Origin of the sequence: Vibrio sp. B1-2 (assembly GCF_963888445.1) — a bacterium.
GTDB lineage: Bacteria > Pseudomonadota > Gammaproteobacteria > Enterobacterales > Vibrionaceae > Vibrio > Vibrio anguillarum.
Window position 1 is genome coordinate 230,687 of record NZ_CAWPJH010000040.1, and the last position, 107,165, is coordinate 337,851.

Genomic DNA, 107,165 nt, shown 5'->3' on the forward strand with positions numbered 1-107,165 from the left:
CGTTACCGACAAATTTTACAGAAGATGATCATTAGAAAATTCGTTTTACTGTAAAAAAAGCCCGTATGAAACGGGCTTTTTTGTAGGTTAGATATCTTCGTTACCACCCGCTTCTTTAAACCAAGCGGCTAAATGTAATTTTAAATCTTTCAGTTCATCTGGGCCGATTAAGGCCAACCCTAAATCTTCTGCACGAGTAATGTCATTATGGCGGAGTGGGCGAAAGCTCACGAGCATAGCGCGAGCTTGTAGGCCACCAAGCAAATCACGTAATGATTCTAGCTTATAAAGTGTATCATCGCCGTCATCACGCATACCTTTCGTTTTACATTCAATAATATGCAGTTTGTTATTCACCACTGTAGCGACATCGAGCTCATTTCTGACTTCTCGCTCACCTAATTGACGGTAGACTTGAACATTCAAAGAGCGATCTTGAATGGTAGGCATATCATCTTGGATCTGCCTTATTGTACTGTGCACTAATGTTTCTAACCATTCTCCATTGGAAAATCGGCGCGCATCTTCGTTGGCGAAGGTTAAAATGCCATTTTGATAGGTGGCGATTTGTGCTTCGACAAGATCGGTCAACAGAATATGAAGTTCACGATACCCTTGTTGTTTTTCTGAAAGTGCAACATCTAGCCGCTGCTCTTTGCGGCACGTCGTCGCTAAATAGTTTAATGTAGCTAAACCAGGACCAAGTTCTAATGCATTACTTGCCCAGCGCTCGCCGAGTTCGTAAAGTTTTTGGTCAAGTTGTGGCGGAATATGATGCTCACTAAATTCACCCCGTGCGCCAAAAATGGTTAAGTAGTCTGAAATGGTAATGTGGTCTTGCACTTGGGTATTATTTTGACCATCGGGATAAAGCCAACACAACTGATCACTGTTCGGTTCGACGACAAAAATAGGCCATTGGTAGCTACGGAACACCTCATAAACGGATAATAAACGATGTCTCAAACCACAACTTGCGTTCAGCTTGACTTCGTCGTATCTGGTTTTCAAATCTTCCGCTAAAAACTGGATAGCTTGTTTGATTGCTGAGGTATTGGAACCCGATGGGATTTCAAAAAACTCAGAAGTGATGTCGCGCTGACTTAATACCGAGTGTAAACGTAAATACATTGATTTTTGGTCTTGATCACCGATGAAGACAATGTGCGAACTTACCGTTCGATTATCAAGCAGGGGAGTAACCAAGCGAATAGGGTCTTGGTCGATAATGCCAACATGAACAGCCATAGATCATCCTCATGTTTGGCTTGCAAAGAGTAGGAGGTAGATAATAATGCGCAAGCCGATAGTTATCATATAACGATGTGGCATCAAAAAAACAAGGGCGACTTTAGATTAAAAGCCGCCCTTGAGACATAATTTACATGTAACTTACAAATGGGGTTGAGTTTGTTAACGGTCACTCATAATGTAAAACGATGGACTAATTCATTCTGCTGATTAGCAAGCTGAGTTAGGTTGGCGCTTGCCTGTGCAATTTGAGACATGGCTTGATAGCTACCATCTGCGATTAAATTAATATCCTCGATACTGCGTGCAATGTCACCGGTTGTTTCACTTTGCTCGGCGGCCGCCTGTGTAATATGAGTACTCATCTGACTGATTTCTAGAATTAACGCTTGGATCTCTTCCATTGCGCTATTCGCCGTTGATGCTTGCTCGACAGAAAGTTCCATATCAGTCATGCAGCTTTCAATAACAGTACTGGCAGAAGATGAGCTGGATTGCAAGTTGCTGATCATACTTTCAATTTCAGACGTCGAATCCGTTGTGCGTTTTGCCAAAACACGAACTTCGTCAGCTACGACTGCAAACCCGCGCCCTTGCTCTCCAGCACGAGCAGCTTCAATCGCGGCATTGAGCGCCAATAAGTTGGTTTGTTCTGCAATGTTACGAATCACATCCAAGATAGAACCAATTTGGCTGCTCATTTTTTGCAGTTCACCGACAGCATCAACCGATTGATTTAAGCGAGTCTCCAATTGATTAATAGTAGTGATATTGTCACTCATAATTTTACGGCCCGATTCAGAAGCCGATTCAACTTTCTGCACCATCTCTAGCGAACTTTGAGCACTTTGCGCTACTTCTTGTACTGAATGAGCCATTTCTGTCATTGCAGTTGCCACGCTCGCGGTTTGCTCACGTTGGGTGCTGAGTTGTGACTGTGCTTTTGAAGAGGTGGTTTGGTTATGGTTAGCTGTGTTGGTTAAATTTTCAGAAGCATCATTCAACTGCACCAAAATATGGTGCAAATTATCTGCTAGCGAATTGATGTGGCCACTTAAGCGACTAAACTCGTTGTTGTAACGAATTTCAATGCGCTGTGTCATATCTCCTTTTGTCAGCCCTTCTAGAGTTTTGAGTATACGATTTAACGGCTCACGAACACTTTGCGCAATGTGGTAACCAATACCCGTAGCCACTAGCACAACCGCAATACCAATCACGATCGCTTTAATAACTCCTTGCTTATAGACTTCCCCGGCTTCTCGCAGAGAGGCATTTAAACCATCGGTCGCAGTATCGTTAAAAGAGTCTAAAATCGTCATTGCTTTATCGACCTCGATAGCCAAATTCGCAATGTTTTCATAAAGAGCTGTTTTCGCTAGTAAGTAACTATTGTGTTGATCAAGCACACCACCCTTTTGCCCAATATCTTGAGAGAACTTTTGGACGAGATCGTCAAAGGTTTTTTTCAGCTCAGGTAGCTGGGTCGATAAGCCTCGGTAAGCGTAGTTGAGGTGCGTGACCGCTTTTTTATTCATGGTGACGGCCTTGTCAACAAAGGCGACATCCGAACTGGCCAAAGCGTCTGAAGTGATTAATTCCGCATCTTTCAATTTAATGAAATAACTTTTCGCCATGACTTTAACTGAAATACTATTTTGCCCATCGACAAAATCTTTCATTCCGGTGCTTAAATCGGCATGAAGTCTTTGAAATTCACGAGTTGATTTTTGCACTTGAGCTTGCGCCTCAAACATCGCCTGATAATTATTCATGGCTTGTTCTGCTTCTGAAAAGTAGCGGAGTTCCATCTGTTTAAGTTGGCTTATCCGCTCTTCAAGAGAGGGGTTCATTGCACTTGCTTGTTGGAGCTGGTTTAGCACGTCAGCAAAATCTTGTTTTGCTTTAGCAAATTCTGAACGCATCACATTCATGCGATCTTGGTTTTGTGTCGTCAAAAAGTCCTTAAAAGATTTATCGGCAGAAAGCAGTTGAACACTTGTTTTGTTTGACAAAGAAACGAGCGGTAAGGCGGTGGTTGATACACTTTCGAAATTAGAATGAATTTGATTCATTCCTCCCATCATAATGGCGGTCGTTACTGCAAACATGATGATGATCAGTGTGAAACCAGCGTACATTCGCCTAATCACTGAACCCTTCATAATCCTCTCCCTAGAAAAATAGTGTTTTGTTTTTAAAAATAACAAAATAATGAGTATTGTATTGAATGTGAGACGTACATTTTATGACGGGCCTGGCAAAACGCATTTTTTATATTAGTGTTCTGTCATTTATGCTACGCGTACGGTGTTTTTTATTGAGCTTTTGACAGGGTTCACGCATACTCAAATCCAACTACACACCTATTATATTCAGTAGCATTAAGGTCAAATTAGTGTCGGTTCTATCGGTTGTCGATATGTTGTCGTGGGCCACTTAGGTATTAGCCTTGAACCACTTATCTCGATCTAATGTACTTTGATGTGACTGCGTAGGCCTATTTACTAGTGGAGTATTTCATGGCTGAAGAAACCATTTTTAGCAAAATTATCCGTAAAGAAATTCCTGCAGATATCCTCTATCAAGATGATTTAGTTACCGCCTTTCGGGACATTAACCCTAGAGCGCCTAGCCATATTCTTATCATTCCCAATGCGTTTATTCCGACGACCAACGATGTTGAACTTGAGCATGAAGCGGCTATGGGACGTATGTTTACAGTGGCAAAAAAAATCGCTCAACAAGAAGGTATTGCACAAGATGGCTATCGCTTGATAGTGAATTGTAACGCTCATGGTGGCCAAGAGGTTTACCACATTCATATGCACTTGGTTGGCGGTCGCCCGTTGGGTCCGCTTTTGATGAGCTAATGCATGGGTCGCCCAGTCACTATTGGGCGCTCGATTGATACGATTAGAGTTAAATATGGAGTATTGAGTGAAGCGTTACGTGCGACATATTACGGTTTTTTTATCGCCTTTTTTTCTCAATGCCTGTGCTAATTTTTCTGCGGGGAACTTGTTTAGTCATTACAGTGCTCAAAATGGCGCTGTCTATCAGTCAGTTAAATCTGGGCAGTATCAAGATGCGGAGAATGAACTTGCGGAATTTGTCGCGGGTGACATTCTGGACAATCTGGAAAAAGGGCGAGTCCATTTTCTTAACCAGAATTATGTAGACAGTAAGCGTAGTTTCGAATTGAGTGATTCTGCGGTTAAAATTCAACAAGATAAGGCATTGATTTCACTAAGTGATACGGCGACAAGTGTCGGTGCGTTGGCTGTGAATGATAACTTGATGGAATACGTTCCTGCGGATTATGAACTCGGTTTTTTACATCTTTATCTCGGTTTGAATTATTTACAACAGAACGATTTGGATGGAGCTCTGGTTGAAGTTCGGCGAGCGAATCAGGTACAAGAGCAAGCAAGGCAGGCTAGAGAAGCGGAACTTGAAAAGGCGCAAAAAGAGCTAAAATCACAAGGTGTGACACCAAACTTAGGCAGCGTACTAGCAAACTACCCTGATGCAGGAAAAGCTTTGCAGGCGGTGCAGAATGGTTACCTTTTTTACCTTTCTGCTTTGCTTTATGAAGCCTCTGGTGATGTTAACAGTGCCTATGTCGACTATCGACGCGCTTTGGCAGTCACTCCCGATAATATTGAGGTTATAGAGGGGACATTACGCGTTGCGAAACGATTAGGGATGAGAGAAGACCTAATCCAATTAGAGAAACGCTACGGGAAATCTCATTCACTGACTGCTTCTCAAGGTCGTGTGCTTATAATAGAAGAGCAGAGTGTGGTGAAAGCCTTAGATAGCTGGCGTCAATCTTTACCCTTGTATGACAGCAGAGGAAATGGCGCATTGTATTCTCTCGCCTTACCTTATTATCCGAATACACCCGTTGAATCATTTTCATCACTGACGATGAATGACAAAGTACTGACTTCTCATTTTCTGACGGATGTGAATTTAATGGCAAGTCGAAACTTGTCTGAGAAAATGCCCTCTATAGTAATAAGGCAAGTGTTGAGAGTGCTGGCGAAAGATCAATTGCGCAAAGAAGCGGCCAAAGATGACAATGTTGGTAATTTAGTCTTCAACGTTTGGAATCTGCTGACAGAGCAGCCCGATACGCGCAGTTGGCTAACGCTGCCAGGGTTGGTGCAAACGGCCAGTCTGCAAGTCAATGCAGGCGAGCAACGAATAAAGGTGGGAGAGCAAGAATATCAGTTTTCTGTACCGGAAAAAGGCACCACTTTGGTGTGGGTTTCTCGTCAGGGACGTCATTCAACCATCTGGCATAAACAACTAGGAAGATTGTAATGAAAAAGTGGATATTGGGACTGTTAGTCACATTCTCATTGATTGGATGTGCTGAAAATACCGCAGGATTAAGAGTTGATGGCGCTTCGCAAAAAGTGCTATTTGGCGACAATGTATTAGGTAATCGCTTGGTTGTTGAAGACATTGCAACTAACCAAGTGGATGGTCATACGAGGGGACTTGTGCGTTTAGTGAGTCATTACCAAGGTGACCAAATTATCGAGTACCGTTTTTCTTGGTATGACGATGATGGGCTTGAAGTCAATAACAGACAAAGTCCTTGGAAACAAAAGATAATCAGTGGGATGGAGACGGTGTCGTTGTCGGAGATTTCTGTCAATCCAAATGGAAAACAGTTTCGCGTACAGATCCGTGGGTCAAATAATTAAATTGGGAAAGTAAGGAACCAATATGAACAAAAGTATTATCGCATTGCTAGGGCTCGCTGTCATTTTGGGCGGCTGTTCAAATAAAGTCAGCTACGGAGATGCACAATCCGTTGAAACGACGACAGTTGATTTTGGTTCAACAGATTTACAAAAAATCGCGGGGGAAATGGTTGATAGCATGATGATGTCAGGTTCGGTAGCAGCGATTACCCGTGATTCTCGTCCTATCGTGTTTGTTGAGCGAATCAAAAATAAAACCAGTGAGCACATTGATACTGAATCTATCACTGATACCATCAGTACTAAGATGTTGAATTCAGGTAAGTTCCGCTTCGTCGACATGGGTCGTGTTGAAGCCGTGCGCGAACAGCTCAATTTCCAAAATAATGATGAGTTGGTCAACCAAAGTACCGCCATTCAGTTTGGCAAAATGGTTGGCGCACAATATATGCTGTATGGCAACTTGTCGAGTATTGTGAAAAACGCAAGCAGTGATAAAGATGTATATTACAAAATGACGATGCGTTTAATGGATCTTCAAAGCGGCCTTATTGAATGGGCAGATGAAACCGAAATTCGTAAACAGCAGTCAAAAAGTTTACTCGGTTTTTAATCACAAAATTGAGTAATTGAGAGAAGAGGTCCTTATGGCGAGAATGTCTTGGCGTGAAGCTTGTCAGCTTGATCGTACCTTAACGTCGCTAGAAGGATTCTTCTCTACTCCCCCTGACTACGCACAAACGCTGACAGGGGGGTTAACAAACCGATGTTGGAAAATTGTCACGGAGGAACGCAGCTTTGTTTGGCGGCCTAATACTCCGATCACTCAAGCCTTTTCCATTTCGCGTTTTCAAGAATATCAAATTCTCTCTGCTATCGAATCTTCTCACTTAGGCCCCAAGCCACTTTCCATTAATGATCAAGGATTATTGGTTGAATGGATTGATGGCCAATCCCTTACTGGTGGTTTACCTTTCGATTCTCTATTAAAAACACAGATAAAGATCCATAATCTCAGTACAGCACGCATCCCAGTTGCCCCTTTCAGTTTTATCGCTCGGGTTGATCATTATTGGCTACAGCTCAAAGCTGAGTATAAAAGTGAGGACTTGTCGGCTTTATATCAACGTTGGCGCACCGCACCTAACCTTGCTGATGTTGGTCAGACTTTGTGTCACTTTGATTTGGCTGGCTACAATATGGTTAAAACCGATGAAGGTAACCGCGTGATTGATTGGGAATACGCCTCAATTGCCGACCCCCGACTCGACCTGGCTTTAAGCATTGATGTTGCAGAAGAAAAACCATTAGAGGCGGTCTACCGTTATTGTCAATTGCGTGAGATTGTGGGGGTCGATGATTGGGTCGAAGGAGTGGTGGCTTGGCATCCAAGAGCAACAATGATGGCCATGTTATGGTATTTGTTAGCACATCAATTATGGGGTGATGACTATTATCGCCAACAAGCCGAACATCTAAAACGCACATTATGTAGCTAGGATCACTGTTTCGTCGTTTTGTTGCAGTAAATTAAGGTTAAAGTCTTTGAAACCACAATCTTCGTGGTAGATTAAAAACCTCAAGGAGTGGGGAGTTATTATGATTATTTATCTGCACGGTTTTGATTCAACAAGCCCAGGAAACCATGAAAAAGTACTGCAATTGCAATTTATTGACAGCGATGTCCGTTTTATTAACTACAGTACACAGCATCCCAAACACGATATGCAGCATCTTCTAAAAGAAGTGCATAAAGTGATTGAGTTGTCTGATGACCCACATCCGATTATTTGTGGCGTAGGCCTCGGCGGCTTCTGGTCTGAGCGGATTGGATTCTTATGCGGAATTAAGCAAGTGGTGTTTAATCCTAACTTGCATCCGGAAACAAACATGACTGGACGCATCGATCGCCCTGAAGAGTATGAAGATATTGCGACTAAGTGTGTTGAGCAATACAGGGTAAAAAATAAAGGACGCTGTTTAGTGATTTTATCTAAAGAAGATGAGATTCATGACAACAGCAAAACAGCAGCAGAGCTCGAAAACTACTACGATATCATTTGGGATGAAACCCAGAACCATAAGTTCAAGAAAATCTCACAGCATTTGCAAGCGATGAAGGCATTTAAAGAATCAAATTAAGCATCCGTGCATCATAGTTTCGACTGAACGACTCACAATTGTGAGTCGTTTTTTTATGGCCCAACCCCCCTATGTCTCGTAGTGAAATAGAGGAATTCTTTGGTTGCACCATGAGTTTTGCTCTATATAATGATTAAATTATAAATATTTTGATAAATATCAAAAAAAATTGAGAGCAAGTCTTAAATTTGCCTAATTTGTGTGTAGTTACATGCACTTATCCTAATGAAACGTGCTGCGAAGATAGCTTCATTTGCTGAACAAGATTTATCTGAAGCAAGCGCATTACTGAGAATTCCTTCAGTGTGAGATTTCACGCTGAATCATGTTTATTTCTTTTTGAGGATTATTGTTGTGACACGAATTATCGTAGTCGGTGGTGGCGCGGGTGGTTTAGAGCTCGCGACTAAACTTGGTCGCACTCTTGGCCGTAAAAATCGCGCAGAAATCACATTAGTAGATCGTAAAGCAAGCCACTTATGGAAACCGTTATTGCATGAAGTGGCAACGGGTTCATTAGATGAAGGAGTGGATGCGCTAAGCTATCGCGCTCACGCAAAAAATCATCGTTTTGATTTCCAAATGGGTAGTCTTGCTGATATCGATCGTGAACGCAAAGTGATTGTTCTTAGTGAATTGCAAGATGAGCATGGTGAATTGTTAATGCCAAGTCGTGAGCTTGAATATGACATTTTGGTGCTGGCAATCGGTTCAACGTCTAACGACTTCAATACTCCAGGAGTTCGTGAGCATTGTATCTTCCTTGATAGCCCTGAACAGGCAAATCGTTTTCGTACTGAAATGAACAATGAGTTTCTAAAACTTCATGCGAAAAATGGTAACGGTACAGTTGATATTGCGATTGTTGGCGCAGGTGCAACGGGTGTTGAATTATCTGCAGAGCTACATAATGCAGTAAAAGAGCTGCGGACTTATGGTTTTGGCGATCTTGATTCAAGCAAACTGAATGTCAACCTTGTGGAAGCGGGTGAGCGTATTCTACCCGCTCTTCCACCTCGCATTTCTAGTGCTGCGCATAGCGAATTAACGAAATTAGGTGTCAACGTTCGTACTGCGACTATGGTCACGCGAGCGGATAAGGATGGCCTAACAACTAAAGATGGCGAAAAGATTCCCGCTCAGATCATGGTGTGGGCTGCTGGCATCAAAGCACCGGATTTTATGAAAGAGATTGCTGGTTTGGAAACAAACCGCATTAATCAGTTAGTGGTAAAAAACACCTTACAAACCACAAGAGATGACGATATTTTTGTGATCGGTGATCTAGCACAATGTACACAAGCCGATGGTTCATTTGTGCCACCTCGTGCACAAGCAGCGCACCAAATGGCAAGCCAAGCGTTCAAGAATATTGTTGCTAAGCTTAACGGGCGTGAGCTCAAACCGTATGTTTATAAAGATCACGGTTCGTTGGTTTCATTAAGTCGTTTTTCTACCGTTGGTAGCTTAATGGGTAATTTAACCAAAGGCTCGATGATGGTTGAAGGTCGTATTGCGCGAGTCGTGTACATTTCTTTGTATCGCATGCACCAAATGGCGCTGCACGGTATGTTCAAAACAGGGTTGATGATGTTAGTTGGCCGTATTAATCGTGTGTTGCGTCCAAACTTAAAGCTTCACTAATATTCCCAGCGTACTGGCCATAAAAAAGCCTCGCCTTTGTTAAAAGGCGAGGCTTTTTGTCATCCCACCACCACCGCCTTGGGCGATAGTGGTGGTTATATCAAATTCAAGTTATTTAATGGTACTTGAGCGATAAGTGTTATGTGTTAGCCAACTAGGCTGAGCATTGGTTGGTACTGAGCCATCTTGATTAATGTTTGAGAAATGGAATGAATGTTGGTTCCAAATTCTCGTTGCATTTTTCCATGGTTTATCAGCATCGGCTGATTCATAAACATAGACGCCGTGGTTGATTGCGCTTTCTTTTGCATAATCATTTGCGACCACAATAAGCGATGCATTGTTGTTGCCTTCGAGATCCGCCACAACAGGATATTCCCACAAGGTGTTCGACGAGTTAGCAATCGTTGCTAATACTGCTCCCGTGCGCCCATCAAGAATACGGACTCTCAGAAGATCTTGTACGATAACTTCATCAATGCCATCACCAGTGAAATCGTAAGCCGAGACACCAATTTTACCGCTGTTATAGTCATCATTTGCTACAGACCAAACTTTGCTACCTTGTGCATTATACATATCGACAGCATGATAACCTGCATAGACAATACCAGTGTTCAGGTAACTATCATTAATGCTTTCCCCAACAACAAACTGAACTGCATTAACGTGTTTTTTGAAGGTAAAGATAGGTTTTGGTTTGCTCCAAACATTTAAGCCTACCAATTGGGTATTGCTTGGGACTGTGTATCGTTCAGTGGTTGCTTTGCTCTTCATGACGGGAACAGCATAAGGAATCGTTTTAGTTTTCCAAACAGGAGCTAGGTAAGAAACTGTTTTGGTATGCCAGCCAAAGAACCAGTAAGAAACTTGTTTTGTTCTCCACTCCAATCCAAGATATGGAACTTCTTTGGTTCGCCACTCTAATGCTGGGTATTTAAAGGCTGAGTCTTTTGAACCTAACGTTATTTTCGAACCATCATTGAGAGTGAATTCCATCTCGAGTACGCCATATGTCCACCACGTTTTATATTTGCCGTAGGTTACATCGACAGAGCGGACTTTGCTTGCATCAATAGTATGCAGTGAACCGCCTTGACCACCCACCATATTACTTGCTGTTGATCCAATAGCGTCAATCAGATCTCCTGAGCGGATTTTAAGTTGGTTGTCATCTGCTATTTTAACTGGATGGCTGTGATGTAAATGGGTATATCCATAAACAGGGGACTTAGCTATTTCATTGGTAGAGTTAGTTGCTGCATTACCAAGGAAATTAGAGATAGCTTGTACACCACCGCCTGGGTTTTCAAGGTTATTAACCTCCCATTTTACTGAGCCGTCATGCTCTAATACAGCAAAGCTACTATTTTGTGCAGAGCCTTTCGAGGCCGGAACTGATACCACAATTTCTGGTTTATTGTCGCTATCTAAGTTGGCAACGGAAGAAAACCAAACCGTATCATTCGCTTGATATTGCCAAGTAAATGAGCCATCGCTTTTATAAAGAGCGCCGTTTGAAAATACTTCTTGGATACCATCGCCATCCGCATCAAAACTGATCGGTGATGGAGCCCACTCTAAACTAAATAGCAAACCAGTATCGTAATTATAAACACCATCGGCAGAGAGAATATCAATTGAACCATCATTGTTTAAATCAGATAGTGAAATTGCGCCAACCGAGCGCCATCCTGAAGCACTCTTCAGGATTTGTTTTTTTATCTGACCTTCATTATCTAATATATTGATGTAAGGGCTGATTGTGCTCGTTGTCACAATTTCAACTACACCATTACCATCAAGATCTGCAACTGCAGGAGAATAGCGAGCATCGGCTATAATGCCACCATTATCATACGACCAAAGCTCAGAACCATCGATACCACTTAGTGCCCTAACTAACCCACCTTGCGTATATTTATTACCTTCAAAAGTAATAACGATAATATCAGCGATATCATTCTCGTCGATTTTTCCATCACCATTATCATCATTTAACTGAGCAACGATAGGTGCCGCCATAACTTGGTTAGACTCAGGTTTAAATGAACTGCCTTGCCAAGACCATTTTAATTGGGTGTTTATCTCACTAGGGCTTGATGCGATTGCAATGTTACTTGCTGTGATACTGCCTATTGACAGTAGCCCGACCGCACATAACGAAAATTTAGAAGTCATTAGGTAACATCTCTCTCAGTATGTTTGTGTAAATTCCGATTTAAATTGATGTTGTTAACCTGTGCTCTACTTCAACGATAGGTATTACGGTAAATGAGTCGAACATGGCACAACACGAGATGGGGAGATTATCAAGACTTAATAAGAGGGATTCAATCTTACATGGCTCTCATAAATGAGAGGTCTTAAAAATGAAACACTCACTAATGAAATACATTGTCAGTTTAACTTTTAGAAGATCACGTACCCAAACCATTGGAACGGTCTGTAGGAGGGTTGTGTTATTGGTTTTAATAAGAATAGTTAACAACAGAATAGCTCTAACCGGTAAGGATATTAAATCAGTGAGCTAAACTGTATGAGAGATGAATAAAAGAAAAAACGCCCAGACAGGGCGCTTTGTTAGGCTTTATTCTGCAACGCGGCGAACTTGAATGATCATTCCCATTAATGGATGGTCTAGATAGTGGGTTTCGTTGCTGCGCATACGGCGTTTTTGGTCCATCCGATAGCTCTTTAAAAACTCTTCCTTTTCCACTGTTGGGGAGATGGCTTCTAGGTTTCCAAGTTGAACCTCGGCATTTTGCTCTTCAGGTGTAATGTCTAACTCCAATGGTTTACTTTGGAGCACGATTTCTCGCACACTCGGGGCTTTAAGGTCGAGCGTGGTTTCAGCATAAAGATAGTGCTGTACATAGATTTGTAATTTACCGTCGAGTTCGTAAAGGGGACTCGCGATGTTTTGTTCTAGCACACCGTTTACTGGCGATTCTTCTAGTACTGCCACTTTTTCACTGCCGTCAGTATTGAATTTAGCGGAGTAATCTTTACCCGCCTGAATATGGAAAATCGGTGCGGAAGCTCTGCCTTGATCGCCTTGACGCCAAGCTGTATGCAGTAGCACTTCAAAGCCAGCGTGGTTTTTCAGTTTTTGTGCTTGGCCGTTAAGTTGGTAGTCGGAAAAAGGCAGCATTTTCACGCCTTTTTCTTGGCGATAGTTTAAGTCACTAAAACTACCCGCGCGTTGAATATTGATTTCAGGCAATGAGTTAGGCCACGACTCACTGACCTTCTCTGCATCAATTGCACGTTTAAAAATGATCACTTCTATGTCAAATTGCCGTTGTGCCAGACTTGGCATCGAAATAAGCAAAAGTAGGAGTGGGATCAGTTTTTTCATTATGGCTCCATCATTTTTTGTGCGTAATTTATGCTCTAGGCATCAGGTTTTGTTGGAATTCGCTGAGCATACTCGACACAAATTGAATTCGTTCACGTCTATCAGCTAATGGTACAGCAAACTTAAACTTAGTTGGCCCTTCCATTGCAAATTTTTTCGGTTGTGATTGCAGAAGTCTAACCAAAAAGACGGGATTAATGTCAGCATCTGGATAGAACTCAATGTAGCCGCCTTTTTCATGCGCTTCGATTTTCTTCACTTTTATACGTGCAGCATCAATTTTGACTTCAGCAACGCCGAGTAAGTTATTTGCAGCATCAGGTAATTTACCAAAGCGATCAATCAACTCGACTTTGAGCTCGGCGAGCTCATCTCGGCTAGCGACACTCGCTATCTGTTTATACATGGAGAGGCGAGTATTTACATCAGGAATGTAATCATCGGGTAATAGCGCTGGCAAACGCATTTCCACTTCGGTTTGTTCACGAAGCAAATCGTCAAGAGAAGGTTCTCTGCCATTTTTTAATGCTTCAACCGCTTGCTCTAGCATCTCTATATAGAGAGTAAAACCAATCGATTGGATCTGACCGCTCTGTTCATCGCCCAATAATTCACCCGCTCCACGGATTTCTAAATCGTGCGTTGCTAGAGTAAAACCGGCTCCAAGATCTTCAAGAGATGCAATCGCTTCTAAACGTTTCACGGCATCTTTAGTGATGGCTTTAGGATGTGGAGTGAGTAAGTAAGCATAAGCTTGATGGTGAGAGCGTCCGACTCGGCCACGAAGTTGGTGTAGCTGCGCTAAGCCAAGGTTATCTGCTCGGTCCATAATGATGGTGTTCGCGGTCGGGACATCAATCCCTGTTTCGATGATGGTTGTGCAAACCAATACATTGAATCGTTGGTGATAAAAATCGTTCATCACTTTTTCCAGCTCACGTTCACGCATTTGTCCATGGGCGACGGTAATTCGAGCTTCAGGGACCAGCTTTTCTAAATCGGCGGCCACTTTGTCGATAGTTTCTACTTGGTTATGTAGAAAATAAACCTGTCCACCGCGCATGATTTCACGTAATACGGCCTCTCGAATCGTATTGTCATCATGTTGGCGTACAAAGGTTTTGATGGCTAATCGTCGTGCGGGTGGTGTGGCGATAATCGATAGATCGCGCATTCCGCTCATCGCCATGTTTAACGTGCGCGGAATCGGCGTTGCCGTTAGCGTGAGAATATCCACATCAGCACGCATCGCTTTTACTTTTTCTTTTTGGCGTACGCCAAAACGGTGTTCTTCATCAACGATCAAAAGACCAAGATCGCTAAATTTTAGCTCGCTGGAAAGCAGTTTATGCGTGCCAACTAAAATGTCGACTTTGCCGTCGGCGACATCTTGTAGAATCTGCTTTTGCTCTTTTGCTGATTTGAAGCGTGATAAAACTTCGACACGGATCGGCAGGTTAGCGAATCGGTCTCGAAAGTTCTCAAAATGCTGCTGTGCGAGTAAGGTTGTCGGCACTAATACGGCCACTTGTTTATTGTTGTCGGTGCAAACAAAGGCGGCGCGCATGGCGACTTCTGTTTTGCCAAATCCAACGTCACCACACACTAATCGGTCCATCGCTTTTTTCTGACACATGTCCGATAGCACGGCGTTGATAGCTGTATTTTGATCATCGGTTTCTTCAAATGGGAAACCTGCTTTAAAGGTCGCGTATTGGCCACGATCCAGAGCGAACTTATAGCCTGGTTTGAGCTCTCGCTTGGCGTAAACATCCAGCAGTTCCGCAGCAACATCACGGACTTTTTCGGCCGCTTTTCGTCGTGCCTTAGTCCATGCTTCACCCCCGAGTTTATGCAATGGTGCGCTTTCTTCTGCGCCGCCAGAGTAACGACTAATGAGATTCAATGAAGCGACAGGGACATAAAGTTTGGCTTCGTTTTGATACTCAAGGGTGACGTATTCGGTCATCATGCCACCCGCTTCAAGCGTCTGTAACCCGAGATAACGGCCGATACCATGATCAATATGAACAACGGGTTGCCCTGGTTTGAGTTCGGCTAAGTTACGAATGACAGCGTCACTATTGGTGACTTTACGATCTTTCTTACGGCGAAGAATGACACGGTCACCGAGTAAATCACTTTCGCAGATGAACGCTAAGTTAGCATTGTTATCGATAAAGCCGTGCTCAGATGCCCCTAATACGAGACATTGTTTTTCTTTTGCTTGGCACGCTTGCTGGAAGGTTTCTTTTTCGATAGGGCGCAGTTTTACGCGTTGCAATAGCTCTAGTAATGCTTCGCGACGGCCTTCTGATTCGACGGAAAAAATGATTTTCCCAGTGAAACTTTCACTAAATTGCCGGATGGCGGCTAAAGGCTCTTTATTTTGATGCATGACCGCCAAGTCGGGTAATGCACTGACCGTTAAATTGATCCGCCCTTGCTTTTCTGAAATCGGTTCTACACTGAGTTGGAGCTGAGCCACGTTTTTGAAAAGACTGAAAAGCTCATCTTTTTTAAGCCACAATTCATGAGGCGGCAGTAACGGGCGAAGAGGGTCAACTTTACGCTGCTGGTAACGATATTCGACGTCGGTTAAAAACTGGTCAATCGCTGTTTCGATATTTCCTACGACAATTAGTTGGCTTTCTGGCGCGATATAATCGAACAAGGTTTCGGTGTGTTCAAAAAATAGCGGTTGCCAGTATTCAATACCGGCTGGCCAAATCCCCTTTGAGACTTGCATATAGACAGATTCTGGTTCACGACGTGCTTCAAATCGTTGACGCCAGCGGGTGCGAAAATCTTCAATTGCACTTTCTGTGGTGGGAAATTCATGAGCAGGTAGCAAGCGTATCTCACTGATCTCTTCAATTGAGCGTTGATTCTCAGGATCGAAGGTGCGTATGGTGTCGATTTCATCATCAAAAAAATCAATGCGATAAGGATCGCTGCTGCCCATTGGAAATAAATCAAGAATCGAACCTCGGCTGGCGTACTCGCCTGGGCCAAACACTTGATCAACATGACGATAGCCCGATTTTTCCAGCTGAAGACGCAGTTTATCTAAGGAAAACTGGTCGCCAGTTTTAACCATCAGGGTATGCTGTAGCAGAAATTCTCGCGGCGTCTGACGCTGCAATATGGTGCTCACTGGCACAATGGTAATGCCTGTTTTCAAGCTCGGTAATTGATATAGGCGCGCGATGCGATCAGAAATGATCTCTTGATGAGGCGAAAAACTATCATAAGGCAAAGTTTCCCAATCAGGAAACAGCGCCACTTCGGCGTCACTAAACTGCTCAATTTCGTGCTGCAGCTTTAAGGCGGTTTGAGGATCAGGTACAGCCAGTAAAGTGTGGCTATTATGCTGGTTGGCCAGCTCTGCAATTGCCAATGCAAGGCTTGCACCACGTAGGTTACCAATGTGTTTTTTGTCGCCCGCGCCAGCAGGTTTAATCAGAGTCAGTAAAGAGTGTGTAGTCATGAGAACGCTTATGGTTTATTTCGGTCTAAAGAGCGTTGACGCAGCAATTTTTGCTGCTGGTACAGTGCGGCTTTAATCAAGAGATCTTGGTCAGTATCTCGCAGTAAATCGTATTTCATCGTGATGAGATAGTGTTGCTCGTCCGCTTGGCAATCAATCACCGAACTATAGCAATAAATAGCGGCTGCAGGGTGGTCCAAAAACAGTTTACAGCGGGCTTGGGTACCAATCTCTAGTGCGTTTGGATAACGAAGAGAGAAGCGACTGGCCCCAAATGTGCTGGTGATGAAGCGTGAATGTGGCTCATCTTGCTGTGATAACATAAAGGTCAGCAACAAATTCAATTTCGAATTTTGAGTATCAAGTAACTGAACGACGTGCTTGAAATCACTATTTTTCAGTTCTAGTCGTGCACTTTCGGTGAGTGCATCCAACTGGCTAAACTCACTGGCCACAATAAATGGGGCAGGAATCTCCGCTTCAAATATTGATTGGGAAGGTAGCATAAATGTGCTGTCTAAAAGTTCAATATTGGTTGTCAGTCCATAGTGAACCGTAAAAAATTCTTGCTCGGTCATAAAGGCATCCTTCTCATCGCTTTGTTGATTATCGTCATACCGGCGAACTAATCAAGGTATGTCCTTGTTATCGAGTCTATTTAACCGATTTTTGGCAAATTAAAGCTACAACCTTCCACCGTTTCTCGTTACAGTACTGAGCATCACTTTCAGGCGGTTTTTCTTATGTTTCATCCTATTTCGGCGTTCATCGGCTTGCGTTATTTACGTGGGCGATCCGGTGATAGATTCAGTCGATTTGTCTCTTATATGTCTACGGCGGGAATAACCATTGGCGTGATGTCACTGGTGACGGTGCTTTCGGTCATGAATGGTTTTGAATCCCAGCTCAAAAATAGAATTCTAGGTGTGTTGCCTCAGGCTGTAGTTTCGCAAAATGGCGATCGCACTTTGCTCACGCAAGATGTGCCTCAATTCATTAGCCAGCTCTCTAGCGCCAGAGCGGCTGAACCGATTGTACGCAGTGAAGCGGTTGTTCAAAGCTCATCGCAACTGGCCGCAGGCTTGTTGGTGGGAATTGAACCTAATCAAAATGATCCGATTGCGGCGCACTTGATTGCGGGTCAAGTGAGTGCGCTCAAGCCGGGCGAATATCAACTCTTCCTTGGCCATTCACTGGCGCGGGCGCTCAACGTGACAATTGGCGATAAAGTGCGTTTGATGGTCACTTCAGCTAGCCAATTTACCCCCTTAGGTCGTATTCCTGCGCAGCGTAATTTTACAGTCGCAGGCATCTTTAATACGGGGTCTGATGTGGATGGACAGCTGATGCTGACGCACATCAAAGATGCAGCGCGATTGCTTCGTTTACCATCAAATACTGTGTCGGGATGGCGGCTCTTTTTTGATGATCCTTTTGTGGTCGCAGACCTAGCTAGCGCACCTTTGCCTGGGGGGTGGCAATGGAGTGACTGGCGAGATCAGCGTGGCGAGTTGTTCCAAGCTGTTCGCATGGAAAAAAATATGATGGGTTTGATGCTTGGGTTGATTGTGGGCGTGGCGGCTTTCAATATCATTTCCGCGTTGATCATGGTGGTGATGGAAAAACAAGCTGAGGTCGCGATTTTGAAAACGCAAGGCATGACAGATCAACAAGTACTGGCCATTTTTATGGTTCAAGGCGCGAGTAGTGGAGTGATTGGTTCGCTTGTCGGTGGTGTGTTAGGCGTATTGCTGGCGGATAACCTCAATGGATTATTAGAAAGCATGGGTGTAGCGCTGTTCTCTGTGGGGGGAACGCTGCCTGTAGTGATTAACCCCATGCAAATTATGTTGGTGGTGATAGCAGCCATCACGCTCAGCTTATTCGCGACACTGTTTCCTTCCTACCGCGCGTCATCCGTAAAACCTGCCGAGGCTTTAAGATATGAATAACCTTTTACAATGCCATAACGTATGCAAAACCTACCAAGAAGGGGAGCTACGGACTCAAGTGCTAAAAGGCGTCAGTTTTGGCATTCAAGCGGGGGAGTTAGTCTCAATTATTGGGACTTCTGGATCTGGGAAAAGTACGTTATTACACATTCTGGGTGCACTAGATGAGGCAACCGAAGGTTCAGTGTCGTTTTTAGGTCAGGATTTATCGAGCTTAAGCTCCAATAAACAAGCGAACATTCGCAATCAACATTTGGGTTTTGTGTACCAGTTCCACCATTTATTAGCCGATTTCACCGCTCTTGAGAATGTGGCCATGCCGTTGCTTATTGGTGGCCAAAAAGTATCGCGTGCTAAACAGGCCGCGCAAGCATTGTTAGAAAAAGTGGGGTTGGGACATCGTTTATCTCATCGACCCTCTGAGCTCTCTGGTGGAGAGCGGCAGCGGGTAGCGATTGCGCGAGCGCTGGTCAATCAACCCGATTTGGTGTTAGCCGATGAGCCTACGGGCAACCTTGATCACAAAACGGCGCTGGCGATTTATGATTTGATGCGTCAAATGAATCAAGAGTTTGGCACGGCATTTTTAGTGGTAACGCATGATAGCGAACTTGCTGCAAAAATGGACAGACAGATGCACATGCAAGATGGTTTGCTGATTAATGTGGAGGCACCGTAGATGTTCACCTCGCTCTCTTTAGTGATTGGTCGGCGTTTTAGCCTGGCAAAGCAGCGTAATAAAATGGTGTCGTTTATCTCGCTCTCTTCCATTATCGGTATCGCCGTGGGCGTTGCGGTGATCATCGTGGGCCTGTCGGCGATGAATGGTTTTGAGAGAGAGCTGCAGAATCGCGTGTTATCTGTCATTGCACACGGAGAGTTTGAAGGGGTTCAACAGCCCATCGCAAACTGGTCGTCATTAGTCAAGCAAGCCGTGCAGCATCCAAAAGTGGAAGCGGCCGCTCCTTATGTAAAATTGACGGCGCTGGCAGAGAAAGGTGCGCAACTGAAAGCGATTGAGGTACGTGGAATTGATCCGCAAATGGATCGCGCCGTGTCGCGTTTATCTCAATTTGTCTCTTCCGATGCATGGCAAGGTTTTGTCGCAGGTCAGCAACAGGTCATTTTAGGCAAAGGAGTGGCGGATAAATTGGGCGCGGCAGTCGGTGACTATGTCACTTTGATGATCCCCTCTGCGAATGAGAGCGCTAAAGTTCAAGCGCCAAAGCGCGTGCGCGTCAAGGTCTCAGGGCTTTTGGAACTCAATGGCCAAATTGACCACAGCCTTGCGTTAGTGCCATTGGCAGATGCACAAGCTTACGCCAAATTAGGAGAGCGAGTGACGGGCGTTGCTATCAAGGTCTCAGAGGTATTAAATGCAACTCAAATTGTAAGAGAGGTCGGCAATACGCTTGATCAATACGTCTATCTACGCAGTTGGCAGCAAAAATTTGGCTTTTTGTACCGTGATATTCAGCTGGTCAGAACCATTATGTATTTGGTGATGGTGCTGGTGATTGGTGTGGCGAGCTTCAACATCGTTTCAACACTTATGATGGCGGTCAAAGATCGTGCGGCTGAAATCGCCATTTTGCGCACTATGGGCGCGACCGATGGATTAGTAAAACGAATTTTTGTCTGGCAGGGTGTTTTCTCTGGTGTATTAGGCAGTGTGATCGGTGGCGTGTTAGGCGTGTTGATTGCGTGGAATTTAACAGCGTTAATCAAAGGATTAGAACGATTAGTCGGCCATCAGTTTTTGTCTGGTGATATCTATTTTGTCGACTTTTTGCCATCACAAGTGAACCTATCGGATGTGGTGCTTGTCTCTTCGACGGCGATTGTGTTGAGCCTACTAGCTACTTGGTATCCTGCCTCTAGGGCCAGTCAACTGAACCCGGCGTCTGTGCTTAGCGCTAAATAATCTCAACTCGGATTCTTTTCGTTCATCAGCATTGAGCTATTTTTAGCAAACAAAAAGGACCATTTGGTCCTTTTTCAACATCATGCGACATCGTTTTACATGCTCAGTTGTATAGCCAGTCTCAATCTCTTAAAGCTTTTATCTCGCTTGGCGCTTTTGCCAGCTTCTTACGACAGAATAGCGCCATAAACCGTGAATGCCGAAGTAGCCGATTATGGCGGAGATCACTCCGCACATCATGCAACCCAAAAGGAATGGCGGACCAATGGTACTCATTTGTTGCATGATAAAATGCCAAGAGAGTTCAAAGTGAAATGGTTGTGGTGGTGTTTGCATTACCCATGCGCCAAGCTTGTAGGCGAAGTAGAACAGTACTGGCATGGTGATGGGGTTGCTAATCCAGACCAAGGCTACAGAGAGCGGTAAATTGACGCCGCACATAATGGCAAGGCCAGCGGACATGATCATTTGACTCGGAAGTGGAACAAAAGCCATGAACAAACCTACGGCGAAGGCGCCCGCTGCTGAGCGGCGGTTCAAACACCATAAATTGGGATTGTACAGCACATTGCCAAAAATTTTTAATGCCTTCTGACGCTTAATCACTTCATGGTTAGGCATAAAACGTTTGATGAACTTTCTTGGCATCGTGACATGACTCTCTTATCTAATTACTGGACCCTAGCTTCGTTTTCGCTAACCGCCATTTCTGCTTCTTATTGGCCTTGGATGCCAGATTGGAAATGGAGTATGCCTCTATTCGCCATTCTTATACTCTCTGTTGGTTATAGAAAACTGCGCTTTCTCTCAGGAGTAACAATGGCTTCAATGGTCATTGTGATCAGCGGGAACTTATTACGTGAGCAGTCCCACACTATTTTTCAGGCAGGTTCGGATATTACCATAAACGGGCAGGTTAACAGCTTTTTTAGACAAATTACTCATGGTTATGAAGGAACAATTTCGATTCGATCAATCAATGGTCAAACCTTAGGCATTTTTTTGTGGCCCAAGGTACGATTAATTGCTCCTTTACCGTTGAAGTATGGTGACGTGGCTGAATTCTCCATCACAGTAAAACCTATCTTTGGTCGGTTAAATGAGACCGGGTTTGATGCAGAGGCGTACTCTTTGAGCCAAGGTATTGTGGCTCGTGCAACGGTTAATAATGGACAGTCTTATCGCATTGAATCATTACCAGAATGGCGAGCACAATGGTACCAGAAGATCAAAACCTGGCTCGCTGATGATCCCAATCTTGGTATTTTAATGGCGCTTACGTTTGGTGAGCGCAGTGATATTTCAACAGCACAGTGGCAAGCATTACGAGACAGCGGCCTGATTCATTTGGTTGCCATTTCTGGTCTGCACATTGGCATCGCGTTTGGTTTTGGTTATAGCCTTGGGCTCGTATTGATGCGTTTGCATCATCGCATGGGGTGGTCGCCATTCGTCGTAGGAAGCTTGTGCGCACTAGGCTATGCTTGGTTGGCTGGCTTTACCTTGCCTACTCAACGCGCACTGATCATGTGTTTGCTCAATGTGGCGATGATTGTCCTCAATGTCCGTATCAATACGTTGCAGCGACTGCTTATGACGTTATCGGCGGTGCTGCTTATCGGTCCTTTTGCTGCGTTATCCAGTAGCTTTTGGATGTCCTTTATTGCTGTCTCGGTTGTGTTCTACCAACTTTCTCTACCTCAAACTAATCGATTTTTTTTATGGCGTTTATTGACGATGCAGATTAGGTTAGTGCTGTGTATGCTTCCGGTAACCGCTTATTTTTTCGGTGGGGTCAGTACCAGTGCGGCGCTCTATAACTTAGTGTTTATTCCTTGGTTCAGTTTTGTAGTGGTTCCGGCGATCTTTGTGGCTTTAGTGTGTACGGTTTTGACTTTTGATGGCGCGCCTATGGTGTGGCATTGGGTGGCCAAATTACTCATTCCAGTTGATTGGTCAATTCATTATTCAAGCCTCAGTTGGTTTCCTATTTCTGGGGCTGTTTTGGTTCTGTTGAGCAGTGCTCTGTTGCTGTTTGTGTTTTCACCGTTGATCTCGCGTTTTGCACTTGCGATTTACAGCCTAATTGTGATGGTTTCTTGGCTCACCATTCCGGTAAAAACGGGTTGGCGGATTGATGTGTTAGATGTTGGGCATGGGTTGGCGGTGTTGATCGAAAAAGAAGGACGCTACGTGCTTTATGATACTGGTGCAAGTTGGCAAGGCGGTGATCACATCCAAGCAACAGTTGCCCCCGTGTTAAACAAACGGGGAGCTACGCAATTAGACGGGTTGATTTTGAGTCACTTGGATAACGACCATGCAGGTGGAAGAGCGGAAGTTGAGCGTGTTTGGCAGCCCAAATGGAAACGTGCTAGTCAAACGATAGCGGGTTACCAACCTTGTATTGCTGGCGAACAATGGCAGTGGCAACAACTCTCTTTTGATGTTATCTGGCCACCAAAAACTGTAGCGCGGGCTTACAATCCTCACTCTTGTGTGATTCGAATCTTTGACCCAAATACCGGTTTTTCAGTGCTTTTACCCGGGGATGTGGATGCCATGAGTGAGTGGTTACTTGCGCGAACAGAGCAATCCTTACAAAGTCATATCCTGCTTGTACCGCACCACGGTAGTAGGACATCTTCTACTGTTGCTTTGATTCGTAAGGTGAATCCTGAGGTCGCTATTGCCTCGCTCGCCAAAGGCGGACGCTGGCAATTACCTTCCGCACAGGTTGTTCAACGCTACCAGCAACATGGAGCAAACTGGTTGGATACGGGTGAAGCAGGGCAAATTAGCGTTATTTTTGGCATGCAGAATTATCAAGTTAGCAGCTTGCGTATCTCTCACTCTCAGCCTTGGTATAGGCAGATGCTCCGTAACGAGGTAGAATGAGCGCAATATTTTCTTAAAAACAAAGCATTTCTATGTCACTCAATACTGACGAAACCACTTGGCAAACCTTCAAACGCCTGTGGACCTATATCCGCCTATATAAATCTGGCCTAGCAGTTGCCGTTGTCGCATTGATTATCAATGCGGTCTCTGACACCTATATGGTGTCATTACTTAAGCCTCTTCTAGATGAAGGATTTGGTAATGCGGAATCCGATTTCTTGCGAGTGCTGCCTTTTATTATTTTGGGGATGATGGCGCTGCGTGGTTTAAGTGGCTTTGTCTCCTCGTACTGCTTGAGCTGGGTTTCTGGCAATGTTGTGATGTTGATGCGTCGAAAAATCTTCAGTCAATTCATGCATATGCCTGTCAGTTTTTTTGATAGAGAATCAACAGGTGGCCTGTTATCACGTATCACCTATGATTCAGAGCAAGTGGCTGGGGCGACCAGTCGTGCATTGGTCAGCATTGTTCGCGAAGGTGCGAGTATCATCGGCCTATTGACCTTGATGTTTTGGAATAGCTGGCAGTTATCTTTGGTATTAATCGTGGTTGCGCCAGTGGTTGCGATGGGGATTGGTATTGTCTCTAAACGTTTTCGCAAGATCTCAAAAGGGATGCAGACCACCATGGGTGATGTGACCTCTTCAGCAGAGCAGATGCTAAAAGGGCACAAAGTCGTACTGAGCTATGGTGGACAAGACGTAGAGCGTAAACGTTTTGACCATGTCAGCAATCAAATGCGTCAACAAACAATGAAGCTGGTTGCTGCGCAGTCCACTGCTGACCCTATTATTCAAATGATTGCTTCTTTAGCACTTGTCACTGTGTTGTTTTTAGCCAGCGTTGATTCTATTCGTGCCGAATTAACACCAGGTACTTTTACGGTGGTATTCTCGGCAATGTTTGGCTTGATGCGACCACTGAAAGCGTTAACGAGTGTTACCTCCGATTTCCAACGTGGTATGGCGGCCAGCCAAACATTATTTGAGCTGATTGATTTAGAAACCGAGCGCGACACTGGTCAGTTTGAAGCCGAAAAAGTACGTGGTGACGTTAGAGTTCAGGATGTGACCTTTACTTATCAAGGTAAAGAAAAACCAGCGCTGTCTCATGTGAGCTTTGAAATCCCTCAAGGTAAAACTGTCGCACTTGTTGGGCGTTCCGGCTCAGGGAAAAGTACTATCGCGAGCCTCTTGACTCGTTTTTATGATGTCGATTCAGGTGCTATCTATCTAGATGATCATGATATTCGCGATTATAAACTGAAGAACTTGCGCACCCACTTTGCGCTGGTTTCGCAAAATGTTCACCTCTTCAACGATACCATTGCCAATAATATTGCTTACGCGGCAGAAAATGAGTTTACGCGTGAGCAAATTGAGCACGCAGCTAGGCTTGCTCATGCCATGGAGTTTATCAATAGCATGCCTGATGGCTTGGATACCATGATTGGTGAGAATGGAGCCAGTTTATCGGGTGGTCAACGTCAACGAGTAGCGATTGCACGAGCGTTATTACGTGATGCACCCGTACTTATCCTAGATGAGGCGACTTCGGCGTTGGATACAGAATCTGAGAGAGCGATTCAATCAGCACTTGAAGAGCTACAAAAGAATAAAACGGTATTGGTCATTGCGCACCGCTTGTCGACGATTGAAGAAGCCGATGAAATTCTAGTGGTCGATGAGGGTGAAATTATCGAACGTGGTCATCATGCTCAGTTAATTGCACAGGATGGGGCGTATGCCCAACTACATCGAATTCAATTTGGTGACTAATCAGTGATTGAAAAAATCTGGTTCGGACATCACCCAGCGTGTTTTTTGTTGTGGCCACTGTTGTGGCCCCTGAGTGTCTTGTTTCGGTTGGTCAGTCAAGCACGTAAGCGAGCATTTCAAGCGGACAAAAAAGAGCGCTATAAGGCTCCCGTTCCTGTGGTGGTGGTGGGTAATATTACCGCGGGTGGTAATGGTAAAACACCGTTGGTTGTATGGTTAGTGGAAGCTTTACAAGAACAAGGCTTCAAACCAGGAGTTGTTTCGCGTGGGTATGGTGGTAAGGCTCCGGTTTATCCATTAGTGCTGCAAAGTGATACGCCAACCGCTCACTGCGGTGACGAACCTAAATTGATTCACCAGCGCACGGGGGCTCCGGTTGCTGTTGCACCAAAGCGCTCACAAGCAGTGCAAGCCCTGCTTCCGTTGGGTGTTGATGTGATCATCACTGATGATGGCCTTCAGCACTATGCATTGGAGCGTGATCTCGAATTTGTAGTCGTGGACGGCGTTCGTCGCTTCGGTAATGAGCAGTTCATGCCTTTAGGTCCGTTAAGAGAGCCACTCTCTCGGTTAGCGGAAGTTGATTTTATTGTGACTAATGGCGGTCAAGCTCAATACGGCGAATTGGCTATGCATCTTTCACCTAGCTTAGCCGTTAACTTAGTGACAGGTCAGCAAGCGCCAGTGAGCCAGTTACCTGCATTAGTGGCTTTTGCTGGCATTGGTTATCCCACGCGCTTTTTTAATACATTAGAAGCTTTAGGTGCAAAGACGGTATTGACCCAAGGTTTTGCTGATCACCGAGAGTATCAATATTCAGAATTAGAGGCGCTTGCGCAACATGGAGCAAACGTCATCATGACAGAAAAAGACGCAGTGAAATGTGCGGCCTTTTCACAAGAAAACTGGTGGTATCTTCCCGTTTCTGCGCAATTTAGTTCGCCAGATGAAAGGCGTATTTTGGACAAAATAAAAGAGGTAATGGAGTCATATGGATCACCGTCTGCTTGAAATTGTAGCTTGCCCTGTATGTAAAAGTAAGTTGACTTATGATAAGGAAAATCAAGAGCTTATTTGTAAATTAGATCGTTTGGCCTACCCAATAAAAGAAGGGATTCCTGTGTTGCTTGAGCCAGAAGCGCGCAGCATGACGATGGATGAGGGGCGATAATGGCTTTCACCGTTGTTATCCCTGCTCGTTATCAGTCAACTCGCTTACCTGGCAAACCTTTGGCCGATATCGGCGGTAAACCCATGATTCAGTGGGTTTATGAGCAAGCGTTACAATCGGGAGCTGAGCAGGTCGTTATTGCTACTGATGATGCTCGTGTTGAAGCGGCTGTCCATGCGTTTGGTGGCAATGTTTGTATGACATCATCACATCACGAGTCCGGTACTGAGCGTTTAGCCGAAGTGGTGAAATTAATGGGCATTGCCGATCACCACATTATTGTTAACGTACAAGGTGATGAGCCACTCATTCCACCGAGCATCATCAAGCAGGTCGCTAACAATTTAGCCAACAGTAGCGCGCCGATGGCGACTTTAGCGGTTGAAATTACTGATCAAGCTGAAGTGTTTAACCCTAACGCGGTTAAAGTGGTAACAGATCAAGAGGGTTACGCGCTGTATTTCAGCCGTGCGACAATTCCTTGGGATAGAGACAATTTTGCAGCTGGTGGTCAAACGGTGATTCAGCCATTGCTACGTCATATTGGTATTTACGCTTATCGGGCTGGTTTCATCAATACTTATATCAACTGGCAACCCAGTGTACTTGAGAAAATTGAGTGTTTAGAGCAGCTTCGAGTACTGTGGTATGGTGAAAAAATTCACGTTGCCGTTGCTAAAGAAGCACCACCTGCAGGGGTAGATACACCAGAAGATTTAGAGTTAGTGAGAGCGATAGTAAGCCAACGTTAGCTAAAAAAGGAGCAATTATGCTCCTTTTTATCACCGAGTTAATTACGGTTTTATGCGTGCCATGACTTGATCTTTTACGATGAAGTGATGATAAAGAGCCGCTGCGATATGACCACCGATAACAGTCAATACAATCACCTGCATTACTTCACCGTGTAAAGTTTTCCCTATGTTATAAAGCCAATCACTCTTACCTATCAATGAGGGAATAGCATCGCCTGCCAGAGTTAATGTCCGACCTTTTCCAGCAAAACGAAGATAACCACTGATTGGAACAAGCAATGTAAGGAGGTAAAGGGCAGCATGCGCTCCATATAGCAGCTTCTGCATAAGGTCACTTTCATACACTGGCTCTGGTGCTGTTGTGCTTAGTTTTACGGCTAAACGAATCATCGATAATCCAAAAACAGCGACTCCAAACCATGCATGTAAGTTCAGCCATAACACTCGCATTTCGCTACCTTTATCGGAGAATGAACGAAATGAATCGCTTAAAAACAGCAATACGAACAGTAATGCTATAACCCAGTGTATAGCGATGATGATTTTGTTGTGCTTCATTAGTTAAATACCCTTATGAATATTGGTGATTTTATTTAAGCAAATATTTAATGAATGAAATGTGAACAAAGCTGTAAGGATGTATTACAAATATTTTTTAATAAAAAATGCGCAACGAATGAGGTCGCGCATTATGAAGTCGATATTTAAGGTAACGACTTGTTCTTATGTGTCACGTTCGCCGTGTGGTGGGCAAGTCGCTAAAATTTCACGTCGGCCACTCTCTTTGACTTCCTCTAAAATGACATCAAACCCCCATAAACGGTAAAGGTGTTTTAGTACCTCATGACAGCTTTGATCTAAAGGAATTCTATCGTGTGGAACGTGTTGAAGCGTCAGTGAACGATCACCACGTACATCCACGTTATAAACTTGAATATTCGGTTCTAAATTACTGAGATTGTACTGTGCCGCAAGCTTTTCACGGATGGCGTGATAGCCAATATCATCGTGAATGGCACTAACTTCAATAAAATTTTTGCGATCGTCATCCACAATGGCAAACAGCTTGAAATCGCGCATTACTTTAGGTGAAAGATACTGGCTAATGAAGCTCTCGTCCTTAAAGTTGTGCATAGCAAAATGAAGCGCATCTAACCATTCTGTGCCAGCAAGCTCAGGAAACCATTCCCTATCTTCATCGGTTGGCTCTTCACAAATACGTTTAATATCTCGGAACATAGCAAAGCCAAGTGCATATGGATTGATGCCACTAAAATAGGGGCTGTTGTAAGAAGGTTGTGCGACGACACTGGTGTGGCTGTGTAGAAACTCAAGAATGAATTTCTCAGAAACAAAACCTTCATCATAAAGGTGATTCAAGATAGTGTAGTGCCAGAATGTGGCCCAGCCTTCATTCATCACTTGCGTCTGTTTTTGTGGGTAAAAATATTGGCTTATTTTCCTCACAATACGAACGATCTCCCGTTGCCATGGCTCAAGCAGTGGCGCATGTTTCTCAATGAAATAAAGAATGTTTTCTTGTGGCTCACTTGGAAAACGAACTTTAAGATCTTCTTCTTTGGTTTTTGCTTTGGGCACGGTGCGCCACAGTTCATTAACTTGTGATTGTAGATAAGCTTCGCGCTCTTCTTGACGTGCTTTTTCTTCTGCTATCGATATTTTTTCAGGTCGTTTATAGCGGTCAACACCATAATTCATTAACGCGTGGCATGAGTCGAGCAGCGATTCGACTTCGGGTACGCCATATTTTTCTTCGCATTCTGAAATGTAGTTTTTGGCAAACAAGAGATAGTCAATGATAGAACTCGCATCCGTCCAAGTTTGGAAAAGGTAGTTGCCTTTGAAAAACGAGTTGTGACCATAGCAAGCGTGCGCCATCACTAAGGCTTGCATAGTGACGGTGTTTTCTTCCATTAAATAGGCAATGCATGGGTCTGAGTTAATAACGATCTCATACGCGAGCCCCATTTGGCCATGTTTGTAACCTTGTTCCGTTTGAATAAATTTTTTGCCAAATGACCAGTGGCTGTAATTAATCGGCATGCCAATGCTGGAGTAGGCATCCATCATCTGCTCGGAGGTAATAACTTCAATTTGATTGGGGTAAGTATCGAGACGATAAAACTCAGCTACCCGGCGTATTTCAGTATGGTATTTCTCCAAAAGCTCAAACGTCCAGTCAGGCCCGTCTGGTAACAATTTGCTCTTGCGTTTTGAAGTACCTTTCGCTTTTGTTGTCATTAGTATGCCTCCCTAAGCTGTTTCCTTTTGGAATAGCTCCCTAAATACAGGGAATATGTCATCCACGGTGCGAATGTTTTTAATCGCAAAATTGCCAAATGAGGGTTGTAATTTTTCGTACTCGTGCCACAAGGTTTGGTGTGAGCGACGAGTGATTTCAATATAAGCGTAATACTGGCAATATGGCAGAAGCTTATTGGTGAGGAGTTCTTTACAACGAGGCGAATCATCAGCCCAGTTATCACCATCGGATGCTTGAGCTGCGTAGATATTCCATTCGCCGAGAGGGTAGCGTTGTTCAATGATTTCATGCATTAATTTCAGTGCGCTAGAAACAATCGTGCCGCCGGTCTCTTGAGAGTAGAAGAACTCGTGCTCATCCACCTCTTTGGCTTGCGTATGGTGACGAATAAACACCACTTCGACATTTTCATAAGTGCGAGTTAAAAATAGATACAGCAACACGTAAAAACGTTTGGCAATATCTTTAGTCGCTTGATCCATTGAACCCGACACATCCATTAAGCAGAACATAACAGCTTGGCTCGATGGAATGGGGCGTTTTTCAAAGTTTTTGAAACGTAGGTCAAACGTATCAATAAACGGCACACTTTCAATTTTTTTACGCAACGCTTCGATTTCTTGCTTAAGTCGCTTCTCTTCTAATACTTGAGCGGGCTCTCTATTTTGAATGCGCAGTAACTCTTCTTCTAATTCCCCCATTAAACGACGTTTTCCCGCTGTCATTGCGGTGCGGCGAGCCAGTGATTGTTGCAAAGAGCGAACTACAGCAATGTTCGACGGTACACCTGCCGTTTTGAAACCCGCGCGATGAGTTTTCCATTCTGTAATTTTATTGATTTGATTTTTTTCTAGATTAGGCAATTCCAGATCTTCAAACAGTAGATCAAGATATTCATCTTTAGAGATTTGGAAAATAAATTCATCTTGGCCTTCGCCATCAGCACTCGCATCACCTTGTCCTGAACCATTGCCTTGTCCGCCACCTTTAGGTCTCTCAATTTTATCACCAGTAATAAACTGGTCATTACCCGGGTGAACTCGTTCTTTTAGGCCGCCTTTTCCTTGATGAAACACGGGTTCTTTGATGTCGTGATTTGGGATCGACACATCTTCGCCAGACTCGGTGTTGGTGATGGAGCGACGATTCACTGCGTCTGCAACAGATTCTTTGATCTGCTCTTTATGACGGCGTAAAAAGCGTTGTCTATTGACCGCGCTTTTGTTTTTACCGTTCAATCTTCTATCGATAAATTGCGCCATGAGTATCCCCTTGAAAACGTCACCTTTACGTTAGCCATTGTTCGTATGGCTAACGCATGTACAGGTTTTGGTTTGCTTGAAGTTAAGAAGATTTACGGACGCGTAAATACCACTCAGACAACAGCCTTACTTGCTTTTCTGTATAACCTTTCTCCATCATACGAGCGACAAAATCGTCGTGTTTTTTCTGATCATCCGATGAGGTTTTGGCATTAAAAGAGATAACAGGAAGTAGCTCTTCGGTATTTGAGAACATTTTTTTCTCAATGACGGTACGCAGTTTTTCGTAACTGGTCCAAACCGGATTTTGTCCATTGTTGTGCGCTTTCGCACGCAGTACAAAATTGACGATTTCATTTCGGAAATCTTTCGGGTTACTAATGCCTGCTGTTTTCTCGATTTTTTCTAACTCGTTATTGAGCGATGAACGATCGAAAAGTTGGCCAGTTTCAGGATCACGATACTCTTGGTCTTGGATCCAGAAATCAGCATAAGTAACGTAGCGGTCAAAAATATTTTGACCATATTCAGAATAAGATTCCAAATAAGCAGTTTGAATCTCTTTACCAATGAACTCGACATAACGAGGCACTAAGTAGCCTTTTAAAAACTCCATATATCGTTCAGCGATTTCTTGAGGGAACTGCTCGCGTTCAACTTGCTGTTCGATGACATAGAACAGATGAACGGGGTTAGCCGCAACTTCCGTTTGGTCAAAGTTGAATACGCGCGACAGTATTTTAAAGGCAAAGCGAGTCGATAAACCGGACATCCCTTCGTCAACACCTGCGTAGTCACGATACTCTTGATAGCTTTTTGCTTTTGGATCGGTATCTTTTAGCGTTTCACCATCGTAGACGCGCATTTTGGAGAAGAGTGACGAGTTTTCCGGCACTTTTAGGCGCGAGAGGATACTAAATTGACCAAGTAATTCTAGTGTGCTTGGTGAGCATGGCGCTTTGGATAGTTCGCTGTGTTCAAGCAGTTTTTGGTAAATTTTCACTTCTTCCGAGACGCGTAAACAGTAAGGGACTTTAACGATATAAACCCGGTCCAAAAACGCTTCGTTGTTTTTGTTGTTACGGAATGTCTGCCACTCTGATTCGTTTGAGTGCGCTAAAATCATGCCATCAAAGGGTAGGGCGGATAACCCTTCTGTCCCGTTGAAGTTTCCTTCTTGCGTGGCGGTTAAGAGTGGGTGAAGCACCTTAATTGGCGCTTTGAACATCTCAACAAACTCCATTAACCCTTGGTTGGCTTTACAGAGTGCACCGGAATAGCTATATGCATCGGGGTCATCTTGCGAGAAATGCTCGAGTTTTCGAATATCCACTTTCCCAACCAGTGACGAAATGTCTTGGTTGTTTTCATCACCGGGCTCTGTTTTTGCGACGGCAATTTGATCGAGAATTGAAGGTCGTACTTTGACGACTTTGAATTTGGAAATATCGCCACCAAACTCGTGTAAGCGTTTGGCCGCCCAAGGTGATGTAATTGAGCGTAAATAGCGTTTTTCTATCCCATATTCCTGCTTGAGGATTTCGCCATCTTCAACCACATCAAACAGACAAAATGGGTGGTCATTGACTGGGCTACGAACGCCATTTGCAGACAAAACATAAATAGGCATTTGTTGCATTAAAGCTTTGAGTTTCTCCGCCAGTGAAGATTTACCGCCACCAACTGGACCGAGTAGATAGAGAATTTGTTTTCTTTCTTCTAAACCTTGGGCAGCGTGTTTGAGGTAGGAAACAATCTGTTCTATGGCTTCTTCCATGCCATAGAAATCCTCAAAAGTTTTATAACGAGAAATCACCCGGTTAGAGAAAATGCGACTCAATCGGGGGTGTTTTGCTGTGTCTATCAGCTCAGGCTCACCAATCGCCATTAACAGCCGCTCTGCTGCATTGGCATAAGCACTTTTATCTTCTTTACACAGAGCTAAAAACTCTTGCAGTGATAGCTCTTCATCCTTGGCGGCTTCATAGCGTGCCTGAAAGTGGTCAAAAATACTCATAGTGAATTCCCCTCTGAAAACTGTCTAACTGACAACACCGCTTAAAAACACAAATTAATAACAATTTAAGACTAGTCCGAGTTTGACAATTTTGCTTAACAATTATGTGTTTATTTAAATTTCGTGACAGTAATAACGTCGATCAGGTTGAACTATTTAGTGTGTGAATATCAAGAGTTCGAGGGATAAGTTGGTGTTGGAGTTAATAACTGCGAGGGGGAATGTAAAAAAGACGCAGTGTCTGCGTCTTTTCATCTTTCGTCAGCCTACCTTGCTAGGTATTAAAATTTAGGCATTAAAAATTTGTGTAAATTCTGCGGTTGACAAATGGTATTGGCGAGGACAATTACGCCAAGCCGTTAACATGCGACGATATTTATCTGACATTGGCATTTGGCTGTTGAAGTGGTGATCGGCTTTATCAAATTGTGGGTAAAGCCCTTCAGACTCAACCAAGAAACGCACGTAATGAACGCGTTGTGACTCTTTAGCGATATCAAACCCTAAAAAGTGCAGGCGGCGCTGATCCACATTTTTGCTTTCTGCATCGGAGAGCATTTTGTGTGATTCTTGCATAGCGTGATACATCTCCATGATGTCGATCACTTCGCGGCACTCCGCTTCGGTCAAGCAGCCAAATTCTTTGTTGAGTTCTCGCATTTGCAGTTCATAACCACGTTCTACAATGGTTTGTAACCGCTTGTATTTTTTGGCGTTGTTGGGATCCATCTGTGACATCAAAAAATACTGATTAGATAGAATCAGTCGTTGAGCGTTGGTCATTTCCATGGAGGTAGCCTCACTAAATTTTATGTTCTATTTGATGGCATAAGGTTAACAGCAATTATCGACAATGAAACATGATCTCAACACGGATTTAATATGGAAAGCATAAAATGTGTGCAATTCTTGTTACTTTTTGTGTAAGTGGTTATAGATATAATCTTTGTCGGAAAAGACACGCAACCATTCTGGCTTAAATACGGATAGTATCGCTAACGCCATACCATTGAGCAGCCCTTCTGGGAAAGCGAGTAAAGGAACAAAAATTAGGTAATTATCGCGGATGACTTGCCAGTCATGTTGCCCAAGAAGCAATTGATAAGCGGTGTTAATGGCCAAATGCAGGCTACCCGTCAGGCCGCCATTTAAAAAACCAGCCACAAAAATAAACACAAAAATATTGCGCGGTAGATAATGATAACTCAAAGCAAACAAAGCATAACTAACTAGGATTGGCAGTAGCGATGATAGTAGTAAGTATTCGGGGATGTTAAAGAAGGTCAGTTTACCGACCACCGCCAGTGCAAATGTAACAGGAATAGTTATAACAAATGCGCAACGCCAGCCAAACATCATCGTGAGGGTTGTTAAACCGAGAAAATGGATAGGCAATCCTTCGGTCACTCCGGCTTGAGCTAACCACAAAAGAAAAAGTGCAAAAGAGGCAAAATAGGTGAGATGCTGAAAGGATTTCTCGGCCTTAAACTTTGTCCAAAATGAGTATTTAAAATCGCGAAGGGTCGTTAACCCAACAAGTAGCAGGAGCAATAGCACCGCAAGTTGTTCCAGCTGCATGGCTAGCCTCTCTATAAAAATGCCAGCATTATGCTGGCATTTTTATGGTTATTAAATCAAGCAATCAATATTTTATGTTTGAGTGATACTGAGCTAAGATCCCAACGATTTTGTCCATGGTCTCTTTTGACGGCGGATTCACACCTTCTAATGGGTATTCTAGCCCCATTGCTTCCCATTTATGAGCGCCCAATTTGTGATAAGGCAACAGCTCTACTTTTTCGATGTTATCCATATCTTTAATAAAATCACCAAGCATATGAGCCGCTTCTTCGTCATCAGTGTAGCCAGGAACAATCACATAACGGATCCACGTTTTTTTACCTATGGTGTGTAAGTAGCGCGCGAAATCTAAGGTTCGCTTATTCGACACACCAATAAAATCATGGTGGATCTCATCTTTCATGTGTTTGATGTCTAACATCACTAAATCAGTGGCATCGAGTACTTCATCAATCACGTCTGTGTGTTTGCGAATATAACCGTTGGTATCTAAGCAGGTGTGAATGCCCTCAGCTTGCGCTGCGCGGAATAAATCACGAACAAATTCAGGTTGAAGCATAGCTTCACCGCCTGAACAGGTAATTCCGCCGCCAGAGGCTTTCATAAAATGGCGATAAGATTTTGCTTCGGTAATGATTTCTTCAACAGTCACTTCCTTGCCTTCATGGGTGTCCCATGTGTCACGATTATGACAATACATACAACGCATTAGGCAGCCTTGCATAAAAACAATGAAGCGAATTCCAGGGCCATCTACCGTGCCACAAGACTCAAAAGAATGAATACGACCAGTTGTTGACATCAGTTCATCTCGAATAGGTTATTTGCCCGTTATTTTATTACAAATGGTAGGGATTAAGTAGGGTTAATGTGCAATTGCCGCCGCATATCCTAAACCATATGTTGTGGCTCAAAATGAGTGTCATGAAATTCTGCACATTGACTACACTGTATAGAAATAAGAACTCGTTGAATGCGATAGGGTTTAAATAAGGAATAGTTCATGGATGTACAGTTTTCTCAAAAGCAAAAAATCAGTCTATTTTTAGTTATCCTTTGTGTTGGTTTTTTAGGTTTAGGGATTTATACCGCAAAGAGCTTGATGGGAATGGATGAACAGTATCGCTCCAGTGGCGAAGTGGCATCCGGTTCTGTGGCGATATTTACTACTCAAGCAAATTTGTTGTCGCTTGCATCAGAGCTAAACAACATGCAAGGCAATCAGGTCAACTCGATTTTGAATAAATTGGATCAGTTGATGGAAGAGGTGAATGCTAATGTTGCTTTCCTGCAAAAGACCAATTTTGCTCAAGAAGGGGAAGTGTTGCTCAAGGCGGCCAAACAATTTGACCAATTTTTGCGTCCTTGGTTGCAAGTGAAATCAGAAGTGGGTTTCAACGTTAACGAAGGTAAGCTGGGTGAGCTGAAAACGTTGGCCACCACGATAGAGAAAAAGATAGATGAGACGGGGATGGTTACAATCAACTCGGATTTTCAAGCCATGGTTAAGGCGCAGCAAAATTATTTATTAGAACCCACGGAGCAAAACTTAAAACTGTTTAATCGTGCTATGGCCAGTTTCGTCAATATGTCTGATTCTTATTCGATGTTGGATCTGTATGAAAAAGAGATACAACAATTTAAACAGGCTTTTTTACGTGTGAGTGAACTGTCTCAGCAATTGCAAGTGATGGAGAAACAAAGAGGCGATACAGAGGCGCAAGTTAAGTCGGTGATTCAAGATATTTCAACCAAGCTTTCCGCGTTGAGTGAGCAATATCAGTTGGCCGCAAAAACGACCGCATCGCAAACACAGTGGTCTGTATTGGCGGCCTGTGCGTTACTTGCCATATTGACCATTGCTATTTTCCTTACCTTTAGTTTTTCTCTTTCTCGTTCTTTGTCGCAAACAATTCACGTGTTGAACAATATCTCGCGTGGCGATTTGTCACGCCGTATGCCGATGACGAATAACGAAAAGGACGAATTCAATCAACTGGCATTGGCCATTAACCAAAGCTGTGAAAATTTAGGGAAATTGGTGAGTGGTGTGCAGAAAAGCAGTGAAGCCTTGTCTGGTGATGCCGCGTCACTGAATGTTGGATTAGACACTTTGGTGACAAATCAATCTGACGTTTTGGGACAAACGCAATTATTGGCATCGGCCACAGAAGAGGTCAGCGTGACGACCCAAGAAGTCTCCAACTCATTGGAGTTTGTTGCGGAACTCAGCAAATCTTCTATGCAAAGCGCAGAAGAGGGAGGAAAAGTGATTTCCGTTGCTATTACGTCACTGGTTGAGGTTGGTAAAATCCTAAGCTCGGCCGCAGGCCACATTCATCAACTTGAACAAGCTTCTGCAAAAGTAGACTCGGTGATGGACATCATTAATGGTATTGTATTGCCGAGCAGACTAACTTATTGGCACTCAATGCCGCAATTGAAGCGGCGAGAGCGGGAGAGCAAGGTCGTGGCTTTGCTGTTGTCGCTGATGAAGTTCGAAGTTTAGCAGTAAGAACGGTCAATGCCGTGGCCGAAATTTCCGGCACTATTGATACTATGCAAAAGGAAAGTGCGGAAGTAATCACTTATATTGCGCAATCTGAGCAGTCTATGCAGAGTGGGCAAGAGAAAGGTAATGAGGCGATACAGGCCATCGCGCAAATTATCAAAAAAGCAGATGAAGCGGCGAATAAAACAGAAGCCATTTTTGCATCGATTCGAGATTTGGCGACGACTAGCCATTCAATGGCAGATAATATGATACAAATATCTCGAGCCATGAAAGCCTTGGAAGAGAACAATGAACAGTTAAGAGCAACCAGCCAGATTGTGGATAAACGCTCTAGCAGCCTAAGTGTAGACTGCCAAAGTTTCACCATATAATTTCAGTTTGCTAAACGTTAGAAAAAAGCAAAAAGAGAAATATTACCGACACCGTGAATGGAGTTTTTGTCTTCCTTATACTCAGGTGTGTTTGCGGTGAACGTTAAACTCGCACCGACTTGTTGAATATACCAAGCCGCACCAACTACGGCGGTCGCCTGAAGATTTTCCAAGTTAACTTGGTAATATTCAGATGGGTGATCCAATCCGTTTAAAGGCCTATCTCCTTCGATGGTAATGTCATTGAAGCGATAGCGTCCTTCTACACCTCCGAATAGAAACCATCCAGTATCCGAGGCACCAATCATCCCTGCCGAGAAAGGGTTTTCTGCACTGATTTGAGCACTGCCAAAGTTACCCGCAAGATCGGTCCCCCAACGCATCATAAAACCTGTGGAGAGATCACTGCGAAAGTTACCTACATTGACCTCTGAAACGTTGGAAAGCTCAACGTCAGTTCCTGCATAGCTGCGGTATCGTGTCAGATTAAAGTGAGATAGATAACCCACGCTGCCGACGATTTTTTCCTCTACTTGGTAGGCCCAACCATTGGGTTCGTCAGATTTAGTGATGCTGTGCACTAACTTTTGCGCTTTCTCAGAAAGCGCAGCATCTCCGGTGGTTCCAATGGTTAAATTTGCCCGCGTGGCTTGTTGGGGATGCAAACTAATATAGTTAAGCTCGGTGTGTAAATACCCAGCGTAAGGTCGTTCGTTCGGCTCTGGTTTGGTAAGAGAAATCTCCGAAGGAGTCCACATTTTGTGGCCAATGCTGATCTCCCATTTGTCCAATGGGGCCGCTCCCCAAACCGAAAGGCTGAGTGGTTTAGCCCACCAATATGGATCAATCGCCCCTGAGGTGTAGCTTAAAAATAAACCATTGGTGTAGTCGCGATCTACGCCAAATACGCCATCGTTATCGAGGTTAAAAGCAACCGTTGCGTGTTGAGAGGCCAGCGCAGAAGCACTGAGTAACGTCAATGGAAGAATGTGAAATAGCTTCATACGAACACTGCAGAGTATAGACAAGCCCTAATCATATAGGAAAGATGCGCTATTCAGTTGATAAATAGGCAGTTGAATCAAAATAAATGTGGTAAGCGTAACATTTGTGGTCGATGCATTGCGCATTTTTGATTTCTGAGTATAAAAAAAGCCCCACTCATCGAGCAGGGCTTAACTATTTTGCTAGTAATTTAACTGAAATTATAGAGATTCAGTGAAAGTACGTGCAATAACGTCAGCTTGTTGTTCAGCAGTCAGTGAGTTAAAACGCACAGCATAGCCAGATACACGAATGGTTAGCTGAGGGTATTTCTCAGGGTGTTTAACCGCATCTTCTAAAGTTTCGCGATTAAGCACGTTCACGTTTAGGTGTTGGCCACCCTCAATGCCTGCTTCATGGTGGAAGTAACCATCCATCAGGCCAGCAAGGTTTGCACGTTGACTTGCTTCTTCTTTGCCTAACGCATTTGGAACGATAGAGAAAGTATAAGAAATACCATCTTGTGCATCAGCAAACGGTAGTTTCGCTACTGAAGTCAATGATGCTACTGCACCTTTTTCGTCACGGCCATGCATTGGGTTTGCACCCGGTGCGAAAGGCATACCAGCACGACGACCATCAGGTGTGTTACCTGTTTTCTTACCATATACCACGTTTGAAGTGATAGTTAGGATAGACTGAGTTGGAATTGCATCACGGTACATCTTAAGTTTACGGATTTTGCCCATAAACGTAGAAACAAGTTGGCATGCGATGTCATCAACGCGGGCGTCATTGTTACCAAATTTAGGATAATCACCTTCGATTTCGAAATCGATCGCTAGGCCATCTTCGTCACGAATTGGCTTAACTTTTGCGTATTTGATTGCAGATAGAGAGTCAGCAGCAACAGACAGGCCAGCAATACCACATGCCATCGTACGTTTAACGTCACGATCATGCAGTGCCATTAGCGCTGCTTCATAGCTGTATTTGTCGTGCATGTAGTGAATGCTGTTTAGTGCGGTCACATATTGCTTCGCCAACCAATCCATGAAGTGGTCCATTTTTGCCCACAGTTCGTCATAGTCAAGATACTCACCTGCGATCTTGTCCATTTTAGGACCAACTTGGATTTTCAACTTCTCATCAATACCACCATTGATGGTGTAAAGCATGGTTTTAGCAAGGTTTGCACGCGCTCCGAAGAACTGCATTTGTTTACCTACAACCATTGGCGATACACAACATGCGATAGCATAGTCGTCAGAGTTCATGTCTGGACGCATTAAATCATCGTTTTCGTACTGGATAGATGAAGTATCGATAGATACTTTTGCACAGAAACGTTTAAAGCCGTCAGGTAGCTGCTCAGACCAAAGTACAGTGATGTTTGGCTCTGGAGAAGGACCCATAGTGTATAGGCTGTTTAGGAAACGGAAGTTAGAACGCGTAACGAGTGTACGACCGTCAAGACCCATACCACCCATTGATTCTGTTGCCCAAATTGGGTCGCCAGAGAATAGTTCATCGTATTCAGGAGTACGTAGGAAACGAACCATACGCAGCTTCATTACGAAGTGGTCGATCATTTCTTGAGCTTGTACTTCAGTGATTTTACCCGCTTCTAGATCACGTTGGATGAAGATATCTAGGAAAGTCGAAGTACGACCTAGCGACATTGCCGCACCGTTTTGTGATTTAACAGCAGCTAGATAGCCGAAGTAAGTCCACTGGATAGCTTCTTGTGCAGTTTCTGCTGGGCGAGAGATGTCAAAACCGTATTTTTCAGCCATTTTTTTCATTTGGCCAAGTGCGCGGTGTTGTTCTGCAATTTCTTCACGAAGTTGCATCGTTGCCGTTAGATCTTCGCCGTTCTCAAAACGCTCTTGTAGAGAAGTGAATTGAGCAAGCTTATCCTTCATTAGGAAATCAATACCGTAAAGTGCTACGCGACGGTAGTCACCAATGATACGGCCACGACCATAAGCATCAGGAAGGCCCGTCAGAACACCAGACTTACGACACGCTAGGATATCAGGAGTGTAGATATCGAAAACGCCAGCGTTGTGAGTTTTACGGTATTCTGAGTAGATTTTTGAAATCATAGGGTCAAGAGTTCTACCGTATGCTTTGCAAGAACCTTCAACCATACGCACACCACCGTTAGGGATGATAGCGCGCTTAAGTGGTTTCTCAGTTTGTAGACCAACGATAGTTTCAAGATCTTTTTCGATGTAGCCTGCATCGTGAGCAGTGATGGTAGAAATAACGTCAGTATCGAAATCGACAGGGGCCTTAGTCGCGTTTTCCTGTTTGATACCTTCCATTACTTTAGCCCAAAGCTTGTTTGTCGCTTCAGTACCTTCAGAAACTAGGAAAGATTCGTCACCTTCATACGGCGTATAGTTCTTTTGAATAAAATCACGAACGTTAACTTCGTTTTGCCACTCACCTGCAACAAAACTTTCCCAAGCTTTAGCAAATTGCTCTGCCATGACATACCTACCTTTTTAGTAGAAAAAACACGTACCGTCTTCACCGTTGAGCCAGTTATCCTCGAAAGGAGCAGTACACTCTATTAATACAATATCTATATTCACACTATTCAATTATCTGAATATAGATATTGTGCTTTTAAGCCTTGAATGCAAGATTAGACTAAAATTTTTTTGCAAACCTTAAACTAAATCAATAAAAGTTAAATTTTTCAAATAAAGTTTGGGTAGTGCGAGCACTACCCAAATTCGTATTAGTCCAAGCTCATTATAGCCAAGCTTTTAAACCGTATTGGTTTTCAAGCATACCAACCGCAAGCATAGCAATTAAACAGATGATCAGCACACCACCTGGAATGATGATTTTGTCGATAAAAGACAGCTTTGATGCACGTTCTTTGTCGCCAATTAGGCCATTGTTATCGAGTAGCATGGTCAATGCCCACGCTAGAACAGGGTTCACCACAGCGCTACCAAAGATACAAATGCCCGCTGCTTGTGAATCTTTTGTGTTTCTTACCATTTGCATACCCGCTTCTAGTAAAGGAAGAAATACCCCTACTAATAGAGCAATACGCATTACTGGAGGCCAAACCGCTACGTCCATAGGGAAGCCAAGGATAGCAATAGTCATGACCAATAAACCTAAGATGATGGCACCACCAGGAATTGGGCGTTTAGCAATCGCCGCTGGGATCATATACGTTCCCCATGACGATGTGATATTACCACCACCAAGCGCTGTACCTACCATTTGACGAATTGAACACATGGTCATTGTGTCATCAACATCCATCAGTACTTTTTCAGTTCTCTTCGGATAGTTCAATTCTTGGAAAATTCGGTGACCAAGGAAATCTGGTGACCACATCGCAACGGCCAAAATAGCAAAGGGCAATGAGGCGATAAAGTGTTCTACTGTTGGCAAACCAAGCATCCAACCTTCAGTGGTTGAGCCCCACCAGTAAACAGGATTAAGGTTAGGTAAGCCCATTTGAGTTTCAAATTGAAGATCAAAGCCAGTACCGAATAAAAGCGCAATCGCAAGCCCTGTCATTGCACAGACAGGAATTGCTAACCAACGCATGTTGATTTTTGCAAGAAATGCATACAGCACAATATTGACACCTAAAACCACTAGGCCAACGTAACCTAAGCTGCCTGCGGCGACATCGACCGATTGCAAACTGGTAGCCCAAGTTTGGATAGAACCAATTTGGCTCATTGTGCCGGTAAAGCCGAGGAAGATAAGCAACCCGCCTGCGGTTCCCTCGGAGGTTAGATTGACCAGTTTCGAGCCTCCTTTAAAGTAACTTAAGAGAAGACCAAAAACGCCAAGCAAAATTGCCAATGCCAAAGGGTGTGCGCCGGCTAATGCGATTGAGCCGATAAGAGGGATCATTGGGCCATGGTTGCCAGCTAAGTTGGCTTTTGGGTTTAAGAAGCCAGAGGCAATAACACAGAAGAAGAGGGCAGGAAATAACATCTCTACACGTGCAACTTCAATCGCGAAGTCTTTACCTAGATGGATGTGATCCCATGCTTGGGTTAGGCCATCAGCCCAAGACATCATTACCGCTGAGTACATGGCGATAATGCCGATTGTGCCCGCGATGGCTGGTACAAAATCTTCAAGTTCAAAACGGAAGTCACGACCAGGTAAGTTCAAACCAAAGCGACGGGGCTTCATGATTTGCAGTTCGTGGTCTAGGTAATCTGAACGGCTTGCAAACTCAGATGCTGGACGATGCAGCTCTTTATAGCTTTTCGTCTCGATTTCTGAGCGCTCATTGTTGACTACGTCTGGCATAGATTCCTCATATTTTTAAAAGTTAGTAATTCGTACTGAATCCTAGTAATCCGCGAAGAAGCGGTAATATTTTTAATTGAATATGTAGCACATCTCATATGTGCTTGCATAACAACAACTAAAAAAGAGAGTGTGGTTATTTATACAACCTTATCTTTGCTCGCGAGTTTAGCTTGCTTATCCTTTAGGGTGATTGATCTTGATCACTTTAAGAATAAATGTGAAAGAAAACTACAGCAGCCTAATGAAAACGGGGGGTTGAGCCGTTACTTGCTTGAAATAAGTTTTCACATTGTGATGTTTGTAAAAGAGTTTCAATGATATTAATGACCTTAAATATCTTATGAATCTAGGTGTACTTTATACATGAATAGGTTGTCTATTTTTAAGTAAATGTTAATGAAATGAGTTAACTGTTAATTGCTTGATGTGCCATTTATATGCGCCATACGGAGAAGTATTGGCTAAAATGTGAATTTTTAATCAGATAAAATAACTAAATATCCTTATTTTGCAGGTTAATAATTTGTTGCATGTTTTCGGTGTGAATGCTAGTTTGTATCAAAAATGGGAGTTGGAATACTCTGCAGTAGCAAATACAGGGAGTTAAGCGCATGACTGATGTACCGGCGCTGAATATTAAAGAGCTGCACAAAACCTTTGGTCAAAACGAAGTACTAAAAGGAATCTCGCTAGAAGCTCGTAAGGGTGATGTGATCTCCATTATTGGTTCTTCTGGCTCGGGAAAAAGTACCTTTCTTAGATGCATCAATTTACTTGAAACACCAACCTCTGGTGATATTTGGGTCAATGGTGAACTCATTCAAATGAAAAAAAATCGGCAAGGTGAAGCTTCACCTGTGAGTGAAAAGCAGGTGCAACGAATTCGCTCACGCCTTGCTATGGTATTTCAGGGATTTAACCTTTGGTCGCACATGACGGTGTTAGAAAACGTTATTGAAGCACCAATTCATGTGTTAGGAGTACCGAAAGCACGAGCCATCGAGAGTGCTGAGGTGCTGCTAAAAAAAGTCGGCCTGTATGAACGTAAAGACTATTATCCTGGTCACCTTTCTGGTGGGCAACAACAACGTGCGGCGATTGCTAGAGCGTTAGCCGTGGAGCCAGAAGTCATGCTGTTTGATGAGCCCACTTCTGCACTTGATCCTGAATTGGTGGGTGAAGTGTTGGGTGTTATGAGAGACTTGGCAGAAGAAGGCCGTACTATGCTGGTAGTGACTCATGAAATGGCCTTTGCTCGCGATGTTTCAAACCATGTGATGTTCTTGCACCAAGGTTTAGTGGAAGAGCAAGGAGATCCAGCCATCCTGTTTACCCAGCCTAAATCTGAACGGTTAAAACAATTTATATCCTCTATTTATTAATGTGTTCATTATGTTGTGGTATTCGCCACGGCATAAATATTAAGCAAAACCAACATAAACATAGCATGATAAATAAGTAAGACCTCAATCACAGGAGTATGGAAATGAAAAAGTGGTTATTAGTTGCAGCCGTTGCTGCTAGTGCAATGACTGGTATGGCCCAAGCGAAAGAATGGAAGACGGTTCGTTTTGGTATAGAAGGGGCTTATCCTCCTTTTAGCTGGACAGAGGCCGATGGATCTCTCAAAGGCTTTGATGTTGATATGGCCAATGCGTTGTGCAAGGAGATGAAAGTGGAATGTAAAATCGTTCCACAAGACTGGGATGGCATTATTCCATCACTGCTCGCACGTAAATATGACGCGATTATTGCAGCCATGTCGATTACCGACGAGCGCAAGAAAAAAGTCGATTTCACTGGTAAGTACGCATTAATTCCCAATAAATTTATCGCCAAGAAGGGAGCCGCGTTGGATTTTTCTAAAGAAGGTCTAAAAGGGGTGAAAATTGGTGTACAACGTGCAACAACGCACGATAAGTATCTTACTGATAATTATGGCGATGCAGTCGAAATTGTCCGTTATGGTTCATTTGATGAAGCCTATCTTGACCTAGCCAATGGTCGTATTGCGGCAGTATTGGGTGATGCCTCTGCCTTGGAAGAGGGTGTGCTTAACAAAGCGGGCGGCGAAGCGTATGAGTTCGTCGGCCCATCATTAACCGATCCGAAATGGTTTGGCGATGGTTTTGGTATTGCGGTTCGTAAACAAGACAAAGATCTCACTCAAAAACTTGATATGGCGATTAAATCTCTTCGTCAACAAGGGATTTACCAAGAAATTGCGACCAAATACTTTAATTACGATGTATACGGTGAATAAGCTGTAACATCATATCTTACCCATATAATTAGAAGGTGAGAGTGGGCCGAGCATATGAATATGTTTATCGATCACTCTGTAATTAGGACTGGTTAGCTCAGTTGACTCCACCTTCTCAATTATGATGGGAATCCATTGATTCTTAACGGCTGGATCCTAGTTCCAGAAGTACCCAGCCGTTAAATTCTCCAGGGACTAGGGATGAATTATGTTGGACCTACACGGATATGAAGCCTCAATTTTGAAGGGAGCGGTGCTGACCATTGAAGTTGCCGTGCTCTCTTTATTACTTGCCATGTTACTTGGCATGCTAGGTGCGCTAGCCAAGCTTGCACCTTACCGTTGGGCAAGAGCCATTGCCACTCTTTACACGACCATCATTCGCGGTATTCCAGACCTTGTGTTAATGATGCTTATTTTCTTTGGCGGTCAAATATTGTTGAATAATAGCCTTTATTCAATCAACGAATGGCTAAACAATTGGTTTATGGCAAGTGACCCGAGCCATGAATGGACCGCTTATCTCCCCGATTATATTGATGTTAGCCCTTTCATTGCTGGGATACTAACCATAGGTTTCATTTTCGGTGCCTATATGGCTGAAACCTTTCGTGGCGCCATTATGGCAGTTGATAAAGGGGAGATGGAAGCGGCGAAAGCGTATGGTATGAGTTCCACGTTAGCATTTAGACGCATTTTGCTTCCTCAAATGGTCCGTCATGCGTTACCAGGATTTGGTAACAACTGGTTAGTATTGCTCAAAACGACGGCACTTGTTTCCATTATTGGATTAGAAGATATGGTCAGAGTCAGCTCACTCGCGGCGGGTTCGACAAAAATGCCATTCACCTTTTATATGGCTGTCTCAGTGATCTTCCTTTTCTTTACCAGTGTATCAACCGGTCTTCTCAAATTGGTTGAGCGCAAGTTCAGCATTCACACGAGGTAAATATGGATTTTTCCCTTATTACTCAAAGCCTACCAATTTATTTTAGTGGGCTGTGGACAACGGTTTGGCTGGTGGGGTTGTCGTTAATTATCGGTTTGAGCCTTGCCATCCCCTTAGCGATTGCTAGAAATAGCCACAACTATTTGATTCGTACTCCAGCATGGGCTTATACCTACTTTTTTCGTGGTACACCGTTATTGGTCCAGCTTTATCTCATCTACTATGGAATGGATCAATTTTTCCCGGTGAAAGATACCTTGTGGGAAAACGCTTGGTTTTGCGCGTTGGTTGCTTTTGTTCTCAATACGTCCGCCTACACGGCTGAAATTATTCGCGGTGCGATCAATGGGTTGCCTAAAGGCGAAGTTGAAGCGGCGAAGGCATACGGAATGAGTACTTGGAAAACGTATCGACGAATTATTCTACCGAGTGCGTTAAGGCGCGCACTGCCCGCTTATAGTAATGAAGTTATCTTCATGCTCCACGGTTCTGCGGTTGCTGGTATTGTTACCATTATGGATTTAACGGGGGCTGCGCGTTTAGTGAACTCTCGTTATTATGCTCCATTCGAGTCATTTTTAACCGCAGGTTTGTTCTATATGGGCTTGACCTTCATTATTTTGTTCTGCTTTAAACAGGCTGAAAAACGCTTCTTAGCTTATTTGCGCCCATTAAGCTGAAGGGCTGCGAGTAGCATTTGCTGTACCGAGTTTGTTTCTATAATCAAGGCATAGATTAAAATAAGAAGCGCGCCGAATGCGCGCTTCTTATTGGCACGTTACTTTCTGTTCCTACAAGGAAAAACTGGACCAAATTGGCGCGTGATCAGAAGGTTTTTCTATTCCTCGAAGTTCATAGTCGATGCCGGCCTCTTGGCATTTTTTTGCTAGGTTCGGGGTCGCTAAAATGACGTCGATTCGTAGCCCACGGTTATCATCAAAGCCGCGTGAGCGATAATCAAACCACGAAAATTGATCATTTACATCCGGATTTAACTGACGGAATGTGTCAACAAAACCCCAGTCCATTAAAGTTTGTAACCATTCACGCTCTTCAGGTTGGAAAGAGCATTTTCCCGTTTGCAACCAGCGTTTTCTATTGGCTTCACCAATCCCAATATCCAAGTCGATAGGGCTGATGTTAATGTCTCCCATCACAATTATTTGTTCGTCAGGGGAATGATGTGACGTTAAGTAACCCATTAGATCTTTATAAAACTGACGCTTATAGGGATATTTTGTTTCATGGGAAATATTCTCCCCTTGAGGAAAATAGCCGTTGAGTATGGTTGTTTTTTGGCCGTTGTCATCTTCAAAAGTGGCCATAATCATGCGTTTTTGATGATCTTCATTATCGCTAGGAAAGCCTTTCTGTACTGAAATGGGTTCCTTCTTACACAACATGGCGACGCCATAATGTGCTTTTTGACCATGAAAATAGACGTGGTAGCCCATGGCTTCAACATCCTCAAGAGGAAAAGCGTCATCGTGTACTTTGATTTCTTGAAGTCCAATGACATCAGGTTGATGCTTATCAATAATCGCTTGCAGTTGATGAAGGCGAGCTCTCAAACCGTTGATGTTAAAACTGATGACTTTCATATAGTTTAATTCCTTGTTTAAAGTCTTGGTTTACCTTTGTTTGTAAGGGTTGGTGATGATGTGTGAATCTGATTGTTGATGATGACAACCGACATTTAACGAGTGATGCCGCCATTTTGTCGCCATATTTCATCATACATTTAACCCAGAAATTGGGTTTAAGCGAACAACAGAAGAAAGGTGATTTGGTGAAAAATGGGCATAGACCATTGTTTGGTCGATGTTAACGTGGCCAAGTGCTTCCTTTAAATCAAGAATATTGCCACCGTTCCGCATGAATGCCGTTGCGAACGTGTGGCGAAGAACGTGAGTGGCTTGGCCTTTTGGCAGTTCAGGCAAGGCTCGGTCAATCCATTTATGAGCAACACCATAACCGCAAGTAAACAACCGCCCGCTGCCTTGCGGGTTTAATTCTTTATATAACTCTTCGGAAATGGGAATAGAGCGATTCCGCTTCCCCTTTGTATTTACAAACGTAATCTTGCACCCGAAAACATGTTCACCTCTCAACAACACCGCCTCATTAATCCGCGCTCCAGTTGCTAGGCAGATTTTATATATCAGCCTCAGCTCGTCATGTATCCAGCTTTGTTTTAGAACATCGAACAGCCGCATAATTTGCTCATCACGTAAAAAAGTAAGTTCAGATTCCGATTTCTTTATCGGCTCAATACCAATGACTGGGTTTGGAAGCTTCCATTCTTTAATAGCGATAAGGCGGTTAAACATCAATTTCAACAAAGCCATATCACCGTTTTGCGAGCTGATCGCCAAGTCATTATTTTTACGACCCCGTCCTTTACTTACTCGGTTTGCTCGGTAGTGGGCAAGGTCATTAGCAGAGAGAAGAGAAGCGATAGGGTTATTTAGCGCCTCAGCAATGTGAAGCATACGCGCTTTAGAATGGCTACCAGAACGTAAGTTCTTGCCGTGCAACTGGTACCACAGTTCAATTAATTCACTTAAGCGGCGGTGATCAGGCTTATCACCTAACCACGGCTTATCATCCACTTCGCGCATCACAAAGTTTTCATAAGCATTCGCTTCACCTTTGGTGGCGAAGCGTTTACGAACGCGTTTACCATTGCGGCCTTGTGGGTAGCACTCACAAAGCCAAGGTTTTTTGCTGCCGTCTTTTAAGTTGCGAACTGACATTATTGAGTGTTACTAACTAACAAGACATCATTCACCCAATCATCAAAGCGCTTTTTCTTATGGCCTTCAGTATCCAGCATGGTTTCAATGTTTTGGACGAAATAGATTTTCTCTTTTCCAGTGCTATCTAAGGCAATTAGATCTTTGTGCAAGCCATTTGAAATAAGACGGATTGGCGTGACGGTTATCCGTTCTCTATCGTAAACGCGATATGTAAATGTTGTAGGTGGGCATTTACCCTGCCAAATAACTTGTTTAATGTTTGACTTGGTTTTTGGGGGAAGAAAACTAAACGGGTCAACTTTAAGAGAGGTCTTACACCAATCGAAAAAATTAGTATTTATGCCGCCATCTACGAGATTTTTAATTCTTTCAGCGTTGAAATGACGTTGTTCTTTTCGATAAGAACAAATCCCTTTTATGTAGAACTTATATTCATCATCAACAAGTAGTTCATCTGCTTGAATGGTTTTCAAACTTGTTGAACCGTCCGAATCTTCATAATCAAAAGTTATTTGATGCGCTTCGCCAGCCCAAACAGTAGTAAGTTTTTTTGACCATTTGTTAACTGATTTTAATTTTTTTATTTCCACTCTAAGTTGGTCATAGTCAATGTCTAACCTTTCGCAGAAATCACGCTGTTCATTAGGTGTCGTATAACCTTTATCAAGCACATACTGGGCGACTGTAGCGGGATGTTTATTGAACTCATCCTGCAAGTTTTTGATTCCAGAAAATAGGCCAATAACCTTTGAAAAGAATCCCATAAATTAATTTTCCTAGCCAAGTTAATAATTAATCTTTTTTCATTGTTACCGCTACACGGCCAAGCACTTTAATGTCGTTCTCTGACGCTTCAATAGTGCTGTCACCAAAAGCTATTGCTAACTTTCTGCCGGGTAAACGCTGTATTTGGTTGATGGACAAGCGCCCGTCAACATCAATTAAGTAATTGCCTGCCACAGCATCGGTTGTGCTTTTATCAAGCAAGTAAATCGCCTCGTTAGTTTCAACCTCGATCACCTTTTCAGCGTCCAAGTTAAAACTGTTCACTCTTCTTACCGGATAAGGGATTTCACCTGTTTCAATCAGTTGCCCATTTGCTAAGCAAAAGCTTTTTAGAATCACAGTTGAGTGCTGAGGGTTATTCTGCTTAACCGCTTCATAGCTATAAGAAACGCGAGGTTCATTGGTCACATGATGAGACTTTTGGCGATCTTGTGGTTTGAGTGCTAATTCTTCAATTGGTATGCCCATCGCCAAATGAAGTCTTACCATTAATTCATGTGACGTTCTGTTGTGTGTGTTCCAAGTGCTAAATGTGGCCTTTGGGACACTTAATAGATCGCTTAACTCTTGGAAATCCTTTGTGTGAGTCAGTCTTTTTAGGTTCGAAGTGAATTCGTCACCAGACAAGTATTCGAACGGCAATATTTTGTTGTTCGGCATTCTATTTATTCCAAAAATTTGATTTAGATCGCCATTTGGTATTGTGCTTTGTCGTTTGGCGATCTAATATCCTTGTGTTCCGGTGTCACGCCGACCAAAGCAAATGACAACCGACAAATATAACTAACTCGTAAGGATATCACCATGCTGACATATTCGGTACCACCTGAGAGTGCGTACGTGACATGTGAAAAGTATTCCATTATTTCAGGTTTAGCGATGGGAACCATTCGTCAATACATTTCGGAAGGACGAATCATCACCAAACCTAAAGAAAAACCCCGCGATAAGCCGTTGGTAAATATGGTTGCCATGCATGAAATGGCAGCTCGTGAAGCTATAGCTGTGCTGGGGTAACCATGCGCCTTTCTTCCCTTGTACCCACTAAAACCCACTGCCCGAAATGGCTACACGTGTTCGCACTTGTCGTCATTTTCGTGCCGCCGTTCTTCGCTTAGGAGATTGTCGAACATGGACGCAAATAACGCCATGTATGAATTGCTTGAGTTCAAACAAGAGGCATTTAACGCCAGTTTGTGCGACTTCGCTGTGAATCATGATATGGAAAAAATCGCGAGGAAAATCGGAATGGATGGGCAGGTGCTAAGGAATATGATGAATCCTAGTCAGAGCCGTCATTTGACTTGTCCGGTTATGGCTTTGGTTTGCTACGTGTCAGATGATTACAGCATTGTTAACACCTTGCTGGGTGATTTGGGCGTGGTAACGGCATCGGTACCCGTGGAAGAACAAGCGAAAAGCCTTGTTGAACGCATCCTTGAACACTCGAACCTTACGGGCCAGCTTTCTGGCAGTGTGTTAGCACTTAGCCACGAACACCGCTACCCGCGCAGCCAAAAACGCAAAACCTTAGCCACCGCCCAAGCGGCGCTAGGCAACCTCGTTTTGCTGATATCCGATTTAGAAAAACGCACCACAGGCGTATCACCTTTGCTCAGCATGGGTGTTGATTTCGTGATGAACGGTGCAGCCATCCCCGGCTTAGCATAGGAGAAACCACCATGTCAGTTGCAATCCAAAACTTTGAAACCGCATGTCACCAACCTTGCCCGGACATGCCGCACCACAGCCTTAACGCTACGCAAAAGCAAAAGGGGCTAGCTTGCCTACAGCGCGTTCGTGGAGAGCTGCGCGAAAAACTGCTTGAACCATTACGCAAAAAACGCGCAGAGCTGATCGAAAAAGCCGACAGCGAAGACACAACGCAAATGAAGCGCACGCTCATCGCGCAAGAAATCAACCGCTTAGATATGAAAGCGCAACGCATTTTAGACCGTTGGTCGTAACCCAGTTTTAAACGATATACCCAAGCCTAGCCAAGGCGTCTTTGCCCTCTCGATTTCTTCGGATTGAGGGAGGGCTTTTTTTACATCGATAAGCGTAGGAGCTTTGAAAATGAGTGAAACGAATGAGGCGCGTGAAGCGCTAAAAGTTGCAAAAGAATCCGTTGCTATTGCAAAAGAACTTAACGAAGACACCCGCGATCAACTGCGACAAACTCGTGAAATGCACGAGATGATGTTAACCAACCAACGCCGTGTTTGCATGGCGTTCAGCTCGTTGTTACCACAGCCAATTCGTATTGAATTCACGGCCCCACTGACAAGCGAAAACATTAAAGATGAAGCACAACAAATTAGCAAAGCGATTGCTAACCGCGATATCTACGATGTTATCCACGCCATCAACGTGTTAGCGCTGTCGAACAATGATGTGATCCAAGTGTTTACTGACCTAGATTGTCATTCGAATTCGTTCAGAGTTTGGGCGGTTCATATTAGCACTGACTGGAGTGATGAAGAGTCGAAAAAAGAAAGGCTATTAAATGAGGACGTCTATCTTTCCATCGAACCTAACCCGCTTAAAAAACTCCTTTTCATCGAAAGCCAATTAACCGAACTCATCATAGAAGCGCGTGAAGCCTTTGTAACTCCAGCGGAGCAAGCGTAATGGCCAACATCATCACGGTTCACAAAGAAGAACTGGAAGTGATCTTGCGTCATGAAGGGTTCACTACTCGCAAAATAGAACAGTTCTTTCGTGTGTTTAACATTATCGAATCAAGCCAAGGGCCAATGCTCGAACTCGATTCAACGCGCGCCATGCTCGTTAACGTTAACGGCACAAAACAAGGCTTATGTCTTGAAGACTTCATCACCGCTTGGTGGTGCTTTTGGATTGTTGTTTTCAACCAATCCACTGACAGCGATATGTCACACCAAGCCCTAGGCGCAATCCGCGCACTTTTCTTTGTTTCCGCATGCAACCGCAGCACAAGCCAACACGCATCAATGCAAATGTGGTGGCGCGACTGCGAACCCATCCACGGCCACCCAACCTTAGAGGCAATGTGATATGAGCAAATGTAACTGTTTTGACGAGAATCTAGAAAGAATTAAAGAGCAAGTGATCGCCCAACTGCCTGATGGCGCAACGGATTTAAACGTAGCGTGGGAAGGGTATTCGTTTTTCTTTTCGGGTGATCGTGTTCCGGTCAATCCACAAATCAATATCGAATATCGACAGATGAAAAAGGATAAAACCCCAGCTAAAAACCTCACGAAAGATTCAGTAAGAATGCTTTGTTCTTACTGTCCTTTTTGCGGTCGTGAGTTGGAGAATAGCTGATATGAGCAACCAAGCCACGCACTGCATTTGCCGTCACTGCCACCGCATCGTTAATGACCTGCTTGTTGAAAAAGACAAGCACGGTTTCAACGTTTGCGTTATTTGCCGCCAATTATCGAAGGAACAGAAAAAATGAGCTCAACAAATGGAAAAGTGGAGCCTAGTGAATTGTATCCAACACCGCCAGAGGTGGTTGATGCATTACTAGCAAAGTTAACCCTTCGTGAAACCGATACGTTTCTAGAACCTTGTTATGGAACAGGGGCGATCTTCGACAAGGTTGATTTACCACTATCACAAAAATCATACGCAGAAATAGAAATGGGCGTTGATTACCTAACCACTAATTTCGGTAAGCAAGATGTGATCATCACTAATCCACCATTTTCACTGACTGAAGAGTTTATTCGCAAAAGCTTAAATGAGTTAGCACCGAACGGAACAATGGCTTACTTACAGCGCGTTAACTTTTTGGGTTCAATAAAAAGGGTGCCGTTTTGGGCTGAAGTGGGGTTCCCAAATAAAACGCCAGTCATTATCCCAAGACCACGCTTTGTTAAGGGGCGTTCAGATTCCTGCGAATACTCATGGTTCATTTGGGATTACGGAAACCGTTTCAACATTCCGCAAGCTTTAAGTCACATCATTTCGGGGGAAGTATGAAAGAAACTCTATGCCCACACTGCCCATCGGTGATCAAAGAAAGCGACACCACCTGCCCAAGCTGCGGTTTAGCGGTTGTGGGTAAGCCTACGTTATCAGCTAAAGAGTTATTCAAAGTTCTCTATCGTGAAGCAAGAATGGTTTACTCAAAGCATGATGAATTTATGAAATCAATTAAATACGGAGAAGTTACACGCGCTGAAGCAGCAGTGTTCAACATTCAAAATTCGGGTATTTCCTCATTTTACGTTAGTTATGTGCGAATGATTACAGCGGATATCGCTGCTGATCGTTTTGACGAGATACCATTTTGACCACCACCTACGCCACCAAAAAAAGCAGGCGCGATCACGAAAAAGGGTTAACCCAAAGTGAGCGCCTGATTTCTTGGTATCAAGACGTTGATGTCGACGAACTTCGCGCACTTGAAATAAGCGAATATGAACAAGAAAGAGCAAACCAACTCTTTCTTGAATGGTCGCGCAACAAAAACGCCCCGGCACAATCCATTCATATCGCGCAGCCGCTTAGCTTCAACAAAGAGCCCGAAAACCTAAGCGTTATCGAGCGCAAACTCTACGAAGTCAACAAGCAGGACTTTGAGTGGTATAGAACCTACTTTGCCGACCTGCCAGATTATTTAACCAAATACTTCGTTAACCGCTACCTTGCCATTTTCAAAAAAGAAGGCAACCGCGAAGCTAACACCTTCCTACGTGAAAAGATGGAACCCGCACGAGCGCGCGTTCGCTTAGTGCTGGCCCAATACAGCCAACTGCCAACCACTCACAAAATCACTTTGCTCAGTGAAGAAAACGACCTTGAGCAAAGCGATTTTCAACAACCGCAGCCAAAGCAAATCGGCTTTGATTTTGACCGCATCGAACAAAACGCCAAGCCAATCAAAGAGCGCATCATTGCAGAGCTTGAGCGTGACGAACTCAAAGAAATGGCGTTCAAGCTTTCCTGCATCATCAACAAAAAGAAAAGCGTGATCATGGAACAGCATCAGCAAGAAACAGGTGAAGAAGTGGACGCCGCATTAATCATCGTTTACGAACTGCTTGCTAGGTTCGTGTGCTCGCTTGGCCTAGCATCACCGCGCAAATACAAGAAGCAAACGCCACTATCAGCCACGACCGACATTCTAAAAATGAGCGATGAAAAGTGGATACTCAATCGCTTAGTGCGTGTGCGTAAAATCATGCGTGAACACCTTGCCATTGCCATGGGCCAAGTGTCTAAACGTGCATCGGCTTACTGCTCGTGGGATTGTCTGCGCGAACACAAAGAGCAAAAAGAGAAGAATTGGGAATTCATCAAAAACGGCATGCTGTTTGAAGAAGAAACAGGCGAAGAAGCCGAACTCATGGGCATGGTACTCAAAAGCATTTCAAACCCTGCCATTCTGCGCCATGAATTGATGGCGCGCTGCCGTGGCTATGAAGACATCGGTAACTTGCTCAACCTGCAAGGCATGTTCCTTACGCTCACCGCGCCGGGCAAATACCACAACAATTATCAAAACGGTGGTTTTATTAGCCATTGGAACGGTGCAAGCCCAAAGCAAACGCAAGACTACTTAAACAACGTATGGGAACGCATTCGCGCCAAAATTGGGCGTGAGGGAATCCGTTGGTTTGGCCTGCGCGTGGCCGAGCCACACCATGACGGCACACCGCACTGGCATTTGCTGTTGTGGGTAAGGCCGCAAGATGCGCTAAGAGTTTCCGACATCTTCATTCGTTATGCGGTAAAAGCCGAAGCAATGGAGCTATTCGACAAAGCCGATCTTTATTATCCAGTGAACTACAGCGCACAAAGCTATGTGCTGTCGTATCAAGAAAAAATCGAAAAGGCCACCCGCTTCAAAGTGCCGACCAAGCTTTATGCTAAACATTACCCGTGTGCACTGGCTGACCTGCGCCCAGAAATCGAAATACCTGAGCAAGTCAAAGTGGCGACCATGCAAAACCAAGTCACGTCACTGAACATCAATTACAAAGCCCGTTGTGATGTGAAATTCATCGACCCAAGCCAAGGCACCGCCACAGGCTATATCGCCAAATACATTGCTAAAAATATTGATGGTTACGCAATGGATGATCTCGTTTCAGATGAAACGGGCAAAAGCGTGAAAGACATGGCGAAAAACGTCTGTGCGTGGAAATCTCGCTGGGCTATTCGCCAGTTCCAGTTCTTCGGCGGTGCGCCTGTTACCACTTACCGAGAACTGCGCCGCTACGCCAATTTAGATAAATCCAGCTTTATGGATTACCTAACCCAGTTATCGCGTGACGAAATGTTAGAGATCTACAAAGAGATGGAGCGCAAGCCAAACAAGAAGTTTGTCGGCCCGCCCATTCCAGATGCTCTATTGAAAGATAAAAAGCGTTTTGATGCAAAGCGCCTGTTCGTGATGCTAAGCGAAAACTATCAACCGAGTTTAGAGAACCAAAACGGCAGCGCCGTAGCCGCCATGGAAGCCGCCGATAAAGGGGATTTTCAAGGTTACATCATGGGCCAAGGTGGCCCGTTTGTGCCGCGCAAAGACCTAACAGTGAAGAACGTTTACTTAGAGTTGCCGTTTGCCTCGCCGCATGGCGAAACCGTGCGCAAGCTAGAAGGGTTCGACGCTTCCGGCGTGATGGTGAAAACCCGCGTTAAGAATTGGACTATCACCAAAAAGCCCACCACTAAAACTCGCATTGAAAAAGAGTATGAAGTTTTCAAACCAACTGAGAACCCAAACACGTGGAAAATCAGCCGCAAACGCCTGAAACCAAATGAGACAACCCAAGCTGAAGCGGGGGCTCTTGCTCTTTCTGGCGGCTCTGCCGCCTCTCGGAGTTCTGTCAATAACTGTACGCGGCCCCAAAGCGAACAGGTTAATAGTGATCACGATATAGAGTTAAGCCCGTTAGTTGAATATGAAATAAGTCGGTTAATAAATGAGCATGATTTAACCGAAAGTTTCAGGCGAAACCTGTTGAAAGGGCGTTGGTTAAGGGTAACGGAAGAGAAAAGCGTCAAGCTGCACATTGGCGATGGCGAAAGACGCCCAGACCAAATTGTATACCGCAATGAATTTAAGCCTGATTTAAGTTGGCTAGGCCAGAAAGCCGAGCCAGAGCCGGAAGTTATCCAACTGACGGAAGAAGATGATTACCCACAACCGGATTTATCTATCTTTGCCCACGACGTTCCCGCCGCAACAAGCTGGAGTGAGTACAAAGAAATGATAGAAGACTGGCCATTAGCGTAGGAGCTTATAAATATGAAACAAAACCATGAAATAGACCAAGAAACCGTTGATGTGGTTTCAAGTCAGTTAGAAGAAAAGTTTGAAGCGTTCGCCGCGAGTGCAGAGCTAAGCGATTTCGAAAAATTATTGGTATTAAAAAACCTCACTTCACGGATAGAAAACAGCATGGCCGTAAAAATGCAAGCCGCGGCGATGTTCAGTGTATTAACCAAGATAGGGAGATAGCCATGCAACTAACCATCGGGAAAACATACCACGCGCATCAAGCGGCTTATTCATTTGAAGACCTAAGCGGTGAAACCGTCACGTTCGACGAAGTGAACTTCAGCTTTACCGTGTTAGAAAAGCCAAAGAAAGTAGTCGCCAATGATGGCGCAACGAAAAAAGTCATCAAACTACCCAAACACCTAGCTGAGCAAAAATGGCATTGGGTACGCAATGAAACCAAAAACATTCAGCACTGGCTCAATGTTGAAGTTTATGAAATTTCAGGAAAAGAGGTGATGTGATGGAAAAATCAATGAAGAGCCTAGTTAACGCGATGGAATTCATCGTGACTTTCTTTGTCAGTATGGGAGAAGATGAAAAATTATATGTAGTACTAGATAAAGAGAACTTGCCATTCATCGATATTTGGGTATTAAAAAATATGTTTAGTCAGTACTCAGGAATCAATTTAAGAGGGTTGAGTAGTTGTTGTCAGAGAATTGATTTCCGTTCAACAGAAGGGCAAATGACAGCGGGTTATAGCGGTCATTCAATTGTTATCACGTCCGGTGATATGAGTAATAGAGCAAGAAGCATATCTATGAGTTTTTCGTTGCATAAAAGATGGAGTTTGTACATTGCAGATTTGAGCAATGTTGAGTCAGTGAAGTGCCTGCGTGAGTCGGTCAAGTAACAACCCAAAACCCACCGCCCGGTGGGTTTTGTCACACACTCAGCTTATCCAGTTCCTTGCTTATCGCGCCAACCAAGCTCAACAGCTGATCACGAATCTCAGCAGGTAATGACCGAATCATCGCCTGCTCATCACTTGAATAACCTTCATACAAAGAAAGATGAGAAAGCGGAATATTCAGCGCATCACATAGCCGACGAATCTGCACAATATCCACAACCCGTTCCCCTTGTTCAAGGCGTTGAAGCATACGGTAATCAATACCAGAAAGGCGGCTTAAAACACGCTGCGTTTTGCGCTGTCTCAGTCGTTCTTGAATAAAAAACAACATGATAGGGTCAATAAGACGGGTTTGTTTTGGCATGAAATCCCCTGCGTAATCGCCACATATGGCGGTTATGTACGGTATAAATGCCAACTAAGGTTAGGTTGAAATGAACGTTGAAGCAGATCGCAATACCAAAGCATTAGAATATTTATAGTTCGCCCCGGCTAGATAAATCACCATGTTCAGTATAGGCGATAAATCACATAAATAAATTTGTTACTAAAAAAGTACTGTATTAATATACAGTATATCACGTCAGGTTGGAGGCTAAATGGCTGAACTAGAAACCATTAGTGCTGCAAAGATAACGCAGAAAAAAAGCATACATCTTGCAGCATTAGAATTAGTGATCGACGCTATGTCGGTAAGCGAAGCAACGGAAGCAACAAAAAAAGCAGGAGCCTATTTAACAGGCTTAATCATCGCCGACAGCAAAGGAACCATCACACCAGAAAAGCTAACGGCCATCACCAGTATTATGGAGATGGCCGCAGAATCACAAAGCCCAGTGTTTAAAGTGTAATAGCAAAAAGCTACAACATAGAAAGTTGCTGCTTGAGTTCTTGCCGCTGTTCCGGTGGCAAGGCTTTCATCAAAGTAAACGCAAGTTGGCTTGTTGTCTTAGCAGAAGGGCTAAGCGTATGACTGTAGGAAAGGTTCATAACAAAAGAATGGCCGCATTCCGGGTCACTGCAAGAACAATATAAGTCCGCATGGCTATCGGTGATTCTATTCGACTTATGGATACGGCTTTTACATCCGCACTCTGGGCATATTACGCGCATAAACAAAACCTAGCTAATTGACTGACTCAGTAATAATACGTCAATAAGCTGTGTTTTTGTACAGTTTCCGCAAGAGTGTTAGGTGAGCATTAATAATTCTGAATATCTGGCTCAAAATGTTGCTTGATTGCCTTCGCGATCTCCAAGTCGCACACGAACGGGCCAGCCTCTTCGCCTTCCATCGCTTTAATCGTCTGCTCTACACCAAGCCGCTGAGCAATAAAACCATGCTCAGAAGCGAACGTTTTCAAAAAAGGCGTATCGCGGTTAGTGAAAACACAAAGACGATAACCCGCAACATCAATCGCATCAGGGAAAAGAGGCTGAGCAAATTGCTGCCAGCTCGCATCATTTAAATACGCATAAATCTGATAAAGCATTAGACGTTCCTCCACATCGCATCCGTGTGATTTGTTATCATCGCGCTTATCGAGCCAACCGATGGCACTTGAACCGCTTGGTTTTTTTGGTTGAATTCAATCAAGTTAGTTAAAGTGCCACCAATAGAAACCTTAAAGTGTTCGATGGTTCCTGAAGAGTACGAAGAAGTTGTCCAAGCTCGAATCAAGCGATCGAAAACAACTTGTTGAGTTGAGTTGCTTCGGCTTGATTTTGATTCGCCATCAATGACTATGGACAAAACATTATTAACTCTGCGTAAAGCGTAAGTTTGAGTTTTGGAAGCGTCAAAGTTGGATGTTGACCAAGTGATGGCATAAGAACCCGCATAAGATTGAATGCCTTCTCCACCTGGTAAAGTTCGGTAGAAGTTATCAATCGTCGGCCCAGAAAAAATAGATTGATAAGAATTATTCGAAAGACCACTCATTTTAACTTCAATATAAAAATCAACGTTCGGCGGAATGACGATAGCTTCGCTCAACTGAACATATTGCGCTAAACCATCAAAAAACGGGGCGAACCTTGGCTTTAAATACAAGCTCTCATCAAAAGGGAAACCACGCAAACCAGAAGATGCGCCAACCGCAGTGATCACCTCATCATCAGGAAAATCACGCATCAGTAACGCTCCACAATAAACGTAATCTCATCCGCGCCCGTAATGTCACCCGCCGCAATTACGCCAACGTGGGAAGCAAGGCCACCCCAACGAGGTTTCTCATAAGCCGCGGGAAAGCATTGTGCTAAATCAACCTCACCGCTGGGAATGGCTTCATCAACACCACCGAGCCGAGCCGTAACAACCACGCCGCCAGTGGCCGCAACAGGTACGCCATTTAGCTTGGGAACCAAAAACACACGGCCATTGCTGCCATGCTGGCAAAAAATATATTTCTTTTCCGTCAGTTCAGTGATCGGGATAGTTGTCTCAAACGCTTTAGATAAGCCATGAGAAACCACCCGAGATTGACCATTAGAAGAATTAACTAAGTTCATTACACTATCTCCGTTCATTGCTAAAAATTAAGCCGCGTCGTAACCAATCGTTAAATCAAAATTCAAGTGCAAATGCTTGTACTTACTTATTTCTGGGTGCTCGTTTACCGCTTTCATAAACAGCTTACAAACGGGTACCACTTCATACTTGTCATAAACCGTGCTTACTTTAATTGGGTCCGGCACATTCGCGCCCACTTGCGTAGTCATGCCGCCCATGCCTTGCGGGAAGCGGTGGCCGACAAAAATATCCTGCGCAGTAATATTCTTGATGCGCTCAAACTCATCTTTAGTTGAAATGTCGCCAACCGGAATCAATTGAATGCCTTTCTCTTCGCCATTGGGGATGTTCACATACATGCTGCGAAAGTTGCCGGGGCCGCGTGAATTACGCATCGCATCTTTAATCGCTTTCTCATCTTCTGCGCTTATATTGGGGTCTCTAGAATAAAAGATATAACCCATGTGCGCGCCGTTCTTGTAGTACGCGCGCCTAAACATGGTTGCGTCTTTATTCAATAAGCTGCTTTGCAAGCTGCCCAAGTAATCCGGAAGGCCATAAACTTGTTGTTGTGGGTCATACTGGCTAATGAAAATCACATCTTCCGCGCGATAGTCTTTAAATTCATAGTCGCGTAACAACTGCACAAAGTCACCGTTCTTACGCTTGCGCATGTGCATCATCGGTAACGGGTGTAAACCAATCGGTTGTTTAAAGCCATTACGCAAAATTAAAAACGCGCCCATACCCAAGCCGAAGTAATCCCAACACGCCCGGTTCAGTAAGTGATCGGCAATATTACCGCCACCCGCAAAACGCGCCGAAACATAGTTAGCCCGCGCTTTTAGAATAGAACCGTGGTAAGCGTTAGCGTTAGCAATGTCAGCCAAGCCCTTTAACGAGATAGGCGGCTCCCAATAGTTGTCGCCATCGTTGTACATCAGCTCACAATATTGAGTCATCCAATTGCTACTATCGACCGACTCAGGAATAGCGGAAAACTCAACCATGGAAGACTTTTCGCCGTCCTCTTTATTGATTACGTGGTGTGTCGTGTTTTGTTCGGTCATGCTGCCATGTCCCATGTCGATTTAGTGGGGTTGTTGTAATCAAGGGGCTCGTTCACTAACGCATGCGAAAGCGCCCAAAAGTCATCCGCATGGCCAACCAGTTCACTGCGGTCGGCTTTGAACGTCATCATATTGCCGCTATTGGTCGACATGCGCTTAATCGCCATGAACGCCATCGCCGTTTCCTTATATTCGGCATCAAACTGCAAACGCTCACCTTCAATTACATCAATCATTTTCATTACAAGGCGGTTTTTGTTTTCATTGGAATAATGAATCGCCACCGCCTCGCGTGGGTGCTTTTTATGCAGCAGGTCATAAACCCCTGCGCCAATGCCCGTTACGTCAATACCTAAATAAGTAACGTTGTAACGCTTAAACACTTTGCTTATCTCGCTCGCTTGGTGTTGAAAGCTCAAGCCGCGCCAAGAATGTTTCTCAAGCACACGGAACTTTTCACCTTCCAAAACAGGTGGCGCAACCACCATCAACACCGCATTGTCGCGTGACCGAGAAGGGTCATAGCCTAGCCACACCTCACGGTTGCCAAATGGCCGCGCTTTGCGTGGGTCGAAGTCCTGCCAGTGCGCCACATCCACCATGCATTTGGTGATCTTGTTGAACTGGAAGATAGAACTTGCACCGTCAACGAACACGCACATAAACAAGTTATCGAAGTCGGTTTCGCTGTACTCTTCGCGCAGTTCATCAATATCAAACAGTTCACAGCCGCCGTTCGCCGCGTCTTCAATCGTAACCACATAGCGCCATTGCCTATCCGGGCATAACTGGCCACCGTCGCGGTACTCTTCAAACGTGGGGAATTCAATATTCTTGCGGGTGTCTTTGCCGCCGCGCCATTTATCACCCGTCCAAAACGGGTAGGCTTGGTGCATTTTGGTCGAAGGGGTAGAAAAGTACGTCTTACGCCATTTTTTATGAGTCGCCATCGCCGAAGCAACTTTATTCAACTCATCAAACTTGCCTATCCAGAAATATTCATCAACGTACACATGGCCGTGGTAGCTCTGCGCTGTTTTGCCATTGGTAGAAAGGAAATGCAGTTCAGCGCCATTCGATAGGGTGATCGGGTTGCCGGATAACTCCAGGTCTAAAAACTCTTTCGCTATCGCAATAATGTAGCGCCGGAACACTTCCGCTTGAGCGCGAGAAGCCGAAAGGAATATTTGATTATCGCCAGTCAGAATCGCGTTTTCTAACGCTTCACCACTAAAGTAATAAGTAGCACCAATTTGGCGAGATTTAAGAATATTACGAATGCGCTGATGCAAGTTATTACGCATCACAATTTGGTATTCAAACAGCGAATCATGCCAAAGCTTGAAACATTCTTCGGTTAGTTCACTAACGTCATTCTTCTGTTTCTTACCACGCTTTTGAGGAAGTTTGCCATTGTGGCCAGAACCTTTACCACTATTGCCCTGCGAATGGCCGTTTTGTTTACCACGGCTAGAATCGGGCTTACCACTTTCATTATGTAGCGGTTGATCACCTTGCTGCTTTTCAAGCGCGCGCTGTTTCTTCAGCTTCGCATGGTGGCCGATAAGCCTATCCAACATATCAAGCTGGTTCTTGGTGGGCTCTTGAAGTTCAAGCAGCGTTTGAATACGGTTTGAAATAGCTTCATCAACCGTTTGTTCGCGCAACATATCGCGCCAACCGAATTTATCAGCCCAATAATAAACAATCCGTTCATTACCTAGCTTCAATTCAGTAGCGATTTCGCTTGGCGTCCAAGCCTTTAAATAAAGGGCTCGGGCGGCTTGTCGTATTTCAGGGGAGTATGCCATGCCCGAATAATACGCCGCCAAAACCCCATGATTCGCCTACCAAAATTCCTCGAAATTCCAGTTTTGCTCATATCCGAATTGACCCGAACTAAACAAGCTGAAAGCACGAAATCAAAGGCGTATGTTTGCCACAAATCGAAGTAATAACGCAAAAACGGGTACCAATAACTATGCCAAAAACCAGTGATTGGGTTGTCATCGCCACAGAAGGCAGCACCATAGACGGCCGCAAAATTACCAAGCCATGGATAAACGACATGGCCGCGCTGTATTCAAAAGACGAATACACCGCACTTGTTTGGCCTGAACACTGGCGTAGTTCATGGGCTCCGTTTGAAGGTAAGAACTGGGGCGTAGTTGAAGAACTAAAAGCCGAAGTGTTAGACGACAAATTACGCCTATTCGCCAAAATTACCGCCAACCAGTACCTGCTTGATGCAAACAAAGAAGGGCAAAAGCTCTTTACCTCGATAGAACCAGATCCCGATTACAAGGGCGAGGGGCGTTGTTATTTAATGGGCCTAGCTGCGACTGACTCCCCAGCCTCCACAGGTACAACGCAACTCAAATTCTCACGCCGCAAAGGTGAAGAAACCGCCTTACAAGCGGACGCTTTAGAAGAAATCGACCTAAGCGGTTTTTACACAAATCAACCGCATGACTTTTCTAAATTCTTCGCCATGTGCAAAAACTTTTTCCAATCTGGCGCAAGCTCGCCAGAGCAAACACCAGAACCGGAACAAGGGGACACAGAAGTGACCGACGAACTAAAAGCCTTGCTGAAAGAATCTTTTAGCAATCTAAAAATAGAAATTGGCCAAGAGATTGAAACCAAATTCTCTGCGCTAAAACTGCAACCGCAAGAGCCAGAAACACCAGAAGAACAAGACTCAATGAAGCTATTCAGCGCAGAACTGACCAAGCAACTAAAACCGCTTGGTGATCTCACTGAAAAATTCAACGGCCTTGATCAGAAATTCGGTGAGCTGGAAACCAAATTCAACGCGTTATCTGGTGAAACGGGTGGACAACGTCCGCCAGAAGAAGGCGCAGGCGACCTAACAGTGGAGGCATTGTAATAATGAGCCTAAGTAATCAAGCCGTTAAATTCTTACAGCTATATAGCTTTGCCGTTGCTAAAGCTGCCGCTGTCGAAGGTGTGGACGTAACCAATAAATTCTCTATTGCGCCGCCTATCGAAACCAAGCTACGTCAAGCCATCATGGAATCAGATTCATTCTTGAAAATGATCTCCATGCTGTCGGTAGACCAAATTCAAGGCCAAGTCGTTGATGTCGGCACAGGCAAACTGCTCACTGGCCGTAAAAAAGGTGAACGCTTCCGCGCTGCGTTAGGCATGGGTGGCAACACTTACCAGCTAGCAGAAACCGACTCGTGCGCAACCATTACGTGGGAACTACTCACCCAGTGGGCGAACTCCGGCAACGTGGGCGAGTTCACCAAGTTAATGAACGCCGCCATGACGCGTAACGTCGCGTTAGACGTGTTAAAAATCGGCTTCAACGGCACTTCCATTGCCGAAACTACCGACCCAGAAGCAAACCCACTCGGCCAAGATGTCAACAAAGGTTGGCTAAAACTCGCAAAAGAGAAAAAAGCCGAGCAAGTACTTGCCTCTGCCATTCTCGACCCAACCGGAGCCACCGAAGGTTCTTACAAAAACTTGGATGCACTAGCGAACGACTTAAAACGCAACGTGATCCACGAAGTGCATCAATCATCACCTGATTTGGTCGTCATTGTGGGTACCGACTTAGTGACGTTCGAACAGCACCGCTTACTGCAAGCCGCTGATAAACCGACCGAGCACAAAGCCGCCCAGCAATTGGCGAAATCAATCGCAGGTATGACAGCGTACACGCCGCCATTCTTCCCAGCCGATGCAATGTGGGTAACAAGCTTGAAAAACCTGCAAGTGCTCACGCAAAAAGGCACCCAGTGGCGCAAAGCGAAAAACGAAGAAGACCGCAAGCAATTCGAAAACTCCTACTTACGCATGGAAGGTTATGCCGTGGGTGATTTAGATAAGTTCGCGGCTATCGAATCGGTCACTATCGCCGAAGCACCCGCAGCCTAGAAAGGTGATTGAACATGGTTAGCCCACTTAAACAGCAGCGCGATGCACTGTTAAAAGCTAAGCAAACCAACCACGCAGTGGCGCACGATGCCACTGCAAGTTTGGACAGCTTACACCTTCGCTTAATCGAATTTGAGCAAGACAAAAAAGCCCTAAAAAGCTTTGTTCAAATCGCGCAGAAGGTAAACCACAAACGCGAAGTGCTTATTCCCAAATACAAGCCAGTGGCAGAAGCGTACTTGGAAGCAGGCGAACGCTATCAAAACCCAATCTTCACCGACTTGATCGTGTGGTTAGTCGATACCAGTGATTTTGATACCGCTTTGGCATGGGTTGAAAAAGCCATTGAGCGAGAACTGCCAACGCCGGAAAACTTCAAGTGCACATGGCCTACGTTCATTGCTCGTGAAGTGTTGGAGTGGGCAACCAACCAACTGTCATTTGGCCACTCAGTAGACCCATATTTCAGCACCGTATTTGAAAAGCTTTGGAAAGAAGAGTGGGTAATACCTGAAAAACTCTACGCAGAATGGCTCAAGTTCGCAGGCTACGGATTACTGCTTAACAGCAAAGGCGAACCGCAACCAAGCCAAGTCGGCACCATTGAACAACTTGAAAAAGCAAAAGCGCTGTTGCTGAAAGCACACGAAGTGCACAGCAAGTGCGGAGTGAAAACCAAAATAGGCCAAATTGACATGCGCATTCGTGCCATTCAAGACGGCAAGCTTTAAAGACTCCTACGCCGCCGCGCCTCGGCTGGCGAGGTTGCAATAACCTTCGTGGTTCATTGTTAACCGTCGAACCAGTGGCTAGAGGCGCACTTATTTAAAAAGGGTGAAGAATGTTCACAGCATCAACCGACAGCTACCAAGAAACCGAAATCACTAACGATGGCTTTTGGCCTAACGTGAATGCCGGTGATTTTGAGCGCATGCGAGGAACACCTGCCGCGCAAGACGATGAACGCATCGCACACGCTGTCACCAATGCTATTGCATCCGTCAACCTTGAGCTAGAAATGCTCAAAGCCAGCTACATGGCCGAGGGCATCAACAAAGCCGAAGAAATACAAGCGTTCCCATATATCGGCAATAAAAACCGCGTCGTCATTCAATACCAAGCCGCTGTCTTTGCTCGAGCAAAAGCCGACCTACTGCCAGATTTCTCAACCGTTCACCAAAAGAAAGAAGGTGATCACTTGGCAGAACGCAGTGCCGAAATCAAAAACGAACTGTTAGCGGAATCCGCTCGAATCATCCGCCACATGCAAGGGCTAAAACGCTCATCAATGGAGCTGATATGAGCACATACCAAGTCGGCCAGAAAATGCGCGCGCTAAAGCTGCACATCGATAAATGCTTAGGTGAGCAAATAGCCAAACGCTTAGAAGTTGAAATGAGCGACATCGAGCTTGTGCTAATGCCGCGCAACATGGGCAACGGCATCGACATCGCGCAGCAACGCTACATGGCTGAATTCTACATAGACCGCCTACCGTTCAAAAAATACGACCCCGCCGTACTGTTCGCCAATGTTGGCGCATGGCTAATGGACTACGACCAAGAACGAGAAGAACAACTAGGCGAACTCAAAGACCCAAGCATTGACGTGGTAGTCGAAGACGAAAGCAGCGCAGAAGTGATCATCCAAGTCATGTTTGAAGAACCCATCAAAGTCGTTGAAGACCCTGAAGGGGATATCTACTGGCAAGGTAAGCGCTGGAAAATAGCCCAGTACGAAATTTGGGTGGCAGAACACCTACGTGACGTGGTGATCAGATGATTCGAATTAGCGCTGACGAACGCAGTTACTTACGAACCATCGAGCAAATTAACTTACTTACGCTTGATAGAAAAACGCGCCAACGAATGCTCAAAAAGCTAGGCGCAGCAGTGACTAAAACCACGCGTAAAAACATACGTGCCAACCGTGACCCAGAAGGAAATCAGTGGAAAAAACGCCAGAAAGGGCGCGGAAAAATGCTCAAAGGCTTCACCAAAAAGCTAAAGCACTTTCAAAAAGACGACAACAAAACCTTGTTGGTTGGTTGGCCGTCTGCGCGTGGCTCTGTCGCTTATCAACATCACCACGGCATTGGGCAAGAAAGCGGGCTAAGTGCAAGAAAGCGCCAAGCCAAAAAGAACAAAGAGCCAAACAAGAACGACCCAGCCACGCGCGAACAAGCCAAAGCACTGCGTGACTTAAATTTCCGCTTACAGCCGCAAGGCCGACAAAAGCGAGGCAAGAAACCAACGCTTAAATGGATTATTGAAAACATGAAGTTAGGCGAAGCGGCCAAAACCATTCAAGAGTTGGAAAATAAAACTCCCGCTCGAAGTTGGGAAGTAGGTAGACCAGAACGGCGATTGATAGGCGTTAGCCCCAAACGAGTGGCAATGATCATCAAACGCGAAATGCAACGAAACAGGAGCAACTAACATGGCATGGCCAACCGTTATTATAAAAATCTTGAACTTGATGAACGGCCCCATTGCCGGGGTTGAATATCACTTTCTCTTCGTTATTTACGGCACCGTTCCGCAAGGAGCAGAACGTAACCTAATCATGGTCGACTCAACCACCGACCTAGCCGATAAACTTGCAGACGCCAACCCAGAAGGGTTAGCTAACATCACTGCCGCCCAACTTAACGGCAAAAGTGAATGGACGGCGGGCGTGATGATCTTAGACGAGGCCGACAACTGGCAAGACGCCATTCACAAAGCTAATGAAGTATCCAGCTTTGAAATGATTGTGCTTGGCTTCGACTGCGAAACCAAAGCCATGATTGAAGATGCCGTCACCGTTCGCACCGAACTGAAAAACCAGTTAGGACGTGAAGTTGGGGTGATCTGCCAACTGCCAGCCGTCACCGCAGAACAAACATGGGAACAGTGGTTAGCTGCTATTGTTAACATCCCCAAAGACGTGGCAAGCGAATACATCACCGTTGTGCCAAACGTCCATGCTGATGGCACCACCCTTGGCAAATACGCAGGCCGTTTAGCCAACCAAGAAGTATCACTAGCCGACTCACCCGCACGTGTGCAAACAGGCAGCGTATTAGGCAACACCGAGCTAGCCAAAGACAGCGCAGGCAAAACGTTAGACCTAGCGACCTTGCGCGCCTTGGAATCAAACCGCATCGCCGTGCCTATGTGGTACCCAGATTATCCCGGTCAATATTGGACAACAGGCCGCACGCTTGATGTGCCCGGTGGTGACTACCAAGACATTCGCCACATTCGCGTCGCCATGAAAGCCGCCCGTAAAGTTCGCATTCGCGGTATCGCTCGAATCGGTGATCGCACATTGAACTCAACACCGGGCAGCATCGCCGCGGCAAAACTCTACTTCACGCAAGACTTACGCCAAATGGCCCTAACGGGTGTGCCGGGTGAAATCTACCCGCCAGAAGATGGCGATATTGATATCAAATGGGTAAGCACTGAAGAAGTAGAAATTTACATGAGCGTTCAGCCCTATGAATGCCCGGTAAAAATCACCATCGCCATTTCAATTAAACAGGGGGCAACATCATGACCGCACGTTTCTCAGGCCGCAGCTTCGACACAACATTGTTCGGTGAGTTTGTGCACGTAAAAAGCGCGACCGCCACTATTAACGATGAATCGCAAGTCGCTTATACACGTGGCATCACCGACGGCTATCTAGACGGAAAAGTAAGCTGTGATGTAGAGCTAGAACTCGACCTTAGTCAGTTCAAAAAAGTACACAAAGCCGCGAAAGCCGCAGGCAGTTACCGAGGCATCAAACCCGACGATATGTTGTTTTACGCCAACAACGGCGTAGACGAAGACAAAATCGAACTGTTCGGTGTCAAGTTCGTGCTGTCCGACATCATCGGTATTGACCCAGAAAGCGCCGACAAATCCACTCGCAAACTCAAAGGCTTTGTTACTAGCCCGCTGTTTGTTCGCATCAATGGCGAGCCGTATCTCGCTCCAGAAGATACGCGCGGCCTAATCAGCTAAGGACAACCATGGCGGATGTAATAGATGTCGCAAGCGATACGGAAGCCAAATTCCAACAAGTGGCACTGGCCAACCAACTGGCAAGGGCAGGTAATGCCCTTCGCCAAAGCCGAACCCATTGCCTTGAGTGTGATCAAGAAATCCCGCAGGCAAGAAGAGAAGCCATAAAAGGTTGCCTGTATTGCACTCCCTGCCAAGCAAGAAAGGAGTGAATTAAATGTCAGATTGGTACGACAGGCTTACAAGTTATATCGCGTATTTCATGTCAGGAACGGGCGTTTTGCTCAGTTCCATGACACTAGAACAATGGTACTTCCTCGTATCGATTTTGATCGGTGTGGGGGCGCTACTGGCCAACGTTTGGCACAAAAGAGCCATGCAGAAAATCGCCAGAGAAAAAGGAGTATTTCTCAATGAAGTTAGCTAACAGAATCATTTGCTCAGTCGCAGCGGTGATCGGCTTAGTCACTGGTGGCGCAGCGCTGTACGGTGACGAATTCATCAAACCCGTTGGTCAAGTAGTGATCGAAGGGCAGAGCCTAGGTGAACTGCGGATTAGCCCTAAAGGTTTAGAGCTGATTGGCAATGCCGAAGGATGCAGGCAAGAACCTTATCGATGCCCTGCGGGTTTAAAAACAAACGGAATTGGTAACACTCATGGCGTACCAAACCAAGTGGTGACACTTGAGCAGGTCGCAAAAGATTGGGTGAAGAACATCAAAGAGGCTGAAAGATGCGTCACAGAGGCTGAAAGTTATTCAGGGCGACGAATGAATCAAGGCCAGTTCGATGCGTTTACGTCATTTGTGTTTAATTTTGGATGTACGAAGTTTCGTGTGAATGACGATGGATCATACACACGAATATACCAGGCAATTAGAGACGGGCGATTTATAAAAGCATGCGGACATATTCCGGAGTGGGTTAAGTCACAAGGCATTGTCCTAGATGGCTTAGTAACTCGAAGGGGATTAGAAAATGCTCGCTGCATGGAAGTGGATTAAATACCTAAGCGTTGCCGCCTTGCTTGTCGCGGTTTGGGTGTTATGGCTAAAGCTAGACGCAAGCCAAATCAAACAAACCGCATTGAACGAACAGCTAACCAAAGCCCAAGCGGATAACCAAAGCAACTTAAAAACCATCGGGATCCTAAAAGGCGAGGCCGAACAAACCAACCAACTGTTAGTGCAGCGCAAGCGGCAACAGATACAAGCAGAGGAAAAGCTCAATGCAGACATGGCAACACTTAAAGCCCAGTTGGCAAACGTTGAATGCCATATTCCTAGCACTGTTACTGACCGCTTGCGCGAGCCCTACTGAAACCGTTTCAACGCAGGTGATAGTAAAATTGCCACCTGCGGGAATGTTAGTTCCTTGCCATAAGCCGCCAGTTATCGGCACATGGCCAGAAGTGGTAAGCGAAGACATTCCAAAGCTAAAACACGCACTCAAAGAGTGCCATTCACAAATTGAAGACTATTTAAATTGGCGTGCACAGCACGAACAACAAACAGAGAGAGAAACACAATGAGCAAAGCTGCATTCGCAACCAAACCCGTCACTGTAGAAATCAACGGCCTTGAATTCATTTTCAAACCCACAGTGAACGATGCAAACAACTACACCAACGAAGTCATGCCGGATAACAAAGTCGCCCCTGCTCGCACTTACTTAGAACGCACCGTTGAAAGTGAGAAAAAAGCTGAACTGGTTGAACTATTAAACACCGTTCCGGGTTTAGCGGTAGAGCTGCATAGCAAAGTGCATGAAGCCTCAAAAGGTGGCATCACCATCACGCTAAAAAACTAAAAAACAAGGTCGAACGCATTGAACAAAACGGCTTAGAACAAGCGTTCGCCCTGCGTCGTTATTACTTCCCAAACGAAGATGATGACCCGCAAAACCTAGCCCGCGCCTTGTGGCTTGATAAGCACGAAAAAGAGCGCATGGAAATAGCCGTAGGCACAGCAATAGCAAAACTTTTTAAACATTGAGAATGGTTAAACGCTGATGAATGAAAAACTACTCATGCAAATAGGTTTGATTGACCAAATCACCAAACCATTGCAGGGCATCACCAAAGAAATCCAAGGAGCCATGAATGTCGGTAAAAGCGGCATGCAAGACATGGTGACAGGTGGAGCAGGTTTAGTTGCAACAGGTTTCGCCATTCAAAACGCATTAATGCCCGCTATTGAAATCAACCGTAAAATTGGTGAAGTGAAATCGCTAAATGTAGCGGCTGATACGTTAGAGCATTTAAAAAAGACAGCTTTGGATTTCTCAGGAGAGTACGGGAAATCATCTACGGAGTTTGTTGGTGCGGCTTATGATATTCAATCTGCAATTGCGGGATTGAAAGGAACGGAACTTTCTGATTTTACTAAAAGCTCCGCAATTTTAGCCGCTGCCACAAAAGCTGATACCGCAACCATTACGGATTACATGGGTACTATGTATGGTATTTTCGAAAAAGACGCCGCTAACTTAGGTAATTCTAATTGGGTTGAGCGTGTAACCGGAATGACAGCACAAGCCGTTCAGATGTTTAAGACCGATGGTAATAAAATGTCTCAAGCATTTAGCTCCTTAGGTTCTTCGGCTACGGCTATGGGCGTGGACATGGCGGAGCAAATGTCAGTTTTGGGTATGCTGTCCGCTACTATGGGAGGCGGAGAGGCGGCGACAAAATATACAGCATTCATTGGCGGTGCAGTCAAAGCTCAAAAGAAATTAGGGTTATCATTTTTTGATTCATACGGGAAAATGCTACCGATGGTAGACATACTTGAATCAATTAAAAAAAATACAGGCCATTTGTCTTCAGATGATCAATATGATGTTTTATTTACAGCGTTTGGTTCTGGTGAAGCAGTTAAGTTAATCCAAAACTTACAAGATAAAACAGCATCCCTAGGCAATAGTATTGTTGAGTTGGATAAAAACTCCTCCATGGATACTGCTTTAAAAATGGCCGAAGCCATGACCGACCAATCTCAACGGCTTGAAGCCTCATGGTTTGCTATTCGTGCCGCCGCATTCAGCTATGTATTACCTGCCTATAATGCTGTTGCTGGAAGTATTGCTGACCATTTGATGTGGCTCACCTCATTAACCAGTGAATACCCACTACTAACCGAATACCTCGGTTATGCCGCCATCGGTGCGTTATCGCTAGGCGGTGTGGTGGCTTCGCTCTCGCTCGTCATGGGCATCGCTAAAATGATGTCCGGCGGCTGGGCCGTGACCATGCTTGGTTTGAGTAGTTCGCTAAAAGTGTTAAGTGCGGCAACTCAAATGCTCACATTGAAAACGTGGCTACTGAACGCGGCGTTTTGGGCAAACCCTATCACATGGATAGTCGCTGGAATCATTGCGGCCGCCGCCGCCATTTGGGTTTTTAAAGATTACATAGGGGCTTTTTTAGATGGCTTTATTAGCGGGTTTATTGAAGCTTCAGGCGTTGCGACATTATTTGAACCGCTAATTTTAGCATTCAAGTTAATAGGTAGCGCTATCAGTTGGGTGTTTGATTGGGTTGTGAAGTTACTGACTCCGATTGATGCTGCTTCAGAAAGTTTAAGCTCTTTCGCAAGCGCAGGACAAATGGTGGGTTTCATCATTGGCACTGTTTTTCAGGGCATTTTAATGCCAATCAAGTTAGTCATGATGGCGTTAGAGCAGTTCTTACAACTAATCAATAAAATCCCCGGCATTGATATTAACTTTGATCTTGGTGTTAGTGATCTTAAAGACATCCCAGAAGTCAGCGGAACTTTATCTAATTCGATTGATGTGGCCAACACTGACACATCCGTCATTGACTACAAAAACCCACAGAACGCGCCAGCGCTAAACCCTGCGATGGTGCAAAACCTCAACAGCACACAAAGCCGCCAGACCGTGAATAGCAGAAATTATGGCGATATTTATGTGACGACGACTAACGGTTTCTCATTTGAAGACGTCGAAGAAAGGAGAGACTTAGATGCCGGATAAAAGATATGTCGACATCAAAGTGATCGACGGCGGTTGGCAAATGGACGCAGGCCAACAGCCGCAAAAGTGCAGCGACTTATACAGCATCGCTCAAGACGTAAAGCACGACATCATGGAAAGCGGCCTAGCGCGCAAGTTAATTGCAGAACGCAACCCAGTGCTACGCGCTGACGTGTTAGTACAAATCGAACAAAAAGCCGAAAGAGATACGCGCATTATCCCCGGCACCGCAGTCGCCACGGAACAAAACGCAGGTGACATCACACTCACCGCACAAGCCTACGACTACAGCGGCACTATTAACATCGAGGTACCCGTAAATGAGTAACGGTAAAAGACCAACCGCCGACTTTATCGACATTCTGGCTCAGTCAGATGTGCCGGTTACTGAAGACGAGTTCGAAGCCAAACTAAAAACCGAAGTCACAGGCGCAGGCAGTGAAGTCTCTAACGACTCTAAAATGTCACCGTTTTGGCGTTGGGTTCGCGCCGCCGTGGTTACGCCTTGCGTCTGGTTGATTCGTGTGTTGCTCGCGGGTTATGTTATGCCAAACATGTTCGTTGGCACCGCGCAGCGTTGGGCATTAGAGCTAAAAGCATGGGAATACAACATCACGCCAAAAGGTGCAGTAAAAGCCCAAGGCTATATCACACTCACCAAAGCCAATGCCGCCGATGCCGTCACCGTAGAAGCCGGAGCCATCATCCAAACCCTGCCCATTAATGGCGTGGTTTATGAAGTGGCAGTGCTGGAAGAAACCGTGATCAACGCAGGTGAAGCAACGGGCAAAGTATTAGCCGAAGCCGTGGGCGAGGGCCAAGCCTACAACCTGCCAGCGGGTTATTTCAACATCATCCAAAAAGAAATCCCCGGCATCATTGCCGCCGTGAACGAGCCCGAATGGATAACCACATTAGGTGCAAACCCAGAAACCGGCGAAGAATTAGCGCTGCGCCTACAAAACGCGTTCACCAGTTCCGGACAATGGCACATTGATGATGTGTATCGCTCCATCATTTCAAGCGTGGCGGGTATTCGTAGTGACAACATCTACTTTGAAAACACAGGCCATATCACACCCGCTACCGCCAACGCATTAATTGTCATGGAAGTGGGGCCAACGCCACAGCCAATACTTGACCAGTTGAATGATCACATCATGGCGCAAGGCCACCATGGGCACGGTGACGTGCTGACGTGTAAAGCCATGTACGAAACTCAGCATGTCGTCATTGCTGAAGTCGTGTTCAAGAAAAACACCAGTGACATGGCAAAAATTAACGAACTGCTAGAAGTCGAAGACAGAATTCGCGCCGCGTTCCGTGAAACCGAAGCCTACCCAGAAATGACCAGAGCAAGGCCACAAAGCCGATTTAGTGTGTCAGAACTGGGTACCGAAATTCACAACAACATGCTTGAAGTCGAATCAGTACGCATCACCGTGGATGGTGAAGTGCAAAAAGACATCGTGAGCCTACTGGCGCAGCCACGCTTACAATCACTTTCAGTTATCGAGGCCGAGTAATGAGCGAACCGAACAACGCGCCAGAACTGCCAGAAGTGGTGATTCCATGGTGGCAAGACGGCAGCACAACCGCCGAAGAACTCAAAGAACCGCACTTTCTGTCAAAAGGGGTGTTCAGTTTCTGGCTAATGGTTCGCGCTTGGCTGTTATTCCCATTGCGCCAAATGGACTCATTAACCTGTAGCGAATCGCTGCTTAATTTAATGGCGTGGGACAGAGACATCACCCGCTTTGAAAACGAACCGCTAACGCTATTTCGCAAGCGCGTAAAGTTCGCCGCCATCAACGCGAAAGATGCAGGCAGCGTGGCCGGGTTTAAGCGCATTTTTGAAAGGTTGGGTATTGGCATTGTCGCATTCAAAGAACGTGAAGATGTGATCGAATGGGACGTGTGCACCATCGAACTAACCGACAGCGCCATTTCACAGAACAGCAAACTAGTGCAAGTGCTGATCGAACAATACGGCAGAACCTGCCGCCGCTATCGCTTCCAAGTGACATACCCTGCAACTGTACACATGCGCAGTGGTGAGTTTTCTCACTCGTTCGCTATTTACAAGGCAGAGAAAAAAGAAGCAATAGAACTTGTAATCAAGCCGACATCAATGTCGAGCAGTCAGCAACTATTCAGAGCAACAATGGGAAGTAACTAATGAGCCAAACTGAAGTTCCGAATGAATTCGCAAAATACATGCAAAACCAAATCAGCGTTGGTCTAGCGCCTGACATGAACGAAATGATATTCGCCTACATACCAGATTTAGACCCAAGTCAGCCAATAGATCCAACCCAAGGTTTGCCCAATTTGGCGACATGGGTGCACCAACAAGACATCGACCAACTAGGTAAGCTTGGCGATGGCGCACTAGTGTATTCAGCAATCATCAAAAGTGACGCTGAATTCATTTTTAACGCCATTTACCTGCGCGATAAAAACGTGCCAAATTCTTGCGGTATGGTGGTGCACAAGGCCAAAGAAAACAAAGAGCTAGGAAGCGAGGTGACGCGTTCGCTAATGATGGAGTACGTCAACGCCGCGCAAATTGTGGGCGTAACGCAAGACGCAGCCACATGGCAAATTGACTACCAAGCCAGATTGAAAGGCATGGATGAAGATTTGCGCCTAGCCTGCCTAGACAACTACGGCCACACCGCATTTGTAGACGGCTTCGACGTAACCCAGCAAGCCGACCCGAACAAATACAAAATCACACCGGGGGTGGTGTATGTCGGTGGCCTGCGCGCCGTACTTTCAGGCGAAGTGTTGCAAACCATCACCACCAAACCCAACGGAATTTATATCGATGTGGTCCGAGACGGTACCGCATTGTCAGCATGGGAAAACACGCTAACGATTAAAGTCTCAACCACCCCATTAAATGACCATGTAGACGAAGCAGGCCGCAAGCACTATGTAGCAAAACTAGCCGGAATTAATGCTGATGGTTCAGTGGTTGACTGGCGGGTTAAGGGTGGTTTGGAAGCACTAAAGCAGCCGTGGTCTGCATTTGTCAACTACAGCATCGGTGAAGAAGTAGTTCGCAATGGTTTGCGCTATATCGCTTGCGCAGCGTCAGGGCCGGATAATGGTGGGGCTGTTATGCCAGGTGGTACACAGCAAGTATGGGATAGAGTGTTACCCCAATCATACTCCATTCGGAACCCAGCCGTGTGGGTAAAAATAGCTGTAGTAAATGGGGGTACTGCTACTGATGGTGATGCGGTTTCTATCTCTGTTTTTGGTGGTTCAAACTACGCCTCTACACGTCGATTTAGCGCAGAAATTTCACTGGGTCAGCGAGGCAGCTCATTTGAAGCTGTGATTACACCAAAGATTCTAGGCGTTAACGACCCAAGGTTTTACATAAAACAGATTTCTCCCCTTATTTATGAACTATGGTTTAATCGTTCGACATCATTCCCGGGCGTACTCACTGTTGTACAAAACTCTGTGCCATTGATCAGTCAAACGCTCGTAGGGATACTTGATACTTCATCTACTGAGCCAGAAGGCGTCACTTTAGTACCTTACGACACAGGCTATCAATACGCATCAATCCCAATCGGCTCGCCTTTCCCGCACATTGGCAATCTGCCGCCGACAAATGATCCAAGATTTCGTTACGTTGTGCTTACTGATGCTGACCCATATAACGACGGCGTTCTCATTAATAAAGAAGTGTCAGGAGTAGCGCCAAATCTTGTTATCAAGTACACAATCGACATGCCTGAGTCGCCCCTGCGCGGCACTAAGATTGAGATGTTAAATACAATGGAGTCAGTTGTGTCTCCATCAATTACAAGTGGAAAAGTTTTTAATGACACAATAAGAGATATTGAAGGTACATTCGGGGTTCGTAGGGCAACTGTTACTGGGGCAAATATTGCTTTGTCTGCTGATGGCGCGTTCGGCCTAACTTCCAAAGCTGAAGCCACTTACAACCCGATATCACTCGACTCATCCCTTTCACTGACGACAGATCAATCTATAGTTTTTGCTGCTTCTAACACTGTTCCGACAGGCGCGCGAAATCAAACATTTGCAATTGGTTATAAATATTTGATGAGGGTTAAATAATGACTAATAATTTTTACGCCATTGATGATGCGCTGTTACTCACGTACGCAGAGGGCGCAATCGAAATCACCGAACAGCAATACAACGACGCGTTAGCTGCAAAAATGGAAGGTCGCAAAGCGTTCGTGAAAGATGGCGAGCTAATTATTTTCACGGGCAAAGTCACTGCTTATCTAAAATCAGACTGCACACAGCAAAAAGAGTTTGATGATAAAACGTTAGTGACTGACGACTACACGCTAGATGTTCCCAAAACTCGCTTTGATGAATGGATTAATGATGAGTGGGTAACGAACTTGCAAAATCAGTATCAAGCACAAGTGCAGCAAGTGACTGACAAGCGCGCTTATCTTTATCTTGATGTTGATCGTCTTGCTAACGAAGGCAAGCGCATTCTAGACATTGAAGGTGACGAAGCAAAAGCAGAAGAATATCGACTACAAGCTAACGCGCTGTATCTAAAGATACGATCTGAAAACCCTTGGCCAACCCCGCCAGAGGCCTAAACCATGTGGCAAACTTCATCGCTAACATGGCCAACTAGCGCCCAAACCATTCAAACCAGTGCCGAGGCGGTCACAAGCCAAGTCGGCACGGTAATGAATGGGGCGGTTAGCCGCTTAACACCACTCAACAGTGACGCCAATTTCGGGCGTCACTCGCTAAGCGCTGAAGCGCAAGCACTGCTTGGGTTGCGGGGTGATCTGCAATCGCTACTTAATCACGGCACAGTGCTAACAGTTGGCCCATATCAATTCCAAGTGGGCAGCAAGTTAGATTCAGGTGCGTACTTAAACCCGCAAACCGCCGTAAAAATAATAGCTAACAAACTGCGTGACCTTTCCGACACCCATAGGCCAAAAGGCCAAATTTACGCCGTAGCAATCATGGTAACTGCATCAAGCATGACGAGTTTTGCAAGCCAACTAGCCGAACTAGTCAGTGTCTTTAACCTGCCGGATTGGTGCCAAGTAGCAAGGCAAGCGCAAGCCATGACCACCAATGAACGCGACAAGTTTCAACAGCCTGCGGCCATTGTCCAGCCACGCTTTAAGCCATCGGCAAATATCAACGCCAGCCCATTGCGTGACTACTTAGCGCTACAAGGTTCGCAAATCGCCACTCTTGAATCACTGGCCAGTGACAGCACGAATGTGATCGGCAAACTCAGCGCATTAGCTACCAAGCGCAGTGAAAAGCTGAGTGAAGTCAGCGCACAGATAAACGCACTCAAGCAGCTAAAAGGCAGCGTGTATTCATTCGCCCTCAGCGGAACGCCAGAAAGCATCGCAACACAATTAGTTCAAGCGGGTGCGCCAAATAATCATCAACATACCTTAGCCAGTGTGATGTTAAGTGATCGCCATCTGGCATTTTTTGAGGAGCTGCTATGTTCGCACTAGACGGCACAACCTTCGGCATTAAAAACGTGTTGGTCAGCTTTGAGCGAGAATTCAAAAGCCAAGACATGTCCGGCCAGTCATCATTCACAGACGATGCAGAACAAGGCGAAAAAGCCGCCATGCTTGATATTTCGGGCTTGATTGCATTTCGTGATCTGGAAAAGCTGACTTTGCTAGAAAGCATGAGTAACGCCAAAGACGAAAACGGTGATCGCAAAATTTACCGAGTCGTCAACGATGTGGCCAACGCGTTCAAAGTTCGCAACGTGAAATTTGTTGGTAAATTCTCAGCAGTACAGCAAGAAAACCCACTGGCGTGGCGTGTGTCGTTCAAACTGCGTGAGCACAACAGCGTAGCAGAGCAAAAAGAACAACGCGCAAAAGACCAAACCAAGCCAGAGCAACGCGAAAATACACGGTTTAAGCAAGCGCTAGAAGCCAATAACGAGGCGGCAAAATGAAGTTAAGCAAACGTCTGTTTATTGCCAATGAAGAAGTAGCGCTGACAAGCAACAAAGTCAGCCTAAAGCTATCGCTTGGCAGTAAAGCCGTGTTTGTCATCAAATCAAAGCAGCCGCTGGCAGAAAACCAAGCGGTGCGCTTTGACATCGGCTATCAAGAAAATACCGCGCCATGGTTTGAAGGGTTCATCGAAAAAATTCAACCTGCGCCAAACGGATATCAAAAAATCGTCGTTAAGGAATACGCCGGCATTTTAAGTCAACGTTGGACGGTGAGCATTGAACACCCAACCATCGCAGACATACTCAATCGGTTAAGTGATCTCACTGGCTTAGAATTCAAACTGCCAGATGCCGACTACACAAAAGCAGTGATCCCGAATTTCGTCAGCCAAGGTGACGGCTATCAATGTTTAGAGCAAATCGCCAAAGCATTCAATATTGATGATTGCGTGTGGTTTCAAGACGTAGACCAACAAATTTATTTTAGTTCATATCAAGACAGCCATTTCTACAACAAGCCAATGTCAGTGCCAAGCGAATTCAGCACAAGACAAAATGCGAACAGCTTTACCTTCGTACCGTTCCCGATGATTCGCCCCGGTCGAACAGTCAATGGCAATCGCATCACAAAAATCGAACTGTTTGATGATGATATGACCGCGCACTGGCTTTCATCACAAAATGAAGTGCCAGCAAAAAAGCGTGAAACATTAGACAGCTTTCCAGAGCTGGCCGCAGGCTATCATTTGCCCAAGTTTGGCAGAGTAGAAGCAGTAAGAGACACCGCAAAAGCAGGGCAAACCGCTGACCCATTCCGGCCACGTTACGCAATCGACGTTCAAGTGTTAGATGAAAACATGATGCCAGATGTCAAAGTGCCTGTTTATCGGTCGGTTCCGCTGCCGGTTAACATGAGCGGCCATGAGTCAGGCTTGTTAGCGTACCCACTGGAAGGAACGCTAGTAGAAATCGCATTCGCGTATGGCCGTAACGACAGGCCAATTATTCGCGGCATGTACGGTCGTGAATATGCGCTGCCAACAATAGCACCAGGTGAACAACTTCAACAGCAACGCGAAGAAGTAAGCCGCCGTGTTGATGCCGCAGGCAACACCACCGAGAAAACCGACCAAAGCCAAACCCAAGAAGCATTTGCAAAGCATGATAAGGCAGATAGATACCAAGCCGAGTTTGGTCAACACAGCATAAGCGTAGACGAACACAGCAAAGAGAACATCATAGGCAAAAAGCTAATCGAAGCACTGGGAGCTATTGAGTTATTAGCAGGTGATAACATCGAGCTAGGAAGCCTAGGCAACATGCATATAGCTACCGCAGGCGAATTGATTGAAGTGATCGGTAAGCTAAGAAACATTGTCATAGCGCAAGACGACAAACTAAAAGTAATGGGCAACAGACTAGAAGTGATAGAGAAAGACTGGGAAGCATCGGCAAAGAACATGCGCTTTACCGCTGACTTAATCACAATGAACGGCGGCAAAGGCGTAGTGCAAGGTGATTGTATCTGCGCATTCACAGGCAAGCCGCATTCAGACTTATCGGCAACAGTTAAGGCAGGTAAATAATGGCACTAAGCAAAAGCTCATTAAAGCAAAGAATCATCACTGAATTGCAAGGGCAGGGCTTTACGACCACGGGCAATCACGCAAAGTCAGACGAACTAGCAACAGCTTTGGCGAATGCCATTGTTGATGAGATAACAGCGAACGCAAAAGCATCGGTATCATCGGGAAGTTCTGCCGGAAGTTGGCCCATAGAATAACGCACTAGCCACCAAACCCACCACAACACACGCAGCCAATCGGCTGCGTTTCTTTATGTCCGCATCAACCTAAATCGCGCATCACGCACCCACAGCCGAAACAGGCAGCACAGCGCCACGTAAAGGAGTCTCTCGCGGACGGAATCCGCGCTCCTCTACACCCGCCTGCGCGCTTTTTCGATCACTTTTTTTACAGTTTTTGAGTTGCGAAAAATCAGGCCGTAGCGAAAAGGGCAAACCATACCGCCAAGCCTTATATAGAAAGGGGCTTGCGGAGTTGTAAAGGGGCAGAAAATAAGGGTAAAAAGGGCATTTAAAAATTTCAACAATTGAAATTATTTGCAGTAAATTGAAAAACAATGATCTAAAAAGATCGCGTATTAATTTTTAAGTAATTGAAAGTAAAGGTTTGTTTTATTTTCCGTGAGGGTTTTTGATGATCTGTTTAGTAAATCGAAGATCTCTTTTTGTGTAGACAAAGCCAAGCGCCGCAATGGCTCAAGCCCATTTTGCACGGGAAAACATTTTTTCAATTTTGTTCATGACGGAAGAACTAAAAATAGGGCAGGGCGAAAGTAAAAAAGCAAGACGAAAAGCGCGATTCCGTTGAATGGTAGAGAAGTATAAAAGAGAGTAAGCAAAAATAAATTTGTCGCCACCTTATCGCCATTGATGAATTTTATTGCTTTTAAGTTTTTGTTTTTATTGCGATTTCATTTCACATTGAAATTAAAACTGATGACTTTCATAAGGGATCCTTAAGATGAGTTGTGCGCAAGATGTTACCATTTCAAGGCGCAAGGACAAGACGAAAAGCGAATCAATTGTAATACGTAAACTTTTTGAATAGTCAGAAAGGATATTTTTATTAACATTTATGTAAACTTACGATTGATCTCTCAAGTCAATATGCTCTAATTAAAGTCGTCACCATTTCGTCTGAAAACCCTATTAGCGCAGCATAAGGATGTAGTATGCGAACACTTTCGGTTCAATGGAAAATAACCCTTCTAGCCGGCCTTTGCCTGTTAATTACGTCATTGTCTCTCATTGGTTTTTCTGTTTATAACGCAGTGAATAACCAACAAGCAATAAAACAACAAAGTTCAGATTCTGTGATCAATAAATCGCAGCAGTTATTAGAAACTCGGGCGCGGCTCAATGCCACCGAAGTATCTGAATATCTCAGTGAAGCCATGTATCGGGCTCAAATGCTTGCTGATACGGCCTTGTTTTTCAAATCAAATACCGAAGAAAATTTTGGTGAAAGCGAAGCGTTAAGGACATCTTTAGATGAAATGGTTCGCAAGACGGTAGTCAATTATCCCAATGTTCAGGGGGCTTATCTCGTCTTTAAGCCAAATTTGCTCGATAGCGAGGATGACAACTACCAGAATGCTGACTATGTAGGCTCAAATGAAATAGGTCGATTCGCTGCATACTGGATAACGTCCTCCAATGGTGAAAATGTGGTGGCAAATGTATTAAGCGAAGTGGCATTGAAGGATGAAGGAAACAGTGAGCGTTTCGCCTGCCCGTTAACAACCGCTAGTGCATGTATCTCATCGCCTAAAATCGTGATTCAAGATAATGAAACGTTTCTTACTTCTTCTCTCTCTGTGCCCATTTTGATTGATGGCGTTGCGATTGGCTTTTTTGGCATCGATTTAAAACTTAGCCCACTGGTAGCGATTGCACTGAGTTCAGATCAAAGTCTATTTGGCGGTAATGGTAAGGTCTTTATTGTCAGCTTAAATAACACGCTTATTGCGACTGATGAGCGTGAATTAACCTTAGGCGCGCCACTGGCTGATTCAGTTTTGACTACAAAAGAGATTGCCAATCTTCTAGCCGAGGGTAAAGTCCATTCTCAATGGAATTCAGATCGGCAGTGGTTGTCTGTCTTTGCTCCCATTCAGGTGGCGAACCAGACTTGGGGCGTGGTTTTTGAAATGCCGACATCGAGTGTGCTAGCTGATGCCAATCAACTGGATCAGATCATTACTCAACAGGTAGAGAATGGCGTTAGAGCGGAGCTATTAGTCGGCGCATTGCTAGTCTTTTTAGGGCTCGCAATCATTGCGCTAGCTGCAACCCAAATTGTGAAACCTATTCGAGCGGTCGTGGAGCGGTTACAAGATATTGCTTCTGGCGAAGGGGATTTAACTCAGCGGCTTGTCATCAGTAGTCATGATGAAATCGGTGATTTGGCACGCGGCTTTAACCAGTTTTTAGACAAATTACAGGCTATCATTCAGCAGATCGTAGAAAGTGCGAACCAAGTAGCTCAAACGACTGAACAGGCACGGCAGTCTGCCGTACAAACGCGTAGCCGTAGTGAGTCTCAATTTAAAGAGATGGATATGGTGGCGACTGCCTCTGAAGAAATGACACAAACAGCAAGTCTCGTTGTGCAAAATGCCGAGGCTGCGGTGCAAGCCGCTTCGCAAGCTAATCACTCCGCACTGACTGGGCAGGATGTCATCCGTGCCTCTGAAGCTGAGATGCATAAGCTGGTGGTGCGAATGAGTGATGCGGTGCCGGTTGTTGAAGAGTTGGCTCAAAACAATATCAATATTACCGAAATTTTAACGGTCATTGAGGGAATTTCACAGCAAACCAATTTGCTCGCATTAAATGCGGCTATAGAAGCGGCTCGGGCCGGAGATCAAGGGCGAGGGTTTGCTGTTGTCGCCGATGAGGTACGTAATTTGGCCCAGCGGACTCAGAATTCTGTGGGTGAAATACGCAAAGTGATAGAAAAAGTCCAACAAGGTACTGAGGGCGTAGTTGAGGTGATCCAGCAAGGAAACGCGTTAGCAAATGGAACTGCGATGCAAGTCCAAAAGGCCGTTGCTGAATTAGAAATAGTGTTTGAATCCATCTCAGCAATTAACGATATGAATAGCCAGATTGTAAAAGCGGCCCAAGAACAGCAAGCCGTCTCTGGTGAAGTCAACCTCAGCCTATCCAATATTCGTGATCTTAGCGCGCAGATATTGACACTGGTCGGTGAATCAGAATCGGTTGGTGCTCAGATAAGCCAACTCTCGGCTAAGCAGCAACAGTTGGTTGGACAATTTAAAGTCTAACGGCTGGAAAGAGTAAGAAGTAGATGTTTGCTTCTTACTCTCTCGCAGTATCATCCAGTTTACGCAATAAATCCTGCTGTACGATTTTCAGCGCTTCAAGTGCGGTGTGTGGTTCAATCTGATTGGTTTCTAATAAGTAGATGAGATCGACAGCGAGCTTTATCTCTTCAGACGCGCCGTCTAGCGGTACAGTAGGATCATTCATGTTATTGGTTTTTCTCCCTGAACGTAATTTGTTTTTCGATCTTAGCCTTAGCTTCTTGGCAACGCTTGAGCCGTTGCTCTACCGTTAATAACGCTTTTTGTGCTTGCTGCTGACTAACAGCAGAAGTTTGCTTGAGTCCGAGTTCTTTTTCTCTCACCATATCCATCAGCCTCCGCTCCCATTCTTGGTGCTGGGCCAGCTCTTGATATAACGCATTGATCGGTTTGCGATAATAGCTGCGATGCTTGGGCTCACTTTTTCTGATCGATACTGTCGATATTTCGCGTTGGATTGCCGCAATTTGTGCAAGCAGTCGATCGGTTAGATATTGAGCTCGTTGACTGGTTAGCCGTTGGCTCTCTTGTTCGCGCACGATGGAGTCAAAGGTCGCTTTTGCTTCCGTAACACAAGGGATTAATAAGTGCGCTTTACAGTGGAACAGGCGCTCATCAAACAGAGCCTGATGGTGTTCACCACGAGTTCGGTCAACACTGGCGGCTTGTTGTTTTAACTCTTCAATTAAGGACTTCAATTGAGAAAAATGGTTCATAAGCCTGCAAACCACGCATCATAAGTCAGCTTGATTGCAAGCACACTGACCACACTCACAAACACCGGACGAATAAATTTAGCGCCGAAACGAATCGCTGAATGTGCGCCAACAAAAGCTCCAGCCATCAAACAAACTCCCATAGTCAGTCCCAGCACCCAGTCAATATGCCCCAAAATGGCAAAGGTAACCAATGACGTTACATTACTGGTAAAATTCATCGCTTTAGCAAGGCCAGAGGCCAATAAAATGTTGAGTCGGTATAACGCCATCGAACTGACTGTCCAAAATGCGCCAGTCCCTGGCCCTGCCAGCCCGTCATAAAATCCAAGTATCAAGCCTTGCGCATACTGCTTTTTGTGAAGTACAGGGCAGGGAGGCGGGCTGACATCCTGGTGTGCATGTGGTGTTTTATGCCATATCGTATAGATAGCGGCCGCTAGAATAATGAGCGGCAGCACTTTTTGTAGCCAATCGGTGCTGATCGCATCGACAGCAAAAGTACCTATGGTTGCGCCAATCAAGGTGGCAATGAAAGCTCTGATCCAGCAGCTTGGTTGAAACAACTTCTTCTGATAGTAGGTTAATGCGGCGGTTGATGAGGCAAATGTTGCCGCTAGCTTATTCGTTCCTAGTGCGATGTGCGGCGGAAGACCGATTGATAATAACGCGGGTACAGTAAGCATGCCACCGCCGCCAGCGACTGCATCGATAAAGCCAGCAATAAAAGCAACAAGCGCCAACACAATCAAAGTGGTTGGCTCAACAAATTCCATGAATAAAATCGGCCCTGAGTAATGAGATGAAAGGGCGTAGTGTTAAGCCCTAGCTAATATTCTATTGTTCTTTTAAATGGAGGAAGCGAGTCCAATAATGATTTTCCGTAGCGTTTTGAAACGATTCGGCGATCGAGAATCACGACTCTACCAGAATCACGCTCTTTGCGCAGCAATCTCCCGACGGCTTGGATCAGCTTTTTGCTGGCTTCAGGAACGGTTATCTGAATAAAAGAGTTTCCACCTCGTTTCTCTATGTATTCGGCGTGAGCTTGCTCAACTGGAGAGGTTGGTACGGCAAACGGAATTTTTGTGATCACCAGATTCTCCAAAAGTTCTCCTGGTAAGTCTAGCCCTTCCGAAAAGCTACTGGTGCCAAACATTACGCTCGTTTTACCACACTGCACTAGCATTTTATGTTTATTTAGAATTTCTGTGCGTGATATTTCACCTTGGACTTGCAGCGCCCAGCCTCGTTTAACAAAATCTGCTGATATTTTTTCAGCCACTTCGCGCATTTGCCAGTAAGAAGCAAACAGCACTAAATTAGCTTTGTTTGGCTGAATAAACTCAGCGAGACGCTCTACCAGATAATCAGTATACTCTTTCGCTTGCGGTTCAAAACGCATTGCTGGAATGAGTAACTCGGCCTGATTTTGATAATCAAACGGTGAAGCGAGTGCTAGGAAACGTGTGCCATCTTCTGCCTTTTCACTGATCCCTGCTTGCGAGCAAAAGTAGCTGAACGAGTTAAGAGCTCGCATCGTCGCAGAGACTAAGATTGCGCCTATGCAGCGGCTCCAGATCTGTTGATCAAGTTGCCAACCAATTTCTAGCGGTGAAACGTTAACAATGAAATCACCTTCACGTTCAGGGTGAATTTCAAGCCAACGTGCCAAAGGGGCTCCTTTCTCTCGCTTGGGCTCCGCCATCAGCAGCCATACTTGGGCAAGGTTCTCTAAACGCTGAATATAAAAGCCTAATTCAGTCAGTGCTGGTTCTGCCAACCGAGCGGCGAGTTCGCCTTCTTTAACTCGTTCAGCAATCAAGTCCGCAATTTTAGCGACAGATTGATTGGCTTTTTGAGAGAGCCGCTTCAAGGTTTTAGACTCTTCTTCAAGCCATTGTGGCAGTTCTCCATGCTCAAAACGGTATCGCTTTTCTTCAAATTGTTCGGGTACAAACTGCTTTGTCAGTTGGCTCAAGCTTGGGATAAGTTGTTGCAGTGTCTCTTGCAGTTCGTTACGAAAACGTGCCACTCGTTTTTCTTCGGCTAAGCTTGAAAACTTGGTTACGGATTGATTGAGTTTTTCTAACCAACTAGCTGCGCCTTTCAAGCTTGCTGACGCTGAAGCGTGATCACGTGCTACATGAGGTAAGTGGTGTGCTTCATCAAAAATGTAAATGGTGTTTTCGGGCTCAGGCAGAATGACACCACCGCCAAGGTCAGCATCCGCCATGACCAAGCTGTGGTTGGCAATAATGACATCGGCTTTATCCAGTTCCGAACGCGCCTTTTGAAAAGGACAATCTCTGTGGCCAGCAAAGCTACCATTACAACTATGCTTATCACTAACAATCAGTTGCCATAACTCATCTTTAATCGCTTTTGGCCACGAGTCGCGATCACCGTTCCATTTTCCTTGAGCCAGTTTTTCATACATGGTGGTGAATAATTCAACGTCTTTTTTTTGTGGCTTTGATTCGAACAGAGCAATTTGTGATCCATCTACCCCACACGCAGCCGCGAGTTTTTCGGTGCAACAGTATCGTTGACGTCCTTTGGCAAGGATAAAAGAGAATTGACGATCAGTGATGCGTCTAAATAAAGGCAAATCTTTGCTGATCAGCTGTTCTTGAAGTGCCACTGTGGCTGTCGAAACAACAACCTTTCTATTATTCAACACTGCAACAGGAACCGCTGCCATTAAATAGGAGAGTGATTTCCCTATTCCTGTACCCGCTTCAGCAATCAAGATTCGGTTGGACTTGTGATATGAACCACACAATGTTTTTGCAATCTCAGCAACAAGATAATTTTGTCCTCGACGAGGAATGAAGTTTTCGAGCTGAAATTGCAGGTTTTGATAACTATCCCGAATGGATTTTTGGATTTTTGTTGTAAGCATACACAGACCTAAATAGCAGAGTGCCGAGTCTAGCACAGTTCACTAAAGGATACGCAGTTCACGAAATCGTATGCTTTTAGATCAAATCTAGATCTTGTTCACAAAAAAAAACTGAACCTTCAGGAACTTATGTTTAATTCTCATTGTGAAAAATATAAAACTATCTATTGGGTTAAATGATGACATAAACATATATTTAATCTTGCCAAGCTAAATTTTATTGGTGTTTAATTCTGATGTTTCATGATTGTTAGTTTTTAGATTGTGTGATGTTTTTGCTTGGAAGTCGCCCGTAATTTTATGAAAATATCATGTAACTATATGTTTTTAATTATTTTTATCTTTATTTTTGTTTATTTTTTAGGATATTTGACATGCAGGATAATCTTTTGCAATCTAATCCTTGAGATTTAATGGCGGCAACGAACCGAGTTTAAATTTGGAAGTTGCCAGCAAAAACAAAGGGAACCGGATAAGGAATTCCCATACATAAGAAAAGGCAGTGGATTAATTATGAAAAAGACTCTATTAGCACTAGCAGTGCTTGCGGCAGCAAGCTCAGTTAACGCAGCAGAAATTTACTCTAACGATAGCACTTCAGTTGGCCTTAAAGGCGAAATTGATGCTTACCTAATTCAGAAAGAAAAAACAGCTTCTGATGTTAAAACAAAAGAATCTGCTGATTTCTCTACTTGGGCAAAAATCCAACTAGATGCTTCTCATAAGCTTTCTAATGGCCTAACCACTTTTGGTTCTTTCGAATTTGAAGGTGACGGTTCTGCTGGGGTAGTAGTCGACGACCTATATGTCGGTGTGAAAGGCGATATCTGGGGTGTGGCTGTTGGTGAAACTGGTGATTTCGCAGAATCTTTTGATGCAATTCAAAAAACCGATATTGCTAACGAAGGCAACTACATCGGTCTAGATCGTCCTTACGAAAGCAAAACAGAAGGTCTTGCACTGAAAGTGACTCCTGTTGGTGGCCTAACCTTAGTTGCGGATGTATATACTAATAACACTGACAAACTAGATAACTCTTACGGCCTATCAGCTAACTATGCGATGGAGATGTTCTCTGTTGGTGCTTCATTCAACAGTAGCGAAGTGGCAAAAGACTACGATGCAAGTTCATTCGGTGTATCTGCTTCTGTTGATGTTGCTGGTTTCTTCTTCGCGGCAACTTATCTAAGTACTGAAGGTTTAAGTACGCTTGGTGCGGTAGATACACAAAGTGTATCTCTAGCTGATAAAGATAAAAAAGTACTTGCTGCTTTAGAAGGCGATGTATGGAACTTGGCGGCGTCTTACAAAGTTGATGATCTTCGCCTATATACAACTTACGCATACGGTGATTTCGATAAGCTAGTAAGCTTCAGTGATGTAAACAACAAAACTAAGCTGGATGCTCAAGTTACAGACTTGGTTGTTGGCGTAGACTATGCCGTATCTAGTAACGTGCTAGTTTTTGTTGAATATGAAACAGCGAAAGCTAAGAAAGATTTTGCTGGTAACAAATACCAAGATATTACTCTAGGTGTTTACTACACGTTCTAATCCGAGTAATTTGATGAACAAAAGCCGACGCTTAGCGTTGGCTTTTTTCATATAGGAGTTGTAAAAGTGAAAATGGTAAAGAACGTTATTGTAAGTTTATTGATGTTAGTGAGTTTTTCTTCATTATCTCAATCGCTTGATTTGCAAAGAGGCATTACTTTGGAAGTGCTGAATGAAGCGCTATTCACGGATGAAGAAAAACCAATATTTATTGATGGTGAAAACCAACTGGTTCTCACCTTTGCTGGTCGCTTAAAGAAAGTGGCTAAGCCAGAGTATTTCTCGTCTCTCCCTTATGTTATTCGAACAGAGATTAAAGCTGGAGATAAGCTATCTGTGGAGCTGGTTTCGGGTCGATACGAAGTTATTCAGGAAAAGCAGTTTAAGAGTGAGCCGATTTTTGTTTTGAAGAAAAACGGAGTCGAAGTCACAGATAGTAAACAATATCGTCTTGAGCCAGAAAATGGTTCGCTGATGCCTTATTCAGATATTCGTTCTTTGACAATTAAACAAAACCGCAAAGAGGGTGTCATTTTTGAATCTGGAAAGTTTCATCATTTGACCGACGAATTAAAATCGTTGGGCACTTCAGCTCAATCGACAAAATACACTGAATCGGAAGCGGCCTTACAGCTAAAAATTTGGTTTAGTAAAGCTTCAAAAGAAGAAAGACGAGAGTTTTTGGATTGGGTTGTGCAAGGTCTTTATACTGAATAGGTTATTCCGTACTACACCATAATTCCAGAATCCAAAGTCACATAGCTGTGTGTGACTTTGAATCTCTTACCCACAACACTTCTTAAATTTCTTGCCGCTACCGCAATGACATGGGTCATTTCGTCCTAGCTTCGTTGGTGTGTTCTCCTGTGGAAATTCACCGTCAATGTAGAACCAGATACCATTTTCTCGTATAAATCGTGAACGTTCTTGCAGACAAAATTGCTGTTGATTCTGTGTGTAATAGGCTTTGAAATGAACGAAGCCTTCATTTTCGTTGTTGCGGATACTTGCGGAGATGACGTCTAGCCCACACCATTGACTGTTGATTGATTCTTCAATCGCGTCGCGTTGCTGTGGTGCATTGCAACTCGGATGATAGGTATTGATGACAAAATCAACCAAGCCTAGAACATGGGCACTATAGCGGGCTCTCATCAGTTGTTCTGGATAGATGGCTAAAGCTGAATCTCTGTGGATTGGTTCACAACAGTGTTGGTAATCTAAATGACTACCACAATAGCATTGGTTCATAAATCCTCTCAAATTGCCCATGCAGATAAGACGGGGAAGTTTAAGGAGATCTAAACTCGATGTCTACTCAGGAGTGGACACCCAGTAAATCGGCTGTCCATTTCACAGCTTCGTTGTAACACTCTTTCACTACGGGCTCTTCGATATTTAACGCATGAGCAATTTTCTCAACCTTTTGCCAGTCAGCCTGTTCATAAGCTCGAGTTAACTCGAGTACCAGACCTAATTCTCCTTTCCCTTCTATTAATGCAAGTTTAACGTATTCGTCGATAGGCATCTCTTCCATGATACTTTCTAAAGGTTGATCAAGTAGGCTATCGAGTAGCGAAAACATTCCTGTCAGGAAGGCCGAACCGGGTTCGACGTTCATTTTTGCTTTCACACCGATCAGCTCGCAATATCTTGCCCTTTGAATGGATAAACCATACAAATAGTCCGGTTTAGATTCTTGCGTCGAAGCAATAGCAACCAAGGAGATAAACTTTCTCAATCGTTGTTCACCGAGATAAATCAGCGCTTGTTTAAATGAATGGATTTTTGAACTGACTGTTGCGGATGAGTTAACAAAGGTTAACAGTTTATAAGATAAGGTCAGGTCGGTGGCGACAAGCTCCTCAATGGCTTTGTAATCGAGGTTAGATTTGGCTATTTCTTTGAACAGTTGCACCACAGTAAGAAATGCAGGCTCTAACGCTTTGCGCTGTAACATCTCTGGTTTGCTAAAAAAGTAGCCTTGAAAATAGGTAAAGCCCGCCTTTTTAGCTTGCTTAAACTCTTCATAGGTTTCTACTTTCTCAGCAAGGAACTCAATTTTCGTCGCACCAAGTTTTTGAATAAAGCGAGTGGCTTTTTCAAGGGGAACGATACGGATGTCAAATTTGATAATTGACACATAGGGGAAGAAGACGAGCCAGCCTGAACTGGGTACAAAGTCATCAAGCGCAATTCGGTAACCAAGCTTCGCCATCTTTTTAATTGCTTCTAATAACTCTAAAGTTGGTTCGCAATCTTCCAATACCTCAACGACCAAGTTTTGCGCAGGAAAAAGCGTAGGCACGAGGTTAATCAGGCTTTGATAAGGAAAATTGACAAACCCTAAATGCTTACCCAGCGTATTGTAATGAGTGGATAAAAAATGATCAGAGAGTAACCGGCTCGTTGCTAAGTCCGGGTCTATATCTGGAAAGGTGTTCTTAGGACCGTCTCGAAATAGCAGCTCGTAGCCGATAGTTTTTCGGTCACGATCGAGTATGGGTTGTCTGGCGATATAGGAGTATTTCAAGGCAAGACTCTTATCTAATTATTGATATTATTGATTATACTTATTATAGCTTAACTTTTGATTCGACCACTTAAACCAATTAGTACCAGAGTGCGACTTGTCGTCAGTTTTTAGAACTAAAAGGTCGAGTTTGCAGTTCGTAACCATCATTAGCATAGACTAAGACTGAACCTTGGGTGTACCAGTCACCCAAAACAATTCGCGTTGCGGTGCCATGAAGTTGATTTCTGTGATGAATCTCTGGTCGATGAGTATGGCCATGAATCATTAAATCGACCCCATACTGGGTCAGAACTCTATCCACTTCACTTTGTGTAACATCCATAATATCCATAGATTTCATTTGCTTATCATTATGGATGCCCGACTGTACTTTACCCACAATACGAACCTTTACAAAAAATGGCAGCCGATTAAATACCCATTGTAGCCAAGGCTGGTGAACCTTCTTTCGATAGGCTTGATACTTTATATCGTCAATACAGAGTGTGTCGCCATGCAACACCACGGCTTTTTTTCCGTAAAGGTCAATTACTTGTTCTTCTTGGAGAAGAGTGATTCCGGTTTCTTTCGCAAATCGTTTGCCAAGCAAGAAGTCGCGGTTTCCTTGAGTAAAATAGCAAGCAACCCCTTCGCGAGTCAGTTGTTTAAATTCCGATTTTATTTGGTTGGCGAAAGGTGAATTATCATCGTCACCTATCCAAAATTCGAAAAGATCGCCAAGCACGTACAGTGCATCGGCATGAATGGCTTCTTCGCGCATGAAACGGATAAAACACTCGGTGATATCTGGTCGAGAAGGGCTTAGGTGTAAATCAGAAATAAATAGTGTATGCATAATAAAAATAAGGAGCGCATAGCGCTCCTTTTACCGTTACTCTTCGATGGTTGTGCCAGAAATGAACACTTCTTCTAGTGGAACATCTTGATGCATGCCCATAGAGCCTGTGCTCACGGCTTTTATTTTGTTCACAATATCCATACCTTCGATCACTTCAGCGAACACGCAGTAGCCCCAGCCATCTCGGCTTTCTGAACGAAAATCTAGGAATGTGTTGTTGTTCACGTTGATGAAAAACTGAGAACTTGCAGAGTGTGGATCCATAGTGCGCGCCATGGCAAGAGTACCGATCTTATTGCTTAGGCCGTTGTTGGCTTCGTTTTTAATCGTTGCGCGAGTTGTTTTTTCTTTTAGGCCAGAGGTCATGCCGCCGCCTTGAATCATGAATCCATCGATAACGCGGTGGAACAGAGTGTTATCGTAAAAACCGTCACGGCAGTACTGTAGAAAGTTTGCGCTTGTTTCTGGTGCTTTTTCTTCATTAAGTTGAATTTTAATATCACCAAAATTCGTGTGAAGGATGATCATGATAGTTACCTTTATCTATTTTTCGTTGAGGCCCGGATTTTAACTGAACTTTGGACACATTCAAATCAACAAATGTCTTTAGGGGCCGTATTATTGCGAGAGAATAAGGATGACCAAGCTAGGCTAGAGTTGTTATACTGTGAAGCCATTTTAGTTCAAACAGTTATTAGATAGAGATCATGCTGAAAATATATAACTCAATCACTAGACAAAAAGAAGAATTCAAACCAATTCATGCCAACAAAGTGGGTATGTATGTCTGTGGAGTCACCATTTATGATCTCTGTCATATTGGCCATGGTCGCACCTTCGTTTCTTTTGATGTGATTTCTCGCTACTTGCGCTACTTAGGCTATGACCTTACATTTGTGCGTAACATCACTGATATTGATGACAAAATCATTAAACGTGCTGCCGAAAATGGTGAATCTTGCGATTCGCTAACCGAGCGCTTAATCGCAGACATGCATGCAGATTTCGATGCATTGAATATGAAACGTCCAGATGTCGAGCCTCGTGCAACCGCTTATATCCAAGAAATCATAGGCTTGGTGCAACGACTGATTGAACGCGGTTTTGCTTACGTTGCTTCTAATGGTGATGTGATGTTTGAAGTCAGCAAATTTGACGAATACGGCAAGTTATCCAAACAAGATCTCGATCAGCTTCAAGCGGGCGCTCGTGTTGATGTTGATCTTGCTAAGCGTAGCCCACTTGATTTTGTGTTGTGGAAAATGTCGAAGCCGGGCGAGCCCACTTGGGAATCCCCATGGGGAGAAGGACGCCCAGGCTGGCACATCGAATGTTCGGCGATGAATTCAGCGATTTTGGGTAACCACTTTGATATTCATGGTGGAGGCTCTGATTTGCAGTTTCCTCACCATGAAAATGAAATTGCTCAATCATGCTGCGCACATGACACTCCCTATGTGAACACATGGATGCACAGTGGCATGGTGATGGTGGATAGAGAAAAAATGTCTAAATCATTAGGGAATTTTTTCACAATCCGCGATGTACTTGCTCACTATGATGCGGAAACGGTGCGCTATTTCTTGATGTCGGGCCATTATCGTAGCCAATTAAATTACAGCGAAGATAACCTAAAACAAGCGCGAGCCTCGCTAGAGCGTCTATACACAGCGTTGAGAGGGTTGGATTTAACCGTAGCAGTTGCGGGCGGTGAAGAGTATGTCAGTCGCTTTACGATAGCGATGAATGATGACTTTAATACGCCAGAGGCTTATTCCGTATTGTTTGATATGGCACGTGATATCAACAAGTTGAAGACAGAAAATCTTCAGCAAGCCAGCGCTCTTGGCGCACTTATGCGTGAGCTTGCCGATGTGATTGGCATTTTGCATCAAGATCCAGAAGCGTTTCTTAAAGGGGACACTAATGGCGACGAACAAGTGGCTGAGATTGAAGCTTTGATCAAACTGCGTAATGACTCACGTGCAGCAAAAGATTGGGCTAATGCTGACGTGGCACGCGATAAGTTGAACGAACTCGGCATCATTTTAGAAGATGGCCCAAGTGGGACTACTTGGCGTCGTAAATAATCAGGCAGTTAACTTGTCGATGATGGGCTTGAACTTTATTGGTTAAGCCCATTTTGTTTTTCGTCCACGATTAAGGTTTTCATGTCAATTATTTTAGGTATAGATCCCGGCTCGCGAATCACAGGTTATGGTGTGATCAGGCAGCATGGACGATATTTGTACTATCTTGGTAGTGGATGTATTCGTACATCCGAAAAAGAGTTACCTGGGCGGCTCAAGCAAATTTACGCTGGCGTGACGGAAATCATCACACAGTTTCAGCCTGATGTTTTTGCCATCGAGCAAGTATTTATGGCAAAGAATGCGGACTCAGCACTCAAACTCGGGCAAGCAAGGGGCAGTGCTATTGTGGCGGCGGTGAATGCGGATCTTCCAGTCTATGAATATGCCGCTCGACTGGTTAAACAATCTGTAGTTGGTACGGGTAGTGCTGATAAAGCGCAGGTGCAACATATGGTCCAGCAAATGCTCAAATTATCGGCTAAGCCACAAGCGGATGCCGCTGATGCTCTGGGTGTGGCAATTTGTCATGCGAATACCAATAAAACCTTGATTGCGTTAGCTGGGCGGGCAAGCAGTGCTAAAAAAGGCCGATATCGCTGAAAAACCGATCTCGAGCGGGGTGGTATTTTTCTACTGGCTATACATCCAGTTATTTATTATCATCCGAGTCAAATAACCTCATTTCTCTAAGGAATTTCCTGTGATTGGACGTCTTCGCGGCATTCTGATTGAAAAGCAACCTCCAGAGCTATTGATTGAAGTCGCTGGCATTGGTTATGAAGTCCAAATGCCAATGAGTTGCTTCTATGAACTCCCTAAATTGGGCGAAGAAGCGGTCATTTATACCCATTTTGTGGTCCGAGAAGATGCGCAGCTTTTATATGGTTTCAACACGGTAAAAGAGCGAGCTTTATTTCGTGAAGTGATTAAAGCGAATGGCGTAGGGCCAAAATTAGGCTTGGGTATTTTGTCCGGAATGACGGCCGGTCAATTTGTTTCATGCGTTGAGCGTGAAGATATCTCCACATTAGTTAAGCTTCCTGGTGTGGGTAAAAAAACCGCTGAACGTTTGGTTGTTGAGATGAAAGATAGGCTGAAAGGTTGGGGAGCCGGTGACCTCTTCACTCCCGCTACTGACGCTGCGCCAGTCGATAACAATTCCTTGGAAGCGCTCACGAGCAATGCGGAAGAAGAAGCGATCAGTGCGTTACTTTCTTTGGGTTATAAGCCTCAACAAGCTTCTAAAGTAGTGGCACAAGTAATGAAGGCTGACATGACCAGCGAAGCGCTGATTAAAGAAGCCTTGAGAGCAATGGTATGATTGAAGCTGATCGCTTAATTGCTCCTGATAGCCCTATTTTTAAAGATGAAGATATTATTGATCGCGCGATTCGTCCCAAAAAATTAGCGGATTATCGTGGCCAAGATCATGTACGCAATCAAATGGAAATCTTCATTAAAGCGGCACAAATGCGCAGCGAACCACTCGACCATCTCCTGATTTTTGGCCCTCCAGGGCTTGGGAAAACAACATTAGCCAATATCGTTGCCAATGAGATGGAAGTGAATATCCGCACAACTTCTGGTCCGGTATTGGAAAAAGCAGGAGATTTGGCGGCATTACTGACTAACCTTGAAGAGAACGACGTTCTTTTTATTGACGAAATTCATCGCTTAAGTCCGGTGGTTGAAGAAATTCTTTATCCCGCAATGGAAGATTACCAGCTCGATATAATGATTGGCGAAGGTCCAGCCGCTCGGTCCATTAAAATCGATTTACCCCCTTTTACGCTGATTGGGGCAACAACTCGCGCTGGCTCGTTAACCTCACCCTTGCGTGATCGCTTTGGTATTGTACAGCGCCTTGAGTATTACAAAATTGATGATCTACAGTACATAGTGCAAAGAAGCGCGGACTGTTTAGGATTGTCGATGGAAGCGGATGGTGCACTTGAAGTGGCTAGGAGAGCAAGGGGAACGCCTCGGATTGCCAACCGTTTATTGCGCCGAGTTCGAGATTACGCTGAAGTGAAAGGCAACGGGCACATATGTATAGAGACTGCAGATAAAGCGCTAAACATGTTGGATGTTGATAGCCAAGGTTTCGACTATATGGATAGAAAGCTATTACTAGCGATTATGGACAAATTTGGCGGTGGCCCTGTTGGTCTCGATAACCTAGCTGCTGCAATCGGCGAAGAAAAAGATACCATTGAAGATGTGTTAGAACCCTTTCTTATCCAACAAGGTTATTTACAACGGACACCAAGAGGACGAATGGCGACCGATCGCGCCTATCTTCACTTCGGAATTGAAAAATAAGTTTACACCTCATCGTCATTTTTAGGTGGTAAGCACAAAGTGTGAACTACATCTTATTTATGATAATTTCCTTATCACTAAAGAGTTAATGATGTGAGGTGTATTGTTAACTCTCTGTGTGATTCGTTGTATTAATTTCTATCCCTTTCACTAAATACTCACAACAATTTCATTCTTCCTTTGATGTGGATCATTTTGTTCTTTTTTTGTTCAGATTTGCCGCGTGAAAATTGATGTAAATCAAGGCGTTTTTCTCCCATAAATCTTTTGAAACAACCTGCATTTAGAAGTAGTATTAGTCCCAGCTATATTAGCTGATGCTTAACAATTAACTAACCATAACGGTACATGCTTGCAACAAAATTCTGATATTTTTCAACATTTGATGAGGTTATATCACTGATGAATTTTGAGGAATTTTAACCCGTTCAGCATGTCAAAAGTGTCATTCAGCCGGCACAAAGGAGTTACCATGATTGACGTCGTTGATCTATCGCGGTTGCAGTTTGCACTGACAGCGATGTATCACTTCCTGTTCGTTCCATTGACTCTAGGTATGGCTTTTCTTTTAGCCATCATGGAATCTTTGTATGTAATGACTGATAAGCAAATCTATAAGGACATGACAAAGTTCTGGGGTAAGCTTTTTGGTATTAACTTTGCCCTTGGGGTGGCCACTGGCCTCACTATGGAGTTCCAGTTCGGTACAAACTGGTCATACTATTCCCACTATGTAGGTGACATTTTTGGCGCCCCTCTTGCGATTGAAGCACTTGTAGCCTTCTTTTTAGAATCAACCTTTGTCGGTTTGTTCTTCTTTGGTTGGGATAGACTATCAAAACGCCAGCACTTGGGCGTGACTTGGTTGGTTGCGCTGGGGTCCAATTTCTCGGCACTTTGGATCTTGATTGCGAATGGTTGGATGCAAAACCCAGTCGGCGCAGAATTCAATTTTGAAACTATGCGTATGGAAATGGTCAGCTTTGCTGAAGTCGTTTTCAACCCTGTCGCTCAAGTAAAATTTGTGCATACAGTCGCTTCTGGTTACACCACTGGTGCGATGTTCATTCTTGGTATTAGTTCATATTACTTGCTGAAAGGCCGAGACGTTGCGTTTGCACGCCGCTCATTCGCTATCGCTGCATCATTCGGTATGGCCGCTATTTTGTCCGTGATTGTGCTTGGTGATGAATCAGGATATGAAGTGGGTGAAGTTCAAAAGGTGAAGCTGGCTGCGATTGAAGCTGAGTGGCACACGGAACCTGCACCGGCTGCATTTACACTGTTTGGTTTGCCTAACCAAGACGCCATGCACACCGATTATGCAGTAAAAATTCCGTACGTGATGGGTATTATCGCTACACGTTCACTGGATACTGAAGTCACAGGGTTACGCGATCTACGCGATCAACACGTTGACCGAATTCGTAACGGTATGTATGCCTATGAACTGTTAGAAAAATTACGTGCAGGCGAAAAATCACCAGCAAACATTGCCGCTTTTGAAGAAGTGAAAGGCGATTTGGGCTACGGCTTATTGCTAAAACGTTATACCGATAAAGTGAGCGATGCAACGGAAGAGCAAATTCAAGCCGCCGCCGATGATTCAATTCCAACCGTATGGCCACTATTTTGGTCATTCCGCCTGATGGTTGGTGTCGGTTTTGTGATGCTATTTGTCTTTGGTGCAGCATTTATTCAAACTTGCCGTCAGAAAATTGAGCAAAAACAATGGGTACTTAAAGCCGCCTTGTTCAGTATTCCTCTACCGTGGATTGCAATTGAAGCGGGTTGGTTTGTTGCTGAATATGGCCGTCAACCATGGGCTGTTGGTGAAATATTGCCGACCAATGTTGCTGCTTCTGCGCTAACTCTGGGCGAATTATGGACCTCATTGTTTGCGATTCTTGCACTGTACACAGTGTTCTTGATTGCTGAAGTTTACCTGATGGTTAAATTTGCTCGTAAAGGGCCTAGCAGCCTGAAAACTGGTCGTTATCACTTTGAGCAAAACGCAAACTCTGTTGAAGACAAAGTTAGCCGTCAAGTCGAAGCATAAGGCAGGGAGATAGAATAATGTTTGATTACGAAATCTTGCGACTAATTTGGTGGGTGCTGATCGGCGTACTGCTGGTTGGTTTTGCAATCACGGATGGTTTTGACATGGGCGTTGGTGCTCTTGTTCCAGTCATTGGTAAGAATGACAGTGAACGTCGTGTCATGATCAACTCTATTGCCCCACACTGGGATGGTAACCAAGTTTGGCTTATCACGGCAGGCGGCGCACTGTTTGCGGCTTGGCCGTTAGTCTATGCGACATCATTTTCCGGATTTTATTTGGCTATGATTGTTACATTGGCTGCATTATGGCTTCGTCCGATTGGTTTGGATTACCGTTCAAAAATTGAAGATCCAAAGTGGCGTAATACTTGGGATATCTGTATTTCAATTAGTGGCTTTGTACCACCAGTCATCTTTGGTGTTGCCTTTGGCAACTTACTACAAGGCGTGCCATTCCAACTCAGTGATTTCATGATGCCAACGTATCACGGTTCATTTTTTGGTCTGTTGAACCCATTTGCTCTGCTTTGTGGCTTAGTCAGCTTGTTTATGATTATTTTACAAGGTGCCGCTTGGCTACAGATGAAAACCACCGATGAGCTGCATGCACGCGCTCGTGGCGTCGCTCAACTAATGGGCTTGTTGGTTGCTGTTACTTTCGTCGCTGCAGGGTTTTGGATCCAAAACATCGATGGTTACGTGATTACCAGCGTAATTGATACACATGCTGCATCAAACCCACTCAATAAAGAAGTGATACGTGAGGCGGGGGCGTGGATGGCTAATTTCAACGCTTACCCATTACTATGGATCGCACCAGCTTTGGGTGTTGCCATGCCACTACTTGCTGTGTTGGCGTCGCGTTTTGAAAAAGGTGGTCTCGCATTCTTGGCTTCTAGCTTAGCCAATGCGGGTGTGATTTTCACCGCTGGTTTTGCGATGTTCCCATTTATCATGCCTTCAAGCTTAGTACCAAGTAACAGCTTGACCATGTGGGACTCAACATCGAGTGAATTGACGTTGAACTTAATGACAGTGGTCGCTTTTGTAATGGTACCTATCATTCTTGGTTACACCACTTGGACTTACTACAAGATGTTTGGTCGTCTTGATAGCAAGTTTATTGAAGAAAACAAAAACTCACTTTACTAAGGAGCATAGATATGTGGTATTTCGCATGGATTCTAGGTGTGCTTTTAGCTTGTGCATTTGGCATCATCAACGCTCTTTGGTTAGAGCATTCTGAAATGATGGACAAAGACAGTGAGTAAACTTGCAATGCAAGTCACTGAGTACCATAAACTGGTTGATAAGACTCTGCTCAGAGTCTTATCGCTCTTGCTTGGTTTTTATCATATCGCCATGATTATGTGGGATCCCGAGTTGTATTCTCAGAGCATTGGTGGTTTTAACGCGGTTATTTCACCACTCATGATATGGGCGCTGTGTGCAAGTATGGTTTTTGGTGTTGGCTTTAGACCACGCAAATGGTTTTGGCAATTATTGTTTAGCCCCTACATTTCATTATCGATCTTAATTTACCTAACGATTATTCGACTAGTTTGATATTTACTGTGTATGAATAACCTGTCGAAGGTTGATTAATGACCCACATTAGTGCTGCCTCTTTGAGACAGCACTAATTTTTTGTTTCAAGTTTTGTAAAAGTCCACTCAATGCTTGTACTAACGTCAATGAGTTGCGTTATAGTATCCGCCTAAATCTGCATATGTGTTGGAACCTTTGTGCAAAATACAGCCTCAGCCTTTCATTGGCCTGTAACGATTTACTATGAAGATACGGATGCTGGTGGTGTCGTCTATCACTCAAACTATCTTAAATTCTTTGAACGAGCCCGAACTGAAATGTTACGCGCAGTTGGAGTGTCTCAGCAGACGCTTTTGCAGCAGAACATTGGTTTTGTGGTCAGGCACGTTGACATCGATTTTCTACAAGCTGCACGTTTAGACGATATGCTGACGATAAATACTGTGATTTCGGCATTGAAAAAAGCCTCACTGATCTTCTGTCAAGAGCTCGTCAATCCTGAAGGTAAAGTATTGTGTAAAGCAATAGTTAAGGTAGCATGCATCGACAATCAGAACATGAGGCCAAAAGCGATGCCTCAATCAATAATTTTGGAGTTAACCCATAGTGACTGCTGATATCTCAATTCTCAATCTGTTTTTGCAAGCCAGCTTATTGGTCAAGATGGTGATGCTAATCCTTTTGGGGATGTCTATCGTTTCGTGGGCGATGATCATCAAACGTAGTAAAGTCCTTTCCCAAGCAGAAAAGAACGCTGATGCTTTCGAAGACAAATTTTGGTCTGGTACTGACTTATCCGTTATTTATCAAGATGTCAAAAAGCGTAAAGATGAACTTTTGGGTACAGAAGAGATTTTTTATTCTGGCTTTACCGAATTTGCACGTTTACGCAAGACTAACGCCACTTCACCCGATTTCATTATGGAAGGGACGGGACGTGCGATGCGAGTTGCTGTCGCAAGGGAAGTGGACGAGTTAGAGACCAGTCTGCCATTTCTAGCGACCGTGGGTTCTATCAGCCCATACATTGGATTATTTGGTACGGTATGGGGAATAATGCACTCATTTATTGCGTTAGGTGCGGTGAAGCAAGCGACGTTAGCAATGGTGGCTCCTGGTATTGCAGAGGCGCTGATTGCGACCGCTATGGGTTTATTTGCGGCTATTCCTGCGGTGATGGCTTACAACAGGTTGAGCAATAAAGTCAGCAAATTAGAGCATAATTACGCCACCTTTTCTGAAGAATTTCATAGCATTCTTCACCGCCAAGCGATGGCTGGTAGGGAATAGACGATGGTGGGTTACCAGCGTAAAAAGCGCAAGTTGACAGCTGAGATTAACGTTGTCCCTTATATCGACGTTATGCTCGTGTTGCTGATTATTTTTATGGTGACATCGCCGTTTGTCACTCAAGGCGTTGATGTCGAACTTCCTAAAACCACTACGGCAAAGTCGGCGTCTGATCTGAAAGGCGACAGTGATAGTAGTTTTATCATCGTGGAAATAGATAAAGAAGGTCGTCTCGGGTTGAGCGTAAATAATGAGGAAGTCGAGCGGGGCCTTTCGCTGCAAGATGTCATCATTAGAGTCAAAGCTGAATTGTCGTTGAAACCGGATTCACCGGTTGCGGTTGGCGGTGATGCTGCAACGCCCTATGCAGAAGTGATACTGGTTCTGGATGAATTGAATCGTGCGGGCATTTCAAAAGTAGGTCTGCTAACCGAAATTAAAGGATAGTTTGTACTGTTCATGAAAGATCATAAATCCAAAAAAAGCGATTACAAAAAGCCCATCATTATCTCGGCTGTTTTGCATATAATGTTGATCATTGCTTTGTTATGGGGGGCGGATTTTAGCCTAACTAAGCCCGAGCCTGCAGGGCAGATGGTTCAAGCTGTGGTGATTGATCCACAACTGGTACAAAAACAAGCCCAGCAAATTCGTAACCAGCGTGAAGCTGCTGCCAAAAAAGAGCAGGATCGGCTAGATAAGTTACGCCGCGAAAGTGAGCAGTTGGAAAAAAACCGCAAGGCGGAAGAAGAGAATATTCGCCAACTAAAAGAACAACAAGCTCAGGAAGCGAAAGCGGCCAGAGAAGCTGAAAAGCAACGTGCCGAAAAAGAACAAGAGCGTAAAGTGGCAGAAGAACGAGCTCGTAAAGAAAAAGAGCGAGCGGTAAAAGCGGAAACGGAACGTAAGATAAAAGAAGAAGCGGTAAAAAAAGCAGAGCAGGAGCGAATCGCTAAAGAGGCTGAAATTGCAAAAGCGGAAAAAGAACGCATTGCCCGTGAAAAAGAGGCAGAACAAGCTAAAGAGAAAGCTCGTAAAGAGCGAGAAGCAGCAGAGCGAGCCGAGAAAGAGCGAATAGCCAAAGAACAAGAGGCGAAGAAAGCGGCCGAAAATGCAAAAAAAGAGAAAGCACGTTTAGAGAGATTGGAGCGTGAACGCAAAGAACAAGAAGCGGCGCTGAATAACATTTTTTCTGGGTTAGAAACAGAAGCAGAGCAAAATAGCTCAGCTCGTTCTCAATTTGTAATGAGTGAAGCTCAGCGGTATGGAGCAATCTATACGCAGCTCATTCAACAAAACTTGCTGATTGAAGACAGTTTTAAAAGTAAACAGTGCAAAGTGAACCTACGGCTCATTCCAACGGGAACTGGAGCAATAGTCGGTAATCTAAGCATTATTGATGGTGACTCAAGGTTATGCGCGGCGACAAAACGTGCTGTGGCGCAGGTGGGGACGTTTCCGCTGCCCAAAGATGATCTTGATGTAGTCAATCAATTGAAAAACATTAATTTAACTGTAGAACCAAATTAAAAGGAAAAGCTTGTGTTAAAGCGATTGATGTTAGGATGCTTACTTGTCATCGCAAGTAGTGTACAGCTCGCCAACGCCGCATTGGAGCTTGTGATCACCGACGGCATTAATTCAGCAAGGCCGATTGCTATCGTACCGTTTAAGTGGGAAGGCAAAACAAAATTACCGCAGGATGTCTCTGCGGTGATCGCGTCAGACTTGCAACGTAGTGGTAAATTCAGCCCGATTGCGACCAGCAAAATGCCACAAACGCCTTACAATGAAACCGATGTGAAGTTTGATGCTTGGACCAGTATTGGTGTTGATGCTTTGCTCACTGGTAGCATTACGCAAAATGCAGAAGGTAACTATGTCATCAACTACCAATTGGTAGATGTAGTGCGTGGTCAACTGACACAAGGCCAAAGCAAAGCATTAAGTAACGATGGACAGTTGGTGCTTTCTAAAGATCATGTTTTATTCAATAAAGTTGCCACCGTACCAGCAAACCGAATGCGTGAGTATGCGCATCGAATTTCAGATTTGGTCTATCAAGAACTCACGGGTGATAAGGGTGCGTTTCTCACTCGTATTGCCTACGTGGTGGTCAACGACGATGAACAATATCCTTACCAGCTAAGGGTTGCTGACTATGACGGTTACAATGAACGTTTAGTACTTCGTTCAAAACAGCCTTTGATGTCACCGACTTGGTCACCTGATGGTAAGCAACTGGCGTATGTGAGCTTCCAAAACGGCCAAGCGGAAATATTCATCATGAATATTTATACTGGCGAAAGAGAGAAAATGACCTCGTACCCACGTCATAATGGGGCACCAAGGTTCTCGCCAGATGGGAAAACTCTCGCCTTGGTGTTGTCTAAAACGGGCAGCTTACAGGTTTATACTCTGGACTTGGCAACCAAGAAGCTGAAACAAATAACGAGTGGCAGATCAAATAATACAGAACCGTTCTGGCATCCTGATGGTAAATCGCTAATATTTACTTCGGATCGGGGTGGTAAACCACAGATATATCAAGTAAATTTATCAGACGGTTCTACCAATCGTCTGACATGGCAAGGCAGCCAGAATTTAGGTGGACAAATAACGCCTGATGGTCGATTCCTTGTCATGGTAAACCGAAGTAATTCGGGTTTTAATCTGGCGAAACAAGATTTGGAAACTGGTTCAGTGCAAATTCTAACAAAGACTTTGCTCGATGAGTCTCCAAGTATTGCACCCAATGGTGGTATGGTCATATACAGTTCTATTTATAACAAAGCGAATGTACTTTCGATGGTGTCTATAGATGGGCGTTTCAAAGCTAGATTACCGGCAACAAATGGTCGCGTTAGGGCTCCTGCGTGGTCTCCGTTTTTATAGCAAGTAAGTATCAAAAAGTAAGGAAAAAAAATGCAACTTAATAAAGTTCTTAAAGGGCTACTGATTGCGCTACCAGTACTTGCAGTAACTGCATGTAGTTCAAGCGATGAAGCGACAAACGCTTCTGGTACTCAAACTAACCAGTCTACTTCAGGTTCAGCAAACAGCGTTGATACAACCGTAGTTTCTCCAATTGATGCGAATGGCCAACTCTCTGAACAAGAGCTAAAGGAACAAGCTCTTCGTGAAACTCAAACCATTTATTTCGCATTTGATAACGCGACAATTGCTGGTGATTACGAAGATATGCTTGCTGCACACGCAGCTTACCTAAGCAAAAATTCAGCAATGAAAGTTACCATCGAAGGCCATGCTGATGAACGTGGTACGCCTGAATATAACATCGCGCTAGGTGAGCGTCGTGCACAAGCTGTAGCGAAATATCTACAAGCGCTAGGTGTACAAGCTGACCAAATCTCGATCGTTAGCTATGGCGAAGAGAAGCCACTTCTTCTTGGTCAATCTGAAGAAGTGTATGCGAAGAACCGCCGCGCGGTTCTCGTATACTAATCGAGGAATCGCCTCATGTTCAGTAACTTAAAGCGAATTGTAACGCTTACGTTACTGGCAAGTGCAGCGGGTCAAGTACTCGCTGCACCAGCTCCAGTATCCGATCTTAGCAATAGCTCTTCAGCAAGCACATCTCGTGCTCAACAATCATCATCTGAATCTAATGTACAACGTCTTGAACGTCTGCTTGAAAACCGTAATAGCGTTCAACTCAAAATGCAGCAGCAGCTCGATGATATGGCACTTGAAATCAGCGAATTACGTGGCCAGTTAGAGCGTAATAGCTACGATATGCAGCAAATGTTGCAGCGTCAGCGTGAACTCTTTATCGAGTTAGATCGCGTACGTGGCGAAATGAAGAATACAACCACAAGTTCGTCACAGCCGACAACGGACACTGATATTGCAGGAACGTTTAGCAGCAATGTTGATGAACAAACTGCCTATCAGAATGCGGTTGATTTGATCCTGAAGAAAAGGGATTACAGTGGTGCTATTGCAGCGTTTCAACAGTTTCAAAAAGATTATCCAGATTCTAATTTTGCGTCTAATGCCCATTATTGGTTAGGGCAGCTCTATTTTGCGAAAAAGCAGGATAAAGAAGCGACGCAAAGTTTTGCCGCCGTGCTCACTTACAGTGACTCCAATAAACGTGCTGATGCGCTGGTTAAGTTAGGTGATATTGCCAAGCGCAATAATAATACTGCGCAAGCAAATAAGTATTATCAGCAAGTTGTGGATGAATATCCTACAAGTGCGTCTGCCAAGGTTGCTAAAGAGAATTTGAATTGATAACAATTTGAGTTAATAAAAAAGAGGCCTTGCGGCCTCTTTTTTCGACGGCACTATTTTATGAATCGCTTTTGATCCTTCGTTAGGTGCGGTGTACAATGCTCGGATTCTTGGAAGTTGCGTAGAGCAAGAGCAATGAGCCACATATTAGATACGATTGAAACTATTTATCCATTTCCGCCAAAGCCCATTCCACTAACGGTTGAGCAAAAACAAGCCTATACAGCAAGTATCAAACAACTCTTAAAAGAAAAAGATGCTGTATTAATTGCGCATTACTATACCGATCCTGAAATTCAAGCTCTCGCTGAAGAAACCGGCGGTTTTGTCGGTGATTCATTAGAGATGGCCAAGTTTGGTAATCGCCATCCTGCCAGTACATTGATTATCGCTGGTGTGCGATTTATGGGCGAATCAGCAAAAATCTTAACCCCTGAAAAACGCATTTTAATGCCAACCTTAAAAGCAGAATGCTCCTTGGATCTGGGGTGTCCTGCCGATAAATTCACAGAATTTTGTGATGCACACCCAGATCATACCGTTGTTGTGTATGCAAACACATCGGCGGCGGTCAAAGCTCGTGCCGATTGGGTGGTTACATCGAGCATTGCACTTGATATTGTTGAGCACTTAGATGCGGAAGATAAACCCATAATTTGGGGGCCAGATCGCCATTTAGGCTCATACATCGAGAAAAAAACGGGCGCAAAGATGTTGCTCTGGCAAGGTGAATGCGTAGTTCACGACGAGTTCTCTGCCGATGCACTGCGTAAGATGAAAGCACTGTATCCTGATGCAGCCATCCTTGTGCATCCAGAATCACCAGCCAGTGTGGTAGAACTTGCGGATGCAGTAGGCTCTACAAGCCAGTTGATTAAGGCAGCAAAATCTTTACCTCAACAGAAAATGATTGTGGCGACCGATAAAGGCATCTTTTTTAAGATGCAGCAGTTAGTCCCTGAGAAAGAATTGATTGAAGCACCGACGGCAGGGGCTGGGGCAACATGCCGAAGCTGCGCGCATTGTCCTTGGATGGCGATGAATGGTCTTCGAGCGATTGAGTCAGCTCTTATGGAAGGTGGTAAAGATCACGAAATTTTCGTCGATGAAGCTGTGAGAGTGAAATCACTCATCCCATTAAACCGTATGTTGGATTTTGCTGAACAGTTAAATTTGCAAGTCAAAGGGAATGCCTAATTCCTTTCGGCGGTAGTGGATGAAAAAAGGCTCTTATTCAGAGTAATGCCGTTCACTTAAGAGTGAACGGCATTTTTGTTCTTAGCATACCGTTGTGGTCTAGGCTTAACTGTTCTAGGGAATGTTCTTTCCCTTCGCCCTTCAAGTATTAAGCTTTCAGCCATGTTG

The 107,165-nt window shown here is 44.5% G+C and carries 113 protein-coding genes and 1 pseudogene (1 of these 114 cut by a window edge); 78 read left to right on the top strand and 36 right to left on the bottom strand.

Annotated elements, in window-relative coordinates:
• Positions 1 to 35 carry the final stretch of a fatty acid metabolism transcriptional regulator FadR gene (gene fadR / locus AACQ75_RS12630; protein ID WP_010319711.1) on the top strand. 805 nt of this gene lie to the left of the window's left edge, so 35 of the gene's 840 nt are visible here — the last part of the coding sequence; its start codon lies off the left edge, out of view; the stop codon is at positions 33 to 35.
• 52 nt (positions 36 to 87) lie between these two features.
• Here the strand turns inward: fadR and AACQ75_RS12635 are convergent, their stop codons facing one another.
• Together AACQ75_RS12635 and AACQ75_RS12640 are read right to left on the bottom strand one after the other, a co-directional pair.
• On the bottom strand, positions 88 to 1,248 hold the full coding sequence (locus tag AACQ75_RS12635; RefSeq protein ID WP_013856516.1) for a DUF1887 family protein: 1,161 nt from the start codon (positions 1,246 to 1,248) through the stop codon (positions 88 to 90).
• A 176-nt stretch (positions 1,249 to 1,424) separates the two neighbouring features.
• Positions 1,425 to 3,416, bottom strand: coding sequence for a methyl-accepting chemotaxis protein (locus tag AACQ75_RS12640; protein ID WP_026027184.1), 1,992 nt, complete (start codon positions 3,414 to 3,416; stop codon positions 1,425 to 1,427).
• A 357-nt stretch (positions 3,417 to 3,773) separates the two neighbouring features.
• On the opposite strand from AACQ75_RS12640, the gene hinT reads away from it, so the two are divergent.
• The 7 genes from hinT to AACQ75_RS12675 all read left to right on the top strand — a co-directional run bounded on the left by hinT (position 3,774) and on the right by AACQ75_RS12675 (position 9,758).
• A complete protein-coding gene (gene hinT, locus AACQ75_RS12645) occupies positions 3,774 to 4,124 on the top strand; it encodes a purine nucleoside phosphoramidase (protein WP_026028145.1) in 351 nt (116 codons plus the stop codon).
• Between the two features lie 67 nt (positions 4,125 to 4,191).
• On the top strand, positions 4,192 to 5,583 hold the full coding sequence (locus tag AACQ75_RS12650) for a COG3014 family protein (RefSeq protein WP_017042311.1): 1,392 nt from the start codon (positions 4,192 to 4,194) through the stop codon (positions 5,581 to 5,583).
• On the top strand, positions 5,583 to 5,972 hold the full coding sequence (locus tag AACQ75_RS12655) for a YcfL family protein (RefSeq protein WP_013856520.1): 390 nt from the start codon (positions 5,583 to 5,585) through the stop codon (positions 5,970 to 5,972). Before AACQ75_RS12650 ends, AACQ75_RS12655 begins: the two co-directional genes overlap by 1 nt.
• Before the next feature lie 22 nt (positions 5,973 to 5,994).
• Positions 5,995 to 6,585 (top strand): penicillin-binding protein activator LpoB, encoded by a 591-nt coding sequence (gene lpoB, locus AACQ75_RS12660; RefSeq protein WP_081244991.1) that lies wholly within the window; start codon positions 5,995 to 5,997, stop codon positions 6,583 to 6,585.
• Positions 6,586 to 6,619: 34 nt separating this feature from the next.
• On the top strand, positions 6,620 to 7,471 hold the full coding sequence (locus AACQ75_RS12665) for a phosphotransferase (RefSeq protein WP_038170292.1): 852 nt from the start codon (positions 6,620 to 6,622) through the stop codon (positions 7,469 to 7,471).
• A 100-nt stretch (positions 7,472 to 7,571) separates the two neighbouring features.
• Positions 7,572 to 8,114, top strand: a complete 543-nt coding sequence (gene ycfP / locus AACQ75_RS12670) for an alpha/beta hydrolase YcfP (protein WP_013856523.1) — start codon at positions 7,572 to 7,574, stop codon at positions 8,112 to 8,114.
• A 354-nt stretch (positions 8,115 to 8,468) separates the two neighbouring features.
• Positions 8,469 to 9,758 carry an NAD(P)/FAD-dependent oxidoreductase gene (locus AACQ75_RS12675; protein ID WP_026028144.1) on the top strand — a complete coding sequence of 430 codons (1,290 nt, stop codon included), beginning with the start codon at positions 8,469 to 8,471 and terminating at the stop codon, positions 9,756 to 9,758.
• Between the two features lie 111 nt (positions 9,759 to 9,869).
• Here the strand turns inward: AACQ75_RS12675 and AACQ75_RS12680 are convergent, their stop codons facing one another.
• The 4 genes from AACQ75_RS12680 to AACQ75_RS12695 all read right to left on the bottom strand — a co-directional run bounded on the left by AACQ75_RS12680 (position 9,870) and on the right by AACQ75_RS12695 (position 17,187).
• Entirely contained in the window at positions 9,870 to 11,939 is a 2,070-nt protein-coding gene (locus AACQ75_RS12680) for a beta-prism lectin domain-containing protein (RefSeq protein WP_170888752.1), read from the bottom strand.
• 409 nt (positions 11,940 to 12,348) lie between these two features.
• Entirely contained in the window at positions 12,349 to 13,119 is a 771-nt protein-coding gene (locus tag AACQ75_RS12685) for a peptidoglycan binding protein CsiV (protein ID WP_170888753.1), read from the bottom strand.
• Between the two features lie 28 nt (positions 13,120 to 13,147).
• Entirely contained in the window at positions 13,148 to 16,609 is a 3,462-nt protein-coding gene (mfd, locus tag AACQ75_RS12690) for a transcription-repair coupling factor (protein WP_170888754.1), read from the bottom strand.
• Between the two features lie 8 nt (positions 16,610 to 16,617).
• Positions 16,618 to 17,187 carry a hypothetical protein gene (locus tag AACQ75_RS12695; protein WP_017048079.1) on the bottom strand — a complete coding sequence of 190 codons (570 nt, stop codon included), beginning with the start codon at positions 17,185 to 17,187 and terminating at the stop codon, positions 16,618 to 16,620.
• Positions 17,188 to 17,352: 165 nt separating this feature from the next.
• Here AACQ75_RS12695 and lolC point away from each other — a divergent pair, with 165 nt between their 5' ends.
• From lolC to lolE, 3 genes are read left to right on the top strand one after another with little or no spacing between them, the layout of a single operon-like run.
• Positions 17,353 to 18,561: a lipoprotein-releasing ABC transporter permease subunit LolC gene (gene lolC, locus AACQ75_RS12700; RefSeq protein WP_115339113.1), complete on the top strand. Its 1,209-nt coding sequence runs from the start codon at positions 17,353 to 17,355 to the stop codon at positions 18,559 to 18,561.
• Positions 18,554 to 19,240, top strand: a complete 687-nt coding sequence (gene lolD / locus AACQ75_RS12705) for a lipoprotein-releasing ABC transporter ATP-binding protein LolD (RefSeq protein ID WP_017048077.1) — start codon at positions 18,554 to 18,556, stop codon at positions 19,238 to 19,240. Before lolC ends, lolD begins: the two co-directional genes overlap by 8 nt.
• On the top strand, positions 19,241 to 20,485 hold the full coding sequence (gene lolE / locus AACQ75_RS12710) for a lipoprotein-releasing ABC transporter permease subunit LolE (protein ID WP_170888755.1): 1,245 nt from the start codon (positions 19,241 to 19,243) through the stop codon (positions 20,483 to 20,485).
• Positions 20,486 to 20,623: 138 nt separating this feature from the next.
• On the opposite strand, the gene AACQ75_RS12715 is transcribed toward lolE, so the two are convergent.
• Complete coding sequence (locus tag AACQ75_RS12715; protein ID WP_010319231.1) at positions 20,624 to 21,133, bottom strand: DUF2062 domain-containing protein; 510 nt, start codon at positions 21,131 to 21,133, stop codon at positions 20,624 to 20,626.
• Between the two features lie 171 nt (positions 21,134 to 21,304).
• Between AACQ75_RS12715 and AACQ75_RS12720 the strand changes: the two genes are divergently transcribed.
• Genes AACQ75_RS12720 through kdsB form a run of 5 tightly spaced genes read left to right on the top strand, consistent with a single transcriptional unit; the run spans position 21,305 to position 27,087 of the window.
• The gene (locus tag AACQ75_RS12720) at positions 21,305 to 23,383 is read left to right on the top strand and encodes a DNA internalization-related competence protein ComEC/Rec2 (protein ID WP_170888756.1); all 2,079 of its coding nucleotides are present in this window, start codon (positions 21,305 to 21,307) and stop codon (positions 23,381 to 23,383) included.
• Positions 23,384 to 23,415: 32 nt separating this feature from the next.
• Positions 23,416 to 25,164, top strand: a complete 1,749-nt coding sequence (gene msbA, locus AACQ75_RS12725) for a lipid A ABC transporter ATP-binding protein/permease MsbA (RefSeq protein ID WP_170888757.1) — start codon at positions 23,416 to 23,418, stop codon at positions 25,162 to 25,164.
• 3 nt (positions 25,165 to 25,167) lie between these two features.
• A complete protein-coding gene (gene lpxK, locus AACQ75_RS12730; protein ID WP_064625557.1) occupies positions 25,168 to 26,175 on the top strand; it encodes a tetraacyldisaccharide 4'-kinase in 1,008 nt (335 codons plus the stop codon).
• Positions 26,156 to 26,335: a Trm112 family protein gene (locus AACQ75_RS12735; RefSeq protein WP_013856535.1), complete on the top strand. Its 180-nt coding sequence runs from the start codon at positions 26,156 to 26,158 to the stop codon at positions 26,333 to 26,335. Before lpxK ends, AACQ75_RS12735 begins: the two co-directional genes overlap by 20 nt.
• Positions 26,335 to 27,087, top strand: a complete 753-nt coding sequence (gene kdsB / locus AACQ75_RS12740; RefSeq protein ID WP_017045182.1) for a 3-deoxy-manno-octulosonate cytidylyltransferase — start codon at positions 26,335 to 26,337, stop codon at positions 27,085 to 27,087. The genes AACQ75_RS12735 and kdsB overlap by 1 nt, the downstream gene beginning before the upstream one ends.
• A gap of 42 nt (positions 27,088 to 27,129) precedes the next feature.
• Here the strand turns inward: kdsB and AACQ75_RS12745 are convergent, their stop codons facing one another.
• The 7 genes from AACQ75_RS12745 to pflA form a co-directional block, all read right to left on the bottom strand.
• On the bottom strand, positions 27,130 to 27,648 hold the full coding sequence (locus tag AACQ75_RS12745; RefSeq protein WP_129532589.1) for a cytochrome b: 519 nt from the start codon (positions 27,646 to 27,648) through the stop codon (positions 27,130 to 27,132).
• A gap of 165 nt (positions 27,649 to 27,813) precedes the next feature.
• Positions 27,814 to 29,352 (bottom strand): SpoVR family protein, encoded by a 1,539-nt coding sequence (locus AACQ75_RS12750; protein ID WP_013856538.1) that lies wholly within the window; start codon positions 29,350 to 29,352, stop codon positions 27,814 to 27,816.
• 12 nt (positions 29,353 to 29,364) lie between these two features.
• The gene (locus AACQ75_RS12755) at positions 29,365 to 30,636 is read right to left on the bottom strand and encodes a YeaH/YhbH family protein (protein ID WP_017042294.1); all 1,272 of its coding nucleotides are present in this window, start codon (positions 30,634 to 30,636) and stop codon (positions 29,365 to 29,367) included.
• Positions 30,637 to 30,718: 82 nt separating this feature from the next.
• Positions 30,719 to 32,653, bottom strand: coding sequence for a PrkA family serine protein kinase (locus tag AACQ75_RS12760; protein ID WP_013856540.1), 1,935 nt, complete (start codon positions 32,651 to 32,653; stop codon positions 30,719 to 30,721).
• 288 nt (positions 32,654 to 32,941) lie between these two features.
• Complete coding sequence (locus AACQ75_RS12765; RefSeq protein WP_013856541.1) at positions 32,942 to 33,442, bottom strand: YfbU family protein; 501 nt, start codon at positions 33,440 to 33,442, stop codon at positions 32,942 to 32,944.
• A 123-nt stretch (positions 33,443 to 33,565) separates the two neighbouring features.
• Positions 33,566 to 34,231, bottom strand: coding sequence for an energy-coupling factor ABC transporter permease (locus AACQ75_RS12770; RefSeq protein ID WP_170888758.1), 666 nt, complete (start codon positions 34,229 to 34,231; stop codon positions 33,566 to 33,568).
• A gap of 64 nt (positions 34,232 to 34,295) precedes the next feature.
• Positions 34,296 to 35,036, bottom strand: a complete 741-nt coding sequence (gene pflA, locus AACQ75_RS12775) for a pyruvate formate lyase 1-activating protein (protein WP_013856543.1) — start codon at positions 35,034 to 35,036, stop codon at positions 34,296 to 34,298.
• A 201-nt stretch (positions 35,037 to 35,237) separates the two neighbouring features.
• Between pflA and AACQ75_RS12780 the strand changes: the two are divergent.
• Positions 35,238 to 37,120: pseudogene (locus AACQ75_RS12780) on the top strand (methyl-accepting chemotaxis protein).
• A gap of 17 nt (positions 37,121 to 37,137) precedes the next feature.
• Here the strand turns inward: AACQ75_RS12780 and AACQ75_RS12785 are convergent.
• From AACQ75_RS12785 to AACQ75_RS12795, 3 genes are all read right to left on the bottom strand, one after another.
• On the bottom strand, positions 37,138 to 38,124 hold the full coding sequence (locus tag AACQ75_RS12785; protein WP_170888759.1) for a lipid A deacylase LpxR family protein: 987 nt from the start codon (positions 38,122 to 38,124) through the stop codon (positions 37,138 to 37,140).
• Between the two features lie 201 nt (positions 38,125 to 38,325).
• The gene (gene pflB, locus AACQ75_RS12790) at positions 38,326 to 40,602 is read right to left on the bottom strand and encodes a formate C-acetyltransferase (protein WP_013856546.1); all 2,277 of its coding nucleotides are present in this window, start codon (positions 40,600 to 40,602) and stop codon (positions 38,326 to 38,328) included.
• Between the two features lie 268 nt (positions 40,603 to 40,870).
• Positions 40,871 to 42,412: a DUF3360 family protein gene (locus AACQ75_RS12795; protein ID WP_094145333.1), complete on the bottom strand. Its 1,542-nt coding sequence runs from the start codon at positions 42,410 to 42,412 to the stop codon at positions 40,871 to 40,873.
• A gap of 614 nt (positions 42,413 to 43,026) precedes the next feature.
• On the opposite strand from AACQ75_RS12795, the gene AACQ75_RS12800 reads away from it, so the two are divergent.
• The 4 genes from AACQ75_RS12800 (at position 43,027) to AACQ75_RS12815 (ending at position 46,307) form a co-directional block, all read left to right on the top strand.
• A complete protein-coding gene (locus tag AACQ75_RS12800) occupies positions 43,027 to 43,797 on the top strand; it encodes an ABC transporter ATP-binding protein (protein WP_013856548.1) in 771 nt (256 codons plus the stop codon).
• A 104-nt stretch (positions 43,798 to 43,901) separates the two neighbouring features.
• A complete protein-coding gene (locus AACQ75_RS12805; RefSeq protein WP_026028918.1) occupies positions 43,902 to 44,678 on the top strand; it encodes an ABC transporter substrate-binding protein in 777 nt (258 codons plus the stop codon).
• A 208-nt stretch (positions 44,679 to 44,886) separates the two neighbouring features.
• A complete protein-coding gene (locus AACQ75_RS12810; protein WP_013856550.1) occupies positions 44,887 to 45,627 on the top strand; it encodes an ABC transporter permease in 741 nt (246 codons plus the stop codon).
• A 2-nt stretch (positions 45,628 to 45,629) separates the two neighbouring features.
• Positions 45,630 to 46,307: an ABC transporter permease gene (locus AACQ75_RS12815; RefSeq protein ID WP_094127150.1), complete on the top strand. Its 678-nt coding sequence runs from the start codon at positions 45,630 to 45,632 to the stop codon at positions 46,305 to 46,307.
• A gap of 111 nt (positions 46,308 to 46,418) precedes the next feature.
• Here AACQ75_RS12815 and xthA read toward each other — a convergent pair whose 3' ends face one another.
• The 4 genes from xthA to AACQ75_RS12835 form a co-directional block, all read right to left on the bottom strand.
• Complete coding sequence (gene xthA, locus AACQ75_RS12820; protein ID WP_088732643.1) at positions 46,419 to 47,228, bottom strand: exodeoxyribonuclease III; 810 nt, start codon at positions 47,226 to 47,228, stop codon at positions 46,419 to 46,421.
• A gap of 132 nt (positions 47,229 to 47,360) precedes the next feature.
• Positions 47,361 to 48,383, bottom strand: coding sequence for a phage integrase (locus AACQ75_RS12825; RefSeq protein WP_148636117.1), 1,023 nt, complete (start codon positions 48,381 to 48,383; stop codon positions 47,361 to 47,363).
• Positions 48,383 to 49,150: a hypothetical protein gene (locus AACQ75_RS12830; protein ID WP_170888760.1), complete on the bottom strand. Its 768-nt coding sequence runs from the start codon at positions 49,148 to 49,150 to the stop codon at positions 48,383 to 48,385. The genes AACQ75_RS12825 and AACQ75_RS12830 overlap by 1 nt, the downstream gene beginning before the upstream one ends.
• A gap of 28 nt (positions 49,151 to 49,178) precedes the next feature.
• The gene (locus AACQ75_RS12835) at positions 49,179 to 49,832 is read right to left on the bottom strand and encodes a phage repressor protein CI (RefSeq protein WP_170888761.1); all 654 of its coding nucleotides are present in this window, start codon (positions 49,830 to 49,832) and stop codon (positions 49,179 to 49,181) included.
• A 144-nt stretch (positions 49,833 to 49,976) separates the two neighbouring features.
• On the opposite strand from AACQ75_RS12835, the gene AACQ75_RS12840 reads away from it, so the two are divergent.
• From AACQ75_RS12840 to AACQ75_RS12895, 12 genes are all read left to right on the top strand, one after another.
• Positions 49,977 to 50,189 (top strand): hypothetical protein, encoded by a 213-nt coding sequence (locus AACQ75_RS12840; RefSeq protein WP_170888762.1) that lies wholly within the window; start codon positions 49,977 to 49,979, stop codon positions 50,187 to 50,189.
• 114 nt (positions 50,190 to 50,303) lie between these two features.
• Positions 50,304 to 50,843, top strand: coding sequence for a phage regulatory CII family protein (locus AACQ75_RS12845; RefSeq protein WP_170888763.1), 540 nt, complete (start codon positions 50,304 to 50,306; stop codon positions 50,841 to 50,843).
• Positions 50,844 to 50,854: 11 nt separating this feature from the next.
• Positions 50,855 to 51,139, top strand: coding sequence for a hypothetical protein (locus AACQ75_RS12850; protein ID WP_170888764.1), 285 nt, complete (start codon positions 50,855 to 50,857; stop codon positions 51,137 to 51,139).
• A 109-nt stretch (positions 51,140 to 51,248) separates the two neighbouring features.
• Positions 51,249 to 51,803, top strand: a complete 555-nt coding sequence (locus tag AACQ75_RS12855) for a hypothetical protein (RefSeq protein WP_170888765.1) — start codon at positions 51,249 to 51,251, stop codon at positions 51,801 to 51,803.
• Entirely contained in the window at positions 51,803 to 52,207 is a 405-nt protein-coding gene (locus AACQ75_RS12860; protein WP_170888766.1) for a hypothetical protein, read from the top strand. Before AACQ75_RS12855 ends, AACQ75_RS12860 begins: the two co-directional genes overlap by 1 nt.
• A gap of 1 nt (position 52,208) precedes the next feature.
• On the top strand, positions 52,209 to 52,481 hold the full coding sequence (locus AACQ75_RS12865; protein WP_094163422.1) for a hypothetical protein: 273 nt from the start codon (positions 52,209 to 52,211) through the stop codon (positions 52,479 to 52,481).
• A gap of 132 nt (positions 52,482 to 52,613) precedes the next feature.
• Entirely contained in the window at positions 52,614 to 53,144 is a 531-nt protein-coding gene (locus AACQ75_RS12870) for a DNA methyltransferase (RefSeq protein ID WP_170888767.1), read from the top strand.
• Complete coding sequence (locus AACQ75_RS12875; RefSeq protein WP_170888693.1) at positions 53,141 to 53,458, top strand: hypothetical protein; 318 nt, start codon at positions 53,141 to 53,143, stop codon at positions 53,456 to 53,458. Before AACQ75_RS12870 ends, AACQ75_RS12875 begins: the two co-directional genes overlap by 4 nt.
• Positions 53,455 to 56,409, top strand: coding sequence for a replication endonuclease (locus AACQ75_RS12880; protein ID WP_170888768.1), 2,955 nt, complete (start codon positions 53,455 to 53,457; stop codon positions 56,407 to 56,409). The genes AACQ75_RS12875 and AACQ75_RS12880 overlap by 4 nt, the downstream gene beginning before the upstream one ends.
• 12 nt (positions 56,410 to 56,421) lie before the next feature.
• Positions 56,422 to 56,634 carry a hypothetical protein gene (locus tag AACQ75_RS12885; protein WP_170888769.1) on the top strand — a complete coding sequence of 71 codons (213 nt, stop codon included), beginning with the start codon at positions 56,422 to 56,424 and terminating at the stop codon, positions 56,632 to 56,634.
• Between the two features lie 2 nt (positions 56,635 to 56,636).
• A complete protein-coding gene (locus AACQ75_RS12890; protein WP_170888770.1) occupies positions 56,637 to 56,918 on the top strand; it encodes a hypothetical protein in 282 nt (93 codons plus the stop codon).
• The gene (locus tag AACQ75_RS12895; protein ID WP_170888771.1) at positions 56,918 to 57,310 is read left to right on the top strand and encodes a hypothetical protein; all 393 of its coding nucleotides are present in this window, start codon (positions 56,918 to 56,920) and stop codon (positions 57,308 to 57,310) included. The genes AACQ75_RS12890 and AACQ75_RS12895 overlap by 1 nt, the downstream gene beginning before the upstream one ends.
• A 31-nt stretch (positions 57,311 to 57,341) precedes the next feature.
• On the opposite strand, the gene AACQ75_RS12900 is transcribed toward AACQ75_RS12895, so the two are convergent.
• On the bottom strand, positions 57,342 to 57,674 hold the full coding sequence (locus AACQ75_RS12900) for a helix-turn-helix domain-containing protein (RefSeq protein ID WP_094163436.1): 333 nt from the start codon (positions 57,672 to 57,674) through the stop codon (positions 57,342 to 57,344).
• 235 nt (positions 57,675 to 57,909) lie between these two features.
• Here AACQ75_RS12900 and AACQ75_RS12905 point away from each other — a divergent pair, with 235 nt between their 5' ends.
• Positions 57,910 to 58,161 (top strand): hypothetical protein, encoded by a 252-nt coding sequence (locus AACQ75_RS12905; protein WP_094150697.1) that lies wholly within the window; start codon positions 57,910 to 57,912, stop codon positions 58,159 to 58,161.
• Positions 58,162 to 58,171: 10 nt separating this feature from the next.
• On the opposite strand, the gene AACQ75_RS12910 is transcribed toward AACQ75_RS12905, so the two are convergent.
• The 6 genes from AACQ75_RS12910 to AACQ75_RS12935 form a co-directional block, all read right to left on the bottom strand.
• Positions 58,172 to 58,423, bottom strand: coding sequence for an ogr/Delta-like zinc finger family protein (locus tag AACQ75_RS12910; RefSeq protein WP_094150695.1), 252 nt, complete (start codon positions 58,421 to 58,423; stop codon positions 58,172 to 58,174).
• 89 nt (positions 58,424 to 58,512) lie between these two features.
• Complete coding sequence (locus AACQ75_RS12915) at positions 58,513 to 58,803, bottom strand: hypothetical protein (RefSeq protein WP_170888772.1); 291 nt, start codon at positions 58,801 to 58,803, stop codon at positions 58,513 to 58,515.
• Positions 58,803 to 59,444, bottom strand: coding sequence for a hypothetical protein (locus tag AACQ75_RS12920; protein WP_170888773.1), 642 nt, complete (start codon positions 59,442 to 59,444; stop codon positions 58,803 to 58,805). Before AACQ75_RS12920 ends, AACQ75_RS12915 begins: the two co-directional genes overlap by 1 nt.
• Complete coding sequence (locus AACQ75_RS12925) at positions 59,444 to 59,821, bottom strand: hypothetical protein (protein WP_249339356.1); 378 nt, start codon at positions 59,819 to 59,821, stop codon at positions 59,444 to 59,446. The genes AACQ75_RS12920 and AACQ75_RS12925 overlap by 1 nt, the downstream gene beginning before the upstream one ends.
• A 27-nt stretch (positions 59,822 to 59,848) precedes the next feature.
• Positions 59,849 to 60,892: a phage portal protein gene (locus AACQ75_RS12930; protein WP_170888774.1), complete on the bottom strand. Its 1,044-nt coding sequence runs from the start codon at positions 60,890 to 60,892 to the stop codon at positions 59,849 to 59,851.
• Complete coding sequence (locus tag AACQ75_RS12935; RefSeq protein WP_170888775.1) at positions 60,889 to 62,703, bottom strand: terminase large subunit domain-containing protein; 1,815 nt, start codon at positions 62,701 to 62,703, stop codon at positions 60,889 to 60,891. Before AACQ75_RS12935 ends, AACQ75_RS12930 begins: the two co-directional genes overlap by 4 nt.
• Positions 62,704 to 62,873: 170 nt before the next feature.
• Here AACQ75_RS12935 and AACQ75_RS12940 point away from each other — a divergent pair, with 170 nt between their 5' ends.
• The 26 genes from AACQ75_RS12940 (at position 62,874) to AACQ75_RS13055 (ending at position 83,641) form a co-directional block, all read left to right on the top strand.
• Positions 62,874 to 63,782, top strand: a complete 909-nt coding sequence (locus tag AACQ75_RS12940; RefSeq protein ID WP_170888776.1) for a GPO family capsid scaffolding protein — start codon at positions 62,874 to 62,876, stop codon at positions 63,780 to 63,782.
• A gap of 2 nt (positions 63,783 to 63,784) precedes the next feature.
• Positions 63,785 to 64,801 (top strand): phage major capsid protein, P2 family, encoded by a 1,017-nt coding sequence (locus AACQ75_RS12945; RefSeq protein ID WP_170888777.1) that lies wholly within the window; start codon positions 63,785 to 63,787, stop codon positions 64,799 to 64,801.
• Positions 64,802 to 64,815: 14 nt separating this feature from the next.
• Positions 64,816 to 65,532: a phage terminase small subunit gene (gpM, locus tag AACQ75_RS12950; RefSeq protein ID WP_170888778.1), complete on the top strand. Its 717-nt coding sequence runs from the start codon at positions 64,816 to 64,818 to the stop codon at positions 65,530 to 65,532.
• Positions 65,533 to 65,642: 110 nt separating this feature from the next.
• Positions 65,643 to 66,104 (top strand): head completion/stabilization protein, encoded by a 462-nt coding sequence (locus AACQ75_RS12955; RefSeq protein ID WP_170888779.1) that lies wholly within the window; start codon positions 65,643 to 65,645, stop codon positions 66,102 to 66,104.
• Positions 66,101 to 66,583, top strand: a complete 483-nt coding sequence (locus AACQ75_RS12960) for a phage tail protein (RefSeq protein WP_094164580.1) — start codon at positions 66,101 to 66,103, stop codon at positions 66,581 to 66,583. Before AACQ75_RS12955 ends, AACQ75_RS12960 begins: the two co-directional genes overlap by 4 nt.
• On the top strand, positions 66,580 to 67,239 hold the full coding sequence (locus tag AACQ75_RS12965) for a phage virion morphogenesis protein (protein ID WP_170888780.1): 660 nt from the start codon (positions 66,580 to 66,582) through the stop codon (positions 67,237 to 67,239). The genes AACQ75_RS12960 and AACQ75_RS12965 overlap by 4 nt, the downstream gene beginning before the upstream one ends.
• Before the next feature lies 1 nt (position 67,240).
• Positions 67,241 to 68,344, top strand: coding sequence for a DUF2586 domain-containing protein (locus AACQ75_RS12970; protein WP_170888781.1), 1,104 nt, complete (start codon positions 67,241 to 67,243; stop codon positions 68,342 to 68,344).
• Complete coding sequence (locus tag AACQ75_RS12975; RefSeq protein ID WP_170888806.1) at positions 68,338 to 68,796, top strand: phage protein; 459 nt, start codon at positions 68,338 to 68,340, stop codon at positions 68,794 to 68,796. The genes AACQ75_RS12970 and AACQ75_RS12975 overlap by 7 nt, the downstream gene beginning before the upstream one ends.
• An 8-nt stretch (positions 68,797 to 68,804) precedes the next feature.
• A complete protein-coding gene (locus tag AACQ75_RS12980) occupies positions 68,805 to 69,008 on the top strand; it encodes a TraR/DksA C4-type zinc finger protein (RefSeq protein WP_094150660.1) in 204 nt (67 codons plus the stop codon).
• Positions 69,009 to 69,013: 5 nt separating this feature from the next.
• Positions 69,014 to 69,223, top strand: coding sequence for an HP1 family phage holin (locus tag AACQ75_RS12985; protein ID WP_094150658.1), 210 nt, complete (start codon positions 69,014 to 69,016; stop codon positions 69,221 to 69,223).
• A complete protein-coding gene (locus tag AACQ75_RS12990) occupies positions 69,210 to 69,800 on the top strand; it encodes a lysozyme (RefSeq protein WP_170888782.1) in 591 nt (196 codons plus the stop codon). Before AACQ75_RS12985 ends, AACQ75_RS12990 begins: the two co-directional genes overlap by 14 nt.
• A complete protein-coding gene (locus AACQ75_RS12995; RefSeq protein ID WP_170888783.1) occupies positions 69,775 to 70,116 on the top strand; it encodes a hypothetical protein in 342 nt (113 codons plus the stop codon). Before AACQ75_RS12990 ends, AACQ75_RS12995 begins: the two co-directional genes overlap by 26 nt.
• Positions 70,025 to 70,327: an Rz1-like lysis system protein LysC gene (gene lysC, locus AACQ75_RS18165; RefSeq protein ID WP_445285787.1), complete on the top strand. Its 303-nt coding sequence runs from the start codon at positions 70,025 to 70,027 to the stop codon at positions 70,325 to 70,327. Before AACQ75_RS12995 ends, lysC begins: the two co-directional genes overlap by 92 nt.
• On the top strand, positions 70,324 to 70,605 hold the full coding sequence (locus AACQ75_RS13000) for a putative phage tail assembly chaperone (RefSeq protein WP_094164586.1): 282 nt from the start codon (positions 70,324 to 70,326) through the stop codon (positions 70,603 to 70,605). Before lysC ends, AACQ75_RS13000 begins: the two co-directional genes overlap by 4 nt.
• A gap of 50 nt (positions 70,606 to 70,655) precedes the next feature.
• A complete protein-coding gene (locus tag AACQ75_RS18170; protein ID WP_445285788.1) occupies positions 70,656 to 70,790 on the top strand; it encodes a DUF6890 family protein in 135 nt (44 codons plus the stop codon).
• Positions 70,791 to 70,806: 16 nt separating this feature from the next.
• Entirely contained in the window at positions 70,807 to 72,795 is a 1,989-nt protein-coding gene (locus AACQ75_RS13005; protein WP_249339357.1) for a phage tail tape measure protein, read from the top strand.
• Entirely contained in the window at positions 72,785 to 73,123 is a 339-nt protein-coding gene (locus AACQ75_RS13010; RefSeq protein ID WP_170888784.1) for a DUF2590 family protein, read from the top strand. Before AACQ75_RS13005 ends, AACQ75_RS13010 begins: the two co-directional genes overlap by 11 nt.
• On the top strand, positions 73,116 to 74,321 hold the full coding sequence (locus AACQ75_RS13015; protein ID WP_170888785.1) for a baseplate J/gp47 family protein: 1,206 nt from the start codon (positions 73,116 to 73,118) through the stop codon (positions 74,319 to 74,321). Before AACQ75_RS13010 ends, AACQ75_RS13015 begins: the two co-directional genes overlap by 8 nt.
• Entirely contained in the window at positions 74,321 to 74,974 is a 654-nt protein-coding gene (locus AACQ75_RS13020; RefSeq protein WP_170888786.1) for a phage tail protein, read from the top strand. The genes AACQ75_RS13015 and AACQ75_RS13020 overlap by 1 nt, the downstream gene beginning before the upstream one ends.
• Complete coding sequence (locus AACQ75_RS13025) at positions 74,974 to 76,899, top strand: phage tail-collar fiber domain-containing protein (RefSeq protein ID WP_170888787.1); 1,926 nt, start codon at positions 74,974 to 74,976, stop codon at positions 76,897 to 76,899. The genes AACQ75_RS13020 and AACQ75_RS13025 overlap by 1 nt, the downstream gene beginning before the upstream one ends.
• On the top strand, positions 76,899 to 77,405 hold the full coding sequence (locus tag AACQ75_RS13030) for a phage tail protein (RefSeq protein ID WP_170888788.1): 507 nt from the start codon (positions 76,899 to 76,901) through the stop codon (positions 77,403 to 77,405). Before AACQ75_RS13025 ends, AACQ75_RS13030 begins: the two co-directional genes overlap by 1 nt.
• A gap of 3 nt (positions 77,406 to 77,408) precedes the next feature.
• A complete protein-coding gene (locus AACQ75_RS13035; RefSeq protein WP_170888789.1) occupies positions 77,409 to 78,302 on the top strand; it encodes a hypothetical protein in 894 nt (297 codons plus the stop codon).
• On the top strand, positions 78,290 to 78,763 hold the full coding sequence (locus AACQ75_RS13040; protein WP_170888790.1) for a baseplate complex protein: 474 nt from the start codon (positions 78,290 to 78,292) through the stop codon (positions 78,761 to 78,763). Before AACQ75_RS13035 ends, AACQ75_RS13040 begins: the two co-directional genes overlap by 13 nt.
• Positions 78,760 to 80,352 (top strand): hypothetical protein, encoded by a 1,593-nt coding sequence (locus AACQ75_RS13045; RefSeq protein WP_170888791.1) that lies wholly within the window; start codon positions 78,760 to 78,762, stop codon positions 80,350 to 80,352. Before AACQ75_RS13040 ends, AACQ75_RS13045 begins: the two co-directional genes overlap by 4 nt.
• The gene (locus tag AACQ75_RS13050) at positions 80,352 to 80,549 is read left to right on the top strand and encodes a hypothetical protein (protein WP_168522543.1); all 198 of its coding nucleotides are present in this window, start codon (positions 80,352 to 80,354) and stop codon (positions 80,547 to 80,549) included. The genes AACQ75_RS13045 and AACQ75_RS13050 overlap by 1 nt, the downstream gene beginning before the upstream one ends.
• Before the next feature lie 974 nt (positions 80,550 to 81,523).
• Entirely contained in the window at positions 81,524 to 83,641 is a 2,118-nt protein-coding gene (locus AACQ75_RS13055; RefSeq protein WP_170888792.1) for a methyl-accepting chemotaxis protein, read from the top strand.
• Positions 83,642 to 83,675: 34 nt separating this feature from the next.
• Here AACQ75_RS13055 and rsmS read toward each other — a convergent pair whose 3' ends face one another.
• Genes rsmS through dinG form a run of 4 tightly spaced genes read right to left on the bottom strand, consistent with a single transcriptional unit; the run spans position 83,676 to position 87,301 of the window.
• Positions 83,676 to 83,846 (bottom strand): pleiotropic regulatory protein RsmS, encoded by a 171-nt coding sequence (rsmS, locus tag AACQ75_RS13060; protein ID WP_013856554.1) that lies wholly within the window; start codon positions 83,844 to 83,846, stop codon positions 83,676 to 83,678.
• Position 83,847: 1 nt separating this feature from the next.
• On the bottom strand, positions 83,848 to 84,396 hold the full coding sequence (gene priC, locus AACQ75_RS13065) for a primosomal replication protein PriC (RefSeq protein WP_094147023.1): 549 nt from the start codon (positions 84,394 to 84,396) through the stop codon (positions 83,848 to 83,850).
• Positions 84,393 to 85,172, bottom strand: coding sequence for a sulfite exporter TauE/SafE family protein (locus AACQ75_RS13070; protein ID WP_094147022.1), 780 nt, complete (start codon positions 85,170 to 85,172; stop codon positions 84,393 to 84,395). The genes priC and AACQ75_RS13070 overlap by 4 nt, the downstream gene beginning before the upstream one ends.
• 53 nt (positions 85,173 to 85,225) lie before the next feature.
• On the bottom strand, positions 85,226 to 87,301 hold the full coding sequence (dinG, locus tag AACQ75_RS13075; RefSeq protein ID WP_170888793.1) for an ATP-dependent DNA helicase DinG: 2,076 nt from the start codon (positions 87,299 to 87,301) through the stop codon (positions 85,226 to 85,228).
• A gap of 513 nt (positions 87,302 to 87,814) precedes the next feature.
• On the opposite strand from dinG, the gene AACQ75_RS13080 reads away from it, so the two are divergent.
• Both AACQ75_RS13080 and AACQ75_RS13085 read left to right on the top strand, forming a co-directional pair.
• Positions 87,815 to 88,855, top strand: coding sequence for a porin (locus AACQ75_RS13080; protein ID WP_064625530.1), 1,041 nt, complete (start codon positions 87,815 to 87,817; stop codon positions 88,853 to 88,855).
• 72 nt (positions 88,856 to 88,927) lie between these two features.
• Entirely contained in the window at positions 88,928 to 89,572 is a 645-nt protein-coding gene (locus tag AACQ75_RS13085; protein WP_017045198.1) for a DUF2057 family protein, read from the top strand.
• A gap of 66 nt (positions 89,573 to 89,638) precedes the next feature.
• On the opposite strand, the gene AACQ75_RS13090 is transcribed toward AACQ75_RS13085, so the two are convergent.
• The 4 genes from AACQ75_RS13090 to AACQ75_RS13105 all read right to left on the bottom strand — a co-directional run bounded on the left by AACQ75_RS13090 (position 89,639) and on the right by AACQ75_RS13105 (position 92,757).
• Complete coding sequence (locus AACQ75_RS13090; RefSeq protein ID WP_170888794.1) at positions 89,639 to 90,106, bottom strand: YchJ family metal-binding protein; 468 nt, start codon at positions 90,104 to 90,106, stop codon at positions 89,639 to 89,641.
• A 67-nt stretch (positions 90,107 to 90,173) separates the two neighbouring features.
• Positions 90,174 to 91,388: an EAL and HDOD domain-containing protein gene (locus AACQ75_RS13095; protein WP_096036249.1), complete on the bottom strand. Its 1,215-nt coding sequence runs from the start codon at positions 91,386 to 91,388 to the stop codon at positions 90,174 to 90,176.
• A gap of 103 nt (positions 91,389 to 91,491) precedes the next feature.
• Positions 91,492 to 92,226: a UDP-2,3-diacylglucosamine diphosphatase gene (lpxH, locus tag AACQ75_RS13100; protein WP_019280922.1), complete on the bottom strand. Its 735-nt coding sequence runs from the start codon at positions 92,224 to 92,226 to the stop codon at positions 91,492 to 91,494.
• 36 nt (positions 92,227 to 92,262) lie between these two features.
• Positions 92,263 to 92,757: a peptidylprolyl isomerase gene (locus tag AACQ75_RS13105; protein ID WP_010319203.1), complete on the bottom strand. Its 495-nt coding sequence runs from the start codon at positions 92,755 to 92,757 to the stop codon at positions 92,263 to 92,265.
• A gap of 179 nt (positions 92,758 to 92,936) precedes the next feature.
• Here AACQ75_RS13105 and cysS point away from each other — a divergent pair, with 179 nt between their 5' ends.
• From cysS to nadA, 16 genes are all read left to right on the top strand, one after another.
• Entirely contained in the window at positions 92,937 to 94,319 is a 1,383-nt protein-coding gene (gene cysS / locus AACQ75_RS13110; protein WP_094124411.1) for a cysteine--tRNA ligase, read from the top strand.
• An 81-nt stretch (positions 94,320 to 94,400) separates the two neighbouring features.
• A complete protein-coding gene (gene ruvC / locus AACQ75_RS13115; RefSeq protein ID WP_013856565.1) occupies positions 94,401 to 94,922 on the top strand; it encodes a crossover junction endodeoxyribonuclease RuvC in 522 nt (173 codons plus the stop codon).
• Positions 94,923 to 95,022: 100 nt separating this feature from the next.
• Positions 95,023 to 95,643 carry a Holliday junction branch migration protein RuvA gene (gene ruvA / locus AACQ75_RS13120; RefSeq protein WP_013856566.1) on the top strand — a complete coding sequence of 207 codons (621 nt, stop codon included), beginning with the start codon at positions 95,023 to 95,025 and terminating at the stop codon, positions 95,641 to 95,643.
• Complete coding sequence (ruvB, locus tag AACQ75_RS13125; protein ID WP_017042275.1) at positions 95,640 to 96,644, top strand: Holliday junction branch migration DNA helicase RuvB; 1,005 nt, start codon at positions 95,640 to 95,642, stop codon at positions 96,642 to 96,644. The genes ruvA and ruvB overlap by 4 nt, the downstream gene beginning before the upstream one ends.
• Before the next feature lie 472 nt (positions 96,645 to 97,116).
• On the top strand, positions 97,117 to 98,703 hold the full coding sequence (cydA, locus tag AACQ75_RS13130) for a cytochrome ubiquinol oxidase subunit I (RefSeq protein ID WP_029189795.1): 1,587 nt from the start codon (positions 97,117 to 97,119) through the stop codon (positions 98,701 to 98,703).
• A 17-nt stretch (positions 98,704 to 98,720) separates the two neighbouring features.
• Positions 98,721 to 99,857: a cytochrome d ubiquinol oxidase subunit II gene (gene cydB / locus AACQ75_RS13135; RefSeq protein ID WP_013856570.1), complete on the top strand. Its 1,137-nt coding sequence runs from the start codon at positions 98,721 to 98,723 to the stop codon at positions 99,855 to 99,857.
• Between the two features lie 11 nt (positions 99,858 to 99,868).
• A complete protein-coding gene (gene cydX, locus AACQ75_RS13140; RefSeq protein ID WP_000270284.1) occupies positions 99,869 to 99,976 on the top strand; it encodes a cytochrome bd-I oxidase subunit CydX in 108 nt (35 codons plus the stop codon).
• Positions 99,969 to 100,271: a cyd operon protein YbgE gene (ybgE, locus tag AACQ75_RS13145; protein WP_013856571.1), complete on the top strand. Its 303-nt coding sequence runs from the start codon at positions 99,969 to 99,971 to the stop codon at positions 100,269 to 100,271. The genes cydX and ybgE overlap by 8 nt, the downstream gene beginning before the upstream one ends.
• A gap of 179 nt (positions 100,272 to 100,450) precedes the next feature.
• Positions 100,451 to 100,870, top strand: coding sequence for a tol-pal system-associated acyl-CoA thioesterase (gene ybgC, locus AACQ75_RS13150; protein WP_017042272.1), 420 nt, complete (start codon positions 100,451 to 100,453; stop codon positions 100,868 to 100,870).
• On the top strand, positions 100,860 to 101,543 hold the full coding sequence (gene tolQ, locus AACQ75_RS13155; RefSeq protein ID WP_170888795.1) for a protein TolQ: 684 nt from the start codon (positions 100,860 to 100,862) through the stop codon (positions 101,541 to 101,543). Before ybgC ends, tolQ begins: the two co-directional genes overlap by 11 nt.
• 3 nt (positions 101,544 to 101,546) lie before the next feature.
• On the top strand, positions 101,547 to 101,990 hold the full coding sequence (gene tolR, locus AACQ75_RS13160; protein WP_017050375.1) for a protein TolR: 444 nt from the start codon (positions 101,547 to 101,549) through the stop codon (positions 101,988 to 101,990).
• A gap of 12 nt (positions 101,991 to 102,002) precedes the next feature.
• The gene (tolA, locus tag AACQ75_RS13165; protein ID WP_170888796.1) at positions 102,003 to 103,073 is read left to right on the top strand and encodes a cell envelope integrity protein TolA; all 1,071 of its coding nucleotides are present in this window, start codon (positions 102,003 to 102,005) and stop codon (positions 103,071 to 103,073) included.
• Positions 103,074 to 103,100: 27 nt separating this feature from the next.
• Positions 103,101 to 104,438 (top strand): Tol-Pal system beta propeller repeat protein TolB, encoded by a 1,338-nt coding sequence (tolB, locus tag AACQ75_RS13170; protein ID WP_094146918.1) that lies wholly within the window; start codon positions 103,101 to 103,103, stop codon positions 104,436 to 104,438.
• A gap of 30 nt (positions 104,439 to 104,468) precedes the next feature.
• Complete coding sequence (gene pal, locus AACQ75_RS13175) at positions 104,469 to 105,008, top strand: peptidoglycan-associated lipoprotein Pal (RefSeq protein ID WP_013856577.1); 540 nt, start codon at positions 104,469 to 104,471, stop codon at positions 105,006 to 105,008.
• A 15-nt stretch (positions 105,009 to 105,023) separates the two neighbouring features.
• Positions 105,024 to 105,800: a tol-pal system protein YbgF gene (ybgF, locus tag AACQ75_RS13180; RefSeq protein ID WP_017048054.1), complete on the top strand. Its 777-nt coding sequence runs from the start codon at positions 105,024 to 105,026 to the stop codon at positions 105,798 to 105,800.
• Between the two features lie 135 nt (positions 105,801 to 105,935).
• Positions 105,936 to 106,997, top strand: coding sequence for a quinolinate synthase NadA (gene nadA / locus AACQ75_RS13185; protein ID WP_026028138.1), 1,062 nt, complete (start codon positions 105,936 to 105,938; stop codon positions 106,995 to 106,997).
• Positions 106,998 to 107,165 lie beyond the last annotated feature (168 nt).

Bases quoted from the DNA above. Each gene is read 5' to 3' on its own strand.
- AACQ75_RS12635 (WP_013856516.1), bottom strand. From the start codon at position 1,248: ATGGCTGTTCATGTTGGCATTATCGACCAAGACCCTATTCGCTTGGTT.
- AACQ75_RS12640 (WP_026027184.1), bottom strand. From the start codon at position 3,416: ATGAAGGGTTCAGTGATTAGGCGAATGTACGCTGGTTTCACACTGATC.
- hinT (WP_026028145.1), top strand. From the start codon at position 3,774: ATGGCTGAAGAAACCATTTTTAGCAAAATTATCCGTAAAGAAATTCCT.
- AACQ75_RS12655 (WP_013856520.1), top strand. From the start codon at position 5,583: ATGAAAAAGTGGATATTGGGACTGTTAGTCACATTCTCATTGATTGGA.
- lpoB (WP_081244991.1), top strand. From the start codon at position 5,995: ATGAACAAAAGTATTATCGCATTGCTAGGGCTCGCTGTCATTTTGGGC.
- AACQ75_RS12665 (WP_038170292.1), top strand. From the start codon at position 6,620: ATGGCGAGAATGTCTTGGCGTGAAGCTTGTCAGCTTGATCGTACCTTA.
- ycfP (WP_013856523.1), top strand. From the start codon at position 7,572: ATGATTATTTATCTGCACGGTTTTGATTCAACAAGCCCAGGAAACCAT.
- AACQ75_RS12680 (WP_170888752.1), bottom strand. From the start codon at position 11,939: ATGACTTCTAAATTTTCGTTATGTGCGGTCGGGCTACTGTCAATAGGC.
- AACQ75_RS12685 (WP_170888753.1), bottom strand. From the start codon at position 13,119: ATGAAAAAACTGATCCCACTCCTACTTTTGCTTATTTCGATGCCAAGT.
- mfd (WP_170888754.1), bottom strand. From the start codon at position 16,609: ATGACTACACACTCTTTACTGACTCTGATTAAACCTGCTGGCGCGGGC.
- AACQ75_RS12695 (WP_017048079.1), bottom strand. From the start codon at position 17,187: ATGACCGAGCAAGAATTTTTTACGGTTCACTATGGACTGACAACCAAT.
- lolC (WP_115339113.1), top strand. From the start codon at position 17,353: ATGTTTCATCCTATTTCGGCGTTCATCGGCTTGCGTTATTTACGTGGG.
- lolD (WP_017048077.1), top strand. From the start codon at position 18,554: ATGAATAACCTTTTACAATGCCATAACGTATGCAAAACCTACCAAGAA.
- lolE (WP_170888755.1), top strand. From the start codon at position 19,241: ATGTTCACCTCGCTCTCTTTAGTGATTGGTCGGCGTTTTAGCCTGGCA.
- AACQ75_RS12715 (WP_010319231.1), bottom strand. From the start codon at position 21,133: ATGCCAAGAAAGTTCATCAAACGTTTTATGCCTAACCATGAAGTGATT.
- AACQ75_RS12720 (WP_170888756.1), top strand. From the start codon at position 21,305: ATGGCTTCAATGGTCATTGTGATCAGCGGGAACTTATTACGTGAGCAG.
- msbA (WP_170888757.1), top strand. From the start codon at position 23,416: ATGTCACTCAATACTGACGAAACCACTTGGCAAACCTTCAAACGCCTG.
- AACQ75_RS12735 (WP_013856535.1), top strand. From the start codon at position 26,156: ATGGATCACCGTCTGCTTGAAATTGTAGCTTGCCCTGTATGTAAAAGT.
- kdsB (WP_017045182.1), top strand. From the start codon at position 26,335: ATGGCTTTCACCGTTGTTATCCCTGCTCGTTATCAGTCAACTCGCTTA.
- AACQ75_RS12745 (WP_129532589.1), bottom strand. From the start codon at position 27,648: ATGAAGCACAACAAAATCATCATCGCTATACACTGGGTTATAGCATTA.
- AACQ75_RS12750 (WP_013856538.1), bottom strand. From the start codon at position 29,352: ATGACAACAAAAGCGAAAGGTACTTCAAAACGCAAGAGCAAATTGTTA.
- AACQ75_RS12755 (WP_017042294.1), bottom strand. From the start codon at position 30,636: ATGGCGCAATTTATCGATAGAAGATTGAACGGTAAAAACAAAAGCGCG.
- AACQ75_RS12760 (WP_013856540.1), bottom strand. From the start codon at position 32,653: ATGAGTATTTTTGACCACTTTCAGGCACGCTATGAAGCCGCCAAGGAT.
- AACQ75_RS12765 (WP_013856541.1), bottom strand. From the start codon at position 33,442: ATGGAAATGACCAACGCTCAACGACTGATTCTATCTAATCAGTATTTT.
- AACQ75_RS12770 (WP_170888758.1), bottom strand. From the start codon at position 34,231: ATGCAGCTGGAACAACTTGCGGTGCTATTGCTCCTGCTACTTGTTGGG.
- pflA (WP_013856543.1), bottom strand. From the start codon at position 35,036: ATGTCAACAACTGGTCGTATTCATTCTTTTGAGTCTTGTGGCACGGTA.
- AACQ75_RS12785 (WP_170888759.1), bottom strand. From the start codon at position 38,124: ATGAAGCTATTTCACATTCTTCCATTGACGTTACTCAGTGCTTCTGCG.
- pflB (WP_013856546.1), bottom strand. From the start codon at position 40,602: ATGGCAGAGCAATTTGCTAAAGCTTGGGAAAGTTTTGTTGCAGGTGAG.
- AACQ75_RS12795 (WP_094145333.1), bottom strand. From the start codon at position 42,412: ATGCCAGACGTAGTCAACAATGAGCGCTCAGAAATCGAGACGAAAAGC.
- AACQ75_RS12800 (WP_013856548.1), top strand. From the start codon at position 43,027: ATGACTGATGTACCGGCGCTGAATATTAAAGAGCTGCACAAAACCTTT.
- AACQ75_RS12805 (WP_026028918.1), top strand. From the start codon at position 43,902: ATGAAAAAGTGGTTATTAGTTGCAGCCGTTGCTGCTAGTGCAATGACT.
- AACQ75_RS12810 (WP_013856550.1), top strand. From the start codon at position 44,887: ATGTTGGACCTACACGGATATGAAGCCTCAATTTTGAAGGGAGCGGTG.
- AACQ75_RS12815 (WP_094127150.1), top strand. From the start codon at position 45,630: ATGGATTTTTCCCTTATTACTCAAAGCCTACCAATTTATTTTAGTGGG.
- xthA (WP_088732643.1), bottom strand. From the start codon at position 47,228: ATGAAAGTCATCAGTTTTAACATCAACGGTTTGAGAGCTCGCCTTCAT.
- AACQ75_RS12825 (WP_148636117.1), bottom strand. From the start codon at position 48,383: ATGTCAGTTCGCAACTTAAAAGACGGCAGCAAAAAACCTTGGCTTTGT.
- AACQ75_RS12830 (WP_170888760.1), bottom strand. From the start codon at position 49,150: ATGGGATTCTTTTCAAAGGTTATTGGCCTATTTTCTGGAATCAAAAAC.
- AACQ75_RS12835 (WP_170888761.1), bottom strand. From the start codon at position 49,832: ATGCCGAACAACAAAATATTGCCGTTCGAATACTTGTCTGGTGACGAA.
- AACQ75_RS12840 (WP_170888762.1), top strand. From the start codon at position 49,977: ATGCTGACATATTCGGTACCACCTGAGAGTGCGTACGTGACATGTGAA.
- AACQ75_RS12845 (WP_170888763.1), top strand. From the start codon at position 50,304: ATGGACGCAAATAACGCCATGTATGAATTGCTTGAGTTCAAACAAGAG.
- AACQ75_RS12850 (WP_170888764.1), top strand. From the start codon at position 50,855: ATGTCAGTTGCAATCCAAAACTTTGAAACCGCATGTCACCAACCTTGC.
- AACQ75_RS12855 (WP_170888765.1), top strand. From the start codon at position 51,249: ATGAGTGAAACGAATGAGGCGCGTGAAGCGCTAAAAGTTGCAAAAGAA.
- AACQ75_RS12860 (WP_170888766.1), top strand. From the start codon at position 51,803: ATGGCCAACATCATCACGGTTCACAAAGAAGAACTGGAAGTGATCTTG.
- AACQ75_RS12865 (WP_094163422.1), top strand. From the start codon at position 52,209: ATGAGCAAATGTAACTGTTTTGACGAGAATCTAGAAAGAATTAAAGAG.
- AACQ75_RS12870 (WP_170888767.1), top strand. From the start codon at position 52,614: ATGAGCTCAACAAATGGAAAAGTGGAGCCTAGTGAATTGTATCCAACA.
- AACQ75_RS12875 (WP_170888693.1), top strand. From the start codon at position 53,141: ATGAAAGAAACTCTATGCCCACACTGCCCATCGGTGATCAAAGAAAGC.
- AACQ75_RS12885 (WP_170888769.1), top strand. From the start codon at position 56,422: ATGAAACAAAACCATGAAATAGACCAAGAAACCGTTGATGTGGTTTCA.
- AACQ75_RS12890 (WP_170888770.1), top strand. From the start codon at position 56,637: ATGCAACTAACCATCGGGAAAACATACCACGCGCATCAAGCGGCTTAT.
- AACQ75_RS12895 (WP_170888771.1), top strand. From the start codon at position 56,918: ATGGAAAAATCAATGAAGAGCCTAGTTAACGCGATGGAATTCATCGTG.
- AACQ75_RS12900 (WP_094163436.1), bottom strand. From the start codon at position 57,674: ATGCCAAAACAAACCCGTCTTATTGACCCTATCATGTTGTTTTTTATT.
- AACQ75_RS12905 (WP_094150697.1), top strand. From the start codon at position 57,910: ATGGCTGAACTAGAAACCATTAGTGCTGCAAAGATAACGCAGAAAAAA.
- AACQ75_RS12910 (WP_094150695.1), bottom strand. From the start codon at position 58,423: ATGCGCGTAATATGCCCAGAGTGCGGATGTAAAAGCCGTATCCATAAG.
- AACQ75_RS12915 (WP_170888772.1), bottom strand. From the start codon at position 58,803: ATGCTTTATCAGATTTATGCGTATTTAAATGATGCGAGCTGGCAGCAA.
- AACQ75_RS12920 (WP_170888773.1), bottom strand. From the start codon at position 59,444: ATGCGTGATTTTCCTGATGATGAGGTGATCACTGCGGTTGGCGCATCT.
- AACQ75_RS12925 (WP_249339356.1), bottom strand. From the start codon at position 59,821: ATGAACTTAGTTAATTCTTCTAATGGTCAATCTCGGGTGGTTTCTCAT.
- AACQ75_RS12930 (WP_170888774.1), bottom strand. From the start codon at position 60,892: ATGACCGAACAAAACACGACACACCACGTAATCAATAAAGAGGACGGC.
- AACQ75_RS12935 (WP_170888775.1), bottom strand. From the start codon at position 62,703: ATGGCATACTCCCCTGAAATACGACAAGCCGCCCGAGCCCTTTATTTA.
- AACQ75_RS12940 (WP_170888776.1), top strand. From the start codon at position 62,874: ATGCCAAAAACCAGTGATTGGGTTGTCATCGCCACAGAAGGCAGCACC.
- AACQ75_RS12945 (WP_170888777.1), top strand. From the start codon at position 63,785: ATGAGCCTAAGTAATCAAGCCGTTAAATTCTTACAGCTATATAGCTTT.
- gpM (WP_170888778.1), top strand. From the start codon at position 64,816: ATGGTTAGCCCACTTAAACAGCAGCGCGATGCACTGTTAAAAGCTAAG.
- AACQ75_RS12955 (WP_170888779.1), top strand. From the start codon at position 65,643: ATGTTCACAGCATCAACCGACAGCTACCAAGAAACCGAAATCACTAAC.
- AACQ75_RS12960 (WP_094164580.1), top strand. From the start codon at position 66,101: ATGAGCACATACCAAGTCGGCCAGAAAATGCGCGCGCTAAAGCTGCAC.
- AACQ75_RS12965 (WP_170888780.1), top strand. From the start codon at position 66,580: ATGATTCGAATTAGCGCTGACGAACGCAGTTACTTACGAACCATCGAG.
- AACQ75_RS12970 (WP_170888781.1), top strand. From the start codon at position 67,241: ATGGCATGGCCAACCGTTATTATAAAAATCTTGAACTTGATGAACGGC.
- AACQ75_RS12980 (WP_094150660.1), top strand. From the start codon at position 68,805: ATGGCGGATGTAATAGATGTCGCAAGCGATACGGAAGCCAAATTCCAA.
- AACQ75_RS12985 (WP_094150658.1), top strand. From the start codon at position 69,014: ATGTCAGATTGGTACGACAGGCTTACAAGTTATATCGCGTATTTCATG.
- AACQ75_RS12990 (WP_170888782.1), top strand. From the start codon at position 69,210: ATGAAGTTAGCTAACAGAATCATTTGCTCAGTCGCAGCGGTGATCGGC.
- AACQ75_RS12995 (WP_170888783.1), top strand. From the start codon at position 69,775: ATGCTCGCTGCATGGAAGTGGATTAAATACCTAAGCGTTGCCGCCTTG.
- lysC (WP_445285787.1), top strand. From the start codon at position 70,025: ATGCAGACATGGCAACACTTAAAGCCCAGTTGGCAAACGTTGAATGCC.
- AACQ75_RS13000 (WP_094164586.1), top strand. From the start codon at position 70,324: ATGAGCAAAGCTGCATTCGCAACCAAACCCGTCACTGTAGAAATCAAC.
- AACQ75_RS13005 (WP_249339357.1), top strand. From the start codon at position 70,807: ATGAATGAAAAACTACTCATGCAAATAGGTTTGATTGACCAAATCACC.
- AACQ75_RS13010 (WP_170888784.1), top strand. From the start codon at position 72,785: ATGCCGGATAAAAGATATGTCGACATCAAAGTGATCGACGGCGGTTGG.
- AACQ75_RS13015 (WP_170888785.1), top strand. From the start codon at position 73,116: ATGAGTAACGGTAAAAGACCAACCGCCGACTTTATCGACATTCTGGCT.
- AACQ75_RS13020 (WP_170888786.1), top strand. From the start codon at position 74,321: ATGAGCGAACCGAACAACGCGCCAGAACTGCCAGAAGTGGTGATTCCA.
- AACQ75_RS13025 (WP_170888787.1), top strand. From the start codon at position 74,974: ATGAGCCAAACTGAAGTTCCGAATGAATTCGCAAAATACATGCAAAAC.
- AACQ75_RS13030 (WP_170888788.1), top strand. From the start codon at position 76,899: ATGACTAATAATTTTTACGCCATTGATGATGCGCTGTTACTCACGTAC.
- AACQ75_RS13035 (WP_170888789.1), top strand. From the start codon at position 77,409: ATGTGGCAAACTTCATCGCTAACATGGCCAACTAGCGCCCAAACCATT.
- AACQ75_RS13040 (WP_170888790.1), top strand. From the start codon at position 78,290: ATGTTCGCACTAGACGGCACAACCTTCGGCATTAAAAACGTGTTGGTC.
- AACQ75_RS13045 (WP_170888791.1), top strand. From the start codon at position 78,760: ATGAAGTTAAGCAAACGTCTGTTTATTGCCAATGAAGAAGTAGCGCTG.
- AACQ75_RS13050 (WP_168522543.1), top strand. From the start codon at position 80,352: ATGGCACTAAGCAAAAGCTCATTAAAGCAAAGAATCATCACTGAATTG.
- AACQ75_RS13055 (WP_170888792.1), top strand. From the start codon at position 81,524: ATGCGAACACTTTCGGTTCAATGGAAAATAACCCTTCTAGCCGGCCTT.
- rsmS (WP_013856554.1), bottom strand. From the start codon at position 83,846: ATGAATGATCCTACTGTACCGCTAGACGGCGCGTCTGAAGAGATAAAG.
- priC (WP_094147023.1), bottom strand. From the start codon at position 84,396: ATGAACCATTTTTCTCAATTGAAGTCCTTAATTGAAGAGTTAAAACAA.
- AACQ75_RS13070 (WP_094147022.1), bottom strand. From the start codon at position 85,172: ATGGAATTTGTTGAGCCAACCACTTTGATTGTGTTGGCGCTTGTTGCT.
- dinG (WP_170888793.1), bottom strand. From the start codon at position 87,301: ATGCTTACAACAAAAATCCAAAAATCCATTCGGGATAGTTATCAAAAC.
- AACQ75_RS13080 (WP_064625530.1), top strand. From the start codon at position 87,815: ATGAAAAAGACTCTATTAGCACTAGCAGTGCTTGCGGCAGCAAGCTCA.
- AACQ75_RS13085 (WP_017045198.1), top strand. From the start codon at position 88,928: ATGGTAAAGAACGTTATTGTAAGTTTATTGATGTTAGTGAGTTTTTCT.
- AACQ75_RS13090 (WP_170888794.1), bottom strand. From the start codon at position 90,106: ATGAACCAATGCTATTGTGGTAGTCATTTAGATTACCAACACTGTTGT.
- lpxH (WP_019280922.1), bottom strand. From the start codon at position 92,226: ATGCATACACTATTTATTTCTGATTTACACCTAAGCCCTTCTCGACCA.
- AACQ75_RS13105 (WP_010319203.1), bottom strand. From the start codon at position 92,757: ATGATCATCCTTCACACGAATTTTGGTGATATTAAAATTCAACTTAAT.
- cysS (WP_094124411.1), top strand. From the start codon at position 92,937: ATGCTGAAAATATATAACTCAATCACTAGACAAAAAGAAGAATTCAAA.
- ruvC (WP_013856565.1), top strand. From the start codon at position 94,401: ATGTCAATTATTTTAGGTATAGATCCCGGCTCGCGAATCACAGGTTAT.
- ruvB (WP_017042275.1), top strand. From the start codon at position 95,640: ATGATTGAAGCTGATCGCTTAATTGCTCCTGATAGCCCTATTTTTAAA.
- cydA (WP_029189795.1), top strand. From the start codon at position 97,117: ATGATTGACGTCGTTGATCTATCGCGGTTGCAGTTTGCACTGACAGCG.
- cydB (WP_013856570.1), top strand. From the start codon at position 98,721: ATGTTTGATTACGAAATCTTGCGACTAATTTGGTGGGTGCTGATCGGC.
- cydX (WP_000270284.1), top strand. From the start codon at position 99,869: ATGTGGTATTTCGCATGGATTCTAGGTGTGCTTTTAGCTTGTGCATTT.
- tolR (WP_017050375.1), top strand. From the start codon at position 101,547: ATGGTGGGTTACCAGCGTAAAAAGCGCAAGTTGACAGCTGAGATTAAC.
- tolA (WP_170888796.1), top strand. From the start codon at position 102,003: ATGAAAGATCATAAATCCAAAAAAAGCGATTACAAAAAGCCCATCATT.
- tolB (WP_094146918.1), top strand. From the start codon at position 103,101: ATGTTAGGATGCTTACTTGTCATCGCAAGTAGTGTACAGCTCGCCAAC.
- pal (WP_013856577.1), top strand. From the start codon at position 104,469: ATGCAACTTAATAAAGTTCTTAAAGGGCTACTGATTGCGCTACCAGTA.
- ybgF (WP_017048054.1), top strand. From the start codon at position 105,024: ATGTTCAGTAACTTAAAGCGAATTGTAACGCTTACGTTACTGGCAAGT.
- nadA (WP_026028138.1), top strand. From the start codon at position 105,936: ATGAGCCACATATTAGATACGATTGAAACTATTTATCCATTTCCGCCA.